This is a genomic window from Neoroseomonas eburnea, assembly GCF_018129005.1.
In the GTDB taxonomy this organism is placed as follows: domain Bacteria; phylum Pseudomonadota; class Alphaproteobacteria; order Acetobacterales; family Acetobacteraceae; genus Neoroseomonas; species Neoroseomonas eburnea.
Window position 1 is genome coordinate 57,672 of record NZ_JAAEDL010000011.1, and the last position, 109,981, is coordinate 167,652.

108 protein-coding genes and 1 tRNA gene (2 of these 109 only partly in view) are annotated in these 109,981 nt (G+C 71.7%); 56 read left to right on the forward strand and 53 right to left on the reverse strand.

Features of this window, described 5'->3' with window-relative positions:
- A protein-coding gene (locus tag GXW74_RS12720) for an STY0301 family protein (RefSeq protein ID WP_211846887.1) crosses the window boundary here: on the reverse strand, positions 1 to 62 show its 5' portion. The gene continues 412 nt to the left of window position 1, outside the view; the window shows 62 of its 474 coding nt (coding positions 1–62); the start codon lies at positions 60 to 62; its stop codon lies off the left edge, out of view.
- A gap of 88 nt (positions 63 to 150) precedes the next feature.
- Positions 151 to 1,095, reverse strand: coding sequence for a mitochondrial fission ELM1 family protein (locus GXW74_RS12725; protein ID WP_211846888.1), 945 nt, complete (start codon positions 1,093 to 1,095; stop codon positions 151 to 153).
- A gap of 63 nt (positions 1,096 to 1,158) precedes the next feature.
- Here GXW74_RS12725 and GXW74_RS12730 point away from each other — a divergent pair, with 63 nt between their 5' ends.
- The 9 genes from GXW74_RS12730 (at position 1,159) to GXW74_RS12770 (ending at position 7,881) form a co-directional block, all read left to right on the forward strand.
- The gene (locus GXW74_RS12730) at positions 1,159 to 1,881 is read left to right on the forward strand and encodes an orotate phosphoribosyltransferase (RefSeq protein WP_211846889.1); all 723 of its coding nucleotides are present in this window, start codon (positions 1,159 to 1,161) and stop codon (positions 1,879 to 1,881) included.
- A 41-nt stretch (positions 1,882 to 1,922) separates the two neighbouring features.
- On the forward strand, positions 1,923 to 2,588 hold the full coding sequence (locus GXW74_RS12735; protein WP_211846890.1) for a hypothetical protein: 666 nt from the start codon (positions 1,923 to 1,925) through the stop codon (positions 2,586 to 2,588).
- Positions 2,585 to 4,249, forward strand: coding sequence for a peptide ABC transporter substrate-binding protein (locus GXW74_RS12740; RefSeq protein WP_246523284.1), 1,665 nt, complete (start codon positions 2,585 to 2,587; stop codon positions 4,247 to 4,249). The genes GXW74_RS12735 and GXW74_RS12740 overlap by 4 nt, the downstream gene beginning before the upstream one ends.
- Positions 4,249 to 4,674 carry a VOC family protein gene (locus GXW74_RS12745; protein WP_211846891.1) on the forward strand — a complete coding sequence of 142 codons (426 nt, stop codon included), beginning with the start codon at positions 4,249 to 4,251 and terminating at the stop codon, positions 4,672 to 4,674. The genes GXW74_RS12740 and GXW74_RS12745 overlap by 1 nt, the downstream gene beginning before the upstream one ends.
- Positions 4,671 to 4,991, forward strand: a complete 321-nt coding sequence (locus GXW74_RS12750) for a hypothetical protein (RefSeq protein ID WP_211846892.1) — start codon at positions 4,671 to 4,673, stop codon at positions 4,989 to 4,991. The genes GXW74_RS12745 and GXW74_RS12750 overlap by 4 nt, the downstream gene beginning before the upstream one ends.
- A gap of 109 nt (positions 4,992 to 5,100) precedes the next feature.
- On the forward strand, positions 5,101 to 6,024 hold the full coding sequence (locus GXW74_RS12755; RefSeq protein WP_338148223.1) for an ABC transporter permease: 924 nt from the start codon (positions 5,101 to 5,103) through the stop codon (positions 6,022 to 6,024).
- Positions 6,021 to 6,857 carry an ABC transporter permease gene (locus GXW74_RS12760; protein WP_211846894.1) on the forward strand — a complete coding sequence of 279 codons (837 nt, stop codon included), beginning with the start codon at positions 6,021 to 6,023 and terminating at the stop codon, positions 6,855 to 6,857. The genes GXW74_RS12755 and GXW74_RS12760 overlap by 4 nt, the downstream gene beginning before the upstream one ends.
- Before the next feature lie 140 nt (positions 6,858 to 6,997).
- On the forward strand, positions 6,998 to 7,390 hold the full coding sequence (locus GXW74_RS12765; protein WP_211846895.1) for a hypothetical protein: 393 nt from the start codon (positions 6,998 to 7,000) through the stop codon (positions 7,388 to 7,390).
- 185 nt (positions 7,391 to 7,575) lie between these two features.
- On the forward strand, positions 7,576 to 7,881 hold the full coding sequence (locus GXW74_RS12770; protein WP_211846896.1) for a hypothetical protein: 306 nt from the start codon (positions 7,576 to 7,578) through the stop codon (positions 7,879 to 7,881).
- Positions 7,882 to 8,033: 152 nt separating this feature from the next.
- On the opposite strand, the gene GXW74_RS12775 is transcribed toward GXW74_RS12770, so the two are convergent.
- Both GXW74_RS12775 and GXW74_RS12780 read right to left on the reverse strand, forming a co-directional pair.
- Positions 8,034 to 9,464: an alkaline phosphatase PhoX gene (locus tag GXW74_RS12775; protein WP_211846897.1), complete on the reverse strand. Its 1,431-nt coding sequence runs from the start codon at positions 9,462 to 9,464 to the stop codon at positions 8,034 to 8,036.
- Positions 9,461 to 11,776 (reverse strand): molybdopterin-dependent oxidoreductase, encoded by a 2,316-nt coding sequence (locus tag GXW74_RS12780; protein WP_211846898.1) that lies wholly within the window; start codon positions 11,774 to 11,776, stop codon positions 9,461 to 9,463. Before GXW74_RS12780 ends, GXW74_RS12775 begins: the two co-directional genes overlap by 4 nt.
- 122 nt (positions 11,777 to 11,898) lie before the next feature.
- On the opposite strand from GXW74_RS12780, the gene GXW74_RS12785 reads away from it, so the two are divergent.
- Both GXW74_RS12785 and GXW74_RS12790 read left to right on the forward strand, forming a co-directional pair.
- The gene (locus GXW74_RS12785; RefSeq protein WP_211846899.1) at positions 11,899 to 13,302 is read left to right on the forward strand and encodes an aspartate aminotransferase family protein; all 1,404 of its coding nucleotides are present in this window, start codon (positions 11,899 to 11,901) and stop codon (positions 13,300 to 13,302) included.
- A 47-nt stretch (positions 13,303 to 13,349) separates the two neighbouring features.
- Positions 13,350 to 14,588 (forward strand): hypothetical protein, encoded by a 1,239-nt coding sequence (locus GXW74_RS12790; protein WP_211846900.1) that lies wholly within the window; start codon positions 13,350 to 13,352, stop codon positions 14,586 to 14,588.
- 426 nt (positions 14,589 to 15,014) lie between these two features.
- Here the strand turns inward: GXW74_RS12790 and GXW74_RS12795 are convergent, their stop codons facing one another.
- Positions 15,015 to 16,040, reverse strand: coding sequence for a polyprenyl synthetase family protein (locus GXW74_RS12795; protein ID WP_408903870.1), 1,026 nt, complete (start codon positions 16,038 to 16,040; stop codon positions 15,015 to 15,017).
- A gap of 87 nt (positions 16,041 to 16,127) precedes the next feature.
- Between GXW74_RS12795 and GXW74_RS12800 the strand changes: the two genes are divergently transcribed.
- Both GXW74_RS12800 and GXW74_RS12805 read left to right on the forward strand, forming a co-directional pair.
- Positions 16,128 to 16,340, forward strand: coding sequence for a putative signal transducing protein (locus GXW74_RS12800; protein ID WP_211846902.1), 213 nt, complete (start codon positions 16,128 to 16,130; stop codon positions 16,338 to 16,340).
- Positions 16,341 to 16,345: 5 nt separating this feature from the next.
- Complete coding sequence (locus GXW74_RS12805) at positions 16,346 to 17,068, forward strand: tRNA1(Val) (adenine(37)-N6)-methyltransferase (RefSeq protein WP_211846990.1); 723 nt, start codon at positions 16,346 to 16,348, stop codon at positions 17,066 to 17,068.
- A gap of 201 nt (positions 17,069 to 17,269) precedes the next feature.
- Here the strand turns inward: GXW74_RS12805 and GXW74_RS12810 are convergent, their stop codons facing one another.
- The 7 genes from GXW74_RS12810 to GXW74_RS12840 all read right to left on the reverse strand — a co-directional run bounded on the left by GXW74_RS12810 (position 17,270) and on the right by GXW74_RS12840 (position 25,019).
- Positions 17,270 to 17,557, reverse strand: a complete 288-nt coding sequence (locus GXW74_RS12810; protein ID WP_211846903.1) for a hypothetical protein — start codon at positions 17,555 to 17,557, stop codon at positions 17,270 to 17,272.
- Positions 17,558 to 17,657: 100 nt separating this feature from the next.
- Positions 17,658 to 18,332 carry an SCO family protein gene (locus GXW74_RS12815; RefSeq protein ID WP_211846904.1) on the reverse strand — a complete coding sequence of 225 codons (675 nt, stop codon included), beginning with the start codon at positions 18,330 to 18,332 and terminating at the stop codon, positions 17,658 to 17,660.
- 97 nt (positions 18,333 to 18,429) lie between these two features.
- Complete coding sequence (locus tag GXW74_RS12820) at positions 18,430 to 19,482, reverse strand: ribonucleotide-diphosphate reductase subunit beta (RefSeq protein ID WP_211846905.1); 1,053 nt, start codon at positions 19,480 to 19,482, stop codon at positions 18,430 to 18,432.
- 137 nt (positions 19,483 to 19,619) lie between these two features.
- The gene (locus tag GXW74_RS12825; protein WP_211846906.1) at positions 19,620 to 20,534 is read right to left on the reverse strand and encodes an NAD(P)-dependent oxidoreductase; all 915 of its coding nucleotides are present in this window, start codon (positions 20,532 to 20,534) and stop codon (positions 19,620 to 19,622) included.
- Positions 20,531 to 21,748, reverse strand: a complete 1,218-nt coding sequence (locus tag GXW74_RS12830) for an ABC transporter substrate-binding protein (RefSeq protein WP_211846907.1) — start codon at positions 21,746 to 21,748, stop codon at positions 20,531 to 20,533. Before GXW74_RS12830 ends, GXW74_RS12825 begins: the two co-directional genes overlap by 4 nt.
- A 108-nt stretch (positions 21,749 to 21,856) precedes the next feature.
- Positions 21,857 to 22,825: a Bug family tripartite tricarboxylate transporter substrate binding protein gene (locus tag GXW74_RS12835; protein ID WP_211846908.1), complete on the reverse strand. Its 969-nt coding sequence runs from the start codon at positions 22,823 to 22,825 to the stop codon at positions 21,857 to 21,859.
- 325 nt (positions 22,826 to 23,150) lie between these two features.
- Positions 23,151 to 25,019 (reverse strand): ribonucleoside-diphosphate reductase subunit alpha, encoded by a 1,869-nt coding sequence (locus GXW74_RS12840; RefSeq protein ID WP_211846909.1) that lies wholly within the window; start codon positions 25,017 to 25,019, stop codon positions 23,151 to 23,153.
- A 267-nt stretch (positions 25,020 to 25,286) separates the two neighbouring features.
- Here GXW74_RS12840 and GXW74_RS12845 point away from each other — a divergent pair, with 267 nt between their 5' ends.
- The 8 genes from GXW74_RS12845 to GXW74_RS12880 are packed head-to-tail and all read left to right on the forward strand — an operon-like array spanning position 25,287 to position 30,905.
- Positions 25,287 to 25,472, forward strand: a complete 186-nt coding sequence (locus GXW74_RS12845; RefSeq protein ID WP_211846910.1) for a hypothetical protein — start codon at positions 25,287 to 25,289, stop codon at positions 25,470 to 25,472.
- Positions 25,473 to 25,483: 11 nt separating this feature from the next.
- The gene (locus tag GXW74_RS12850) at positions 25,484 to 26,647 is read left to right on the forward strand and encodes a glutathionylspermidine synthase family protein (RefSeq protein ID WP_338148224.1); all 1,164 of its coding nucleotides are present in this window, start codon (positions 25,484 to 25,486) and stop codon (positions 26,645 to 26,647) included.
- Positions 26,648 to 26,656: 9 nt separating this feature from the next.
- Entirely contained in the window at positions 26,657 to 27,841 is a 1,185-nt protein-coding gene (locus GXW74_RS12855; RefSeq protein WP_211846911.1) for a glutathionylspermidine synthase family protein, read from the forward strand.
- A gap of 27 nt (positions 27,842 to 27,868) precedes the next feature.
- Positions 27,869 to 28,294: a DUF350 domain-containing protein gene (locus tag GXW74_RS12860; protein WP_211846912.1), complete on the forward strand. Its 426-nt coding sequence runs from the start codon at positions 27,869 to 27,871 to the stop codon at positions 28,292 to 28,294.
- 9 nt (positions 28,295 to 28,303) lie between these two features.
- The gene (locus tag GXW74_RS12865) at positions 28,304 to 29,389 is read left to right on the forward strand and encodes a DUF1190 domain-containing protein (RefSeq protein ID WP_211846913.1); all 1,086 of its coding nucleotides are present in this window, start codon (positions 28,304 to 28,306) and stop codon (positions 29,387 to 29,389) included.
- 3 nt (positions 29,390 to 29,392) lie between these two features.
- A complete protein-coding gene (locus GXW74_RS12870; RefSeq protein ID WP_211846914.1) occupies positions 29,393 to 29,962 on the forward strand; it encodes a hypothetical protein in 570 nt (189 codons plus the stop codon).
- Positions 29,959 to 30,303 carry a hypothetical protein gene (locus GXW74_RS12875; RefSeq protein WP_211846915.1) on the forward strand — a complete coding sequence of 115 codons (345 nt, stop codon included), beginning with the start codon at positions 29,959 to 29,961 and terminating at the stop codon, positions 30,301 to 30,303. Before GXW74_RS12870 ends, GXW74_RS12875 begins: the two co-directional genes overlap by 4 nt.
- Positions 30,300 to 30,905: a hypothetical protein gene (locus GXW74_RS12880; protein WP_211846916.1), complete on the forward strand. Its 606-nt coding sequence runs from the start codon at positions 30,300 to 30,302 to the stop codon at positions 30,903 to 30,905. Before GXW74_RS12875 ends, GXW74_RS12880 begins: the two co-directional genes overlap by 4 nt.
- A 241-nt stretch (positions 30,906 to 31,146) precedes the next feature.
- Here the strand turns inward: GXW74_RS12880 and GXW74_RS12885 are convergent, their stop codons facing one another.
- Positions 31,147 to 34,338, reverse strand: a complete 3,192-nt coding sequence (locus GXW74_RS12885; protein ID WP_211846917.1) for an efflux RND transporter permease subunit — start codon at positions 34,336 to 34,338, stop codon at positions 31,147 to 31,149.
- Positions 34,339 to 34,409: 71 nt separating this feature from the next.
- Complete coding sequence (locus GXW74_RS12890; RefSeq protein WP_211846918.1) at positions 34,410 to 35,603, reverse strand: efflux RND transporter periplasmic adaptor subunit; 1,194 nt, start codon at positions 35,601 to 35,603, stop codon at positions 34,410 to 34,412.
- Between the two features lie 123 nt (positions 35,604 to 35,726).
- Here GXW74_RS12890 and GXW74_RS12895 point away from each other — a divergent pair, with 123 nt between their 5' ends.
- Entirely contained in the window at positions 35,727 to 36,311 is a 585-nt protein-coding gene (locus tag GXW74_RS12895; protein WP_211846919.1) for a TetR/AcrR family transcriptional regulator, read from the forward strand.
- Positions 36,312 to 36,473: 162 nt separating this feature from the next.
- Here the strand turns inward: GXW74_RS12895 and GXW74_RS12900 are convergent, their stop codons facing one another.
- Positions 36,474 to 38,096, reverse strand: a complete 1,623-nt coding sequence (locus tag GXW74_RS12900; RefSeq protein WP_211846920.1) for an FAD-dependent oxidoreductase — start codon at positions 38,094 to 38,096, stop codon at positions 36,474 to 36,476.
- Positions 38,097 to 38,186: 90 nt separating this feature from the next.
- Between GXW74_RS12900 and GXW74_RS12905 the strand changes: the two genes are divergently transcribed.
- On the forward strand, positions 38,187 to 38,699 hold the full coding sequence (locus tag GXW74_RS12905; RefSeq protein ID WP_211846921.1) for a VOC family protein: 513 nt from the start codon (positions 38,187 to 38,189) through the stop codon (positions 38,697 to 38,699).
- 89 nt (positions 38,700 to 38,788) lie between these two features.
- On the forward strand, positions 38,789 to 39,391 hold the full coding sequence (locus GXW74_RS12910; RefSeq protein WP_211846922.1) for a hypothetical protein: 603 nt from the start codon (positions 38,789 to 38,791) through the stop codon (positions 39,389 to 39,391).
- Between the two features lie 286 nt (positions 39,392 to 39,677).
- Here GXW74_RS12910 and GXW74_RS12915 read toward each other — a convergent pair whose 3' ends face one another.
- The 3 genes from GXW74_RS12915 to GXW74_RS12925 all read right to left on the reverse strand — a co-directional run bounded on the left by GXW74_RS12915 (position 39,678) and on the right by GXW74_RS12925 (position 44,104).
- Positions 39,678 to 41,498, reverse strand: a complete 1,821-nt coding sequence (locus GXW74_RS12915; protein ID WP_211846923.1) for an ABC-F family ATP-binding cassette domain-containing protein — start codon at positions 41,496 to 41,498, stop codon at positions 39,678 to 39,680.
- A gap of 172 nt (positions 41,499 to 41,670) precedes the next feature.
- Positions 41,671 to 42,960: an adenylosuccinate synthase gene (locus tag GXW74_RS12920; protein ID WP_211846924.1), complete on the reverse strand. Its 1,290-nt coding sequence runs from the start codon at positions 42,958 to 42,960 to the stop codon at positions 41,671 to 41,673.
- 4 nt (positions 42,961 to 42,964) lie between these two features.
- A complete protein-coding gene (locus tag GXW74_RS12925; RefSeq protein WP_211846925.1) occupies positions 42,965 to 44,104 on the reverse strand; it encodes an ATP phosphoribosyltransferase regulatory subunit in 1,140 nt (379 codons plus the stop codon).
- Between the two features lie 254 nt (positions 44,105 to 44,358).
- On the opposite strand from GXW74_RS12925, the gene GXW74_RS12930 reads away from it, so the two are divergent.
- Positions 44,359 to 44,883, forward strand: coding sequence for a hypothetical protein (locus tag GXW74_RS12930; RefSeq protein ID WP_211846926.1), 525 nt, complete (start codon positions 44,359 to 44,361; stop codon positions 44,881 to 44,883).
- A gap of 255 nt (positions 44,884 to 45,138) precedes the next feature.
- Here the strand turns inward: GXW74_RS12930 and serA are convergent, their stop codons facing one another.
- From serA to glmM, 5 genes are all read right to left on the reverse strand, one after another.
- On the reverse strand, positions 45,139 to 46,737 hold the full coding sequence (serA, locus tag GXW74_RS12935; RefSeq protein ID WP_211846927.1) for a phosphoglycerate dehydrogenase: 1,599 nt from the start codon (positions 46,735 to 46,737) through the stop codon (positions 45,139 to 45,141).
- Positions 46,738 to 46,740: 3 nt separating this feature from the next.
- On the reverse strand, positions 46,741 to 47,916 hold the full coding sequence (locus tag GXW74_RS12940) for a phosphoserine transaminase (RefSeq protein WP_211846928.1): 1,176 nt from the start codon (positions 47,914 to 47,916) through the stop codon (positions 46,741 to 46,743).
- Between the two features lie 105 nt (positions 47,917 to 48,021).
- Positions 48,022 to 48,840: a DUF1217 domain-containing protein gene (locus GXW74_RS12945; protein WP_211846929.1), complete on the reverse strand. Its 819-nt coding sequence runs from the start codon at positions 48,838 to 48,840 to the stop codon at positions 48,022 to 48,024.
- 34 nt (positions 48,841 to 48,874) lie between these two features.
- On the reverse strand, positions 48,875 to 49,684 hold the full coding sequence (gene thiD / locus GXW74_RS12950) for a bifunctional hydroxymethylpyrimidine kinase/phosphomethylpyrimidine kinase (protein WP_211846930.1): 810 nt from the start codon (positions 49,682 to 49,684) through the stop codon (positions 48,875 to 48,877).
- Between the two features lie 147 nt (positions 49,685 to 49,831).
- Positions 49,832 to 51,205, reverse strand: a complete 1,374-nt coding sequence (glmM, locus tag GXW74_RS12955) for a phosphoglucosamine mutase (RefSeq protein ID WP_211846931.1) — start codon at positions 51,203 to 51,205, stop codon at positions 49,832 to 49,834.
- A gap of 124 nt (positions 51,206 to 51,329) precedes the next feature.
- Here glmM and GXW74_RS12960 point away from each other — a divergent pair, with 124 nt between their 5' ends.
- Positions 51,330 to 52,226, forward strand: a complete 897-nt coding sequence (locus GXW74_RS12960) for an MBL fold metallo-hydrolase (protein ID WP_211846932.1) — start codon at positions 51,330 to 51,332, stop codon at positions 52,224 to 52,226.
- Positions 52,227 to 52,471: 245 nt separating this feature from the next.
- Complete coding sequence (locus GXW74_RS12965; protein ID WP_211846933.1) at positions 52,472 to 52,729, forward strand: hypothetical protein; 258 nt, start codon at positions 52,472 to 52,474, stop codon at positions 52,727 to 52,729.
- On the opposite strand, the gene GXW74_RS12970 is transcribed toward GXW74_RS12965, so the two are convergent.
- Positions 52,711 to 52,935 carry a hypothetical protein gene (locus GXW74_RS12970; protein WP_211846934.1) on the reverse strand — a complete coding sequence of 75 codons (225 nt, stop codon included), beginning with the start codon at positions 52,933 to 52,935 and terminating at the stop codon, positions 52,711 to 52,713. The two genes, GXW74_RS12965 and GXW74_RS12970, sit on opposite strands and share 19 nt — an antisense overlap.
- A gap of 157 nt (positions 52,936 to 53,092) precedes the next feature.
- On the opposite strand from GXW74_RS12970, the gene GXW74_RS12975 reads away from it, so the two are divergent.
- The 3 genes from GXW74_RS12975 to GXW74_RS12985 all read left to right on the forward strand — a co-directional run bounded on the left by GXW74_RS12975 (position 53,093) and on the right by GXW74_RS12985 (position 55,491).
- Positions 53,093 to 54,052 (forward strand): Bug family tripartite tricarboxylate transporter substrate binding protein, encoded by a 960-nt coding sequence (locus GXW74_RS12975; RefSeq protein ID WP_211846935.1) that lies wholly within the window; start codon positions 53,093 to 53,095, stop codon positions 54,050 to 54,052.
- Positions 54,049 to 54,822 (forward strand): GNAT family N-acetyltransferase, encoded by a 774-nt coding sequence (locus GXW74_RS12980; protein WP_211846936.1) that lies wholly within the window; start codon positions 54,049 to 54,051, stop codon positions 54,820 to 54,822. The genes GXW74_RS12975 and GXW74_RS12980 overlap by 4 nt, the downstream gene beginning before the upstream one ends.
- A gap of 102 nt (positions 54,823 to 54,924) precedes the next feature.
- Positions 54,925 to 55,491, forward strand: coding sequence for a NifU family protein (locus GXW74_RS12985; RefSeq protein ID WP_211846937.1), 567 nt, complete (start codon positions 54,925 to 54,927; stop codon positions 55,489 to 55,491).
- Positions 55,492 to 55,515: 24 nt separating this feature from the next.
- On the opposite strand, the gene GXW74_RS12990 is transcribed toward GXW74_RS12985, so the two are convergent.
- Positions 55,516 to 55,863, reverse strand: coding sequence for a DUF5368 domain-containing protein (locus GXW74_RS12990; RefSeq protein ID WP_211846938.1), 348 nt, complete (start codon positions 55,861 to 55,863; stop codon positions 55,516 to 55,518).
- Between the two features lie 13 nt (positions 55,864 to 55,876).
- Positions 55,877 to 57,178 (reverse strand): NAD(P)/FAD-dependent oxidoreductase, encoded by a 1,302-nt coding sequence (locus tag GXW74_RS12995; protein WP_246523285.1) that lies wholly within the window; start codon positions 57,176 to 57,178, stop codon positions 55,877 to 55,879.
- A 288-nt stretch (positions 57,179 to 57,466) separates the two neighbouring features.
- On the opposite strand from GXW74_RS12995, the gene GXW74_RS13000 reads away from it, so the two are divergent.
- Positions 57,467 to 58,075: a malonic semialdehyde reductase gene (locus GXW74_RS13000; protein WP_246523286.1), complete on the forward strand. Its 609-nt coding sequence runs from the start codon at positions 57,467 to 57,469 to the stop codon at positions 58,073 to 58,075.
- Positions 58,076 to 58,201: 126 nt separating this feature from the next.
- Positions 58,202 to 59,068 carry a DUF6683 family protein gene (locus GXW74_RS13005; RefSeq protein WP_211846940.1) on the forward strand — a complete coding sequence of 289 codons (867 nt, stop codon included), beginning with the start codon at positions 58,202 to 58,204 and terminating at the stop codon, positions 59,066 to 59,068.
- Positions 59,069 to 59,353: 285 nt separating this feature from the next.
- Here the strand turns inward: GXW74_RS13005 and lhpI are convergent, their stop codons facing one another.
- Entirely contained in the window at positions 59,354 to 60,289 is a 936-nt protein-coding gene (lhpI, locus tag GXW74_RS13010) for a bifunctional Delta(1)-pyrroline-2-carboxylate/Delta(1)-piperideine-2-carboxylate reductase (RefSeq protein WP_211846941.1), read from the reverse strand.
- Positions 60,290 to 60,499: 210 nt separating this feature from the next.
- Here lhpI and GXW74_RS13015 point away from each other — a divergent pair, with 210 nt between their 5' ends.
- The 6 genes from GXW74_RS13015 (at position 60,500) to GXW74_RS13040 (ending at position 67,251) form a co-directional block, all read left to right on the forward strand.
- Positions 60,500 to 61,567 (forward strand): amino acid ABC transporter substrate-binding protein, encoded by a 1,068-nt coding sequence (locus GXW74_RS13015; RefSeq protein WP_211846942.1) that lies wholly within the window; start codon positions 60,500 to 60,502, stop codon positions 61,565 to 61,567.
- Between the two features lie 88 nt (positions 61,568 to 61,655).
- Positions 61,656 to 62,858, forward strand: a complete 1,203-nt coding sequence (locus GXW74_RS13020; protein WP_211846943.1) for an amino acid ABC transporter permease — start codon at positions 61,656 to 61,658, stop codon at positions 62,856 to 62,858.
- A 10-nt stretch (positions 62,859 to 62,868) separates the two neighbouring features.
- The gene (locus GXW74_RS13025; RefSeq protein WP_211846944.1) at positions 62,869 to 64,014 is read left to right on the forward strand and encodes an amino acid ABC transporter permease; all 1,146 of its coding nucleotides are present in this window, start codon (positions 62,869 to 62,871) and stop codon (positions 64,012 to 64,014) included.
- A gap of 34 nt (positions 64,015 to 64,048) precedes the next feature.
- Complete coding sequence (locus tag GXW74_RS13030; protein WP_246523287.1) at positions 64,049 to 64,843, forward strand: amino acid ABC transporter ATP-binding protein; 795 nt, start codon at positions 64,049 to 64,051, stop codon at positions 64,841 to 64,843.
- Positions 64,844 to 64,895: 52 nt separating this feature from the next.
- Positions 64,896 to 66,869, forward strand: a complete 1,974-nt coding sequence (locus GXW74_RS13035) for a potassium transporter Kup (RefSeq protein WP_408903871.1) — start codon at positions 64,896 to 64,898, stop codon at positions 66,867 to 66,869.
- Positions 66,870 to 66,879: 10 nt separating this feature from the next.
- Positions 66,880 to 67,251 (forward strand): hypothetical protein, encoded by a 372-nt coding sequence (locus GXW74_RS13040; protein WP_211846945.1) that lies wholly within the window; start codon positions 66,880 to 66,882, stop codon positions 67,249 to 67,251.
- Between the two features lie 78 nt (positions 67,252 to 67,329).
- Here GXW74_RS13040 and GXW74_RS13045 read toward each other — a convergent pair.
- A tRNA-Ala gene (locus tag GXW74_RS13045) sits at positions 67,330 to 67,405 on the reverse strand.
- 122 nt (positions 67,406 to 67,527) lie between these two features.
- Between GXW74_RS13045 and GXW74_RS13050 the strand changes: the two genes are divergently transcribed.
- Positions 67,528 to 68,265: a CoA transferase subunit A gene (locus GXW74_RS13050; RefSeq protein ID WP_211846946.1), complete on the forward strand. Its 738-nt coding sequence runs from the start codon at positions 67,528 to 67,530 to the stop codon at positions 68,263 to 68,265.
- A gap of 12 nt (positions 68,266 to 68,277) precedes the next feature.
- On the forward strand, positions 68,278 to 68,931 hold the full coding sequence (locus GXW74_RS13055; RefSeq protein ID WP_211846947.1) for a CoA transferase subunit B: 654 nt from the start codon (positions 68,278 to 68,280) through the stop codon (positions 68,929 to 68,931).
- A 325-nt stretch (positions 68,932 to 69,256) separates the two neighbouring features.
- On the opposite strand, the gene GXW74_RS13060 is transcribed toward GXW74_RS13055, so the two are convergent.
- Together GXW74_RS13060 and GXW74_RS13065 are read right to left on the reverse strand one after the other, a co-directional pair.
- Positions 69,257 to 69,982: a class I SAM-dependent methyltransferase gene (locus GXW74_RS13060; RefSeq protein ID WP_211846948.1), complete on the reverse strand. Its 726-nt coding sequence runs from the start codon at positions 69,980 to 69,982 to the stop codon at positions 69,257 to 69,259.
- A gap of 64 nt (positions 69,983 to 70,046) precedes the next feature.
- Positions 70,047 to 70,286, reverse strand: coding sequence for a hypothetical protein (locus GXW74_RS13065; protein ID WP_211846949.1), 240 nt, complete (start codon positions 70,284 to 70,286; stop codon positions 70,047 to 70,049).
- Positions 70,287 to 70,454: 168 nt separating this feature from the next.
- On the opposite strand from GXW74_RS13065, the gene GXW74_RS13070 reads away from it, so the two are divergent.
- Complete coding sequence (locus tag GXW74_RS13070; protein WP_211846950.1) at positions 70,455 to 71,156, forward strand: ribonuclease activity regulator RraA; 702 nt, start codon at positions 70,455 to 70,457, stop codon at positions 71,154 to 71,156.
- Between the two features lie 100 nt (positions 71,157 to 71,256).
- Here GXW74_RS13070 and GXW74_RS13075 read toward each other — a convergent pair whose 3' ends face one another.
- Together GXW74_RS13075 and GXW74_RS13080 are read right to left on the reverse strand one after the other, a co-directional pair.
- Positions 71,257 to 72,000: a hypothetical protein gene (locus GXW74_RS13075; RefSeq protein ID WP_211846951.1), complete on the reverse strand. Its 744-nt coding sequence runs from the start codon at positions 71,998 to 72,000 to the stop codon at positions 71,257 to 71,259.
- Complete coding sequence (locus GXW74_RS13080) at positions 71,997 to 72,197, reverse strand: hypothetical protein (protein WP_211846952.1); 201 nt, start codon at positions 72,195 to 72,197, stop codon at positions 71,997 to 71,999. The genes GXW74_RS13075 and GXW74_RS13080 overlap by 4 nt, the downstream gene beginning before the upstream one ends.
- A gap of 68 nt (positions 72,198 to 72,265) precedes the next feature.
- Here GXW74_RS13080 and GXW74_RS13085 point away from each other — a divergent pair, with 68 nt between their 5' ends.
- The 5 genes from GXW74_RS13085 to hemJ all read left to right on the forward strand — a co-directional run bounded on the left by GXW74_RS13085 (position 72,266) and on the right by hemJ (position 77,178).
- Entirely contained in the window at positions 72,266 to 74,050 is a 1,785-nt protein-coding gene (locus GXW74_RS13085; protein WP_211846953.1) for a hypothetical protein, read from the forward strand.
- A gap of 248 nt (positions 74,051 to 74,298) precedes the next feature.
- A complete protein-coding gene (locus tag GXW74_RS13090; RefSeq protein WP_211846954.1) occupies positions 74,299 to 75,000 on the forward strand; it encodes a DUF2272 domain-containing protein in 702 nt (233 codons plus the stop codon).
- Positions 74,997 to 76,109, forward strand: coding sequence for an NADH:flavin oxidoreductase/NADH oxidase (locus GXW74_RS13095; protein ID WP_211846955.1), 1,113 nt, complete (start codon positions 74,997 to 74,999; stop codon positions 76,107 to 76,109). Before GXW74_RS13090 ends, GXW74_RS13095 begins: the two co-directional genes overlap by 4 nt.
- 182 nt (positions 76,110 to 76,291) lie before the next feature.
- The gene (locus tag GXW74_RS13100; RefSeq protein ID WP_211846956.1) at positions 76,292 to 76,729 is read left to right on the forward strand and encodes a DUF1330 domain-containing protein; all 438 of its coding nucleotides are present in this window, start codon (positions 76,292 to 76,294) and stop codon (positions 76,727 to 76,729) included.
- Positions 76,726 to 77,178 (forward strand): protoporphyrinogen oxidase HemJ, encoded by a 453-nt coding sequence (hemJ, locus tag GXW74_RS13105; RefSeq protein WP_211846957.1) that lies wholly within the window; start codon positions 76,726 to 76,728, stop codon positions 77,176 to 77,178. Before GXW74_RS13100 ends, hemJ begins: the two co-directional genes overlap by 4 nt.
- A gap of 139 nt (positions 77,179 to 77,317) precedes the next feature.
- Here the strand turns inward: hemJ and GXW74_RS13110 are convergent, their stop codons facing one another.
- Positions 77,318 to 78,247, reverse strand: a complete 930-nt coding sequence (locus GXW74_RS13110) for a LysR family transcriptional regulator (protein ID WP_211846958.1) — start codon at positions 78,245 to 78,247, stop codon at positions 77,318 to 77,320.
- Between the two features lie 108 nt (positions 78,248 to 78,355).
- Between GXW74_RS13110 and GXW74_RS13115 the strand changes: the two genes are divergently transcribed.
- From GXW74_RS13115 to GXW74_RS13125, 3 genes are read left to right on the forward strand one after another with little or no spacing between them, the layout of a single operon-like run.
- The gene (locus GXW74_RS13115; protein WP_211846959.1) at positions 78,356 to 78,901 is read left to right on the forward strand and encodes an ester cyclase; all 546 of its coding nucleotides are present in this window, start codon (positions 78,356 to 78,358) and stop codon (positions 78,899 to 78,901) included.
- Positions 78,902 to 78,957: 56 nt separating this feature from the next.
- On the forward strand, positions 78,958 to 79,710 hold the full coding sequence (locus GXW74_RS13120; protein WP_211846960.1) for a 3-oxoacyl-ACP reductase family protein: 753 nt from the start codon (positions 78,958 to 78,960) through the stop codon (positions 79,708 to 79,710).
- A gap of 25 nt (positions 79,711 to 79,735) precedes the next feature.
- A complete protein-coding gene (locus GXW74_RS13125) occupies positions 79,736 to 80,335 on the forward strand; it encodes an NADPH-dependent F420 reductase (protein ID WP_211846961.1) in 600 nt (199 codons plus the stop codon).
- A 402-nt stretch (positions 80,336 to 80,737) separates the two neighbouring features.
- Here the strand turns inward: GXW74_RS13125 and GXW74_RS13130 are convergent, their stop codons facing one another.
- Positions 80,738 to 81,970, reverse strand: coding sequence for a type VI secretion system contractile sheath domain-containing protein (locus GXW74_RS13130; RefSeq protein WP_211846962.1), 1,233 nt, complete (start codon positions 81,968 to 81,970; stop codon positions 80,738 to 80,740).
- 102 nt (positions 81,971 to 82,072) lie between these two features.
- Between GXW74_RS13130 and GXW74_RS13135 the strand changes: the two genes are divergently transcribed.
- On the forward strand, positions 82,073 to 83,236 hold the full coding sequence (locus GXW74_RS13135; protein ID WP_211846963.1) for an MFS transporter: 1,164 nt from the start codon (positions 82,073 to 82,075) through the stop codon (positions 83,234 to 83,236).
- A 208-nt stretch (positions 83,237 to 83,444) separates the two neighbouring features.
- Here the strand turns inward: GXW74_RS13135 and GXW74_RS13140 are convergent, their stop codons facing one another.
- From GXW74_RS13140 to GXW74_RS28640, 10 genes are read right to left on the reverse strand one after another with little or no spacing between them, the layout of a single operon-like run.
- Entirely contained in the window at positions 83,445 to 84,305 is an 861-nt protein-coding gene (locus tag GXW74_RS13140; protein ID WP_211846964.1) for an alpha/beta hydrolase, read from the reverse strand.
- Positions 84,302 to 84,925: a cupin domain-containing protein gene (locus GXW74_RS13145; RefSeq protein WP_211846965.1), complete on the reverse strand. Its 624-nt coding sequence runs from the start codon at positions 84,923 to 84,925 to the stop codon at positions 84,302 to 84,304. Before GXW74_RS13145 ends, GXW74_RS13140 begins: the two co-directional genes overlap by 4 nt.
- Positions 84,922 to 85,710, reverse strand: a complete 789-nt coding sequence (locus GXW74_RS13150) for an ABC transporter permease (protein ID WP_211846966.1) — start codon at positions 85,708 to 85,710, stop codon at positions 84,922 to 84,924. Before GXW74_RS13150 ends, GXW74_RS13145 begins: the two co-directional genes overlap by 4 nt.
- On the reverse strand, positions 85,707 to 86,651 hold the full coding sequence (locus GXW74_RS13155; RefSeq protein WP_211846967.1) for an ABC transporter permease: 945 nt from the start codon (positions 86,649 to 86,651) through the stop codon (positions 85,707 to 85,709). The genes GXW74_RS13150 and GXW74_RS13155 overlap by 4 nt, the downstream gene beginning before the upstream one ends.
- Before the next feature lie 7 nt (positions 86,652 to 86,658).
- A complete protein-coding gene (locus GXW74_RS13160; protein ID WP_211846968.1) occupies positions 86,659 to 88,254 on the reverse strand; it encodes an ABC transporter substrate-binding protein in 1,596 nt (531 codons plus the stop codon).
- A gap of 17 nt (positions 88,255 to 88,271) precedes the next feature.
- The gene (locus tag GXW74_RS13165; RefSeq protein ID WP_211846969.1) at positions 88,272 to 88,730 is read right to left on the reverse strand and encodes a RidA family protein; all 459 of its coding nucleotides are present in this window, start codon (positions 88,728 to 88,730) and stop codon (positions 88,272 to 88,274) included.
- Positions 88,727 to 89,653 carry an NAD-dependent epimerase/dehydratase family protein gene (locus tag GXW74_RS13170; RefSeq protein WP_211846970.1) on the reverse strand — a complete coding sequence of 309 codons (927 nt, stop codon included), beginning with the start codon at positions 89,651 to 89,653 and terminating at the stop codon, positions 88,727 to 88,729. Before GXW74_RS13170 ends, GXW74_RS13165 begins: the two co-directional genes overlap by 4 nt.
- Positions 89,634 to 90,584, reverse strand: a complete 951-nt coding sequence (locus GXW74_RS13175; protein ID WP_338148225.1) for an ABC transporter ATP-binding protein — start codon at positions 90,582 to 90,584, stop codon at positions 89,634 to 89,636. Before GXW74_RS13175 ends, GXW74_RS13170 begins: the two co-directional genes overlap by 20 nt.
- Positions 90,581 to 91,558, reverse strand: coding sequence for an ABC transporter ATP-binding protein (locus GXW74_RS13180; protein ID WP_211846971.1), 978 nt, complete (start codon positions 91,556 to 91,558; stop codon positions 90,581 to 90,583). Before GXW74_RS13180 ends, GXW74_RS13175 begins: the two co-directional genes overlap by 4 nt.
- Positions 91,555 to 92,706, reverse strand: a complete 1,152-nt coding sequence (locus GXW74_RS28640) for a mandelate racemase/muconate lactonizing enzyme family protein (RefSeq protein ID WP_211846972.1) — start codon at positions 92,704 to 92,706, stop codon at positions 91,555 to 91,557. The genes GXW74_RS13180 and GXW74_RS28640 overlap by 4 nt, the downstream gene beginning before the upstream one ends.
- Positions 92,707 to 92,975: 269 nt before the next feature.
- On the opposite strand from GXW74_RS28640, the gene GXW74_RS13190 reads away from it, so the two are divergent.
- The gene (locus tag GXW74_RS13190) at positions 92,976 to 94,553 is read left to right on the forward strand and encodes an ABC transporter substrate-binding protein (RefSeq protein ID WP_211846996.1); all 1,578 of its coding nucleotides are present in this window, start codon (positions 92,976 to 92,978) and stop codon (positions 94,551 to 94,553) included.
- Between the two features lie 60 nt (positions 94,554 to 94,613).
- Here the strand turns inward: GXW74_RS13190 and GXW74_RS13195 are convergent, their stop codons facing one another.
- From GXW74_RS13195 to GXW74_RS13205, 3 genes are all read right to left on the reverse strand, one after another.
- Positions 94,614 to 95,147: an SRPBCC family protein gene (locus tag GXW74_RS13195; protein WP_211846973.1), complete on the reverse strand. Its 534-nt coding sequence runs from the start codon at positions 95,145 to 95,147 to the stop codon at positions 94,614 to 94,616.
- Positions 95,144 to 95,509 (reverse strand): ArsR/SmtB family transcription factor, encoded by a 366-nt coding sequence (locus GXW74_RS13200; RefSeq protein ID WP_211846974.1) that lies wholly within the window; start codon positions 95,507 to 95,509, stop codon positions 95,144 to 95,146. Before GXW74_RS13200 ends, GXW74_RS13195 begins: the two co-directional genes overlap by 4 nt.
- Before the next feature lie 383 nt (positions 95,510 to 95,892).
- A complete protein-coding gene (locus tag GXW74_RS13205) occupies positions 95,893 to 96,915 on the reverse strand; it encodes an enoyl-CoA hydratase/isomerase family protein (RefSeq protein ID WP_211846975.1) in 1,023 nt (340 codons plus the stop codon).
- Positions 96,916 to 97,009: 94 nt separating this feature from the next.
- Here GXW74_RS13205 and GXW74_RS13210 point away from each other — a divergent pair, with 94 nt between their 5' ends.
- From GXW74_RS13210 to rpsA, 5 genes are all read left to right on the forward strand, one after another.
- Entirely contained in the window at positions 97,010 to 98,113 is a 1,104-nt protein-coding gene (locus GXW74_RS13210) for an ABC transporter ATP-binding protein (RefSeq protein WP_211846976.1), read from the forward strand.
- 28 nt (positions 98,114 to 98,141) lie between these two features.
- Positions 98,142 to 99,200, forward strand: a complete 1,059-nt coding sequence (locus tag GXW74_RS13215; protein WP_211846977.1) for an ABC transporter substrate-binding protein — start codon at positions 98,142 to 98,144, stop codon at positions 99,198 to 99,200.
- Positions 99,201 to 99,267: 67 nt separating this feature from the next.
- A complete protein-coding gene (locus tag GXW74_RS13220; RefSeq protein WP_211846978.1) occupies positions 99,268 to 100,461 on the forward strand; it encodes an ABC transporter permease in 1,194 nt (397 codons plus the stop codon).
- Positions 100,461 to 101,246 carry an ABC transporter permease gene (locus GXW74_RS13225; RefSeq protein WP_211846979.1) on the forward strand — a complete coding sequence of 262 codons (786 nt, stop codon included), beginning with the start codon at positions 100,461 to 100,463 and terminating at the stop codon, positions 101,244 to 101,246. The genes GXW74_RS13220 and GXW74_RS13225 overlap by 1 nt, the downstream gene beginning before the upstream one ends.
- A gap of 296 nt (positions 101,247 to 101,542) precedes the next feature.
- The gene (rpsA, locus tag GXW74_RS13230) at positions 101,543 to 103,255 is read left to right on the forward strand and encodes a 30S ribosomal protein S1 (protein ID WP_211846980.1); all 1,713 of its coding nucleotides are present in this window, start codon (positions 101,543 to 101,545) and stop codon (positions 103,253 to 103,255) included.
- A gap of 299 nt (positions 103,256 to 103,554) precedes the next feature.
- Here the strand turns inward: rpsA and folP are convergent, their stop codons facing one another.
- The 6 genes from folP to tolB all read right to left on the reverse strand — a co-directional run.
- Entirely contained in the window at positions 103,555 to 104,601 is a 1,047-nt protein-coding gene (gene folP / locus GXW74_RS13235; protein WP_211846981.1) for a dihydropteroate synthase, read from the reverse strand.
- A gap of 219 nt (positions 104,602 to 104,820) precedes the next feature.
- A complete protein-coding gene (gene ftsH, locus GXW74_RS13240) occupies positions 104,821 to 106,746 on the reverse strand; it encodes an ATP-dependent zinc metalloprotease FtsH (protein WP_211846982.1) in 1,926 nt (641 codons plus the stop codon).
- On the reverse strand, positions 106,743 to 108,053 hold the full coding sequence (tilS, locus tag GXW74_RS13245; RefSeq protein ID WP_211846983.1) for a tRNA lysidine(34) synthetase TilS: 1,311 nt from the start codon (positions 108,051 to 108,053) through the stop codon (positions 106,743 to 106,745). Before tilS ends, ftsH begins: the two co-directional genes overlap by 4 nt.
- A gap of 51 nt (positions 108,054 to 108,104) precedes the next feature.
- Complete coding sequence (locus tag GXW74_RS13250; protein ID WP_211846984.1) at positions 108,105 to 108,965, reverse strand: tol-pal system YbgF family protein; 861 nt, start codon at positions 108,963 to 108,965, stop codon at positions 108,105 to 108,107.
- A gap of 47 nt (positions 108,966 to 109,012) precedes the next feature.
- The gene (gene pal / locus GXW74_RS13255) at positions 109,013 to 109,474 is read right to left on the reverse strand and encodes a peptidoglycan-associated lipoprotein Pal (protein WP_211846985.1); all 462 of its coding nucleotides are present in this window, start codon (positions 109,472 to 109,474) and stop codon (positions 109,013 to 109,015) included.
- Between the two features lie 88 nt (positions 109,475 to 109,562).
- Positions 109,563 to 109,981: the final stretch of a Tol-Pal system beta propeller repeat protein TolB gene (gene tolB / locus GXW74_RS13260; protein WP_211846986.1), read on the reverse strand. It continues 958 nt past the right edge of the window; 419 of the gene's 1,377 nt are visible here — the last part of the coding sequence; its start codon lies beyond the right edge, outside the window — the gene reads right to left on this strand; it ends in the stop codon at positions 109,563 to 109,565.

The following is a 109,981-nucleotide window of genomic DNA, read 5'->3' on the forward strand; positions in this document are numbered from 1 at the left end:
TGCTGGGCCTGCGCCCCGGCAGCGGTCAGCCCGAGCAGGGCAATGGCAAGGGCGATGCGCATGGCGTTCCTTCCTTTCCCCGCCGATCCGCGGCGGGACCGCGCATCTTGTTGCGCCGGCGGTCAGGCCGCCAGCCCCGCTCCGGCAGGATCAAGGCGCGAGCAGACGCTCCGCCACCTCGAAGGCGACGCGCCCGGTCTCGTCCAGCGGCTCGCGGGTGAAGGGGGTTGGCGCCTCGGCCAGCGGGCGGGCCTGGCCGGCGGCGTAGATGCTCTCGTGCAGGCGCCGGTGGCGCTCCCCGAGGCCGCCCGGATCGGCGATGAAGACCGGCACCCGGGTCGCCAGCGCCTCGGAGATCATCGAGACGGAATCCCCGGTGACCACCACCGCATCGGCCCAGGCGAGCATCCCGGCATAGGGGTTGGGCCCGCCATCCCCCCAGCGGCGCATGTGGTGCGGCAACGGGCCGAGCAGCTCGGCCACCGCCGCTTCCGCCGGCCGACCGGTGCGGCGGGACCCGGTGGCGAGCACGCTGCCGGCGAAGCCCGCGACCTGGCGGGCGATGGCGGCGGCGGTCTCGGGCGCCATGCCCTCGCCGCGCGGCGGGCCGCCAAGCAGCAGGGCGATGCGCGGGCCCGGGAATTCCCCGAACATGGCCCATTCCTCCCGCGCCGCGTCGAGCCGCGCGGGGGACATGCGATGGGTCGCGCCGAGGATGGGCAGGATGTTGCGCGCCGCCGGCGGCGAATCGTGGTGGCCGACGACCAGCAGGTCGAAGCGGTGCTCGGCGAAGTGCGGGCGCATGCAGTGGACGGTGCGCACCCCCCGGGCCGCCAGCCACAGCGCAGCCGGCGCGCTGCGCCGCCCGGCGGAGATGGCGAGGTCCGGCCAGGACCCGGCGAATTCCCGCCGCGCGGCCCCCGCCAGCCCGGCCAGGGTCGCCCAGCGCAACGGCAGGCGGGCCAGCGGCCCCCATTCCAGCGGTACGGTCCGGAAGGGCCGGCCCAGGCGTTCGGCGATGCCCAGCGCCTGGGCCGCCGTCCCGGCCCGGGGGTCGGCCAGCACCCAGATGCGCCCCGCGGTCGCCTCCGTCATGGACGCGGCCCGTCCCGCCGACTACCAGAGGGGGAAACGGGACCACCACCAGGACGAACCACCATGACCGCGCTGCACGCCTCCGACTGGGACCGCGACGCCGCCCTGACCACCGCGCGCATCCTGCTCGAGATCAAGGCCGTCAACTTCCGCCCCGAGGAGCCCTACACCTTCACGAGCGGCTGGAAGAGCCCCGTCTATATCGACTGCCGCAAGATCATCTCCTTCCCCCGGGCGCGCAACCGCATCATGGAACTGGGCGTCGAGAAGATCGGCCGGCATGTCGGCTATGAATCGATCGACATCGTGGTGGGCGGCGAGACGGCCGGCATCCCCTTCGGCGCCTGGATCGCCGACAGGATGATGGCGCCCATGGCCTATGTGCGGAAGAAGCCGAAGGGCTTCGGGCGCAACGCGCTGATCGAGGGCGAGGTGCCGATCGGCCAGCGCACCCTGCTGGTCGAGGACCTGACCACCGATGGCGGCTCCAAGATCCGCTTCGCCAATGCGCTGCGCGAGGCGGGCGCGATCTGCGACCACACCTTCGTGGTGTTCTACTACGGCGTCTTCCCCGGCTCCTTCGAGAAGCTGAAGGACATGGGGCTGAACCTCCACCACCTCTGCACCTGGTGGGATGTGCTCGAGGTCTGCCGGGAACGGCCCTATTTCAGCGAGGCCGCGCTGAAGGAGGTGCGGAAGTTCCTGGAAGACCCCGTGACCTGGTCGAAGGCGCATGGCGGGATCGGCAGCGCGGAGGAGGCGAAGCCGAAGGACGCGGCGGAGTGAATGCGAGCGGGAGGACATCGCGTCCGTTCGAACGTGAGTGGATGCTGTCCTCCTGCGCCACCTACCGCGTCGAGAGTACCCGCAAGGGTAGAGACGAGGTCTTAGACTTCGACCGCACCGTACCCCCACGTGGACGCGGTCGCGAGAACTGGCATAGGGAACGCTTCTGTATCCTCAACCTGCTCGCGCATCTCCAGTGCCAGACGCCCAGCCTCTTTCCCGCCGAACTCGTTCGCCAGCAAGCACCTGACTTCTTGCTTCGCCCCACTGTCGTACACAGCCCGATCGCCATCGAACACACTGACGCGGGCGCCCATGAGTACCAATGCGTCCTGGACGAAGACGCTGAACGAGACGAGCGCGCTCCTGTGACCATTGGCGCGCGCCGCTCCGATACCGGTCAGCATGCCAAGTTTGATGGACGGGTCAGCAACGCACCGGAGCAATGCTGGTTGCAGGACATACGCGATGCCATTCGTCGCAAGTCCCATCTGAGGTGTTGGCGCAATGCGCCGCCAAACGCGCAACGCTGGATCTTGGCCTTCGACAATTCGGGGGCGGGCATTTTTGTTGACGACGATGCTGCGAGAGCAATGCTCTCTCAGGCGTTGTCGATCAACGAAACCGTTGGCGCCAAAATTCTGGCCTTTGCCTTGGTCAGACGCGATATGAGTGTCCTTCTGCAACACGCGGCAGCAACGGCATGACGCGCAATCGGACGCTCGCAACCACTCTGATGGTCGCCGTCACGACGCTCAGTAGCGCGCAGGCCCAGCCGCGCGACACGCTCACCATCGGCATCACGCAATATCCTTCGACCTTCCACCCCAACATCGAGAACATGGCCGCGAAGTCCTACGTGCTGGGCTTCGCGCGCCGCCCGCTGACGGCCTATGGCGCCGATTGGCGCCTGACCTGCCTGAGCTGTGAGACCCTTCCCTCGATCGAGAACGGCCTCGCTGAACGCGAGACGACGCCGGAGGGCAAGCCCGGCATCCGCGTCACCTACCGCCTGCGCGAGGGCCTGCGCTGGGGCGACGGCACGCCGGTCACGGCGGAAGACCTCCGCTTCGCCTGGGAGGCGGGCCGCGATCAGGCGACCGGCTTCGGCCCCGCCGAATACTACCGCAGCGCCTATGAGCTGATCGTCGAGGACCCGCGCACCGTCACCATCCGCTTCGACCGCGTCACCTTCGAATACGCCTCGGCCGGCGATTTCCAGCCCCTGCCCGCGCATGTCGAGCGCGCGCGCTGGCAGGCCGACCCGCGCAGCTACCGCACCCGCACCGCCTACGACACCGAGACCACCAACCCCGCGTTGTGGAACGGGCCGTATCGCATCGCCGCGGTGCAGCCGGGCGCCTCGGTGACGCTGGAACGCAACCCGGCCTGGGCGGGCGCGGCCCCGCATTTCCGCCGCGTCACCATCCGCACGGTCGAGAACACGCCGGCACTGGAAGCGCAGCTTCTCGCCGGCCAGGTGGACATGATCGCGGGCGAGCTCGGCCTGCCGATCGAACAGGCCATCGCGCTCGAACGCCGCACCGGCACCCGCTTCCGCATCACCTACCAGCCCGGCCTGATCTACGAGCACATGGACGTGCGCCACGACCATCCGGCGCTGTCGGATCGTCGCGTGCGCCAGGCGCTGCTGCTCGCCACCGACCGCGCGCAGATCACCGAGCGCCTCTTCGCCGGGCGCCAGCCGGTCGCGCATAGCAGCGTCAATCCGCTCGACCCGATGCATGACCCGGACGTGCAGCGTTGGCCCTTCGACCTCGTCCGTGCGCGCGCGCTGCTGGAGGAGGCCGGCTGGACACCCGGCCCCGACGGCGTCCGACGCAATGCCGCCGGCGAGCGCCTGTCGATCGAATTCATGACCACCGCCGGCAATCGCGGGCGGGAGGCGGTGCAGCAGGTGCTGCAGGGCATGTGGCGCGCCGCCGGCATCGAGGCGCGCATCCGCAACGAGCCGCCGCGCGTGCTCTTCGCCGAGACGCTGTCGCGCCGCCGCTTCCAGGGCCTGGCGCTGTTCGCCTGGATCAGCGCGCCGGAGAGCGTGCCGCGCTCCGCGCTGCATTCCGACGAGATCCCGGTCGAGGCGCGCAACTGGTCGGGCCAGAACTACGGTGGCTTCCGCAATGCGGAGATGGACGTGCTGACCCACACCATCCCCGAGGAACTGGACCGCGAGCGCCGCCGCGAGATGTGGCGCCGGTTGCAGGCGATCTATGCCGAGGAACTGCCGGCGATCCCGCTCTGGTTCCGCGCCGATGCGCATGTCTGGCCGCAATGGCTCGATGGCGTGCGGCCGACCGGGCATCTCAACGCGTCCACGCTCTGGGCGGAGGAGTGGCGGGTGCGCTGATGCTGGACCACGTCTCCATCACCGTGAGCGACCTGCCGCGTGCGGCGCGCTTCTACGATGCGGTGATGGCGGCGCTGCGCGTGCCCTGCGTGAACCGGTCCGACGTCGCGATCGGATACGGCGTGCGGAACCGCGCGGGCGATGACGGCCATGCCTACCTGTCCATCCGGGCCGCGGGCGCGCCTGTGCATGCGGATCGCCGCCACTGGTGCTTCCGCGCGCCGGATCGCGCCGCGGTGGATGCGTTCCATGCGACGGGGCTGGCGCATGGCGGCACGGATGACGGGGCGCCGGGGCTGCGGGCGCACTATCACGCGCACTACTATGCGGCCTTTCTGCTGGACCCGGACGGCAATCGCGTGGAGGCGGTGTGTCATCGAGCCCCCGAAGCGGATGCGCTGACGAAGGATGACGCACTGCGATGACCGCTCATTCCTGGTTCGTCGCCAATGTGATTTCTTGTGTGGCGTGGAGCCTGGATGTGACGCGGCACGTCTGGCGGCGCACCGATCGCTCTGTCCCGTTCCTCGAATTCGTCGTCGGGACCACGACACCAATGCGGTTGACCCGCGGCGGTCCGCAGATCCGGCCAGAGCAACACGGTCCGGAGCGTGCCCAGTATTGGAGAGGGCAGGTTGCGCGTTTCGGGCGCGTCGTCGTCCCCGGCATCGTGCTGCAAGTGTCCGTGGCCACGCTGATCGCTGGCTTCCTGCTCCCGCTAGTCACCGAAGAGCAGCCGTGACGCCACCTCCCGGCCGCTCCTCGTTCCGGTTTCCAAAGGCCTTTCGGCCTTTGGTGGGGAGGGTCCGGGAGGGGCACAGCCCCTCCCGTGATCGTGCTCAATGAGGCAGATGTTTCTCAGCCGCCTCCTCCAGATCGCGCTCACCCTCGCGATCCTCTCCTTCTGCGCCTTCGCCCTCATCGCGCTGATGCCTGGCGACCCGATCGAGGTCGCCATCGCCGGCGACCCGCGCCTGACCAGCGAGGACGCCGCGCGCCTGCGCGCGCTGCATGGGCTGGATCGTCCCTTCCACGAGCGCTACCTCGCCTGGGCGTCGGGCCTGCTGCGCGGGGAGTTCGGTTATTCCCGCCTTTTCGCGCAGCCCGTGGCCGCGCTTCTCGCCCCCGCGCTGCGTTCCACCCTCGCGCTCGCGGGCACCGCGTTGCTGATCGCGCTGATCCTCGGCGTGGCGCTCGGCGCGCTCGCCGCGTCGCGGCCGCGCGCGGCGCCCTTCGTCGATGCGATCGCCGTCATGGGCCAGGCCATGCCGACCTTCTGGCTCGGCATCCTGCTGATCATCGCCTTCGCGGTGACGCTCGGTTGGCTGCCGGCGGGCGGCAGCGCGGAGCACGGGCTCGGCCTGCATTTCCTGATCCTGCCGGTCGCGACGCTCGCCATCGCGCATCTCGCCGCCTATGCGCGCCACTCCGCCGCGAGCCTGGAAGCGACGCTCACCGAACCCTGGATCCGCACCGCCCGCGCCCGCGGCGCGCCGGAACGCGTGGTGCTGTGGCGCCACGCCTTCCCCAATGCCGCCTTGCCGGTGCTGCAGATCGCCGCACTCGATGCCGGCGCGCTGGCCGGCGGCGCGCTGGTCACGGAAACCGTCTTCGCCCGGCCGGGGATGGGCAAGCTGCTCTACGACGCGGTGATGGGCAACGACACCAACCTCGCGCTGATCGCGCTGCTGCTGGTGGCGCTGGTGACGATGCTGGCGACGCTCGGCGCCGATCTCGCCCAGCGCGCGCTCGACCCACGACTGCGCGAGCGATGACGCGCCTCGCGCTCGGCCTCGCGCTGCTCGTCGCGCTGGCGCTCGCCGCCGTCGCCGCGACGTTCGTCGCAGGCTGGCTCGGCCATGATCCCTTCGCGCCGGACCTGCTCGCACGCTTCGAACCGCCCTCGGCGGCGCATCCGCTCGGCACCGACGATCTCGGGCGGGACATCCTTCTGCGGCTGCTCTACGGCGCGCGGGTCTCGCTCGCGGTCGGGCTCGCCGCCGCGCTTGCCGCGACCGTCATCGGCACCCTGGCCGGGCTGCTCGCCGCCTGGCGCGGCGGCCTGGCGGATGCGCTGGTGATGCGCCTCGCGGACTTCATGCTGGCCCTGCCCGCCCTGCCGCTGCTGGTGCTGCTCGCCGCCGCCGATCCGTCGCGCATCGGGCTGCCGGCACGCGGCGAACCGGCGGGGGATGTGCTGCGGATCGTCGTCATCCTCGCGCTCTTCGGCTGGATCGGCGTGGCGCGGCTGGCGCGGGCGGCGGCGCTCGCCACCCTCTCCCGCGACCATGTCCGCGCCGCCCGCGCGCTCGGGGCGACCGAAGCGCGCATCCTGTGGCGCCATGTCCTGCCCGCCCTGCTGCCGCCGGTCGCGGTCGCCACCGCGCTCGCCGTCGCCGGGGCGATCCTGGCCGAGAGCACCCTCTCCTTCCTCGGCCTCGGCATCAGCCCACCGGCACCCTCCTGGGGCAACATGCTGGCGAATGCGCAGGAACTGGTGTTCAGCGCCCCATGGGCGGCGGTCTGGCCGGGGCTCGCCATCATGGCCACGGTCGGCGGTTGCACCCTCGTGGCCGACGGCATGCGCGGCCGAGGCGGCGGCGGATAATCCGGCAGACGGCCTCGCCTTGGGGACCGGAGACTTGTTCCGTATCAAGGCACGCGCCCCCATCTGTCCCGATGCTATGAAGGCGAAGCCGAGCCGGTATCGACGTCCCCGGCCGCAGGAGAACGGAGAGCAGTCACACCATGCCGCACAGACCCCTGACCCAATCCATGATGGACCTGCTCTCGAACATCAGCCTGCCCGCCGCCGGCCATGCAGCGCCCGGCGCCGACGCGTTGCTGACGGACCCGGCCACCCCGCTCACCAAGGCGGTCGACGGCTCCCATGGCCTGCTCGACGCGCTGCTGGGGGAAGTCGAGGAGGACCTGCGCGAGGGCCGCGCACTGGCGGCAGGCACGGCGCTCGGCCTGGCCGCCACGCGCATCAGCCTCGACGCGGTGCGCGGCGCCCCGCATCCGCGCCATGTCGAGTGGCTGGCGGCGCATCTGCGCACCGCCGCGAAGGAATTGGCCGAGGGGCATCCGGGCAAGGCGCTCAAGGCGGTGCGTCTGGCGCGGCTGGCCCTGCGCACCTAGAGCATATCCCGATCAGGCAAGGTCACCCGATCAGGGTGCGACCAAAGGAAACATGGCAGATCAGTCATTTCCCGGCCAATGCTGCGACAGGATGGAAAGTGTAGGTAAGGGTCCAGGCAGCGGCTCCCCCCGACCGTGCCGACCACGCTTCCCTGGTCACGACGGCCGAAAGGATTGACCTCGCCATGTTCCGCGCCTTCCTTCTTGCAGCCGGGCTGATCCTCGCCCTTGGCGCGCTCAGCCCCGCCGATGCCGCACGCAGCCGGGCGCGCACGAATCCGACCGAAGCGGCGGCCGCCGGCACCGAGGCACCGCGCGCCTCCTCGACCCGCCGCAGCCGCCGCACCGAGGCGCAGCGCCAGCGCCGCCACCGCAGCGATGCCTCCTCGGCGCGTCGCACGCGCGGCGAGGCCTCCGCCTCGCGCCGGCGGCGCGGCACGCAGCACGCTTCGACCTCCCGCCGGGCGCCGCGGACGACCGAGACCCCGTGACCCGCGCACGCGCCACCTGACCATGCGAAGGGGGCCGCGAGGCCCCCTTCGTACGTCCGCCTGCAACGCATCCGCCGGCGGCCCGTAGCGGTGGCGGTGACGGTGGCGTTGGCGTTGGCGTTGGCGTTGGCGAAAGGCTGCGAGAGCCGCGGTCAGCGCGCCAGGACCACGATGGTGCTGCGGGGCGGCTCATCGGGCCGCATGTTCGGCCAGCGCGTGGCCGGCGCATCCCACCGCGCGCCGGGCCCCTGGCCGGGATGGGCGATGGCGGCCAGCAGCGCGCCGTCCGCCGCCGCCGCTGCCCCGCCGAGCGCCGCGCCCACCGGAGCGCCGATCACCAGTTCCGGCCGCCCGCGATCGCCGCCATCGACCGCCACGCGGTAGAGAGCCTCCGGCAGCGTGCCCGGCCGCGTGCCGCGATCGGTGCCAAGCAGCAGCGCGCCATCGCGGTCGAAGCCGAGCGCGGCAGGCGCCCAGGGCCAGGCGGCGACCGTCGCATGCCGCCCGGCGTCGCCCGTGGGCGGAGCCTCGCGCCCCTGGATCAGGACCGCCGCGACGCCGGTTTCCGCGGCGGCGTCGCCGGCGGCGGCGCGGATCTCCAGCACGTGGCCGGCGCCGCCGTTCACCGCCACGCAGAGCCGCTGCCGCTGCGCATCGAAGGCCAGGCCCCTCGGGCGGTCGAGCGGTGTCGCCCCCGCCGCCCGCGCGGCGGCCAAGGGGTCGCCTTCGCCCAGCGGCATCCAGCGCAGCGAACCCCCCTCCATCCGCGCCGCCGCCATCCGCCCGGCATCGAGCGCCCGCGCGCCGGCGGTGTCGTCGGAGACGAAGCGGTAGAGGAAACCGCCTGGCCGCCCATCCGTCAGCCACACCACGGCGCGGCCATCGGCGGCGAGGGTCGCGGCGGCGTCCACCGCCCCGAAGCGGCCGAGCGCCGCCCGCTTCACCGGCACCGAGACGGGGTCGGAAGGATCGACCTCGGTGACCAGCCCGATCGAGCCGGCGTCGAGCGAGGGCAGGCGCCCCCGCCATTCCGCCGCGGCGCCCTCGGCCAGCAGCAGGCTGCCCCAGGGCGTCGCGCAGCCGCCGGTCACCCCGGCGATGCCGGTGACCGGCCCGCCATCGGCGCCGAGGCGGCACAGCGTCGCGGCGGTCAGGCGGCGATTCTGGTAGCCGCCATCCACCACCGTCCACTCCGCTCCGCGCTTCTCGAGGTTGAGCAGGCTCGCCCCCTGCATGGCGCCGGCGACCTCCGGGTGGTCGCGCCCGCCCGGGAAGGCGAGCGCGGCATCCACGGTCGCGTGTCCGACCGCCAGCAATGCACGCGGCACGCCGTCCGGCGACGGCGAGGGGAGGACCGCCAGCACGCGCGCATCCCAGCCGAACTGCGCCGAGGCCGCTTCCACGCTCGGCTGCGCGGGTGTCCAGGGCGGGGCATCGAAGGCGACGCGGTCGCCCCAGCGGATCAGCACGCCGCGGCGCCAGCCGGGCGCCACGACGTCGTCCTGTCGGATGGCGAGCGCCTGGGCGAGTGCCGGCGAGGCGAGAAGCGCGGGTGCCGCCAGCAGGGCGCGGCGAGGGATCATGCGGCGGCGTCCTCGATCGCCGGCGGCAGGTGCACGCGCACCGGCGGCAGGGCCTCGGTCCACTTCTCCACCTGCACCAGGCAGGATTGCGCGGACGGACCCTGGCCGAGGCGCGAGGTGCCGACATCCGGCGTCAGCACGTTCGGATTGCCGTGCACGCAGAGGCTGCCGGGCACGCCGGGTTCCAGCGGGTCGAACCAGGCGCCGGTCGCCATCATGGCGACGCCGCGCATCAGCCCGGGGTCGGTGCGCAGCCCGCCGAGGCAGGCGCCGCGGTCGTTGAACACCCGCACGATGTCGCCCGGCTGCAGGCCGCGCTCGGCGGCGTCCTGCGGGTTCAGGGTGATCGGCTCGCGGCCCGCGATCTTGTTCGTCGCGGCGACGCGGCCGGGATCGAGCTGCCCATGCAGGCGCGTCGCCGGCTGGTAGGAGAGCAGGTGCAGCGGGAAGCGCGCCGCCGCCTCCGCACCCAGCCATTCGCGCGGTTCGATCCACACCGGATGGCCCGGCGCGTCGTCGTAGCGGAAGGAGGCGATGGTCTCGCTGAACAGCTCCACCTTGCCCGAGGGCGTGTCGAGCGGGTGTTCCTCGGGGTCCACGGCGAAGTCGGCGAACTCGGTGTATTCCTCGCCGCGCGCGGGGGCCTCGGCCTCCCACCAGCCCTTGGCCCAGAAGCTGTCGAAATCGGGCGTCTCGACGCCGATGCGCGCGCAGTTGCGCCGCCACAGGTCGAACAGGTGGCGCAGCCAGGCTTCCTCGTTGCGCTGCTCGGTGAAGCGGTCGCGGAAGCCGAGTTCCTCGGCGATGTCGGCCAGCATGTCGTGGTCGTTGCGCGCCTGGCCGACCGGGTCGATCGCCTTGTGCATGGCACGCAGGAAGCGGTCGCGGCCGCTGCTCGCGATGTCGTTGCGTTCGAGCGTGGTGGTCGCCGGCAGCACGATGTCCGCGTGGCGGGCGAGCGCGTTCCAGTGCTGCTCCTGCGCGATGATCGTCTCGGCATTGGCCCAGGCGCGCAGCATGCGGTTGAGGTCCTGGTGGTGATGGAAGGGATTGCCGCCCGCCCACCAGATGATGCGCGTATCGGGGTAGCGCTGTTCCCGGCCGTTGAAGTCGTAGCCGCCGCCGGGGTTCTCCAGCATGTCTGTCACGCGTGCGACGGGGATGAAGAGCGCCGTCGGGTTGCGCGTCGCCGGCATGGAGAAGGACGGGATCTCCCGCCGCGGATGGCCCATGCCGTTCACGCTGCCATAGCCGTAGCCGACGCCCTGCCCCGGCTTGCCGATCCTGCCGAGGATCGCGGCGAGCGCGGCAAGCATCCAGTAGGGCTGTTCGCCATAGTCGGCACGTTGCAGCGACCAGGTGGCGGTCAGCATCGCCGGCTGGTCGGCCAGTTCCATCGCGATGCGACGGATGGCGGCGGCGGGGATGGTGGTGATGGGTTCCGCCCATTCCGGCGTCTTGGCGACGCCGTCGCTCTCGCCCGTCACATAGGCACGCAGCCTGTCCCAGCCGACACAGCGGGTGGCGAGGTAGTCGCGATCCTCCCGCCCCGCGGCCACGATCGTGTGCGCCATGGCGAGCAGCAGCGCCGTGTCCGTGCCCGGCCGGATCGGGATCCATTCCGCGTTGCACCATTCCGGCACGTCGCCGCGGTTGGGCGAGACCTGGATGAAGCGCAGCCCGGCCTCGGCGGCGGCATGCAGGTTCATCTCGTTGGAATGCTGCCCGGCGCCGCCCGAGGTGACGAAGCCGTTGCGCAGCGGCAGCCCGCCGAGGCAGAGCATCACCTTCGAATGGCGGGTGATCGCCGCCCAGTCCGTGTTGCGGCCGAGCAGCACCTCGTTGGTGCCGAGGATGTGCGGCAACAGCGCCTGCGCCGCCGCGTAGGAATAGGCGTTGATCTGCCCGGTGTAGCCGCCGCCGAGGCCGAGGAATCGCTGCAACTGCGAACGCGCATGGTGGAAGCGCCCCGCCGAGGACCAGCCATAGGACCCGCCGAAGATCGCGGTCGGTCCGTGCTCGGCCCGCACGCGCCGGGTTTCCTCCGCCACCAGCCGCACCGCGCGGTCCCAGGAGACGGGGACGAAGGGATCGCCGCCGCGCAGATGCCCCTTCCGCTTTCCCTCCAGCCAGCCCTTGCGCACATGGGGCCGGTCCACACGGCACGGCGCATGGACGATGTCGGGCACCGCCTCGATCAGGCTGCCGGGGAAGGGATCGCGCTCGAAGGGGCGCACGCCCACCACGCGGCCGTCCCGCACGACGGCGTCGAAGCTGCCCCAATGGGCGGCATGCGGCTTGAGTTCGGTCATGGAGGCTCCTTCGCGCGAAAAGGTGGCGCGGGCATGGCTGCACCGCAACCGCGCCCCCTTGGGTGGCGCGGCATCCGGGCCTAGAGTGCCGCCCTCGCCCGCCGAGGAAGGCTCCGACAGACATGACACCGCCGCGCAATTCCAACGCCGCTCGCGACATCGCGAACGTGCTGCACCCCTACACCGATGCCAAGGCGCATCTGCAGAACGGCCCGCTGGTCATCACCCGCGGCAAGGGCGTGCGCATCTTCGACGAGCAGGGCAAGGAATACATCGAGGCGCTGGCCGGGCTGTGGTGCGCCTCCCTCGGCTTCGACAACGAACGCCTGGTCAAGGCCGCGACCGACCAGATGCGCAAGCTGCCCTTCTATCACTCGTTCACGGCGAAGTCGCACGAGCCGATGATCGACCTGGCCGAGATGCTGATCGAGCGCGCCCCCGCGCCGATGAGCAAGGTGTTCTTCGGCAACTCCGGATCCGAGGCCAATGACTCGGCCCTCAAGATGATCTGGTACATGAACAATGCGCTCGGCCGGCCGAAGAAGAAGAAGGTCTTCGCGCGGCTGAAGGCGTATCACGGCATCACGCTGGCCGCCGCCTCGCTGACCGGCCTGCCGGCCAACCACAAGCTGTTCGACGCGCCGATCGCCGGCGGCCGCTTCGTCCATGTCGGCACGCCGCACTTCTACCACGAGGCCAAGCCGGGCGAGACCGAGGAAGCCTTCGCGACGCGCCTCGCCGAAGAACTGGAAGCGCGCATCATCGCCGAGGGCGGTGCCGAGGAATGCGCGGCCTTCTGGGCCGAGCCGGTGATGGGCGCGGGCGGCGTGATCGTGCCGCCGGCGACCTATTTCGAGAAGGTGCAGGCCGTGCTGAAGAAGTACGACATGCTCTTCGTCGCCGACGAGGTGATCTGCGGCTTCGGTCGCACCGGCAACTACTGGGGCTGCCAGACCTTCAACATCAAGCCGGACATCCTGGTCTGCGCCAAGGCGCTGTCGTCGTCCTACCTGCCGATCTCGGCGGTGATGGTGAACGAGACCGTCTTCCAGGGCATCGCGGAAGGGTCTTCCGCCGTCGGCACCTGGGGCCATGGCTTCACCTATTCCGGCCACCCGGTCGCGGCCGCCGTCGCGATCGAGACGCTGAAGATCTACGACGAGAGCAACATCGTCGCGCATGCGGCCGAGGTCGGCGCGCATATGCAGGCCGAACTCCGCCGCCGCTTCACCGACCATCCGCTGGTCGGCGAGGTCCGCGGCGTCGGCCTGATCGGCGCGATCGAGCTGAGCTCGGACAAGGCGGCGCGCAAGCCCATCGACCCGGCGAAGAAGGCCGGCGCGCGGCTGTGCAAGCTGGGCGAGGAACACGGCGTCATCCTGCGCGCCATGATCAACGACAGCATGGGCTTCTCCCCGCCGCTCGTGATCACCAAGGACGAGGTGACCGAGATGCTGGACCGCGTCGGCCGCGCGCTGGACGCGCTCGCCGTCGAGCTGCGCCGCGAGAGCATCGCGGCGGTCTGACCGCCGAACGCCCCGGCGCCGGGCGCGCCGGGGCACCCCCCGCCACCGTGTCCCCGACCGCCCCCGCCTTCCCGATCGCCGCGGCGCTCGCTGTCGCGCCGCTGGCCGTGGTGCTGCAATCCAAGGCGATGGCGCCGATCGGGCTGGTGGCGCTGGCCGTCGCGGTCATCGCGCATGTCCGCACCACGCGCACGCTGCCCTGGCCGCGCGGCCCGGTGGCCATGGCCGGCATCGCGCTCGGCCTGTGGGCGGCGGTGACGGCGATCTGGGCGATCGAGCCCGGACGCGCGCTGGGCTCCGGCCTTTCGCTCGCCGGCATGGCGCTGCTCGCAGCCGGGGCCGCCACTTCCGTTCAGGACAGCGACGAGCCTACCCGGCAGCGGCTGGTGCTGATGCTGGCCATCGGCCTCATCCTCGGCCTGGCGGCGGCGACAGTGGACGCGCTGACCGGCCACGCCATCCGCGCCGGGGTGCGCGGCTTGCGCGAGGTGCCGGCGACCCTCGTCTTCGGGCTGAAGCCGGCAGCCTCCGTCATGGCGCTGCTGTTGCCGCTCGCCATCGCCCTGCCCTGGCCCGTCCTGCCCCGCGCGCTGCTGTTGCTGGCCGGTGCGGCGGTGCTGGTGGCGCTGCCCGGCGACACCGCCAAGATCGCCGCCGTGCTCGGCCTCGCCGTCGCGGGCGCGACCGCGCTGGCGCCGTGCCTGGTGCCGCGGTTGCTGGGCGCGGGCCTGGCCGCCACCATCCTGGTCATGCCGCTGCTGGTCTCGGCCATCCCCTCCCTGCCGGTCGAGCGGCTGCCCGGTTCCGCCCTGCACCGCATGCTGATCTGGGACTTCACCGCAGCGCGCATCGCCCAACGGCCGGTGCTCGGCTGGGGCATGGAAGCCAGCCGCACCATCCCCGGCGGGCGCGACAACCCGCCCGCAGAGACCCTGGCCCGCATGCGCGTGACCGACCCCGCTTTGCTGCGGTGGTTCGCGGAACCGCATATCCAGATCCTGCCGCTCCATCCCCACAACGGCGCGCTGCAGATCTGGCTGGAACTCGGCGGCATCGGCGCGCTGATCGCCGCGGCGCTGGCCTGGCTGCTCGGCATGGCCGCGGCACGCGCGCCCTGCCCGCCGGCGGCTGCGGGGGCGCTGGCCTCGGCAGGGGTGACGGCGATGCTGTCCTTCGGCGCGTGGCAGGCGTGGTGGGTGGCGGCGATGCTGCTGGCGGCGACGGCCTGCGCGGCGCTGCCGGGGAGAGCCCTGCCCTCCCCGGAACCCCACCCGCCAAAGGCATGAAGGCCCTTGGAAACCATCATGCCAGCGGCCGCTATTCGCGACCGTTGGCATCCGGCTATTGGTGCCCTCAGTCGCCGGGCGCAAACATCCGGTCGGCTTGGCTTCGCCGCACCACCGGCGGGCCGCGGTCGCGGCCTCGGCACGAGACAAGAACTCGTGCCGCTCGTATCACTTGGCGCTGGGCAAGGCAGGCATTCCGCGGGGTCGAAGGACGCGCCGCGCCCGGAGCCCGGGATTCCTCCCGGGCGTCGCGCCCGCGGCGCGCTTCCTCGTTCCGGTGCGTCAGCCTCTGCCCGGCACCAGGTACCGGCCGGTCCAGGGTGCACCGCACCCTGGCGGGGTGAGGCTCGGAGAGGGGCAGCGCCCCTCTCCGATCAACAGCGCCATAGGTTCGCGCGCATGGACGGCGCCTCTCCCGGGGATGCGCTACCGCGCCCGCTCGATCACGAAATCCACCACCGCCGCCAGCGCCTGCTTCTCCGCGCTGTCGCCGAACGGCGCCAGCGCCGCCAGCGCCTGGTCGCCATAGACGCGCGCCCGCGCGAGGGTGTCGTCCAGCGCCCCATGCAGGCGCATCAGCCTCAGCGCCTCGGCGAGGTCGCTGTCCCGCTGCTCGCGGTCCTCGACCGTGCGGCGCCAGAAGGCGCGTTCCGCCTCGTCCCCGCGCGCGAAGGCGAGCAGCACGGGCAGGGTGATCTTACCCTCGCGGAAATCGTCGCCGACAGTCTTGCCGAGCGCTTCCTGGTCCGCGTTGTAGTCCAGCGCATCGTCCACGAGCTGGAAGGCGATGCCGAGCGCCATGCCGAAATCGCGCAGCGCGGCCTGCAGCGGCGCCGGCTGGTCGGCCACCACGGCGCCCACTTCCGTCGCCGCCGCGAACAGCGCCGCGGTCTTGCCCTCGATGACTTTGAGATGCTGTTCCTCGGTCGTCGTGGTGTCGTTCTGGGTGATGAGCTGCAGCACCTCGCCCTCCGCGATCGTCACGGATGCGGCCGAAAGGATGCGCAGCACTTCGAGGTTGCCGTCCGCCACCATGAGCTGGAAGGCGCGCGAGAACAGGAAGTCCCCGACCAGCACCGAAGGCTTGTTGCCCCACAGCGCATTGGCGGAGGCCTGGCCGCGGCGCAGCGCGCTTTCGTCCACCACGTCGTCGTGCAGCAGCGTGGCGGTGTGGATGAACTCGACGCAGGCGGCCAGGCCGACATGCCGGTCGCCGCGGTATCCGCACATGCGCGCGGCGGCGAGCGTCAGCAGCGGCCGCAGACGCTTGCCGCCGGCGGCGACGATATGCGCGGCGAGTTGCGGGATCAGCGCCACGTCGCTCTGCATGTTGTCGACGATGAGGCGGTTGCAGGCCTCGAGATCGTCGCGCACGAGCTTCGTCAGCGTGGTCAGCGCGTCTTCCCCGCGCGGCGCCGGCGGGGCGACAAGCGGCGTGGCGGAAGCGCTCACCCTTGCTCTTCTCCTGATGCGGCGCGCACCATAGTCAGCGACTGCCGGGGCGGCAAGCGCCGGAAAAACAAGGGATTCGCAAGCGGAATGCGCGTCGTCGCCAATACCACGGACCCGGTCAGGCTGTCCTTCCTGCGCGCGCTGCTCGCCGATGCCGGGATCGAGACCTTCGTGCTCGACGCGCATATCAGCGCGGTGGAAGGCGGCATCGGCGCCTTCCCGCGCCGGCTGGCCGTGGCGACGGAGGATGAACCGCGCGCCCGCGCCGTGCTCGCGGAAGCCGGCGAGGCGACCACGTGACCGGCATGACCGAGGACCTGCTGCTCGGCGGCCGCGTGCGGCTGCGCCAGCCGGTCAAGGGGTTCCGTGCCGGGCTGGATGCACTGCTGCTCGCCGCCTTCGTGCCGGCCCGGCCGGGCCAGCGCGTGCTGGAGGCCGGCTGCGGCAGCGGCGCGGTCTTCCTCTGCCTCGCCGCCCGCGTGCCGGGGCTCGCCATCGTGGCGGTCGAGCGGGAACCGGCCATGGCCGCGCTGGCACGCGATAACGCCGCGGCAAGCGGCGTCGCGGCGGAGGTGACCGACGGCGATGTTGCGGATGAGGGCCTGGTGCGCGCCCTGCCGCGCTGCGACCACGCCTTCGCCAATCCGCCCTATTGGCCGGGCGGTACGCCGCCGCCCGGCGCGGTGCGCCGCGCCGCCACGCATGAGGGCGGCGCCCGCCTCGAAGACTGGGCGCGATTCCTGGTTGTGCCGCTGCGGCAGGGCGGCACGGCGAGCCTGGTGCTGCCGGCCGCGCGCTTCGATGCCGGCGCCGCGGCATTGCGGGCGGCCGGCTGCGGCTCGCTGGTGCTGCTGCCGGTCGCGCCGCGGGCCGGCCTGCCGGCGAAGCGGGTGCTGCTGCGCGGCAGGAAGGGCGGGCGCGGGCCGGCGCGGCTGCTGCCGGCGCTGGCGTTGCACGAATCGGACGGGGGCTTCACGCCGGCGGCGGAGGCGGTGCTGCGCCACGCGGCCGGGCTCGAGGCGGCGTAGCGGCGCGGATCGAGGGGGGCCTTGCCTCCTCGGGCTCCCCCAACAGGGGACTATGGTCCCCTGCACCCGCGGTGACTCGAATCGGCAAGTTCCAAGGTCGTTCTCGCCCTGGCGAGGAGGGTTCGAAGAAAGCTGGCCCCCGTCATGCCATCGGGTGAGCGAAACCGGGACGGGCGTCGCAGCGCATGCCCTGGCTCGCCGCTACTGGTCCTTCACCTCGGGGTGGCGCAGCAGCCACAGCCGCTCATGCGCCGCCACGAGGCTTTCGAGGTTCTTGCGACGGTTGGTGTCCGGCGAGGCGGGGCGGCGCGTCAGCATCATCTCGAGGATGCGGAGCAATTCCTCCGCCACCTCGAAATCCGCCTGGTCGCAGGCATGGTGGAACGCGATCAGGATCTTGTCCGAAAGGCGCCGCGTATGGCGCGGCGCGGGCGCGGCGCCACGGCCGGACTCCGGCGTGGACCCGCCTTCCTGATCGTCCTCAGTCATTCAGCCCCTCCGCCGCTGTGCGCGACCCATCTGCTCACGAGGCCACGACTCCGGCGCGGTGGACCATACAAGCCGGGCATGGGTTGCGGAACCCCGTGTGTCACAAAGCGCGAAGCTGGGCCGCGACGGCGGCCGCCATCGCCTCCGGCGTCGTCTCCGGGCGGAACAGGCTGCGCACCCGTCCGTCAGGCCCGACCAGGTAGATGAAGGAGGAATGGTCCATCAGATACTCGGTCGTGTCGCGCGGCTGCACCTTGGCATAGAAGACTCGATAGGCTCGCGCCGCCTGGGCGATCTGCTCGGCGGTGCCCGTCAGCCCGATCATGCGCGGATGGAAGCGCGACACGTAGTCGGCCATGCCCGCCTGGGTGTCGCGCTCCGGGTCGATGGTGACGAAGACCGGCGTGACGCGCTCGCCCGCCGGGCCCATGGCGTCGAGCGCGGCGGCGACCGTGCCGAGCTCTGTCGGGCAGACATCGGGGCAATAGGTGTAGCCGAAATAGACCAGCAGCACGCGGCCGGCGAAATCGCGCTCGGTGACGGTGCGGCCGGTGTGGTCGACCAGCGTGAAGGGCCCGCCGAGCGCCACCCCCTGAGCGAGCTGGATGCCGCCGGCGGACGGCGCCGGCATCTCCATGCCGGTGATGGTGGCGATGCGGCGGAGGAAGGCGTCGGCGACCGACTCCCCAGGCGCCCGGCCGAACCAGGCCATGGCCCAGACGCCGCCGAGCAGCAGCACGAGAAGGACGGAGATGATGCGGACGGCGCGGATCATGATGCGCCGGAGATAGGCCCCGGGGTGCGGGGCGCGCAAGGGCGCCCTGCCCCTCACGGTGTCGCGCGCGGCGGGGAATGCCGCGCGCGCGGCCGCTTCAGTGCCGCACGCCCTCGATCGCGCCTTCGGGCTGCGGCGAGGAGAAGACGGAATCCGCGAAGGCCTCCTCCCAGGTGCCGGCCGTGCTGGCCTTGGAGTACTCCGTCGCACGGTTCTCGAAGAAGTTGGTGTGCTCGACCGCGTTCAGCATCTCGTCGAGCCAGGGCAGCGGGTTCTTCTCGATGTTGTAGAGCGGCTCGAGGCCGAGCTGTTGCAACCGGCGATCGGCGATGAAGCGGATGTACTCCTTGGTCTGCTTCGCATCGAGGCCCTGCACGCCGCCGAGCTCGAAGGCGAGGTCGATGAAGGCGTCCTCGTGGTCGACGATGGTCGCGCAGATCAGATAGAGGTCGCGCCGCAGCTCCTCGGTCCAGATCTCCGGGTTCTCCTGCACGAAGGTGCGGAACAGCCGGATGACGGACAGGCAGTGCAGCGTCTCGTCGCGCACCGACCAGGAGACGATCTGCCCCATGCCCTTCATCTTGTTGAAGCGCGGGAAGTTCATCAGGATCGCGAAGGAAGCGAAGAGCTGCAGGCCTTCGGTGAAGGCGCCGAAGGCCGCGAGGGTCTTGGCGATCTCGACCTTCGAATCGATCGAGAAGGTCTGCATGTAGTCGTACTTGTCCTTCATCTCCTTGTATTTGAGGAAGGCCGTGTACTCGATCTCCGGCATCCCGATGGTGTCGAGGAGATGGGAATAGGCCGCGATATGGATCGTCTCGATGTTCGAGAAGGCGGACAGCATCATCAGCACTTCCGTCGGCTTGAACACCTGGGAGTAGTGCTTCATGTAGCAGTTGTTCACCTCGACATCGGCCTGGGTGAAGAAGCGGAAGATCTGTGTCAGCAGGTTCCGCTCGGCCTCGGTCAGGTTCTTCTGCCAGTCCTTGACGTCGTCCGCCATCGGGACTTCTTCGGGCAGCCAGTGGACACGCTGCTGGGTCAGCCAGGCGTCATAGGCCCAGGGATAGCGGAAGGGCTTGTAGACCGGGTTGGAGGTGAGAAGGTCGAACCTCACCGGCATTTCGTCGGTCGTGCTTCCGTCGGCCATGATGCCCCGCCCCTTCTGTCGCGATGGCCGCTTCTACCATGACTGGTAGAGGCGGTAAATTTCAGCCACAAGACTTGGTGGTGCATGGGTTTCGGCGGCGACTCGCGCGTCGCCGCCGAGCCGCCGGTGGCGCCGACCTATCCGGCCGGCTTCGCGGCCACCTCCGCCCCGCCCCAGCTTTCCAGCAGCCGGATCAGGGCGGTGACGTCCTGCCCCTCCCCGCCATGCGCCATCGCGTGGTCGTAGAGCTGCTTCGCCGTCGTGCAGGTCAGCATGGTGGTGCCGAGCGCCTCTGCCTCGGCCAGCGCCAGGCGGACATCCTTGCGCATCAGCTCCAGCCGGAAGCCGAAGTCGAAGCTTCGTTCCAGCACCGCCTTCGGCATGAAGACCTCGGTCGAGAAGGACCGGCCGCTGCTTTTCGCCACCACCGCATGCATGACCGCCGGGTCGAGGCCGGCCTTGGCGCCCATCACCATCGCCTCGGCGGTCGCCGCCCAGACCGTCGCGGCGATCAGGTTGTTCACCAGCTTGAGCGTCTGCCCCTGCCCCACCCCGTCGCCGACATGGATGGTGTTGCGGCCGATGGTCTCCAGCAGGGAGCGCACGGTCTCGAAGGCCGCGCGGTCGCCGGAGGCCATGACGGAGAGCGTCCCGGCCTTCGCCCCCGCCGCGCCGCCGGAGACCGGTGCGTCGAGCACCGCGACGCCGTTCGCCGCCAGCCCTGCCGCCACCTCCTGCGCGACGCGGGCGCCGGTGGTGGACAGGTCGGCGTAGATCCGCATCGCCGCGCCTTCGGCCAGCCCGCCGGCGCCGAGCGCCACCTGCCGGACCACATCCGGCGTCGGCAGGCTGACGAAGACCACCGGCGCCGCATCGGCCACCGCCGACGGGGACGGCATCGCCGTGGCCCCGAGGGCGACGGCCTGCGCCACCGCCGCCGCGTTCACGTCATGCACCAGCAGGCGATGGCCGGCGGCGAGCAGCCGCTCGACCATCGGCCCGCCCATCGCGCCCAGGCCGACGAAGCCGACCGTCAGGACATTCGCGCTCACGGGCTCACCAGCGGGCAGCCGCCCTCGGCGAGCGGGCGGAAGGCCTGCTCCGCCGGGATGGTGGCGATCACCCGGTAGAGGTCCCACTCGCCGCGCGAGTCCTCCGGGCTCTTTGCCTCGACCAGATACATGTCGTGCACGTGGCGACCATCCTCCCGCACGCGGCCGTTGCGGGCGAAGACGTCGTTCACCGGCAGCTCGCGCATCTTGCGCGCGACCGTAGGGCCGTCATCGGTGCCGGCGGCTTCGATCGCGCGCAGGTAATGCCGCACCGCGGAATAGACGCCGGCCTGGTACTGCGTCGGCATCGCGCCGCGATGGCGTTCGGCGAAGCGGCGGGCGAAGGCGCGGGTGTCGTCGCTCTGGTCCCAGTACCAGGCCTCGGTCGCCACCACGCCCTGCGCCGTCGCGAGGCCGAGGGCGCGGATGTCGGTGATGTTGACGAACATGCCGACGAGGCGCTGGCCGCGCCGCGTCAGCCCGAACTCGCCGGCCTGCTTGATGGCGTTGATGGTGTCCGTGCCGGCGTTGGACAACGCCACCACCTGCGCGCGGGACGCCTGCGCCTGCAGCAGGAAGGATGAGAAGTCCGGCGCGTTGAGCGGATGCCGCACCCGCCCGGCCACCGTGCCGTTCGCCGCGCGCACCGCCGCCTCCGAGGCACGCTCGAGCGCGTAGCCGCCCTCGTAGTCCACGGTGAGGAAGAACCAGGACCGCCCGCCCTGCTCCATCACCGCCCGCGTGGTGCCGGAGGAGAGCGCGTAGCTGTCCGACACCCAGTGGAAGCCGACGGGGGAGCACTGCCGCCCGGTCAGTTCGGTCGAGGCGGCAGAGGTGTTGATGATGACGCGGTTGCGTTCCCGCCCGATCTGCTGCACCGCCAGCGCGACGGCCGAGTTCGGCATGTCGATGATCATGTCCACGCGTTCGGTGTCGATCCAGCGCCTTGCCGTCGCACCGCCCACATCGGGCTTGTTCTGGTGGTCGGCGAAGATCACCTCGACCGTCCGGCCGAGCGCGCGGCCGCCATGGTCCTCCACCGCCATGCGCGCGGCGACGACCGAGCCCGGCCCGGCGAAATCGGCATAGGGCCCGGTCATGTCGGTCAGCACGCCGACGCGGACGATGTCGTCCGAGACCTGCTGGGCGGATGCCGCCGCGGGCACGAGGCCGAGCGCGACGAACAGCGCGAAGGCGCTGGAACGGATGGACATGCTGCTTCCTCCAGACCGTGGCGCGCCGTGCGTGCGGCATCGCCTTGTGGACGGAGGAACGGTCCCAGAGCGGTCCCGCGCGGTCAATCCCGCGCGGGGCCGGCCTGCCTACTCCACGCGGATGCCGGCCTCGCGCGCGATCTCGGCATTCTCGGCGATCTCGCTGCGGATGCGCCGGTCGAAGGCTTCCGGGCCTTCGGCCAGGATGATGCCGCCGACATCGACGATGCGCCGCGCAATGGCCGGGTCGCGCAGCAGGCCGAGCACGTCGTTGGCGACGCGGTCGACGATCGGCCGCGGCAACCCCTTGGGGCCGATGAAGCCATACCACGGGCTGGTGTCCGGGATGCCCATGCCGAGTTCATCGAGCGTCGGCACGCCATGCAGCACCTCGACACGACGCGGGCCGCCGATCGCGAGCGGGCGCAGCCCGCCATCGCGCGCCAGCCCGATCGCGCCGGACAGCGTGCTGAAGGTTGCCGGCACGCGCCCAGCGACCACCTCCTGCAAGGCCGGGGCCGCGCCGCGGAAGGCGACATGCGTCACCTCGATGCCGACCTTGCGGCGGAACATCTCCAGCGCGAAATGCCCGGAGGACCCGTTGCCCGAGGACGCGAAGGCGAGCCCGCCCGGTTCCCGCTTCGCCGCCGCCACCAGGTCCTGTGCGGTTCGATAGGGCGAGTTGCGCCCGACGAAGAGCACCGTCGGCGACGCATAGAGGTTCACGATCGGCGTGAAGTCGGCGAGCGTGTCGTAGGGCAGCCGCGCATAGACCGCGGCATTGCTCGCATGCGTGCTGGCAGCGAGGAACAGCGTGTAGCCATCGGCGGGGGACCGGGCGACAGCTTCGGTGGCGATGATCTGGCTCGCGCCCGCGCGATTCTCGATGACGATGGGCTGGCCCCACAGGCGCGACAGCGGATCCTGCAACAGGCGGCCGCCAAAGTCGGTGGGGCCGCCGGCGGGATAGCCGATGATGAGGCGCACGGGCTTTTCGGGCCAGGTGCCCTGGGCGCGTGCGGTGCCCGCCACCGCCACGCCCGCCGCCGCGAGCGCGAAGCTCCGCCGTGTGATCATGCTTTTCCTCCCCTTGCTGCGGCTCGACCGGCCGCGCGCGAGCGAAGGCTAGCGGGAGTCGGCGATGGACGTCGATGGGGAGGGCCCTGCCCTTCCCGGCCCCCACTCACCAAGGGCCGACAGACCTTTGGGAACCATCATTTGGCGCCGTGCGCCGCCGTCAGGAGCAATGCCCGGAGCGGCACTTGCGCACGGCGCGCGCTGCGTCGATCCGACAAGCCGCGGTGCCCGGTGCCAAGTACCGGCTTCCAAAGGCCTTTCGGCCTTTGGTGGGGTGGTCCGGAGGGGCAAGGCCCCTCCGGCCTTCACCCCCTTCCGGCACGCCTCACTGGCAGGCCAGGCATTCCTCGTAGTTGTTGGAATTCGCCGCGGGCGGCGCCGCGGCGGCCAGCGGCAGCACCGCCTCCGGCCCGCTCGGCACGTGCGCCGCCATGATGTCGCCCTGTCCGACCACCTTCTCGCTGATCGTGTCGGCGCGCTGGATCGACAGCGAACGGCAGTAGTAGAGCGACTTCACGCCCTTCTTCCACGCGCTCATGTGGATCTGGTGCAGGTCGCGCTTGTGCACGTTCGCGGGCAGGAACACGTTGACCGACTGCGACTGGCAGATGAAGGGCGTGCGGTCCGCCGCGTGCTCGATCACCCAGCGCTGATCGAGTTCGAAGGCGGTCTTGAACACCGCCTTCTCCTGCTCGGTCAGGAAGTCGAGGTGCTGTACCGAGCCCTTGGTCACGGTGACCGAGGTCCAGGTCTCCTCATCGTCGCGCCCGTGCTTCGCCAGCACCTTCTGCAGGTACGGGTTGCGCACGATGAACGACCCCGACAGCGTCTTGTGGTTGTAGACGTTCGCCGCGATCGGCTCGATGCCGGGCGAGGCGCCGCCGCAGATGATCGAGATCGACGCCGTCGGCGCGATGGCGATCTTGTGGGAGAAGCGCTCCATGATGCCGTATTCGGCGGCATCGGGGCACGGCCCCCGCTCCTCGGCCAGCAGGCGCGAAGCCGCATCCGCCTGCTCGCGGACGTGCTTGAACATCTTCTTGTTCCACACCTTCGCGACGACGGACTCGAAGGGCACGTTCATCTTCTGCAGGAAGGAGTGGAAGCCCATCACGCCGAGCCCGACGGAACGCTCCCGCATCGCGCTGTACTTCGCCCGCGCCATCGAATCGGGCGCGGTGTCGATGAAGGACTGCAGCACGTTGTCGAGGAAGCGCATCACGTCGGTGATGAAGAGCGGATTGTCCTTCCACTCGAACCAGGTCTCGCAGTTGAGCGAGGACAGGCAGCACACCGCCGTCCGCTCCATGCCGTGCTGGTCGATGCCGGTCGGCAGCGTGATCTCGGAGCAGAGGTTGGAGGTCTTCACCTCCAGCCCCGCGAGTTTGTGGTGCGCCGGCTGCGCGCGGTGCACGTGGTCGGAGAAGATCAGGTACGGCTCGCCGGTCTCGATCCGCGCCGTGAGGATGCGGATCCACAGGCTGCGCGCCGAGACCTTCTTCACCAGCGCCCCGTCCTTGGGGGAGACCAGCGCCCAGTCCTCGTCGGCCTCGACCGCGCGCATGAAGGCATCCGGGATCAGGATGCCGTGGTGCAGGTTGAGCGCCTTGCGGTTCGGGTCGCCGCCGGTCGGGCGGCGCATTTCGAGGAATTCCTCGATCTCCGGATGGTGCACCGGCAGGTAGCACGCGGCCGAGCCGCGCCGCAGCGAGCCCTGGGAGATCGCCAGCGTCAGGCTGTCCATCACCCGGATGAAGGGAATGACGCCGGAAGTCTTGCCGTTCCTGCCGACCTTCTCGCCGATGCCGCGCAGGTTGCCCCAGTAGGATCCGATGCCGCCGCCCTTGGCCGCCAGCCAGACATTCTCGTTCCACAGGCCGACGATGCCGTCGAGGCTGTCGGAGGCCTCGTTCAGGAAGCAGGAGATCGGCAGGCCGCGCGTCGTGCCGCCGTTGGACAGCACCGGGGTTGCCGGCATGAACCAGAGCCGGGAAATGTAATCGTAGATTCTCTGGGCGTGGGTCGCATCGTCACCGTAGGCCGATGCCACCCGGGCGAAGAGGTCCTGATACGATTCGCCCGGCAGCAGGTAGCGGTCGTCGAGCGTCGCCTTGCCGAAATCGGTCAGCAACGCGTCGCGCGAACGGTCGATGCGGACCTGGCCATGGCCCTCAAGCTGCACTGCGTCGAACACCGATCTACCCCCCGAACCAACTCATCCCCTGGGCATGCATCCTGCCGCCGCATGGGGTCCGGCCACAAGATGTAGTCTTGCCACAGTCACGCAACCACCACATGGGGTGGGGCAGAGAGGGCTTGCCAATCCGCCCCAGCCTGTTACAGACGATTTCTCGTTCCCGTTTCGTTCATGATTCCGCGGCGCCATCCCCCTGGCAAGCCAAGACTTTTCCACAGGCGGAATCCGCCCCACTCTGCGCCTCATCCGGCTAGCAGGACCGCCATGACCCGCCTTCGTCGCCGCCTCATGATCGCCGCCGGCCTCGCGATGCCCTTCGCCCGCCCCACGCTCGCCCAGGGCACCCCGGCGATGCGCGGGCGTGCGCCCAGCCGCTTCGCGCCGCACGTGCGGGAGGAGATCGACCTCAGGGAACCGGCAGTCCGCGCCCTCGGCATCCGGGCGGAATAGGCGCGCTGCCCGTGCCGGCCATCGAGCGCCGCGTCCTGGTGCGCGACGATGCCTTCCCGCGGCGCGCCGAGGCGCTGGGCTTCACCTTCCACTCGCCCGACGAGCGCGAATACTGGGCGCGCGACGCCTGCTACGTCCTCACGCCCGAGGCCATCGAGGCGCTGCAGGCGGCGGCACGGGAACTCCTGCCGATGATCGAGGCCGCGGTCGAATCCGTGGTCCGCCGCGGCGACTACCGTGCCTTCGGCTTCACCCCGCGCCTCGTCGCCCTGGTCGAGGCGTCCTACCGCGCCGCCGAACCCTCCCTCTATGGCCGCTTCGATTTCCGCCTGTCGCCGGACGGCGGGGTCAAGCTGTTCGAATTCAATGCCGAGACGCCGGCGGCGCTGCTCGAGGCCGCCGTCGTCCAGCTCGCCTGGTTCGAGGAGACGCCCGCCGGCCCGGCCACGCGGCCCGGCGATGACCAGTGGAATGCGATCGACGACGCGCTGGTCGCGCGCTGGCCGGCGATGGGCCTGCCCCGCCGGATCCACTTCGCCGCCGAGCGCGACCGCGGGGACGAGATCGCGCAGGTCGCCTACCTGATGGCGACCGCCGGCGCCGCCGGCCACGAAACCGCCTTCCTGCCGGTCGACGACATCTCCTGGCAGCAGGAGACCGGCTTCGTCGAGCCCTCGGGCCGGCCGATCGAAGCCTGTTTCAAGCTCTACCCCTGGGACTGGCTGGATGCCGAGGAGGGCGGGCGGCTGCTGCCGCTCGGCCGCACCCGCTGGATCGAGCCGGCACGCCGCATGCTGCACGCCAACAAGGCGATCCTCGCCGAGCTGTGGTCGATGTTCCCGGGGCATCCGCTGCTGCTGCCCGCCTCGCTCGACCGCGCGGCGATCGACGGTCCGGCGATCGGCAAGCCGGCGCTCGGGCTGGAAGGTCACGGCATGCGCGTGGAGGGCGTCGCCGAGGATGCCTCCACCGACATCGCCGAGGGTTTGCCTCCATCCCCTACGATCTGGCAACAATGGGCGCCATTGCCGGGCCACGCGACACCGTCGGGCGTCGCCTATCCGGTCATGGGCGTGTGGGTGGTCGGCGACGATCCCTGCGGCCTCGGTATCCGGGAGGGCGACGAGCTCGTGACGACGCTGGAAGACCGCTTCGTGCCGCATGTGGTGCTGTAGGGCGCAGGCGTGACCACCCCACCCTTCCGACGCATCCCGGTGGAGACGCCTGGCCCTTTCCGCGAGCGCCTCCGCAGCCTGGGCCTCGACGTGCCGGCGCCGGACGGCCTGCCCTATTGGGAGACCGAGGCCGCCTACCTGATCACCGCGCGCAGCGCCGATGCGCTGCTCACGGCCGCCGAGGGCATACATGCCCGCTGCCTCCAGGCGGTCGATGCCCTGGTGAAGAGCGGCGACTACGGCCATTTCGGCATCAACGCCCCGGCGATGCGCTCCGCCATCGCGCGGTCCTGGCGGGCGCAGGATTCGCCGCTCTACGGACGCATGGACTTCTCCTTCGCGCCCGACGGCACGCCGATGCTGCTGGACTACGAGGCGGATTCGCCCTTCGGCCTCGCCGAGGCGTCCTTCGTGCAGTGGGAATGGTTCGAGGCCTGGCAGGCGGCCTCGGGCCAATCCTCCGATTCCCAGGAGAACCTCATCTACGAGGATCTCGGCGAGCATTTCCGCAGGCTCGCCCTGCGCGGCCCCGCCGCGGTCGCCTGCGGCGGGGAGGTCGCGGTCAACGGCGGCCCGGCCGACACCACCGAACGCTTCGACGCCGAATTCCTCGCCGAGATCGCGCAGGAACAGGGCAGCCGCCTGCGCATCTGCGCCATCGGCGCGGTCGGCTGGGACATCGATGCGCGGCGCTTCGCCGACGACCGCGACGAGTTGCTCGACACGCTGATCAAGATCTACCCCTGGGCCTGGATGGAGGAGGAGGCCAATGCGGAGGTGCTGCCGCAGAGCCGCACCCGCATCCTGCCCGGGGCCTGGACGCGGCTGCTCGCCGACAAGACGATGATGGCGCTGCTCTGGCACATGTTCCCCGGCACGCCGAACCTGCTGCCGACCTTCCTCGACCGCCCGGCCGAGGGGGCGATGGTCGCCAAGCCGCGCCGGGGCTGGGATGGCGAGCATGTCTACCTGCCCGGCCAGCCGATCGGCGAGGTGCCGGAGAACGAGGTCGGGCCCCTGCTGTACCAGGCGCATTGCCCGCTGCCGGTCTTCGCCTCGCCGCGCGGGGAGGTGCACGCCGCCGTCTCCGTCTGGATGGTCGGCGGCGAGGCCGCCGGCCTGTCCTTCCGCGAATCGCTCGGGCCCGTCACCGGGGTCTCGGCGCGCTTCGTTCCGCACATCCTGCGCGACTGACCGCGCGAGCATCCGGGGAAACGCCGCATGACCACCGCCGATGTCCTCGCCATCTTCCCCTCGACCTTCCTGAGTTTCCTCGTCGCCTTCGCGCTCGGTGCGGTGTTCTGGATCGCCGGGCTGGTCGTGGTCTCCCTGATCACGCCGCATTCGGAACTGACGCTGCTGCGCGCCGGCAACCTGCCCACGGCGATCGTGTTCGGCGGCAAGGCGATCGGCATGGTGCTGCCGATCGCCGCGGTGGCACGCTCGGCGGCGGGGCCGCTCGACCAGATCATCTGGTGCGTCGTCGCGGTGGCGGTCCAGCTCGGCGCGCATCTGCTGCTCTCCACCCTGCTCACCGGGCGGCTGCGGGAGGAGATCGAGGCCGACAAGGTCGGCGGCGCCGCCGTCTTCATCGCCTTCATGCAGATCGGCGCGGGCATCCTGAACAATGCCTGCATGTCGGGCTGAGGCCGGCTGATGCCGCAGGGCCCGGCCCCGCCGTCCCGCCGCAGGTCCCGCACGGTGCGGGCGGCGGCCCTCGTCACCCTCGGGCTCGGTGCCGTGGGCTGCGACGAGGCGCCACCGCCGGACCTGCCCGGCCAGGCTGCCGCACGGCTCGATGCCTGCCGCGCCGCCCACCGGCGCCTCGGCGAGGACCCGGCCCGCTGCGATGCGCTGGAACAGGCGATCGAGCGCGAGCACGCCGAGACCCGCCCGCAGTTCCGGACCTTTGCCGAATGCCAGGCGCAGTTCGGACCCAATGCCTGCGAGGGCGACGTGCCGCTCGCCACCGGCTCCGGCTGGCGGCCGGTGCCCGCCGGATGGTCGCAGACCGGCGGCCTGGGTTTCGCGCCCGTGCTGCAGGCGCGGGACGGCCAGTTCTGGCGCCTCTCCGAAGCGAGCGCGCCGGCGACCGGGGGCGTCGCCTCCCTGCCGCCGCCGCAGCCCGTCGCGGCGCCGGAGCAGCCGGAGCGGGGGCGGATGCCGGCCGGGGCGAGCCTCGCCTACTACCGCCTGGTGCCGATCTACCCGGACGAGGCTGCCTGCACGGAGGTGTGGCAGCGCTGCGAGACGGTCACGCCGCGCCTCGCCAACCGCTACGCCTCCGAAGCTGTCTGCCGGGACAACTGGTCGAGTTGCGTCGAGGCCGAATTCGCCGATCTCGCCCTGCCCGCAGCCGCCGCGGCGGCCGCTGCCGCCACCAGCGGAACCGGCAGCGGCACGGCGGGCACGGGCGGCGGATCCTCCTCCAGGCCTTCCTGGTGGGTGGGCTACAACAATGGCTGGAGCAGGAGCTACGGCAGCGGCATCGGGCCGCGCTACCAGGGCTGGACCTGGACCGCCGACCGCCAGCCCACCGCCGCCTACCGCCCCGCCTCCGGCACCGGCCCGTTGCTGGCCTGGGACAGCTCGTCGCGCCGGCTCGGGGCGGCGAACCGGATGGGCACCTATTCCGGCCCAGGTTCGACCCGCGTCGGCGGTTCGACGGTGTCGCGACCGACCTCCACCATCACGCGCGCCGGCTTCGGTTCGACCGGCCGCGCCTATTCCTCGGGGGGCTGAACCATGTCGGACGCGCAGCGCCACGCCTCCCTTCCCGATGCGGCGCCGACGGTGCTGGAGAACGGCCAGCGGCGGGCCGTGCTGGTGATGTACGGGGCGGGCCTCGCCATGCTGGCGGTCGGCCTGCTCGTGCCTCCGGCGGGCGCGCTCTACTGGGTCGCCCTGCTGGTCGCGCCGGTGCTCGGCGGCGGGCTTGGCGGCCTGCTGTCGGGCAGCTTCGGCCGGCGCCTCGACGCGTGGCTGCTGAGCGGCGGCGCGGTCGCGCAGCGGCCCGCCGGGCGCGCCCCGCTCGCCGAACCGGCACGCGCGGCGCTGCAGGCCGCGATGGTCCCGGCCATGCTGGCCGATCTCGGCCGCGCGGCCGAAGCTTGGCCCGCACGCGAGAAGGACGCCGCCCGGGCGCTGCTCGCCGCCGCCCTCGGCCCGGCGGCCATGGCGCGGGAAACCCGCGAGGCCCTCGGGCGCGACCTGCCGCGCGTCATCGCTTCACTCGCCGCCCGGGATGCCTCGGCGGCCGGCGAGGCGGAGGCGCTCGCCGCGCGGCTTGCCGCGGCCGGAGGCGCAGCCCGATGAAGACGGCTGTCACCCATGCCCGCCTCTACCTGCTCGGCGGTGCCGCGCTGGTGTTCCTCGGCGGGCTGCTCTTGGCGCTGAACCGATGGAACCAGGCCGAGATCGACCGCGCCTTCGTCGCCGCGGCGGCGCGCGCGGCCGCCGCACCGCCAACCGCGCGGCCCGCCGCCATGCGCATCTGGGTGCCTGCGGCGAGCGCCACCCCGTCTGCCCGCACCACGCAGATCCAGATCGAGGCGGCCGACCGCCTGCGCGCCGTCCCGTCGCTGCCGGCCTCCCCGGCCACGCGCCCGTCCGCCACGCCGCCTCCGGCCGGCAAGCCGGCCCCGGCGGCGCCATGATGCTCGCGGTCCTCTTCCTCCTGGCCGGGCTGGCCATGCCGGTCCTGGCCTGGCGTGTGCTGCGCAGGGCGGACCGGCCGGGTGGCGGCGGAGCCTCGCCGCGGCTGCTCGTGACCGTCCCGGCCGGGGAGGAAACGCCGCGCCTGACCGTCCAGCGCGGCGATGCCGTCGTCTTCGGCCCGGTCCGGGCGGAATGGAGCGCCCCTCCGGCGATGGCGCGCCTGCTCGGCAATCCGGACCGCGAGGCCGGCCGCCCGGGCAGCCCCGTCGCGACCGGGACGTATCGCGTCCTCGGCGTCGCGGACACCGCCGCGGCACTGCCAGGCAGCGGCGACGCCGCCCTCGATGACCGGCTGCGGCAGGCCATCGGCCCGACGGCGATGGTCCTCGCACCCGTCGCCGACGGCGCGCCGATCCTGCTGCATGGCCTCGTGGCGAAGGAAAAGGGCAGTGCGGGCGGCATCGCCATTCCGCCCTCCGCCCTCGACAGGCTGCTCGGCGTGCTGGGCGACGCCCAGGGGATCGAAGTCGAGGTCGTCCGGCGTCGGATCCAGCGCAGCGGCTGGGGCGTCGGCGGCAGCCGGCGCCGGCGCGGCGGATGAAGGCGCAGCGACGGGGCTGCCGGCCGCTGCGGCCTGGACCGGGTCTCCGTTCGCCGCGACCCCGGCGCGAGCCAAGCCCCGCGTCGCGACCGGGCCTTACCGATCCGTCCGGTCATGCCGACCGCGCCTCTCGGCCGCCCCGGCCGGGGCGCCGCTGCTTTGCGCATGCCCGCCATCCCGATCCCGCCTGCCCGACCCGATCACCCGCCGGCAACGAGGTCGCCGGCGGCGCTCGGCGGCATCAGGCCGCCGAGGATCGGGCCGAGGCTGCGGCGGTCGCTTGCGGCTCGGCCTCCCTGGCCTTCCCCCGGCGCGCCATGGCGCGCGCGACGACGTAGAAGACCGGCGTGAAGAGCAGGCCGAAGATCGTCACCCCCAGCATGCCGTAGAACACCGCGGTGCCGAGGCTCTGGCGCATCTCTGCCCCCGCCCCGGTCGCGACGGTCAGCGGCAGCACGCCGAGGATGAAGGCGAGGCTCGTCATCAGGATCGGCCGCAGCCGGGTTCGTGCGGCGGCGACCGCCGCATCCCAGCGCGATGCTCCTTCCTCCTCCGCCGCGCGGGCGAATTCGACGATCAGGATGGCGTTCTTGGCCGCGAGGCCGACCAGCACCACCAGCCCCACCTGCACCAGCACGTTGTTGTCGAGGCCGGCGTAGCGGACGCCCATCAGCGCCGCCAGCACCGACATCGGCGCGATCAGCACGATGGCGAGCGGCAGCAGCCAGCTTTCGTACATCGCCGCCAGCACCAGGAAGACGAAGACGACTGCGAGGCCGAAGGCGATCGGCGCGGTATTGCCGACCAGCTTCTCCTGGAGCGCGATCTCGGTCCATTCGTAGCCGAAGCCCTCGGGCAGGTTCTCGGCCAGCACACGTTCCATGATGGCGATGGCCTGGCCGGTCGAGACACCCGGCAGCGCCGCGCCCTGAAGTTCCACCGCCGGGAAGAGGTTGTAGCGCGGCATGCGGTAGGGGCCGGAGGTCTCCCGGAAGGTCGCGAGGCTGCCGAGCGGCACCATCGCCCCGGCATCGCTGCGGGTGCGCAGCCGGGCGATGTCCTCCGCCCCCGTACGGTATTGCGCATCGGCCTGGGCAGTGACACGCCAGGTTCGGCCGAGCAGGTTGAAATCGTTGACGAAGGCGGAGCCGAGATAGACGCCCATCGCCTCGTGCACCCGGCTGACCGGCACGCCGAGCATCTCCGCCCGGGCGCGGTCGATCTCGGTGCGGACCTGCGGTGTCGCCGTGTTGAACAGGCTGAACGCGAAGGCGATGCCGGGGGTCTGATTGGCCGCGCCCATCACCGCATGCAGCGCGGCCTCCATCTCCCGCGGGCCGCGCCCGGCGCGGTCCTGGATCATCAGCTTGAAGCCGCCGCCGGTGCCGATGCCGGGCACCGAGGGCGGCGCCAGCACGAAGACCATCGCGTCCGGGTCGCCCATCAGCCGGCCCTGCAGGTCGGCCAGGATGCCCCCGGTGGTCAGGTGATGCTCGGCCCGCTCCTCGAACGGCTTGAGCGTCGCGAAGACCACGCCGGCATTGGGCGCGTTGGTGAAGGTCGCGCCGTCGAAGCCGACGAAGGCGACCGCGCTCTCGACGCCCGGCGTCGCCAGGATGGCCTCCGAGGCGCGGCGGATCACCGCATCGGTGCGGGACAGGTTCGCCCCCGGCGGCAACTGGAAGGCGGCGATGAAATAGCCGCGGTCGAGCGGCGGGATCAGCCCCGTCGGCGTGCTCGTGACGGTCCAGCCGGTCGCGGCCAGCAGCCCGCCATAGATCAGCAGCAGCAGCACGGGGATGCGGATCAGCCGCCGCGTCAGCGCGCCGTAGCCGATGGAGAGCCTGTCGAACAGCCAGTTGAACCCCCGCGCGAAGGCGCCGAAGGGCCGCAGCAGCAGCGGCCCGGGTCCTTCAAGGTGCGCATGGGGCTTGAGCAGGATCGCCGCCAGCGCCGGCGACAGCGTCAGCGACACCAGCGCCGAGAGCAGCGTCGCGACCGAGATCGTCACCGCGAACTGCTTGTAGAAGGCGCCGGAGATGCCGGTGATGAAGGCGGTCGGCACGAAGACCGCGACCAGCACCAGGGCGATCGCGATCAGCGCGAAGCCGACCTCGTCCATCGTCTTCCGCGCGGCCTCCAGCGGCGAAAGGCCGGCGGCCATGTGCCGCTCCGCATTCTCCACCACCACGATGGCGTCGTCGACCACGATGCCGATGGCGAGGATCAGGCCGAACATGGTCAGCGTGTTCAGCGTGAAGCCGAGGGCGAGCAGGATCGCGAAGGTGCCGATGATCGACACCGGGATGGCTGCCAGCGGGATGATCGCCGCGCGCCAGTTCTGCAGGAAGAGGATGACGACGAAGACGACGAGCAGGATCGCCTCGACGAAGGTGTGCAGCACCGCTTCCATGCTCTGGGCGATGAAGCGCGTCGGGTCGTAGACGATGCTGTAGCCGATCCCGGGCGGGAAGGACCGCGCCGCCTCCTCCATGGCGGCGCGCACGGCGGCCGCGGTCTGCAGCGCATTGCTGCCCGGCCGCTGGAAGACGGCGATGGCGGTGGCTAGCCGATTGTTCAGCAGTGCGTTCACCGTGTAGTCCGCCGCGCCGATCTCGATGCGCGCGACATCGCGCAGGCGCAACGGCGCGCCGTGCTCGCCGGTGGCGATGATCTGCTCGCCGAACTCCTCGGGCGTCGCCAGGCGGCCCTGGGTCAGCACCGACAGTTCGAAGGCCCCGGCGGTCTCGGCGCGCGGCGCCTGGCCGAGCGCGCCGGCCGCGACCTGCACATTGGCGCGGCGCAGCGCATCCACCACCTCGCCGGCGGTCAGGCCGCGCGCGGCGATGCGGTCCGGGTCGAGCCACACGCGCATCGCATAGTCGCGCGCGCCGAACACCTGCGCGTCGCCGACGCCGTCGATGCGCGCGAGCCGGTCCTTGATGTTCAGCGTCGCGTAGTTGGAGATGTATTCATGGTCGCGGCTGCCGTCCGGCGAGATGATGTGCACCACCATCAGGAAGTCCGGGCTCGCCTTGCGCACGGTGATGCCGAGGCGGCGGACCTCCTCCGGCAGACGCGGCTCGGCCACCGCGACGCGGTTCTGCACCAGCACCTGCGCCTGGTCGCCGTCCACGCCCTGGCGGAACACCACGGTCACGGTCAGCCGCCCGTCGCCGGTGGATTGGGAGGTGACGTAGAGCATGCCGTCCACGCCGTTCACCTCCTGCTCGATCGGGCCGGCGACGGTCTCGGCGATCGTTTCGGCCGAGGCGCCGGGATAGAGCGCGGTGATCGTCACGCTGGGCGGGGCGATCTCCGGATACTCCGAGATCGGCAGGCGGAAGGCCGCGATCGCGCCCACCAGCGTGATCGCGATGGAGATGACCGCGGCGAAGACCGGACGGTCGATGAAGAAGCGTGCGAGGCGCATCGGGGGCGGGCCTTCGGCGTGGCCGGCCGCGTCATGCGCCCGGCGGGGGTTCCGTGGGGGGGGGGGTGGCCTTAACGGGCTTCGGCGAAGGGGCTCGCGCCGATCCGGCCCTGCTCGGCGGTCACGCGCATGCCCGGCCTTGCGCGGTGCAGCCCGCCGATGATGACGCGGTCCTGCGGGGTCAGGCCGCTGCGCACGACGCGCAGCCCCTCCGTCAGCGGACCGAGCCGCACCTGGCGCGGCGCGACGGTGCCCTCCGCCGTGACGGTCAGCACCATGCGGCCGGCCTGGTCGGCCATCACCGCGGCATCCGGCACCAGCAGGGCGGGTTCCTCGCCGGTCGAGAGCCGGACGCGGGCGAAGGTGCCCGGCGTCAGGAAGAGGTCCGGGTTCGGCACCACCGCGCGGGCGCGGATGGTGCCGCTGCGGTTGTCGAAGACGCTGTCGACGAAGTCGATCCGGCCCTCGCGGGAGAATTCAGCCTCGTCCAGCAGACGGAGCTGCACCGGCAGGCTGCCATCGCGCAGCCCGGCCCGCGCCGCGCGGGCCTGACGGAGGTATTCGGCCTCGCTGGCGTCGAAGGTGACATAGACGGGGTCGAGCGCGACCAGGGTGGTCAGCAGCGTCTGGCCCTGCTGCACCAGGTTGCCGGCATCGACGCGACGGTCGCTGATGCGGCCCGCGCGCGGCGCACGGATTTCGGTGAATTCGAGATCGAGCGCCGCCTGGCGTTCCGCGGCCCGGGCGGCGGCGAGGCCGGCTTGGGCCTCGCGCAGCGCGGCGCGGCGGGAATCGAGCTCCGCCTGCGGGGCGATGCGGCTGGCGGCCAGCGGCTCGTAACGGGCGACCTGCTGTTCGGCGAGCAGCAGCCGCGCCTCGTTGCGCGCCACCTCGGCCCGCGCGGTCTCCAGCGCGATGCGGAAGGGCCGCTGGTCGAGCGTGAACAGCAGGTCCCCGGCGCGGACGATGGCGCCGTCGGTGAAATGCACCTGCTCGACCTGGCCGGAGACGCGGGCGCGCAACTCGACCCTGGCGGAGGGCTCGATCCGCGCCGTGTGCTCCTGCCATTCCGTCACCGGCCGCGCGAGCGGCGCGGCCACCGTGACCGGCGGGGGCGCGGCGGCAGGCTGGGCGAGGGCCGGTGCCGTCGCCACCGCCGAACCGGCCGCCAGCGCCGCGCGGAGCGTCGCACCCTGCACGCGGGCCAGCCATGTCGGCCAGAAGGCGGAGGTCGGTGCGGCGGCCTTGCGCTGGGGGGTGGCCATGTGCATATCTCCGAATGTTGATATTGATACTGACCGGTTCGTCCGGCTATGTAGAGTGACCGGTCGGTATCATCAAGTGATATTCTTGTGCGCCGCGTCACGGCGCGAGGAGGGCCAGCCACCATGTCCGGGCCAGTCGCCGCCAAGCCCAAGGCGGCGGAACGCATCCAGGAAGCCGCGCGCGAGCTGTTCGAGCGCCAGGGCATCCGCGCCACCGGCATCGAGGAGGTCTGTCGCGTCGCCAATGCGACGAAGATGAGCCTCTACCGCGCCTATCCCAGCAAGGACGCGCTGGTCGCGGCGATCCTCGCGGAGGACGCCGCCGAGCATGATGCCTGGATCGAGGAGGCGATGGCCCATGCGACCACGCCGCTCGAGCGCCTCCGTGCCCTGGTCGAGGCCATGGCCGAGCAGGTCGCCGAACCCGGCGTCTGCGGCTGCCCGATGCTGATGGCCCAGGCGGAATTCCGCGACCCCTGCCACCCGACCTACCAGGTGGTGGCGACCTTCAAGCGCGGCGCCCGCCAGCAGATCCGCGACCTCGCCGTCGCCGCCGAGGCGCGCGACCCGGATCAGCTCGCCGACCAGCTCTCCCTCGCGATCGAAGGCGCCATCGCCGCCCGCAGCTACCTCGGCGAGGACCGCGCCGCCGCCGCGCTGCGCAGCACCGCCGCCCTGCTGATCGACGCCGCCTTCGCGCAGTCCTGATGCCGGCGGCACGAGTTCTCTACTCGTGCCGAGGCCGCGACTGCGGCCCGCCGGCCGTCCTCCGAAGCCAAGCGAAGCGGAGGTTTGCGCCCGGCGCCTGAGGACGCGAAAAGCCTCATGCCAACGGTCGCGAAGAGCGGCCGCTGGTACGAGATGCGGCGTTCAGCCGGCGCGGTTCCGCCGCGCCAGGCGCTGGCCGCAGATGTAGCCCCAGGTCATGTTCGGCCCGATCGTCGTGCCGGTGCCGACATTGCGGGTGCCGATCGGGTTCGCCATCGCCACACCGCAGGCGAAGAGGCCCGGGATGACGCTGCCGTCCGGGCGCAGCACCTCGCCATGCTCGTTGGTCCGCGCGCCCCCCTTGGTACCGAGGATGGAGCGGCTGAACGGAAAGGCGAGGAAAGGCGGCTCGCCGATCGCCTCCATGCCGATGCGCCGCCGCTTGTCCGCCGGGGCGCCGGCGGTGACCTTCGCCGGGCGGCCGAACTCGGTGTCCTCCCCCGCCGCCGCGGCGGCGTTGAAGCGGGCGACGCTCTCCTCCAGCCTGGCCGGCGGCACGCCGATCAGCGCGGCGAGCGAGGCCAGATCCGGCGCCTGCCGCATCCAGCCGGGATCGGCCTTCGCGCCCCAGCGCACCGGCGGCACCTGGCGCAGCATCCGGATATCGGTGATGACCCAGACCGGCAGATGGACCGGCTCACCGCTCACGGGGTCGCGCGCGTCGATCGCCTCGCCGATGTTGAAGGTCAGTTCGTTCACGAAGCGCCGCCCGTGGCGGTTGACCAGCATGGCATTGCGCTCGGTGTGGAAGGGCACGGGCTGGGCCAGCAGCCGCCCTTCGTAGGGCACGGGCACCGAGGGCGTCAGCGTCGCCTGGTCCATCCGCGCCAGCGCCGCGCCGGCTTCTGCCGCCATGCGCTGGCCGTCGCCGGTATTGGCGCTCGGGCTGCCGAGGTAGTCGACGGGGCCGGGGAAGTGCTCCGCCAGCATCCCGGCATCCCATTCGAAGCCGCCGGTCGCGATCACCACGCCGGAGCGCGCCACCCAGGTCTCGCGCTGCCCGCCGCGCTCCACCACCGCGCCGGTCACCGCGCCATCCGCATCGCGCGTCAGCTCCACCGCCCGCGCGGAAAGATGCACCTGCACGCCGTGATCCAGGCAGCCGCGCAGCAGCCCGGTGATCAGCGCCGTCCCCTTCCCCCGCGTGTTGGTCAGCAGCCGCCACAGCAGCTTCGGCCAGAGCGAGGCCGCCGTGCGGTAGGGGTGGTGGTAGAGATCCGTCTCCACCGCCTCGTGGTAGGTGAAGATCTCCGGGATGGTGGATCTGCGGATGCGGAAGGCGAAGCGCCCCGCCCGCCAGCGGCTCAGCGGCAGGGGCGACATCATCCGTCCGCGCGCCTTCGCCCCCGGCAGCGTCCTCAGCGGGTCGGGCTCCGGCGTCAGGGCGAAGCGCAGCGGGGTGCGCGCCTCGACGAAGCGCAGCATCTCCGGCGCGGCGTGGACGAAGGCCTGCCACAGCGCCTCCTCGGCCGCCGCCCAGCCCTCCGGCGCGGCGGCGCGGATATAGGCCAGCGCCTCATCCTCGCTGTCGGCGATGCCGGCCGCGGCCGCGAGGTGGTTCGCCGGGATCCAGGTGCCGGCGCCCGACATCGCCGTGGTGCCTCCCACCCGGCCGGTCTTCTCCAGCACTGTCACCGACAGGCCCTGCGCCGCCGCGGCCAGCGCCGCCACCAGCCCCGCGCCGCCCGAACCCAGCACCAGCACATCCGTCTCAGCGCGCGTCATACGCCCCGCCCATGGTCATGATCCGGCGATCCCATTGGCACCCGCGCGCGCAGCACGCCAGATAGCCGGGGACAAAAGGAGACACCCGCCATGTCCGCGGTCCTCGACGAAACCAGCACCAAGGCCGCCATCCATCCGGAGACGCGCATCGGCCACGTCCATCTCAAGGTCGCGAACCTCGGCCGCGCCCTCGGCTTCTGGCGCGACGTGATCGGACTGGAGGAGCAGCAGCGCTACGGTGACCAGGCGGTGTTCCTCTCCGCCGGCGGCTACCACCACCACATCGCGCTCAACACCTGGGAGAGCAAGGACGGCGCCTGGCCGCCGCCGGGCACGACCGGGCTGTTCCACGTGGCGCTGCTCTACCCTTCGCGCGCCGCGCTCGCCGTCGCGCTCAAGCGCCTGCTGGAAGCGGGCTGGCCGCTCGAAGGCGCGTCGGACCACGGCGTGTCGGAAGCGCTCTACCTGCGTGACCCGGACGGCAACGGCGTCGAGCTCTATCGCGACCGGCCCGAGGCCGAATGGCCGCGGGATGCGAAGGGGAAGCTCGCGATGGTGACGCGGCGGCTCGACCTGAACGCCCTGCTGGCCGAGGCGGAGTGAGGCGGCGCAGGAGGCCTCGCCTTCCGCGCCGGAGACGGCATAACATCGGCGCAACGGACCACACGACTGCCCCGACGACCAGCATGCCGTTGACGACCAGGCCCCGGCTCGGCCGCCGTGCCCTTCTGTTCCTGCCGCCCGCGCTGGCGGGCTGTTCGAGCGGGATCGGCGAATCCCTCCCCGGACCGCCCCGCGCGCGTATCGTCCTGTTCCGCGGCATCGCGGAGATCTCGACGGGCTTCGACGATTTCGCGCGCCGCCTGCGCGATGCGAGCTACTCCGCCTCGGTGCACAGCCACCTCGCGGCCGAGCATGTCGCCGAACGGCTGGTGCGTCTCGACCGGGAGGGCCGCCTGCCCCGGCCGCTGTGCATCGGCGGGCATTCGCTCGGCGCCGACGCGGCGATCGAGGTCAGCGGGGAATTGTGGACGCGCAGCCTCGCCACCGATGCGCTGTTCACCCTCGATCCGGTGCTGGTCGGCACGGTGGCGCCCGGCCCGCGGCGGGTGACCAATTTCTACCAGGCGCACAACGGCTTCGGGCGGCCGCTTGCGCCACGCGACGGCTTCACCGGACCGATCGAGAACATCGAGCTGTCCGGCGAACCGGGCCTCGGCCACTTCAACATGGATGCGAGCCCGCTGATCCAGCAGGCGATCCTGGTCCGGATCCGGGCGCTGACGGGCAGTTGAGGCCCGGGCGACAGGACGCCGGTGCGGCATCCGTTCGCCCTGGCTCGCTGCAACCGCTCCGCCCATGTGCCTTCTCGAGCATCTTCACCCTGACGAGGTGACTCCACCTGCCCGGCATCTGCTCGAGTGCCCTCTCCGTCGGCTTCGTTCGCCGGAGATCCAGCGCCTTTCGCAGGCGGGACCTAGAGCAGGTCCCGATCAGGTGGAATCAGCTGATCGGGTAAAGATGCTCGCGAAAACAAAGGGCTGGAGCGGTTGCCGTGAGCCACGGCGAACGGAAACCGCTCTAGCCCACCTCCTCGCGCAGCATCTCCAGTTCGAGCCACCGCTCCTCGGCCGCGGCGAGGGCAGCCTGCGCCGTGGCCATGGCCGCCGTCGCCCTGGCGAAGCCGGCGGGATCGCGCGCGTAGAAGGCGGTATCGCCGACCTTGGCCTCCAGTTGCGCGATCTCCGCGGCCAGCTGCTCCATGCGCGCAGGTAGCGTCCTGAGCTCGTGCTGTTCCTTCGCATTCAGGCCCTTGCGGCGGGCGGGCGGCGCGGAGCGGGGTGCGGGCTCTGCCCTCGCTGCGGCGACCGCGGGCTTCGCGGCGGCCTCGGCAGCACGTGCCTTCACGCCATGGCCGCGCTGCGCGACCATGTCGGAATAGCCGCCGGCATACTCCTGCCACCGCCCCTCGCCTTCCCAGGCGATCACGCTGGTGACCGTGCGATCCAGGAAGTCGCGGTCGTGGCTGACCAGGATCACGGTGCCGGCGTAGTCCGCGACGAGTTCCTGCAGCAGGTCGAGCGTTTCCAGGTCGAGGTCGTTGGTCGGCTCGTCCAGCACCAGCAGGTTCGACGGCCTGGCGAAGGCGCGCGCCAGCATCAGTCGGCCGCGCTCCCCGCCAGAGAGCGCCGAAAGCGGCGTCCGCGCCTGCTCCGGCGTGAACAGGAAGTCCTTCATGTAGCCGATGACGTGGCGCGGCTGGCCGTTCACATGCACCTGGTCGCCGCGCCCTTCCGTCAGCGCCTCGGACAGCGTGACGGAGGGATCGAGGCTCGCCCGCCGCTGGTCGAGGCCGACCATCGCGAGCCCCGTGCCAAGCCGCACCTCGCCGCTGTCCGGGGCGAGCACGCCGGTCAGCATGTTGAGCAGCGTCGTCTTGCCCGCACCGTTCGGCCCGACGATGCCGACGCGATCGCCGCGGATGATGCGCGTGGAGAAGTCCCGCACCACCACGCGATCGCCAAAGGCCTTCGAGATGCGGTCGGCGGCGATCACGAGGTTGCCGGAGCCCGCCGCCTCGGCCGCCGCCATGGTGACGCGGCCGGGTGCCGTCACGCGTTCGCGGCGTTTCGCGCGCAGCGCGTGCAGGTTCTCCAGCCGGCGGACATTGCGCTTGCGCCGCGCGGTGACGCCGTAGCGCAGCCAATGCTCCTCCCGCACGATCTTGCGGGCGAGCTTGTGGGCCTCGCGTTCCTCCTCCTCGAGCACCTCGTCGCGCCATTCCTCGAAATGCGCGAAGCCGCGCTCGAGCCGGCGCGTGATGCCGCGGTCGAGCCAGACCATCGCGCGCGACAGGCGTTCGAGGAAGCGCCGGTCGTGGCTGATCAGCACCAGCGCGGAGCCGGAGGCGTTGAGTTCCGCTTCCAGCCATTCGATCGCCGGCAGGTCGAGGTGGTTGGTCGGCTCGTCCAACAGCAGGATGTCGGGGGACGGCGCCAGCGCGCGCACCAGTGCCGCGCGCCGCGTCTCCCCTCCGGAGAGCGCGGCGGGCTTCTCCGCCCCCGTCATGCCGAGCTGTTCCAGCAGGTAGCGCGCCCGGTGCGGGTCATCCGCCGGGCCGAGGCCCGCGAGCACATAGGCCATGACGTCCGGGAAGGCGGAAAGGTCCGGTTCCTGGTCCAGGTAGCGCAGGGTCGCGCCGGGCTGGACGAACCGCGTGCCGCCCTCGGCTTCGATGATGCCGGCGGCCACCTTCAGCAGCGTGGACTTCCCCGACCCGTTCCGACCCACCAGGGCGAGCCGTTCGCCCGGCGCCACGGACAGCGTCGCCCCATCCAGCAGCCGGGTGCTGCCGAAGCCGTGGCGGATGTCGGTGAGCAGAAGCAGCGGCGGCGGAGCCATCTAGGTTTCCTGGCAGGGTCCGGGGTGGCCCGGCCACCCCGGCGGCACGCGATTCCATCGCGGATGGACGCATCCGCGATGGCGGCCCGGTGCGGAGGCGGCGCCCCCGCGCCGTATCCGGCGCGAGCGGTTCAGGCCCCGGCGCCGGCGGCGCTGCGGCCCTTCGATGCGCTCACCCCGCGAAGGGATCCCGCATCATGATGGTGTCGTCGCGCTCGGGGCTGGTGGAGAGCAGCACGATCGGCGCCTCCACCAGTTCTTCGATGCGGCGGACATACTTCACCGCTTCAGCCGGAAGTTCGGCATAGGAGCGCGCGCCCCTGGTCGAGCCCGACCAGCCCTGCAGCGTCTCGTAGATCGGTTCCGCCGCCGCCTGGGCGCGGAAGGCCGCGGGCAGGCGCTTCACCGTCTCCCCGTTGATGCGGTAGCCGGTGCAGATCTTCAGTTCCGGCAGCCCGTCCAGCACGTCGAGCTTGGTCAGCACCAGGCCCTGGATGCCGCCGACCTTCACAGCCTGGCGCACCATGCAGGCATCGAACCAGCCGCAGCGGCGCGGCCGCCCGGTGACGGTGCCGAATTCGCGTCCGCGTTCGCCGAGCAGCTTGCCCGTCTCGTCATGCAGTTCGGACGGGAAGGGCCCGGAGCCGACGCGCGTGGTGTAGGCCTTGGCGATGCCGAGCACGAAGCCGATCGCATCCGGCCCGATGCCCGCGCCGCCCGCCGCATTGCCGGCGACGGTGTTGGAGGAGGTGACGTAAGGGTAGGTCCCGTGGTCCACGTCCAGCATCACGGCCTGCGCGCCTTCGAACAGCACGCGCTTGCCGCTGTGGCGCGCCTCGTCCAGGCGCTCCCAGACCGGTTCCGCATAAGGCAGCAGCTTCGGCGCCAGGGCGAGCAGGCCGTCGAGCAGTTCCTTCTTGCTGAACTCCGGCGCGCCGAGGCCGCGCAGCAGCGAGTTGTGGTGCAGCAGCAGCTCATCGAGCTTCGCGCTCAGCGTCTCCGGCTCCGCGAGGTCGCAGAGGCGGATCGAGCGCCGCCCCACCTTGTCCTCATAGGCCGGGCCGATTCCACGGCCGGTGGTGCCGATCTTGTCCTCGCCGCGTGCCGTCTCGCGCGCGCGGTCGAGCGCCGGGTGCAGCGGCAGGATCAGCGGCACGTTCTCGGCGATGCGGAGGTTCTCCGGCGTCACCTTCAGCCCCTGGGCGGCGACCTTCTCGATCTCCGACAGGAGCGCCTGCGGGTCGAGCACCACGCCGTTGCCGATGACGCCGAGCTTGCCGCGCACCACGCCCGAGGGCAGCAGCGAGAGCCTATAGGTCTCGTTGCCCACCACCAGCGTGTGGCCCGCGTTGTGGCCGCCCTGGAAGCGCACCACGATGTCGGCGCGGCTGGCGAGCCAGTCCACCACCTTGCCCTTGCCCTCGTCGCCCCATTGGGCGCCGATCACGGCGACATTGGCCATGGGTTCAGTCCTTCGACATGACGGGGACGGCCGCGCCGTCCTTCAGTTCATGGGTGCAGCGCAGGCGCTGCGGCGTGTCCTCCGGCGCCAGCGCGGCGACGGTCGCGAAGCCCTGGGCGCGGAAGGCGGCGCCGTCGGCGCCGAGCGGCAGGAACAGCCGCGGCTTCGGCTCGGTGGCGGGCGCGGCGCGCAACACCGCATCCGGATAAAGCGTCATGCCCGTCGCCGGTTCCTCGTTCTGCGACAGGTAGCGCCCGCCGCGGGCAAGTTCCCCGCTCATGCCCGGCCCATAGAGGGTGAAGGCGACGCCGGTATGGTAGCGGAAGCCACGGAACTCGACCGGGTCGAGCGTGATGCGCAGCCCCGGCGCGCTGGCGCGGATGGCGGCGAGCACGGCGGCGGCGTTCTCGGCGATGGCGCGGGCCGCCGGCGGCAGGGCCGCTTCCTCGAGCGCCGCCAGCGCGCCGTCCGCCGGGCCGGCCGCGGCCATCAGGCCGGGCAGCACGGCGAGCACGCCGCCTTGGTCCTGCACCAGGGCGGCGACGGCGGCGCTGTCCTTGCGGTCGAGCGCGCGCGCCAGGCGCTGGCGCAGCGGCGACGTGGCGCCGGCGGCCTCGAGCAGCGCCGGCACCATCGTCGGCAGAGTGACGTCGAGGCTGACCTCGGTGACGCCGATGACGGCGAGCGCCTCGACGGCGACGGTCGCGACCTCGGCATCCGCCGCCGGCGCGGCGCCGCCGATCAGCTCCACCCCGGCCTGCGGCAATTGCCGTTCGGGCGCGAGCTGCGTCCCGCGCACCCGCAGCACCTGGCCGGCGTAGCAGAGGCGCAGCGGCCGCGCCTCCCGCCCCAGGCGCGTCGCGGCGATGCGCGCGACCTGCGGCGTGGTGTCGGCGCGCAGCCCCATCATGCGCTGGCTGACCGGGTCCATCAGACGGAAGGTCTGCTCGGCCACCGCCGCGCCGGAGCCCGCGAGCAGGCTGTCCTCGAATTCCAGCAGCGGCGGCTTCACCCGCTCATACCCATGCGCGGCGAAGACGGCCATCATCGCCTCCACCAGCGCGGCCTCGCGCTCGGCCTCGGGCGGCAGCAGGTCGGCAAGGCCCGCGGGCAGCAGGGCCGGATTGGGCAGGTCGTCGGTCATGTCAGGCCGCAGGGTGTGGCAGGCGCGCCCGCGCGGGGCAACCCCCGGCGCTCGGGCGGGGCGCGCCGCCCCGGTCCCGCCACCGGGGCGCCCGCCCATGCGGCCGGGCTCCCGGGCGGGCGGCGGGTCCCGATCGGGACCGCCCCGGCATCGCCGCGGCGCCCCTGCCGCCGGGATCGGATGGCCTTCGCCCCCCTTCCCTCACCCCATGCTGCTGAGCGAGGATTTGGCTCACCGGAGCAGACGGGGGTCACATGCGGCGACGGGTACTTCTGGGTCTGCTCCTGCCCGCCGGCTGCGGCCCCCAGCAGCCGCCGGATTTCAGCTATGGCGGCGCCGGGTTCCAGCCGGCCAATGCGCGGCTCAACCTGGCCTATGCGGAGCGCAATCTCGGCGACATGTCGCGCTACCGCGGCAAGCCGGCCGAAGCCGCGGCGGCGCTCGCGCAGTTCGAGGCGGCGATCGACGGCATGCGCCGGCCGGACAGCGAGATCAGGTTCCAGATGACGCGCTACGAGATGCTGCTCAGCGCCATCCGCGAGGTGCGCGGCGCCGTCGGCATTCCGATGGAGGTGCAGCCTTCGGTCGCCGCGCAGGCGCTGGCCGATGCCGTCGGCCCGCTGACCCGCGGCGACGCCGCCGCGATCCGGCGGGCGCTGTCGAATCCCATCTTCACCCTGGGACCCGATGCGACGTTCGCGCGGCTGACCAACCTGCCACCGCTGCCGGCGCTCGAATCCGTGGCGCCGGCCCTGACCTTCGCCGCCGGCAATCCGTGACGCCGCCGATTCTTGCCGCTGACCCGCCATCGGCACGGCGAATGGTCCCGGCGGGCAAGCCTGGTGGCAAGGCGGGGGAGGATCGCCCTCCCCCGGCCCTTGCTCATACCAGCGGCCGCCATTCGCGACCGTTGGCATGAGGCTATTCGAGCCCTCGGACGCCGGGAGCAAACCTCCGGTTTGCTGGGCTTCGCCGGACCACCGGCGGGCCGCATTCGCGGCCTCGGCACGAGTCAAGGACTCGTGCCGCTGGTATCAGAACGCCAGCGCCGTCGCCTGCATCACGAGGGGCAGCTTCCGCACACCCGCCAGCACGCTGTCGGGCATCGGCCCGTCGAGGCCCACCAGGCAGATCGCATCGCCACCCGGCTCCGACCGGCCGAGGTGGAAGGTCGCGATGTTGATCCCCGCCTCCGCCAGCGCCATGCCGAAGCGGCCGATGAAGCCCGGCTTGTCCTGGTTGGTCACGTAGAGCATGTGCGCGGCGAAGTCGGCCTCGACCGCGATGCCCTTGATCTCGACCAGGCGCGGCTTGTTTTCCGCCAGCAGGGTGCCGGCGATCGACTTCTCGTAGCGGTCGGTGGTGACCGTCAGGCGCACCAGCGTCTGGTATTCGCCGCTGCGCTCGACCGTCGTCTCCGCCACCTCGATGCCGCGCTGCTTCGCCAGCACCGGCGCGTTGACCATGTTCACCGCTCCCATCAGCGGCCCGAGCACCCCGGCCAGCGCCGCGGCGGTCAGCGGGCGCCGGTTCAGCTCCGCCGCCGCGCCCTCGTACTCGACGCGGATCGCCTTGATGGCGCCGTCCTGCGCCGCGGTGAGCTGCCCGGCCATGCCGCCGAGCAGGCGGACGAGCTCCATGTAGGGCTTGAGACGCGGAGCCTCCTCCGCCGTCACCGAGGGCATGTTGATGGCGTTGGAGACGGCACCGGTCAGCAGGAAGTCGGCCATCTGGTCGGCCACCTGCAGGGCGACGTTCTCCTGCGCCTCGGCCGTCGCGGCGCCGAGATGCGGCGTGCAGACGACGTTCTCCAGCGCGAAGAGGGGGCTGTCGGTGGCAGGCTCGGTCTCGAACACGTCGAGCGCGGCGCCGGCGAGGTGCCCGGATGTCAGGGCGTCATACAGCGCCGCCTCATCCACCAGCCCGCCGCGGGCGCAGTTGATCAGCCGCGCGCCGGATTTCATGCGCGCGATGTTCTCGCGTGAGAGGATGTTCTTCGTCTGCTCCGTCAGCGGCGTGTGCAGCGTGACGAAGTCCGCGCGGTGCAGCAGGTCGTGCAGTTCGACCTTCTCCACGCCGAGTTCGACGGCGCGCTTCTCGGACAGGAAGGGATCGAAGGCGACCACCTTCATCTTCAGCCCCACCGCGCGATCCGCGACGATCGAGCCGATATTGCCGCAACCGATCAGGCCGAGCGTCTTGCCGAACAGCTCGACGCCCATGAAGCGGTTCTTCTCCCACTTGCCGGCCTTGGTGGAGCCCGACGCCTCGGGGATCTGGCGCGCGAGCGCGAACATCATGGCGATGGCGTGCTCGGCGGTGGTGATGGCGTTGCCGAAGGGCGTGTTCATCACCACCACGCCGCGCGCGGTGGCCGATGTCACATCCACATTGTCGACGCCGATGCCGGCACGGCCGACGACCTTGAGCTTCGGCGCGGCTTCCATCAGCTCGCGCGTCACCTTGGTCGCGGAGCGCACCGCGAGCCCGTCATAGGCCGCGATGATCTCGCGCAGTTCGGCCGGCTTGAGCCCCGGCTTGAAGTCGACCTCGATGCCGCGGTCGCGGAAGATCTGGACGGCGGCGGGGGAGAGCTTGTCGGAAATCAGGACCTTTGGCGTCTTGGTCAGCATCGCTCAGGCCACCACCACGTCGGCTTCCACGGTGGCGAGCGCCCAGTCGAGCCAGGGCAGCAGCGCCTCGATGTCGGGGGTCTCGACCGTCGCGCCGCCCCAGATGCGCAGGCCGGCCGGCGCGTCGCGATAGGCGCCGGCATCGAGCGCCACGCCTTCCTTTTCCAGCAGCGAGGCGATCTTCTTCGCCGCCGCCGCCTGTGCCTCCGCGCCCATGACGGTGAACCACGGCGCCGTGATCTTCAGGCAGATCGAGGTGCAGGACCGCGTCGCCGGGTCCTCGGCGAGGAAATCATAGCCCGGCTTCGTCGCCACCCAGCGGGCGATGGCGGCGAGGTTCGCCTCGGATCGCGCAATCAGGCCCTTCAGGCCGCCGACGCTCTCCGCCCATTTCAGCCCGTCGATCGCATCCTCGACGCAGAGCATCGACGGCGTGTTGATCGTCTCGCCCTTGAAGATGCCCTCGATCAGCTTCCCGCCCTTGGTCATGCGGAAGATCTTCGGCAGCGGCCGGTCAGGGGTGAAGGACTCCAGCCGCGCCACGGCGCGCGGAGACAGCGCCAGCATGCCGTGCGCGGCCTCACCCCCCAGCACCTTCTGCCAGGACCAGGTCACCACATCGAGCTTGCCCCACGGCAGGTCCATCGCGAAGGCCGCCGAGGTCGCGTCGCAGATCGCGAGCCCCTCGCGCGCATCGCTGATGAACTCCGCATTCGGCAGCCGCACGCCCGAGGTCGTTCCGTTCCACACGAAGACCACGTCACGGCCGGGATCGACCTGCGTGACGTCCGGCAGCCCGCCGTAGGGCGCCTCGATGATCCGGGCATCCTTCAGCCTGAGCTGCTTGGCGATGTCCGTCGCCCATTCCTTCGAGAAGGATTCCCACACCAGCACGTCGACGCCGCGCGCCCCGAGCATCGACCACAGCGCCATCTCCACCGCGCCGGTATCGGAGGCCGGCACGATGCCCAGGCGCCAGTCCGCCGGCATGCCGAGCACGGCCCTGGACCGCTCGATCACCTCGGCGAGGCGCGCCTTCGGCTCCTTCGCGCGGTGGCTGCGCCCGAGCAGCGCGCCTTCGAGCGCGGCCAGCGTCCAGCCGGGACGCTTCGCACAGGGACCGGATGAGAATGCGGGATTCGCCGGACGGAGTCCGGGCTTGGGGATGGCGTTCGCCATGATGCAGCTCCCTCTCAGAAGCGGATGCGCCCCGGTGGGGGGGCGTGGCCCACCCCCGGAATACGCCTCCGCCGCGCCGCGGGCAACCGCCGCGGCAGGGGCCGGTCACGCCTTGAGGCTGACGGCGAGGCTGGTGATGGTCGTGATGGCGTCGCCGCTGCTGCTGGACGCACTCTCGGCGGCCTCGTTCGCCGCCGCGATCAGGTAGCGCTCGACGAGCTTGCGGACCTGCTTCGTGTCCTGCAGCGAGTCGAGATCCATCCGCGACGTCACGGCGCGCCCCTGCGCCTCGACGGACTGCACCACGATCGCGTCGGGCAGGCCGAGGGCGGTGGTAACCACCTCGCGCATCGCGGAGTCGCCGAGCAGCGTGTAGACATCCGTGAAATTCGAGGCGTTCTCGAGCGCATAGAGCGCGTTCGACATGCCGGCCTGGCTGTCGTCCAGGCCGCTGCGGTACTGGTATTTCACATAGGCGTCGGTCAGCGTCTGGACGAGCGTCTCATCCTTCAGCCCGTCCAGCCCCGTGCTGTAGACGCCGAGCGTCTCTGCCGCATTCTGCCAGGTCGTCCCGAGCTGGGTGGCGAGCGACTCATCGTCGCTCGGATCGGAGAGGAGTGCCTTGCGCAGCAGCGCCGTGCTGTCCACCTGGTCGGCGAGGCCCAGCGCGGGTGCGATAACCTTGAGGATGCGCGGATCGGACAGCGCTTCCTCGATGGTGTCCGCCTTGTCGAGCGCGGTACGGAACTGCGCCAGCGTGCTGAGGGTGACGGGATCCTTCTCCTCCCGGGCCATCCCCTTTTCTTCCGCGCCCTCGGCGGTGGCGCGGTTCAGCGCTGGGATCGCTTCGGCTGCCGTCCCCGAGGTCGTGCCGGAGGACGACACCCCGAACAACGCCTGGACCTGGGACAGCGTTATGTTCATGCCGCATCGTCGCATGCGGCAGGTAAGCGCGGCGTTAATCGGGGATGCGGGACAGGTCCACCGTGATGCCGTGGTCGAGCGGCCCATGCCCCGCGCCATAGCCCGGCGCCGCCGCGATCGCCGCCCGCACATAGGCCCGCGCCCGCACCACCGCGTCGCGCAGCGACATCCCCTGCGCCAGCCCGGCCGCGATCGCGCTCGCCAGCGTGCAGCCGGTACCATGGGTATGGCGCGTGGCGATGCGCGGGGCGACGAATTCCTCGGCCCCCTCGGCCGTCACCAGCAGGTCGGTCACCTCGTCGCCTTCGAGATGCCCGCCCTTCAGCAGCACCGCCGGCACGCCGAGGCCGCGCAGCGCCGTGGCCGCCTCCCGCATCGCCGGCACGTCGCGGATCGGCCGGCCGGCCAGCACCTCCGCCTCCGGCAGGTTCGGCGTGATCACGGTCGCGAGCGGCAGCAGCCGCGCCTTCAGGGTCTCGACCGCGGCCGGCGCCAGCAGCGGATGTCCGCCCTTGGCGACCATCACCGGGTCGGCGACCAGCGGCACCCCCCGGGCGCGCGCGGCGATCTCCTCGCACACCGCCTCGATCACCGGCACATCGTGCAGCATGCCGGTCTTGAGCGCATCGGCGCCGAGATCGTCCAGCACAACCGTGATCTGCTGGCGGATGAAGTCGATCGGCACGCCCGCCACGCCATGCACGCCGAGCGTGTTCTGCGCGGTCAGCGCGGTGATCGCGGTCATGGCGAAGCCGCCCAGCGCCGTCACCGCCTTGATGTCAGCCTGGATGCCGGCTCCGCCGCCGGAATCGCTGCCGGCGATGATGAGGACTCGTCCCTTCATGGTCGCTCCAACACTCGGGGGGAGAAGGGAACTTCTCCCCCCGAACCCCCCACAACCTTCCTTGGCATCTGGGAACTGACAGCAGAGGCAGGCACCAGGAAACCGGAAAAGGGAGGGGGCTCGGGGGAGGTTCTCCTCCCCCGACCTTCACGCCGCCCGCGCCTTCGCCCGGATCGTATCCGCCAGCCGCGCCACCGTGGCCTCGACCAGCCCTTCCTCCTCTGCCTCCGCCATCACACGGATCACCGGCTCGGTCCCGCTCGGCCGGATCAGCACCCGCCCGCGCGCGCCGAGCGCCGCCTCCTCCGCCGCGATCGCCGCCTTCACCCCGTCGTCGTTCAGTGGCGAGGCCCCGGCATAGCGCACATTCACCAGCCGCTGCGGCAGCGGCGCGAAGCAGCGCAGCGCCTCGCTCGCCGGGCGCTTCTCCTCCACCAGCACCGCCAGCACCTGCAGCGCCGCGATCAGCCCGTCACCCGTCGTGCCGAAATCCGGCATGATCATGTGGCCCGACTGCTCGCCGCCGATGTTGCAGCCTTCCTCGCGCATCCGCTCGCCGACATAGCGGTCGCCGACCGCGGTGCGCAGCAGGCGCAGCCCCCGCGCGGCGAGGAAGCGCTCCAGCCCCATGTTGGACATCACCGTCGCCACCACCGCGCCGCCGCGCAGCCGGTCCTGCGCGTGCCAGGACCTGGCGATGAGCGCGAGGATCTGGTCCCCGTCCACCAGCTGCCCCGCCTCGTCCACCAGCACCACCCGGTCGGCGTCGCCGTCCAGCGCGATGCCGAGATCGGCGCGCCGTTCCCGCACCAGCTCCGCGAGCTGCGCCGGCGAGGTCGAGCCGACGCCGCGGTTGATGTTGAAGCCGTCCGGCGCGACGCCGATCGAGACCACCTCCGCGCCCAGCTCCCACAGCACCGTCGGCGCCACCCGGTAGGCGGCGCCATGCGCGCAATCGACCACGATGCGCAGGCCCTCGAGCGTCAGGCCGCGCGGGAAGGAGGCCTTCGCCGCCTCGATGTAGCGGCCCGGCGCGTCCTCGAGCCGGCTCGCGCGGCCGAGCCGGCCCGGCGGCACCAGCGCGGCGGTGAGGTCGCCGGCCATCAGCGCCTCGATCTCGCATTCCTGCTCGTCGGTCAGCTTCAGCCCGTCCGGGCCGAACAGCTTGATGCCGTTGTCCTCGTAGGGGTTGTGCGAGGCGCTGATCATCACGCCGAGATCGGCGCGCAGCGAGCGCGTCAGCAACGCGATCGCCGGCGTCGGCAAGGGGCCGACGATCACCACGTCCATGCCCGCGCCGATGAAGCCCGCGGTCAGCGCGGGTTCCAGCATGTAGCCCGACAGCCGCGTGTCCTTGCCGATCACCACCCGGTGCCGGTGCGCGCCACGGTTGAAGTAGCGCCCCGCCGCCTGGCCGAGCCGCAGCGCGGTGGCCGCGTCCATCGGCGCCCTGTTGGCGGTGCCGCGGATGCCATCCGTGCCGAACAGGCGGCGGGCGGGGGGGCGGGAATCCTGGGACATGCTGCGCTCCTTGACGGCTTCCCTAGCGCGTGAGTGCCCGCCGCGTCCATTCGGGCGCCGGTTTGGCGCCGCCTGCGAGGCATGCTCTGCTCCGCCGCGACAAGCAGACACGGAGCGAACGCCCATGGCCACGCCGCCGACCGAGCAGGTCCCCGCCATCCATCACCGCCGCGTCGGGGACATCGTCCTCACCGTGGTCAGCGACGGCTTCCTCGACGGCTCCATGTCCGTGCTGCAGAACATCTCCCCCGAGGAAGCCTCGGAGATGCTGCGCGCCGTCTTCCGGCCGGTGCCGCGGCGCACCTCGCTCAACTGCTTCCTGGTCCATTCCGGCGGCCGCACCGCGCTGATCGACACCGGCGCCGGTACGCACATGCAGAAGAGCTCCGGCCAGCTCCCGCGCAACCTGGCCGCCACCGGCGTCAGCCCGGCCGAGATCGACACGGTGCTGCTGACGCACATGCACCCGGACCATTCCAACGGCCTCGGCAACGCCGAGGGCGCCGCCGCCTTCCCCCAAGCCGAGCTCGCCATGCACGCGGCCGAGCATGCCTACTGGACCGACGCGGAAGCCGAGGCGGAGGTCGCCCGCAGCGGCCAGGGCGTGCCGACGGGCGGTGCCTATTTCCCCATGGCGCGGCGGCAGATGGCGCCCTACGCCGAGCGCCTGCGCCTGTTCCAGGGTGGGCAGGAGGTCTTCCCGGGCGTCACCGCCATGCACTTCCCCGGCCACACCCCGGGGCATTGCGGCTACCTGATCGCCTCGGGCGGCGAATCCCTGCTGATCTGGGGCGATATCGTCCACCTGCCGGAAGTGCAGGTGCCGCGCCCCGAGGTGACCATCCAGTTCGATGTCGATCCGGCACAGGCGGCCGCGACACGGCGGCGCGTCTTCGACATGGTGGCGACGGAGCGGACGCATATCGCGGGCATGCACCTGCACTTCCCGGCGACCGCCCATCTGGCGCGGGAGGGCGCCGGCTACCGGCTCTTCCCCGAGGCATGGACGCAGGTGCTGTAGCGGGGCGTCCCGCGCGGTCTCGCGGGCGGCATGGCCCTGCGGCCGGGCCCGGCGCCGCGGCGGATGGCCCGGCCGGTCGCGGATGAGACGCCGTTGTGCCTTGCTCGGATCTCGGGCCGGGGCGCGGCGGAGCCCTCCCCGGCGCCGTCACCTTCCGTGACGCGCCGCCGCCGTCCTGCCATCGCCGTGCCGCGGCCTTGCCTTGCGCCGGGCGTCTCCTGTCCTCGCTGGAAAGGAGGAAACCCATGCGTCGCCTGTTTCCCGCTGCCGCCCTGCTGTTCGCGACCCTCGCCGCGACCCCCGCCCTGGCCTGGGAGCACCGGCCGCACGGCCATGGCTGGCGTCCCGCGCCGGCCTGGCATCAGCCTCATCGCCATTACGGCTGGCACCGCCCCTGGCGGCCGCCCCACCATGCCTGGAACGGCGGCTGGCACGGCCCCCGGCCCTATGGCCGGCCCCATGCCGATCGCGACCGCGGCTGGGGCTACCCCCGGCGCTGGTAGGCGGCGGCCCGCCGGATCCAGTCGAGCGCCCCGGCCCGCAGGCGCGCCGCGGCCATCCCCTGCGCCGCCTCCGGGGCGCCCGTCGCCGGCCTCGCCGCGGCCGGGCGGGCAGCCGGCGCCGCCAGGGCACGTCCCGGCGCCACCGCCCCGATCCATCCGGCCGCCAGCAGCGCAAGCCCGATCGTCCCTCTGATGCCTGCCGTCATCTTCCGTCCCCAATCCGGTCGTGGCATCAGAAGAGCAGTCGCAGGTGACCGGGATGTGTCCGGTCCGCGGCGCAATGCAACAGAGGCTCTGGCGCGGGCGCATCGTCTCGCGCAGGATGACGATTACGTGATCTGGAGAGCAGGGAGCAGCCGCCTGATGCCCGGGACCGCGCGCCGCGCGCTGCTGATGGGCGCCCTCGCCCTGCCCGCGATCCGTCGGGCCGCGGCGGGCTGGACACCGTCCGGCCCGGTGCGCCTGGTGGTGCCCTTCGCCGAGGGCGGCACCAATGACGAGGTGGTGCGTGCCCTCGCCGCGGCCGCCGCGCCGCGGCTCGGCCAGCCGATCGAGGTGCAGAACAAGCCCGGCCGGGGCGGCGTGCGCGCCATCGCGGCGCTCGCCACGGCGCCGCCGGACGGCCGGCTGCTGGCGCAACTGCCGGCCTCCGCGCTGCGCATCGCGCTGCTCGAACACCTGCCCTTCGAGATCCCGGCCGACACCACCCCCATCCTCGGCGTCGCCGGGCAGGCCTTCGGCGCCATCGCCAAGGTCGGGCGCTTTCCGAATGGCTGGGCAGACTTCCTGCAGGAAGCGCGCGAAAAGCCGGGCACGCTGTCCTACGGCAGCGCCGGGGTGAACTCGAACGGGCACCTCACCATGGCGCGGCTGCTGCTGCGCGAGCGCGTGCAGGTCGCCCACGTGCCCTTCCGCGGCGCTGCGCACGGCGCGCGGGCACTGCTCGCCGGCGACGTGGACGTGATGGCGGGGCCGGTCAGTATCGGCTCCCTCGTCACCGACGGGGAGGCCGCCTGGCTGCATGTCTGGAGCGCGCAGCGCCTGCCGCGCTGGCCGGAGGCGCCGACGCTGCGCGAGCTCGGATACCGGCTGACGGTGACGGCACCCTTCGGCATCGTCGGCCCGCCGCGCCTGCCGGGCGAGGCGACCGCCGCCCTGCACGACGCCTTCCGCGCCGCGATGCGCAGCGAGGCCTTCCAGAACGAGCTGACGACGAACGACATGACCGAGGATTATCGCGACGGTGCCGCCTATGCCGCCTTCCTGGCGGAATCGGCCCGCGCCGAGGAAATGCTGATCGGCCGGCTCGGCCTGCAGCCATGATGCCGCCCGATACCGCGGCGCTGGAGCGCGCGGTGCTCTCCGCCGTGCCGGCGCCCCGCGTGGCCTTCGACGGCCCCTTCGTGCTGCGTGCCTTCGCCGGCGGCACCGGGCGGGCGAATGCGGCCTCCTCGCTCGACCCGGCGCCCGACCCGGACCTCGCGGCGCGCGTGGCGCGGATCGAGGCGCGCTACGCCGCGCTCGGCTTCGCGCCGCGCTTCCGCTCCACGCCGCTCGACCCGCCGGGGCTTGCCGCGCTGCTCGCCGCGCGCGGCTATGTCGAGAAGGACGAGACCGTGATCCTGCTGGCGCCGATCGCCGCGATCGCCGCGCCCGACGCCGCCGCCGAGATGCTGCCGGCGCCCGATGCCGACTGGATGGCGGTGACCGCGACGGCCGAGCACCAGACCTCCGCCCGGCGGCAGGAGAAGCAGGGCACGCCCCCCTTGCTGATGGTGCCCGGCGCCTGGATCACGCTGCGCGAGGGCGCGGAGGCCGCCGCCGTCATCTCCGTCGTCGCCTCGGGCGAGATCGCCGGCTTCTTCGACCTGGCCGTGCGGCCCGAGCACCGGAGGAAGGGCCTCGCCGCGCGGGCGGTGCGGGCGGCGGCGCAATGGGCGCAGGACCAGGGCGCGGCCTGGCTGTCCTGCCAGGTGGCGGCGGCGAACACCGCCTCGCTCTCGCTCAACGCCGGGCTCGGCATGGTCGAGGCCTATCGCTACCGCTATCTGGTGCGCGCGCAGGATGCGCTGCCGGCGATGCGTTTCGCCTAATCCCGCGGCGCGCCGCCCTGCCCCGCGGCGGCGACAGGTTGCACCCGGCCCCAATCCCGACCAAATAGCTCCGGTAAGCAATCGCCAGCGCGGAACCCCGCCATGTTCATCGAGACCGAAGCCACCCCGAACCCCGCCACGCTCAAGTTCCTGCCCGGGCGGGACGTCCTCGGCGACCGCGGCACCGCCGACTTCACCGCGGCGGAGGAGGCGGCCGGCCGCTCCCCGCTCGCCGAACGCATCTTTCAGGTCGGCAGCGTCGGGCGCGTCTTCCTCGGCAGCGACTTCGTGACCGTGACCAAGACCGAGGACGCAGAGTGGACGATGCTGCGCCCGCAGGTGCTCGGCGCGATCATGGAGCACTACCTCTCCGGCTTCCCTGTGCTGGAAGGCGCGGCCGAAGGCGAGCACGGCGAGGATTTCGACGACGCCGACCAGGAGATCGTGGCGCAGATCAAGGAACTGCTCGACACGCGGGTGCGCCCGGCCGTCGCCGGCGATGGCGGCGACATCGTCTTCCGCGGCTTCCGCGACGGCGTCGTGCGGCTGGTCATGCAGGGCGCCTGTTCGGGCTGCCCCTCCTCCCGCGCCACGCTGAAGCACGGCGTCGAGAACATGCTGCGGCACTACGTGCCGGAGGTCGTCGCGGTGGAGCAGGTCGACGCCTGACCTGCCCCGCGCGCCGCGCCGCCTTCAGGCGGCGCGACGGAAGAACAGGCCGAGCACCGTATAGGCACCGACCACGGTGCCGACCGCGCCGAGCACGAAGATCGCCGCGACCACCACCCAGTCGATCGGTCCGCCGATATCGGCGAAGTCCGAATGCGTGATTTCGTGCATGAGCAGCACGCCGCCGACGCCGCCGATCACGCCCAGCGCCTCCGACCACACGAGCCGGCGGGCGACCAGGCCGCGGTCGCGCACCAGCACATAGACGAAGCCGAGCGTCGCCAGCGCCGCCGCCACCAGGATCACCCAGAGCAGCGGGCCCATCATCTCCTGAAGCACGGCGACGAAGGTGCCGATGTCGAGTTCCTTCATGCTGCGGTCCTTCTCACGCCCGGCCCTGGATCATGGCGAGGTAGGTCGGCTTCAGCGCGACCTCCTTCATGATCCAGGTGATCCACAGTTCCTCGAGCGGCGCGATGACGCCGGGGAAGGAGGGGACCAGATTGTCCTGGTAGTCGAACTCCACCAGCATCGCGCGGCCGATGCGGGTGATCAGCGGGCAGGAGGTGTAGCCGTCGTAGCGCGCCGCGCTCTGCCGGCCCTCGATGGTGGCGACCAGGTGGTCCACCATGACCGGCACCTGCCACTTCACGCTCGCCGCTGTCTTCCCCTTCGGCACGCCGGCGATGTCGCCGACGGCGAAGATCTCGGGGAAGCGGACATGGCGGAGGGAATGGCGGTCCACCTCGGCCCAGCCTTCGCGGGCCCAGGCGCCGGTCTGCCAGCGCAGCGGGGAATCGCGCACGACGTCCGGCGCGCGCATCGGCGGCACCACGTTGATGAAATCGTAGCGGAACTCCTTCGGCCCCTCCGCCGTGCGGAAGGTCGCGACCTTGCGGCCGAGGTCGATGGCCGAGAGGTCATGGCCGTAGTTCACCGCCACGCCGCGGTCCTGGTAGAGCATGCGCACGCGCTCGGCGACGATCGGCACGCTGAACAGCGCGCGCTGCGGCGCGTTGTAGATGAGTTCCGCCTTCCCGCGATTGCCGCGCCGACGGAGGATGTCGTCGGTGATAAAGGTGTATTTCAGCGGCGCGCCGGCGCATTTCATCTCCGTGGAAGGCCGGCCGAACAGGCCGATGCCGCCGCGGTCGGCGAAGGCGGACATGGCGCGCCAGGTGGCCTCGGCCTGCGCCGGCCCGGCATAGACCGAGCCGAGCCCGTCCTGGCCGATGCGTGCGGTGTCCATGCCCTCGATGGCATCGAAGTCGAGCGAGAGCCCGGTGGCGAGCACCAGGAAGTCGTAGGGTACCCGGCGGCCGGCATCGGTGGTCACGGTCTTGGCCCCGGGGTCGATCTCGGCGGCCCGCTCCTCCACCCATCGCACGCCGCGCGGGACGTAGTCCGCGGTGCGGCCGACCGTGTAGGCGGGGTCCTTGAGCCCCGCCGCCACCAGGGTGAAGCCCGGCTGGTAGAAATGCGCCTGGCGCCGGTCGAGCATCGTGATCTCGGCACCATCGAGCCGCTGCGCGAGGCGTGCGGCAGCCGCGAGCCCGGCGGCGCCGGCGCCGGCGATGACGATGCGCGCCCGTGTCGCAACCGCCGCCTGCGGCTGCGGCGGTGCCATTGCGGCCGCCGCGGCCGCCAGCACGGCGGCACGCCGGGTGAAGGCAGGGATCTTCGCCATCCTGGTGGGTCCTCCCGATGAATGCATGGCCGAGGCTCGGTCGCGTCACTTTGATGTAACGTAAGATTTGCGTTATATCTTCATAGACGAATATATTGCAAGCCACGCTCCGAAAGGCGGCTCGCGCCGCCGCCGTGACGGAGCCGGCACCGTGCCCGCCAGCCGTCCCGAGGCATCATTTCCGGCGTCGATGGCCGCCATTCCTCTGCCGCCCTGGTGTTTCCCGGCCGATCGTCCATATCGCCCGGTGACGCTATCCTCCTCATCCTCTTCCGCAGGATCCCCGACATGGACGTGAACATGGCCCACGAGACGATCGACGAGCGCGCCCTCGACCAGCTCTTTCGCGAGGCTCGGACGCACAACAAGTGGCAGGACCGGCCGGTGCCGGAGGCCAAGCTGCGCGAGATGTACGACCTGCTGAAGATGGCGCCGACCTCGGCCAACGCCTCTCCGGCGCGCTTCGTCTTCGTGCGCACGCCGGAAGGCAAGGCGAAGCTGAAGCCCGCCCTGTCGGCCGGCAACCTCGAGAAGACGATGACCGCGCCGGTCACCGTCATCGTCGCCCACGACCTGCATTTCTACGACAAGCTGCCGGTGCTCTTCCCGCACGCCCCGGATGCGAAGAACTGGTTCACCGGCTCGGCCTCCTTCGCCGAGCAGACCGCCTTCCGCAACGGCTCGCTGCAGGGCGCCTACCTCATCCTCGCGGCGCGCGCGGTCGGCCTCGATGCCGGGCCGATGAGCGGCTTCGACGCCGCCAAGGTGGACGAGGCCTTCTTCGCCGGCACGAACTGGAAGACGAACTTCCTGGTCAACCTCGGCTACGGCGACCCGGAGGGCCTGTTCGCGCGCAATCCCCGCCTCGACTTCGAGGAAGCGGCGCGCTTCGAGTGAAGCGGACGGGGGGCGCCGGAGCGGAGCCCCCCGAAATGCTTCAGGGCATGGCCGGGGCGGGTCTGGACTCCGGACCGCCGCAACCGGATATGCTGCAGCACAGGCCGCAGCATCGGTGACCGGACCATGCCTCGCTCCCTATTCGCCTCCATCGCGATCGCAGCCCTCGCCGCCGCGCCGGGGCTCGCCCAGGCACAGAAATCCGGCGAGGACAGCCGGCCGGCGGTGATGTCCTTCGGCGCCGGGGGCCTCGGCACCGACGGTGCCGCGGCGATCGGCGCCGGTCTGCGCATCTTTCCCGCAGCCGGCGCCACGCCGGCACCGATGCCGGTGCCGAGCGTCACCCCGAGCCCGCCGCCACTGCCGCCGAGCGCGGCGCTGCCGGGCGGCAAGCCCGCCCCTGCCGGCGCGGCACCCGTCGCCGGCGCCGGCAAGCCCTCGCCGCTGGCGCCGACCGGGACCGCCGCGCTGCGCAGCCCGACCGCCTTCACCCCCACCGCCGCCGTGACGGCGCGCGTCCGGCAGGAGGTGCTCGCCGCCGCCCTCCCGACCAGCCCCAACCCGGCCGGGCTGCGCGCGGCGGTGCAATCCGGCGCGCCCTGGCAGGAATTCGACCGGCTGCTCATGCAGCACGGCTACGACCCGCGCGACCTCGCGGACGTGGTGGGCGCCTTCTACCTGATCACCTGGGAGGTCGCGACCGGCGGCGACGCCACGACGCAACCCGCCGGCATCGCCGCAGTGCGCGGCCAGGTTCGGCAGATGCTGGCATCCGCGCCGAACCTCGCACGCATGAGTGAGGCCGAACGCCAGGCGACGGCCGAAACCCTCGCCTTCCATGCCATGGCCATCGCTGCCCGCCACCGGGACCTGCACAACGCCGGCGCCGACCTCGTCGCCTACCGCGCGGAGGTCGCGCAGGCGGTGGGGCAGTTCCAGGGCATCGACCTGCGGCGGTTCACCCTCACGGCGAGCGGGTTCCAGCAGCGGTAGCTGGATGGCGCGGGGCGCGAGTTGACGGGGGGGGGGCTTCGCCCCCCCGGGCTCCCCCAGCAGGGGACACGGTCCCTTGCACCCGCGGCAACCTGAGGCATCGGCTTCCAAGGCGTTTCGTTCACAGCAGGTGCCAACGCCGGCGCGATGCACCGGCGATGGAACTCCCGGCGGCATCGGCGTGCAGGGTCGGTGTGGCGGCTGCGAACGAAGCGAGGACCGCACCGCGTCGGACGGAAGCCCGGCCGGGATGGGATCGGAACCCTTCTCCGGCATGACGGCCGATCAACCGGTGCTCCGCCGATAGGCGAGGATGGCCGCGGCGAGATCCTCGCCCGCCCAGCCGACCGACTTGAACACGGTGATGTCCTCCGCCGAGCCTCGGCCCGGATGCGTGCCGCGGCAGAGATCCGCAAGTTCCGCCGCGACCTGCCCTTCCCCGATCGCGCCTTCGGCGATGGCCTGGACGATGTCCCCGGCCTCGGCCAACGCGCCGGCGCGCGTATCCACCACCAGCGTCGCGCGCGCGAGCAGCGCGCCGTCGGCCTCCCGCATGTCGCGGCGATAGGCGCCGACCAGGTCGACATGCGTGCCTGGCCGCACCTCCGCCCCGCGCACCAGCGGCGCGGTGGAGAGCGTGGCGGCGGCAACGATGTCGGCCCCGGCAGGGTCGGGGCGATCGACGGCGCGGGCGGGCAGCCCCTCCTGCCCCAGCGCGGCGGCGAGACGCGCGGCATTGGCCGCGGTCGGCGACCAGATGGCGATGTCGGTGATCGGGAAGCGCGCGGCATATCCTTCTGCCAGCGCCCGCGCGACCTTGCCGCTGCCCAGCAGGAGCAGGCGGGCGCTGTCCGGCCGCGCCAGGTATCGCGCGGCCAGCAGGCTCGCAGCGGCGGTGCGCCGGTCGGTCAACTCGCCGCCGTCCAGCAGGGCGAGCGGCGCACCGGTCGCGGCATCCGAAAGCAGGTAGGCGGCATGCACGGCCGGCTCCCCGCGTGCCGCATTCCCGGGCGCCACGTGCACGATCTTGACGCCGGTGTGCCCGCCGGCGCGCCAGGCCGGCATCAGCAGCAGCGTGTTCTCCGCTCCGCCGGTGCCCGGCATGACGTGGCGATGGCGCAATGGCGCCTCGCAGCCCTCGCGGAACATCCCGGCCAGCGCCTCGATCAGCCCGTCCCACGGCAGGGCGGCGCGGATCGCATCCCGGTCAAGCTGCAGCATGCATCGAATCCCTGTTCGGCAACGCCCATCCCGGGGGGCGGCGCGAGCGGGCAGGTTTGCCCCCGCGGCCCGCGGTTTGCTAGGCCCCCTCCCCCCGAGGGTCCGGGGCGTCGTGAGGGGGATGTCTTGCGCGTTGATCCGCGCCCTTCCGTGGCGCAGCATGGCCGCCTGGGAGTACCGGTCCCGCCGGACCTGGTGGGCGGGATATGTATGGGGAGAAGTTCCGTGAAACAGCCTGTTCGGCCGACCGTCCTGCGCAGCCTTGCCGCGGCCCTGCTTGCGATGGCGGTTTCGTTGCCGGCCACGGCGCAGCAGCAGCCTGCCGCGCCGGCCTCGGTAACGCTCGATGCCATCCGGGCACGCGGCACGCTGATCTGCGGCGTGAATACCGGGCTCGCCGGCTTCGCCCAGCCCGACAGCCAGGGCGTGTGGCGCGGCTTCGACGTGGACTATTGCCGCGCGGTCGCGATCGCACTGTTCAACGACCCGGACAAGGTCCGCTTCGTGCCGACCACCGCGCAGAACCGCTTCACCGCGCTGCAGTCGGGCGAGGTCGACATCCTGTCGCGCAACACCACCTGGACGCTGTCGCGCGACACCTCGCTCGGCTTCGACTTCGCCGGCATCACCTTCTACGACGGCCAGGGCTTCATGGTGAAGGCGAGCCTCGGCGTACGCAGCGCACGCGAGCTCGACGGCGCCACCATCTGCGTGCAGCCGGGCACGACCACCGAGCAGAACCTGACCGACTGGGCGCGCGCCGCGCGCATCCGCTTCCAGCCGGTGGTGATCGAGCGGCTCGAGGAGGTGGTGAACGCCTACCTCTCCGGGCGTTGCGATGCCTTCACGACGGACGTCTCCGGTCTCGCCGCGACGCGCGCCGTGCAGCCTCGCCCGGCCGAGCACGTCATCCTGCCCGACGTCATCAGCAAGGAGCCGCTCGGCCCGCTGGTGCGCCACGGCGATCAGCGCTTCTCCGATCTCGTGCGCTGGATCCATTTCGGCCTGCTGACCGCCGAGGAATTCGGCCTGACCAGCCAGACCATCGGCCAGGCGGCCGGCGACGCGCGGCCGGACGTGCAGCGCCTGATCGGGCGGAGCGGCGACCTCGGGCGCATGCTCGGCGTGGACAATGCCTTCATGGTGAACGTGGTGACGCGCCTCGGGAACTACGGGCAGATCTTCGAACGCAACCTGACGCCGATCGGCATCCAGCGTGGCCCGAACGCGCTGTGGACGACGCCGGGCGGGCTGCAGTACGCGCCGCCCTTCCGCTGAGCGATCATTCGCGGGGCGGGGATCATCCCCAGCCCCGCGGCATTTCCCCGCCCCCCGGCGGGCAACAAGACAGGTGAGGCTAGAGAACATGTCTGACGCGACCGTGGATCCACGCTTCCGGCGAAAGCCGCCAAAACGGCCATTGCGGCTGTCCTGGGCGGATGAGCGCGTGCGCGGCATCGTCTGGCAGCTCGTCGTCGTCGGCATCGTCGGCTCGATCATCTATTGGCTGTGGTCGAACACCGTCCACAACCTCGAAGTGCGCCGCATCGCGACCGGCTTCGGCTTCCTCGGCCGGGAGGCGGGGCTGCCGATCGCCGAGCACCTCATCCCCTACGACCCGACCGACACCTACCTGCGGGCGCTGACCGTCGGCGTGCTCAACACGCTGAAGGTCGCCGTGGTCGGCATCGTGCTGGCGACCATCCTGGGGACCGCGATCGGCATCGCGCGCCTGTCGAAGAACTTCCTCGTCGCCAAGATCGCGGCCTTCTACGTCGAGGTGATCCGCGACCTGCCGCTGCTGCTGCAACTGCTGTTCTGGTACACGATCATGCAGGGCCTGCCGGGTCCGCGGCAGGCACTGAAGCCGCTGGACGGCGTGTTCCTGTCCAACCGCGGGTTCCGGCTGCCGGCGCTGGTCTGGGAAGGGGCGCACACGGCCGCCGTGCTGGCCTGCCTGGCCGGCATCGTCGCCACCTGGCTCTATGCGCGCTCGGCGCGCGCCAAGCAGATGGCGGACGGGCAGCCGCGCCGGGTCTGGCCAGCGGCGATCGCGCTGATCATCGGCCTGCCGCTGCTGGTGTGGCAGGCGATGGGCGCGCCCTGGGCGATCGACTGGCCGGCGCTGCGCGGGTTCAACTTCCAGGGCGGCATGAGCATGAGCCCGGAATACGCCGCGCTGCTGATCGGCCTTGTCACCTACACCGCCGGCTTCATCGCGGAGGTGGTGCGCGCCGGCATCCTCTCGGTGAGCCAGGGGCAATGGGAGGCGGCGCAGGCGCTCGGCCTGCGTCACGGGCCCGTGCTGCGGCTGATCGTGCTGCCGCAGGCGTTGCGCGTGATCATCCCGCCGATGACGTCCAACTACCTGAACCTGACGAAGAACTCCTCCCTGGCGGTCGCCATCGGCTACCAGGACATCGTCAGCATCGCGAACACCACGCTGAACCAGACCGGCCAGGCGATCGAGGGCATCGCCATCATCATGCTGGTCTACCTGACCATCAGCCTGTCCATCAGCCTCTTCATGAACTGGTACAATGCCAAGATAGCCTTGGTGGAACGGTGAGGGCCCGGCCATGAGCGACATCACCGCAAGCACGCCCACCCTGCACGGCGGTAGCCCGGCGCGCAGCGCGCCGATCACCGCCGTCGGGCCGATCGCCTGGGTGCGCGCCAACCTCTTCTCGGGCTGGCTGTCCACCGCGGTCACGCTGGTGCTCGGCTATCTCATCGTGCGCGCCGTCATGGGCTTCGTGGACTGGGCCTTCGTCAACGCCATCTGGTCTGTGCCGGTGAACGGCAACGGCGTGGCGCAGACCCAGGCCTGCCGCGAGTTGCACGGCACCGGCGCCTGCTGGGCCGTGGTGACCGAGAAGCACCGCTTCATGCTCTTCGGCACCTATCCCTTCGAGCAGCACTGGCGTCCGGCCCTGGTCTGCCTGCTGTTCGTCGCCCTCTACATCGTCTCCTCGATGCGGAGCTTCTGGAACTGGCGGCTGATCCCGATCTGGGCAGGCACGCTGACCGCCATCGGCATCCTGATGTGGGGCGGCGTCCTCGGCCTGCCCTATGTCCCGCAGGAGCGCTGGGGCGGCCTGCCGATCACGCTCATCCTCGCCACCTTCGGCCTCGCCTTCGCCTTCCCGCTGTCGATCCTGGTCGCGCTCGGGCGGCGGTCGAACCTGCCGGCGATCAAGGCGCTTTGCGTGCTGTACGTGGAGCTGATCCGCGGCGTGCCGCTGATCTCGCTGCTGTTCATGGCCTCCGTCATGTTCCCGCTCTTCCTCCCCGAAGGGATGAACATCGACAAGCTGCTGCGCGCGCAGATCGCCATCATCCTCTTCGCCGGCGCCTACCTGGCGGAGGTGGTGCGCGCCGGCCTGCAGTCCCTGCCCAAGGGGCAGTACGAGGCCGCCGACGCCATGGGCCTGTCCTACTGGCAGAAGACCGGGCTGATCATCCTGCCGCAGGCGCTGCGCACGGTGATCCCGCCGCTGGTCAACACCTTCATCGGCTTCTTCAAGGACACCTCGCTGGTGCTGATCATCGGCATCTTCGACCTGCTGACGGCGGGCAAGACCGCGATCGTCGAACCTTCCTGGCAGGGTTTCGGCGTCGAGGTCTATGTCTTCGTCGGCCTGATCTACCTGGTCTTCTGCTTCGCCATGTCGAAGTACAGCCAGGGGCTCGAGGCGGAACTCAACCGCCACCGCCGCCGCTGACGCACGAAACAACAGGTCTGGGACACGACACGACATGAGCGCAGCCCTCGATACGCAAGGCCACATCGCTTCCGCGGCGCGCACCGACGCCCCGCCGGCGATCGTGCTCGACAAGGTCAACAAGTGGTTCGGCGCGCTGCATGTGCTGCGCGACGTGGACCTCCAGGTCGCTCTCGGCGAGCGCGTGGTGGTCTGCGGGCCCTCGGGCTCCGGCAAGTCCACCATGATCCGCTGCATCAACCGGCTGGAAACCCACCAGGAAGGCAAGATCCTCGTCGACGGGATCGAGCTGTCGGACGACCTCCGCTCCCTCGATGCCATCCGGCGCGAGGTCGGGATGGTGTTCCAGTCCTTCAACCTATTCCCCCACCTCACCATCCTCGAGAACTGCACCCTCGCGCCGATCTGGGTCCGCAAGATGCCCAAGAAGGACGCCGAGGAGCTGGCGATGGAGTACCTCACACGGGTACGCATCCCGGAGCAGGCGAAGAAATACCCGGGCCAGCTCTCGGGCGGTCAGCAGCAGCGCGTCGCGATCGCCCGCGCGCTCTGCATGAAACCCAAGATCATGCTGTTCGACGAGCCGACCTCGGCCCTCGATCCCGAGATGATCAAGGAGGTGCTCGACACCATGGTCATGCTGGCCGGCACCGGCATGACCATGATCGTGGTGACGCACGAGATGGGCTTCGCCCGCCAGGTCGCCGACCGGGTGGTGTTCATGGACCGCGGCGAGGTGGTCGAGGTCGGCACCCCCGAGCAGGTGTTCAACGACCCCAAGACGGATCGGCTGAAGATGTTCCTCAGCCAGATCCTGCGGGGACACTGACCGCAGGCGCGGCGGCGATGCCCGCGCTGCCGCCCCCGCCGCCGCCGCCGCCATGCGTGGCCGGGGGTGGCGGGATTGCATTGGCATGCCCGCCGGCCCTATGGCTCCGCACCTTGCCGCACCGCAGCGAGGTCCCGTGACCGCTCCCCCCCCCGGCCATGACAAATCCCAGGCCCTGTCGCCCGCCCTCATCCTGGGCGTGCTCGGCGTCGTCTACGGCGACATCGGCACCTCGCCGCTCTACGCCCTGCGCGCCGCACTGCTGCACTTCACCGATGGCGGGCTCGAACGCTGGGAGATCCTCGGCATCCTCAGCCTCATCATCTGGGCGCTGATCCTCACCGTCACGGTGAAGTACGTCGTCTTCATCCTGCGGGCCGACAATCGCGGGGAAGGCGGCATCCTCGCGCTCATGGCACTGGCCCAGCGCGGCATCGAATCCGAGCGTGCCCGCTGGGCGGTGGCGCTCATCGGCATCACCGGCGCCTGCCTCTTCTTCGGCGACGGCATCATCACCCCGGCAATCTCCGTGCTGTCGGCGGTGGAGGGGCTCAAGATCGTCTCCCCGCATTTCGAGGAGGCGGTGATCCCGATCGCGGTGGTGATCCTGCTTGCGCTGTTCCTCGTGCAGTTCCGCGGCACGGGCAGCATGGGTGCGGTGTTCGGGCCGGTCTGCGCCTGCTGGTTCCTGGCACTCGCCGTGCTCGGCGTCATCGAGATCGTGCACAATCCGGAAGTGCTGCTGGCGCTGTCGCCGCACTATGCGGTGCAGTTCTGCCTGACCTACAGGCTGGTCGCCTTCATCGCCTTCGGCTCCGTCGTGCTGGCGGTGACGGGGGCGGAGGCGCTCTACGCCGACATGGGCCATTTCGGCCGGCGGCCGATCCGCTGGGCCTGGCTTTGGCTGGTGCTGCCCTCGCTCGCGCTGAACTATCTCGGGCAGGGCGCGTTGCTGCTGCGCGAGGCCGAGGCACTGGAGAACCCCTTCTTCCTGCTCGCCCCCGACTGGTTCCGCCTGCCGCTGGTCTTCCTGGCGACCGCGGCGACGATCATCGCGAGCCAGGCGATGATCTCGGGCGCCTACACCATCGCCCGGCAATGCGTGCAGCTCGGCTTCATCCCTCGGCTCGAGGTGCGCCACACCAGCGAGACCGAGGAGGGGCAGATCTACATGCCCCAGATCAACATGATGCTGCTGATCGGCGTGGTGATCCTGGTGATGGCGTTCCACACCTCGGACAACCTGGCCGCGGCCTATGGCATCGCGGTGACGGGCACCTTCGTCTGTACCTCCTTGCTCGCGATCATCGTCTTCCGGCGGCAGTTCGGCTGGGCCTGGCCCTTCGCGATCGGCGTCTTCGGCCCGCTGCTGGTGCTCGACCTGCTGTTCTTCGTCTCGAACGTGCTCAAGATTCCGCAGGGCGGCTATGTGCCGCTGGTGCTCGGCGCAGGGCTCTTCGCGATGATGACGACCTGGCATCGCGGGCGGGAGTTGCTGTTCGCCCGCTTCCGGCAGGACGGGCTGCCGCTGCGCTCCTTCATCGCGCGGCTGCCGCATTCGCGCACGCTGCGCGTGCCGGGCACCGCGGTGTTCATGACCAGCCAGGCGGATTTCCTGCCCGGCGCGCTGCTGCACAACCTGAAGCACAACAAGGTGCTGCACGAGCGCGTGCTGTTCGTGACCGTGACCAACGAGCCGATCCCCTTCGTGGCACCGGAGCGGCGGCGCCAGGTGGAGGAACTCGCCCCCGACATCCACCGCGTCTCGCTTCTCTACGGCTTCCAGGAAAGCCCGAACATACCGAAGGAGCTCGAATCGCTGCGCGAGGTCGGCATCCCCTTCGAGCCGATGCAGACCTCCTACTTCCTCGGCCGCGAGACGGTGGTGGCCGCCGCCGTGCCGAAGATGTCGCAGTGGCGGCAGTGGCTCTTCACCATCATGAGCCGCAACGCCGTGCCGGCGACGGAATTCTTCCGCATCCCGTCCGACCGCGTGGTCGAGCTCGGCGTGCGGGTGGCGATCTGAGAGGCATGCCATGGCCGCGGTGACAGTGATCCTCGCTCTCGCCGCCGGCCCAGGCTTCCCTCAGGGCAGCCCAGAGCATCGCTACGAGATCGAGCTGGCGCTCGATGCCGGCGGCCGGCCGGATGCGGCGGCCTGGTCGGCGGACCCGGTGCCCTGGCGGGCGCGGCGGATCCTGCCCGGTGCCGAGCCCTTGCCCGGCGACGTGCAGCACGACCCCGACCACGGCTGGTCCATCCGCTTCTTCGGCGCACCGACGGAAGGGCCGGACGTGCCGGAGACCCGATTCGACTGCGGCCCGGACCCGGTGCGCCCGGGCGAATACGTGACGGTCACGGAGCCGGACGGGGCGGAGTTCGTCTACCGGGTGGTGGGGGTGGGCTGAAGCGAGCGGGCCGGCGATGGCCGGCCGTGAAAACGCCAAGAGCGGCTTCCGCACGGGGCGAAAGCCGCTCTTGAGGGGTGGTGGAGCCAAGGGGAGTCGAACCCCTGACCTCCTGAATGCCATTCAGGCGCTCTCCCAACTGAGCTATGGCCCCCCGGGAAGAGGCGCGGGGTATAACCTCCGCTCTTCGCCCCCGCAAGGGGGCAAGTCCCTCTTTCGGCGCGCCGCGCGGAAAGGTAGGGAGAAGGCCTCGAAGGCTCGAAGCGGGGAGTGTCCATGGGCAAGGTCTATCCAGACGCGAAGGCGGCGCTGGCCGGCGTGCTGCGCGACGGCATGGTCATCCATTCCGGCGGCTTCGGCCTGTGCGGCATCCCCTCCCTGCTGATCGAGGCGATCCGCGAATCGGGCGTGAAGGACCTCACGGTCGTCTCGAACAATGCCGGCATCGACGATGCCGGGCTCGGCCTGCTGCTCAAGACGCGGCAGATCCGCAAGATGATCAGCAGCTACGTCGGCGAGAACGCGGAATTCGCCCGCCAGTACCTCGCCGGAGAACTCGAGATCGAGTTCAACCCGCAGGGCACGCTGGCCGAGCGCATCCGCGCCGGCGGCGCCGGCATCCCCGCCTTCTTCACCAGGACCGGCGTCGGCACCGACGTCGCGAAGGGCAAGGAGACGCGGGACTTCGACGGCGAGACCTATGTGATGGAACGCGGGATCTTCGCCGACCTCGCCATCGTCCACGCCTACAAGGGCGATACCGAGGGCAACCTCGTCTATCGGAAGACGGCGCGGAACTTCAATCCGATGATGGCGACCGCCGCCAAGGTCACGGTGGCGCAGGTCGAACACCTGGTGCGGCCCGGCGAGATCGACGCGGACCACATCCACACCCCCGGCATCTTCGTGAAGCGCATGATCCTCTGCCCGCCGGGCTACGACAAGCGCATCGAACAGCGCACCGTGCGCAAGCACCCCGCCGCCGCGGCGGCTGGCGCCGAATCCCTGGCCTGAGGAGAAGCGGACATGCCCTGGAACCGCGACGAGATGGCCGCCCGCGCGGCCCGCGAACTGCAGGACGGATTCTACGTCAACCTCGGCATCGGCATCCCGACGCTGGTGGCGAACCATGTGCCCGCCGGCATGAACGTGCAGTTGCAGAGCGAGAACGGCATGCTCGGCCTCGGCCCCTTCCCCTATGAAGGGGAGGAGGATCCGGACCTGATCAACGCCGGCAAGCAGACCATCACCCAATTGCCGACCAGTTCGTTCTTCGATTCGGCCCAGTCCTTCGGGATGATCCGCGGCGGGCATATCGACCTGTCCATCCTGGGCGCACTGCAGGTGGCGGCGAACGGGGACCTCGCGAACTGGATGATCCCCGGCAAGATGGTGAAGGGGATGGGCGGCGCGATGGACCTCGTGGCCGGCGTGAAGCGCGTGATCGTGCTGATGGAGCACACAGCGGGCGGCAAGCCGAAGCTGCTGAAATCCTGCACCCTGCCGCTGACCGGCGCGCGGGTGGTGGACATGGTCATCACCGACCTCGGCGTCTTCGAGGTGGCCCGCAAGGGGCCGACGCGCCTCGTGCTGACCGAACTCGCCCCCGGAGTGAGCGAGGCGGAGATGCGCGAGAAAACCGAGGCCGAGTTCGAGGTCGGGCTCAAGGCGGCGGCGTGAGCGGCCTAGGGCTGCGCGCGTCGGCGCCCGTTCCGATGGTTCAGCGCGGAACGGGGGGTTGCTTTTCAGGCTGGTGAATCGAGGGGGCTTCGCCCCCTCGAGCTCCCCCACCAGGGGACGACGGTCCCCTGGACCCGCGGTGACTCAAGATCTTGGGTTCCGAAGCGCTTGGGCCACCGGAAAAGCGGCGGCGCCCGTCTTGGAAGCGTTCCGACCGCCGGCTGGAGCGGTTTCCGTTCGCCTTGGCTCAAGGCAAGCGCTCCAGCCTTCTGTTTTCGCGAGCATCTTTGCCCGATCAGGTGATTCCACCTGATCGGGATCTGCTCTAACGAACCTGCCCCAGCACGAAGGCCGTGAGCCCGAACACGCGATTGTGCCGGAACACCGGCAGTTCGGCGCGGCAAAGGCCGCTGAGCACCGTGTTCACCACCGGTCCGTGGTGGCGCATGTCGCTGCGCGCCTCCGGCGATTGCCCCGACCAGGCCTGCCCGATCGCCGCCGGCAGGCGGCGCAGGGCCGCGATCGGGAAGACGCTCGCGAAGAAGTAGCAGGAACGATGGATGTCGAGCCCGCAGTCGCGCGCGACGGCCTCGATCTGCCGCACGGTGTAGCGCCGGCGATGACCGAGGAACACATCGTGCCCGCTCCAGAGCCACTGGAACGCCGGCACGCTGATGAGCACCGTGCTGCCCGGCCGCGCGAGCCGCAGATACTGCCCGAGCAGGCCGGCATCGTCGTCCACATGCTCCAGCACATCCATCAGGAGCAGGAGATCCGCATCCGTCCCGTCGATCTCGCGCCGGAACAGGATGGGCTTGCCGGCCTCCTGCTCGTCGCGGTCCGCGGGATAGTTGGGATCGACGCAGACCGCGCGCTCGGCCCTGGTCGCGCGGAGGATCTCACGGGCGAAGAAGCCCGACCCGGCGCCGACATCCAGCACCGATCGCGGCGCACGATCCCCGAGCAGAGACAGGACGGCGTGACGCTTGCTTCGGTAGTACCAGTGCGCTCCGATGGAGTCGCCCAGCACGTCCTGCTCGAGCAGGTCCATGCATCATGCTCCCGGCGTCGTCGCTGCGAATGTCGCGAAGATGCAGGCTAGCAGGCGATAACCATCACGGAAACAACACGAAAGCGCCGGTCGCCGGGATCGGCGCGCGGCCCGATCCGTCGCCCACGCCTCCACGATCTGGATCGCCCAACGTGACCTTCCGATGCCGGATCCGCCGAGGATTGCCCTTGGTGGATCCGGCGTGCGCCGCCGGCTCGCGCATGGCCTCCCCGCCGCTTCCCGCGCGCATGCCTGATCGTCGAAGGCCGAGGCGCCGGCGATCCGGCATGAAGATGAGCCGCACGACCGCCGCACCATTCGCATCCTCCCGACGTGACGACAGGGCGGCCCGCCTCGACGCACCCTGCCCGCACCGGCGAAGGCTTCGCTCGTCCGGCACGACCATGCGCAGGGGCTTGCCGGGGCAGCCCCGGCCTGCGATGCAACGCGCCTCCGCAGGAGGAATGCGTCCATGCCGTTGACCGCCGCCCAGAAGACCGCCCTCGAGGGCGTCACCACCGCCACGCTGACCACCGTGCTGCTCAAGAAGGGCGTGCGGTTCTGCTACATCGCCGGTTCCCGCCCGATCGTGCCGGGCAAGGCGAAGCGCATCGTCGGCCCGGCCTTCACCCTGCGCTTCACGCCGACGCGCGAGGACCTGGCGACGGTCGATTCCTGGTCCTCCCCGCGCTCGACCCGTGCGGCGATCGAGGAGATGCCGGAAGGCTGCGTCGCGGTCGCCGATGCGATGGGCTGCACGGCGGCCGGCATCTTCGGCGACATCCTGTGCGCCCGCATGGCGAAGAAGGGCGTCGCCGGCCTGGTGACGGACGGCGTGCTGCGCGACGGCGCCGGCGTCATCGGCACCGGCCTGCCGGTGTTCTGCCAGGGCTATGTGGCCCCGGCCTCGGTCGCCGCGCTGAACTTCGTCGGCTGGCAGGAGACGATCGGCTGCGGCGGCGTCACCGTCATTCCCGGCGACATTATCGTGGCGGACCAGGACGGCGCCGTGGTGATCCCGCAGGCGCTGCTCGACGCGGTGGTGGAAGCCGCCGTGGAGCAGGAACGCCTCGAAGCCTGGATCATGACCGAGGTGGAGCGCGGCGTCCCCCTGCCCGGCCTCTACCCCCCCAACGCGGAAACCAAGGCCCGCTACGAGGCCAGCCGCAAGTAGCGGGTCCGGAGGGTCCTTCGCCCCTCCACGTCGGGCACCCGAGGCAATTGCGCCGCGATGGCCTCGGCAACCCGCCGGTCGGGAGGGGCGCAGCCGCGCCCTACCGTTCCAGCGTGACGCGGGAGGGCGTGACCACCACGCCATTGGATCGCCCGCCGGCGGCGAAGGTCTCGATCCGCGTCGCGTAGCCCTGAGCCGCCACCATCCCGGTGGCGGTGTCCACCGCGACGCGCGCGAAGATGGCGATGCGCGCTTGTGCCTCCCCCCCGCGCAGCCGCCCGGCGAGTTCCACGGCGCAGCGCGCGACGAGCACCGGGCGCTGCCCGACGGCCGCGCTGCCTTCGACCCGGCAGGTGCCGGCGCGCGGCGAGCCTTCGATCGGCAGGACGAAATCCTCGCGCGGGCCGATCCGCCGGCGCTCCAGGCTGATGGTCACGAACTGCTCCCGCCAGGCGGCGAGCAGCCCGTCGCGCGCCGCATCCGGCGGCGGCGTGGCGCCGTCGGCGCCGATGGCGACGAACTCCGCGACGCGCCCCTCGGCCGTGCGCAACGCGGAGATGCGCAGCCCCGTCGCCTCCTGGAGCAGGATCAGGCGCATGCCGCCGGCCTCGGGCCTGGCCTCGATCACGCCGAGGCAGTCGCGCTGCGGCGGGCGGCCCGGCCGCAGGGTCTGTTCCCGGCAGATGCGCTGCCAAGGACCCCAGGCCGTGCCGCCGATGGCAACCGGTGCCGTCATCGCGCGCACCGCGCCGTCGAGCGGCAGGGCGGGCGCGGCGGCGCGCCAGTCGGCCGGCTGCGCGGCCGCGGGGCCGGCGAGGAACAGCAGCGCGAGGAATCTCCTCATCCCAGGTTCCGTCGCGCCGTGCCCCGCATCGCCATCCGCTCCCCGCGGCCACGCCGGTCCATGTCCATCACCAGGCGGGACGCATCGCGATGCCTTGGCACCGCGCCCGCCCCGACGCCGATCGCGCCACGGTGCCGGCGCGTGGCGTCAAGCACCTCCAGGCGGAAGAACAGGCGATCACCGTCCTTCACTTCCATTCCATCCGCGCTCCGCAGCACCCCGCCACCCTATCCCGGCCCCGCGCAGCACGGCTAGAACGGCAGCCATGAGCGGCAGCACGATGGATGCGGTGCGGGAAGGGCTGGCGCGGGGGCTGGCGCGCTTCCTCGCCCCGGCGCGACTCCCGGACGGCTTCGCGCCGGCCTTCGCAGAGGCGCCGCGCGGCGCGGTGTTCGACCTCGCAGCCAATGCCGCGGCGGCGGAGGCCCTGGCCCACCCGCTGCTCGGCGGTGCGGAGGGGGCGCTCGACCTGCTGCTCGCGCTCGCGGCCGAGGGCGGTGCGCCGCGCGCCCTCGGCCCCGCGCGGCTGGTCGTCGAGGACGAATCGCCGCGCGACTTCCGCATCGCGACGCCGCACCACCTGTTCACCGGCAACCTCTTGCGCGGGGAGATCCGCCAGCACCTGCACGGGCAGGACGGGCCGCCGGCGGCGCTGCACGGCGGCAACCTGGTGGAGTTCACCTACAAGGGCCGCCGCCACTGCCTCGATGTGGAGGATGCGATCGTCGGCGCCGGCATCGAGCCTGGCGAGGGCGGCGTCCGGCTCCTCCACGACAGCGAGCTCGCCGGCCGCGGCCGCTTCTCCCGCGGCGCGCCGACGCCGGTCGCGCGGCTGCGCTACGCCTATGAGATCCGCGCCGACAGCCCCGCCGTGACGCTCACCGTCACGCTGACGGTGCTGCCCGGCATCACGCTCGAACGCGTGCGGGTCACCACCGCCTGCGATGCGATGAGCCCCGGCGACGGGGTGGACTACGGCACGCTGGTCTTCGGGGAGGGCGCGGAGGCGCGACGCCTGCCGAGCCCGGGCGGCGAGAACGTGACGGTGCAGGACGGGCCCGTCGCCGCCTTCGCCGTGCTGCAGGACCGTGCGGCGTCACGCGCGCTGTCCTTGCGGCTGCGGCCGCTCGGGCCGGCGGCGCTGCTCAGCGTGAAGGCGAGCGGGCCGGCGGAGGCGCGGCTGCATTGGCTGCTGGCACGCTATGCCGCGGCGCGCCTGCCGTCCGGCGGCACGCTGACCGCCGCGGAGGAACGCTTGCTGCTGCGTGGTACCGGCGCGCCGCTTGCGGTTCCGCGTGGCGCCGATGCGGCGAGCGCGGCGCCTGCCGCCGCCATCGCCGCGGCGCTCGCGACACATGCCCTGCTCTCCCCCGGCACGCGCGGCGCCGTACTGAGGGACAGCGCGCTGCGCGCGTTGGCCGCCTTCGATGCGGACGGCGCGGCACCCGCCGAGTTGGCGCAGGCGCTGATGGCGGCCGAGGCCCTGCACCGCGCGACCGCGGATGCGGCGCTGGCCGGCCGGATGGGGACGCTCGCCGCCGGGCTGCTGGCGACGCAGCGGCCCTCCGGCGTGTTCCGCGAGGACGGCACCGCGCCCGCGACGGTCGCCGACCACGCCGCCGCACTGCTGGCGCTGGCCCGGCACCTAGCGCTCACGCCCTCGGCCAAGGGGACGGAGGCGGTGCGGCGCGGCCTGGCAGCGGTGGCGCTGGCGACGCTGCCGGGGCCGCTCGACACGCTGGCGCTGCGCGGCGAAGGCGACCCGGTGGCCGGCGGAACGGAGGACCTTGCGCGGCTGCTGCGCGCGCTGCGCGCGGTGCAGGGCGCGCGCGCGGCGGGTGCGGTGCGGCTGCCGGAGGAGGAGGCGCGACGCCTCGCCTTCCTGGCCGAGACGGCGACGACGCTGCTGCAGGGCCGCATCCGGCCGGAAGGCGAGGTGCTGGTCGTCGCGGCGGGCGCGCCGGGGTCGGCATCCTCGCTCGGGGCGCAGGCGGCGGCGCTGGCGGCGCTGCTACCGCCGGAAGCGGCCGTCGTGCGGGTCGCAGCGTGACCGATGGAGCGCCGCGGAGGCGGAAATCCTCCCTCGGGCGGTGCTGCGCAGCCCCGCCGGTCCCTGCGCCCCCTCGGTTTCCCCCCTGGCCGTCCCGCCCCCGGCGAGCCGCCAGGTTCCCAAAGAAGGAGGGGGGATTCGGGGGGAGTTCCCTCCCCCCGTTCTTCCTTTTTCTTGGCCTGGTCGCCTGTGCCGCCCCGCCCGCGCCCGAACCCCCCCTCTCCTACCCGCCTGCGGCCCGCGCCCGCATGCTGCGCATCGCCCAGGCCGAGTGGGAGGATTGGGGCCGCCAGGTCGCTGCGGCCGCGCCGCAACGCACCGACGCCGCCCCGCATGGCGCCGAGGCCGATGCCGCCAATTTCCCGCGCGTGCTCGCCTATTGGCGTGCCGTGCCCGAGGGCACCGACCCGATCGCGCGCAACCGTGCGCTGTATCGCGAAGGCAGCCCGGCGCTGTGGCGGGAGCCCGCCTGGTCGGCGGCCTTCATCTCCTACGTGCTGCGCGGGGCCGGCGTGGATGCGCGCGAATTCCCGCCTTCCGCCGCGCATGCCTTCTACCTCGATGCGCTGATCGCCGACGCGCAGCGCTTCCCGGCGACCGCGCCCTTCGTCCCGCACGAGGTGACGGAACGCGCGCCGCAGGTCGGCGACCTGGTCTGCGCCGACCGCTCCGCCTCGCCGATCACCTCCTGGCGCGAGCGGGCGGTCGACCGGGGCCGCTTCCGGCCGATGCATTGCGACATCGTTGTGCGCGTCTCGCCGGGGCGCGTGGAGGCCGTGGGCGGCAATGTGCGCGATGCCGTCACGCTCTCCCGCTTCGAGACCGATGCCGAGGGGCGCCTTCTTCCCAGACCGGCCGGCGAACCCACATGGTTCGCCGTCCTCGAGAACCGGCTGGGGCGCCTGCCCCCTTGGTCCTCTCCATCCCGCAATGAGGGTCCATCCTCGTGACCGATCTCTTCTCGTCCTTCACGCTGCGCGGCGTCACGCTCAAGAACCGCATCGGCGTCTCGCCCATGTGCATGTACTCGTGCCGCGACGACGGCGTGCCGACCGACTGGCACCTGGCGCATCTCGTGTCGCGCTCGGTCGGCGGCGCCGGGCTCGTCATCACCGAGGCCTCGGCCGTCGTGCCGGAAGGCCGCATCACCCCCGCCGATGTCGGCATCTGGAACGACACGCAGGCGACCGCGCATGCGCGCATCGTCGAGGCGATCCACGCGACCGGCGGCGTGGCCGGCATCCAGATCGCCCATGCCGGGCGCAAGGCGTCGCGCGCGGCGCCCTGGGTCCATGGGCCGGCCGTGCCGTCCTGGACGTGCCATGCGCCATCGGCCGAGCCCTTCGAGGGCTTCGCCGTGCCGCATGCGATGACCGAGGCCGAGATCGGCGCCACCATCGCCGCCTTCGCCGAGGGCGCGAAGCGGTCGGTTCGCGCCGGCTACCGCTTCATCGAGATCCACGGCGCGCATGGCTATCTCTGCCATCAGTTCCTCAGCCCGATCTCCAACCGCCGCAATGATGCCTGGGGCGGCGATTTCGAGGGCCGCAGCCGCTTCGTGCGGGAAGTGGCCGCGGCCGTGCGCGCGGCGATCCCGGACGACATCGTCCTCGCGCTGCGAATCTCCCACACCGACTGGGTGGAAGGCGGCTGGACGACGGAGGAAAGCGTCGAGCTGTCCCGCCGCATGAAGGCGCTGGGCGTCGACCTGGTGGACGTGTCGTCGGGCGGGCTCGATGCCGGGCAGAAGATCCCGCTCGGCCCGGGCTACCAGGTGCCGGGGGCGGAGGCGGTGAAGCGCGGCGCCGGCATCCCGGTCGCTGCGGTCGGGCTGATCACCGAGCCGAAGCAGGCGCAGGACATCCTCACCGAGGGCAAGGCGGACCTGATCCTGCTGGCGCGCGTGCTGCTGCGCGAGCCCTACTGGCCGATGCGCGCGGCGGCGGAGCTCGGCCGCGTCGATGCGCTGCATATCCCGCCGCAGTACGAGCGCGGGTGGAACACCCTCGGAAAGTGGACGATGGATCCAGAGATCGCGGAGCCGATGACGCGCATCTGATACCCATGGCCGCTATTCGCGACCGCTGGCATCCGCCTCTTCGTGCCCTCGGGCGCCGGGCGCAAACCTCCGGTTTGCCCGGCTTCGCCGGAGCACCGGCGGGCCGCATTCCGGATCCCCGGTCACGTTGCAAGGCAAGGTGACCGGGTGCCCGTCGCGGCCTCGGCACGAGGCAAGAACTCGTGCCGCTGGCTGAAGGCGGGGCGGAGGGGGCGCTGCCCCTCTGCCTGCCGGGATCGGGCGGCGGGACGGCACCGGGCGCGAAGCGTCTTGCCGGTCCCGCGCCGACGCCACCATGGTGCGGCACAATCCGGCTGGAGGAAGCGATGCCCGCCTACCTGATCGTGAACATCACCGTGCATGACCGCGAAGGCTTCGAGGAATACCGCCGGAAGGCGCCCGCGGTCATCGCCGCGCATGGCGGCCGCTACCTGGTGCGCGGCGGCGCGATGGAAGTGATGGAAGGCGACCCGGGCCTGAACCGTGTCGTCATCCTCGAATTCCCGAGCATGGCAGCGGCGCGCGGCTTCTGCGAAAGCGAGGACTACGCACCGCTGATCGCGCTGCGCCGCGCCGCCAGCACCGCGCACATCGCGCTGGTGGAAGGCGTGCCGGCATGACCATCGACGCGCTGGCGCCCTGGTATCTCTGGACCAAGTCCGCGCACCTCGTCTCCGTCTTCGCCTGGATGGCGGGGCTGTTCTATCTGCCGCGGCTCTACGTCTATCACTGCCAGGTGGCGACAGGTTCCGCGCAGTCGGAACTGTTCAAGGTGATGGAACGCCGCCTGCTGCGCGCCATCATGAACCCGGCGATGATCTCCGCCTGGATCTTCGGCGTGCTGCTGGTGCTGACGCCGGGCATCGTCGATTGGAAGGCGGGCTGGTGGCACGGGAAGATGCTCGGCCTGCTGACCATGACCGTTTTCCACCACGACCTGTCGATCGCACGGAAGAGATTCGAACGGGACGCCAACAGACGCAGCGAACGCGGCTGGCGCATCGCCAATGAAGTGCCGACGCTCGCGCTGGTGCTGATCGTGGTGATGGTGATCGTGAAGCCGTTTTGAGGAAGGCGGGGGGAGAAGGGAACTTCTCCCCCCGTACCCCCCTCAACCTTCTTTGGCACCTGGGGACTGACCTCCGATGTCAGTTCCCAGGTGCCAAAGAAGGAAGGGGGATCGGGGGAGGTTCCCCTCCCCCGACCTTTCACCCCAGGCTCCCCGCGAACCGCTCCGCCAGCCTTTCCCGTCGGAAGGCCTCCGCCACGAAGTCCACGAAGGCGCGCGTCTTCGCCGGCAGCAGCGTGCGGCTCGCATAGTAGATCGAGATCGGCCCCGCATCGGCGTACCAGCGCGGCACGAGACGAGTGAGCTCCCCGCTCTCCAGCAACGGCAGCACGTCCGGCACGGCGGTCAAGGCGACGCCAAGGCCGAGCCGCGCCGCCTCCCGCATCGCGGCGGGGTCGTTCACCACCACGCCGTCGCGCAGCATCGCGGGCATCTCGGTACCGTCGACGTCGCGCATCATCCAGCGCCGCAGCCGCCCGGTGCGGGTCGAGCGCATGGCAATGCCGGCGAATTCCGCGAGCCCGGCGGGATCGGCCGGCGGCACGCGCCCCCGCATGTATGCGGGCGAGGCAACCGCGATGATATGCGCCGGCGCCAGCGCCCGCGCGACGATACCGGGCGCGAGCTCGAAGCCGCCTCCGATCGCGGCGTCATAGCCCTCGGCGATCAGGTCCACCTGGCGGTTCTCGAAGTGCCATTCGGGACGGACCAATGGATAGCGGGCGAGGAAGCCCGGCAGCAGCGGCAGGATGTGCGTCACGCCGAAGGTCGGCGCCATGCCGACCTTCAGCACGCCGGCCGGCGCGCCGTGGCTGCTCGCGGCATCGGCGATGGCGGCCTGAAGCGCTTCCAGCGTGCCGCCGATGGCATGAAGGAAGCGTTCGCCATCCTCGGTCAGCGTCAGCCGGCGTGTCGAACGCTGGAACAGCCGGATGCCGAGGTTGCGCTCCAGCCTCGCGACATTGCGGCTGACCGCGGCGGGCGTGAGGGCGAGGCGGCGCGCGGCCGCCGAGAAGCTGCCGCCTTCCGCGCTGCGGACGAAGGATTCGAGGTTGGCGAGGGTCTCCATCGACAAATCTTCAATCTTTGCTTGAAAGTGATTGCAGAGTTTACTGGCTAAACCTGCGCCAATGGATCGGCAAAATCCACTCCAGAGACACCAGCCGGAGTGGCCGACATGACCCCGACCAGCACGACGAAGAGCACCCTTCCCGACGCAGGCGCCCTGCCCCGCCGCTTCGCGGTTGGTGCGGCGATCGCCGCGGCGCTCGGCACCCGGGCCGCCTTCGGCGAGCCGGCCGGGGCGGTGCGGCTGGAAGCGAACAAGGCGGTGATCCGCCGCCTCATCGAAGGCGTGCAGCAGGACGGCGACTTCGACCTGTTCGAGCGCCTCTTCGCCGCGGACTACGTGGACCACACGCCCTTCGGCGGCTTCCCGCCGAACCGCGACGGCACGCGGGCGATCTACCGGATGTTCCGCGCCGCCTTCCCCGACTGGCGCGCGGTGATCCACCGCCAGGTGGCCGAGGGTGACCTGGTGACCACCCACAAGACCTATCTCGGCACGCATCGCGGCGCGTTCATGAGCGTCGCGCCGACGGGCCGGGAAACGACCTTCGACGTCATGGACATCATGCGCGTCCGCGACGGGCGGATCACCGACCACTGGACCGTCGCCGACGGCGCCGGGCTGATCCGCCAGATCACCGCCCCGGCCCGCTGAACGCAGCGGCGCCGCCGGTTCACTCCTTTCCCAACCTCCCGCAAGGAACCACCATCATGTCCGACGCAACACAGCCGCTCGCCGGCAGGATCGCTCTCGTCACGGGCGGCTCGCGCTCCATCGGCGCCGCCATCGCCAGGCGCCTCGCGGCCGAGGGCGCCGCGGTCGCGATCACCTACAGCGCCTCGCCTGCCAAGGCGCACGCCGTGGTGAGGGAGATCGAGGCCGCCGGCGGCCGCGCCATCGCCATCGAGGCCGACGCCGGAAAGCCCGAGGCAGCGCGCGCCGCGGTGAGCACCACCGTCGAAACCCTCGGCGGCATCGACATCCTGGTCAACAACGCCGGCCTCGGCCTCGGCGGCCCGATCGAGGAGATCGCCTTCGAGACCTATGAACGCATGGTCGCGGTCAACGTCACCGGCGTCTTCGTCGCGACGCAGGAAGCGGTGCGGCACATGAAGCAGGGCGGGCGGATCATCCAGATCGGCTCGTCGATGACGCGCTACGCGGCCTTCCCGACCGCCTCGCTCTACACCCTGACCAAGGGCGCGGTGACGGGCTTCAACCGCAGCCTGGCGCGCGACCTCGGCCCGCGGGGCATCACCGTCAACACGGTGCATCCCGGTCCGACCGACACGGACATGAACCCCGATGGCGGGCCGGTCTCGAAGATCGTCGGCCCGGGCATGGCGGTGGGCCGCTACGGCAAGCCGGAGGAGATCGCGAATGTCGTCGCCTTCCTCGCCGGCCCCGGCGCTGCCTTCGTCACCGGCGCGGACATCCTCGCCGATGGCGGCTTCACCGCCTGAGCCCCGAACGCAAGGAGAAACCACCATGCGCATCGGCATCATCGGCGCCGGCAACATCGGCCGGGCCTTTGCCGGCATCCTCGCCCGCAAGGGCATCGCCGCCGTCATCGCCAACAGCCGCGGACCGGAAAGCCTGGGCGGCCTGGTCGCGGAACTCGGCCCGTCCATACGTGCCGGCACGAAGGAGGAAGCGGCCGCCCAGGACATGGTCCTGGTCGCGGTGAACTGGTCGAAGCTTCCGGGCGCACTTGCGGGCCTGCCGGATTGGGGCGGGCGCGTCGTCATCGACGCCAACAACCCGATCGAGGCGCCGCTCTTCAGGCCGGCGGACCTGAACGGCCGCGCTTCGAGCGAGGTCGTCGCCGGCATGTTGCCCGGCGCGCGGCTGGTGAAGGCCTTCAACCACCTGCCGCCGCCGTTGCTGGACGGCGACCCGGCGGCCGAGGGCGGGCGGCGCGTGCTGTTCCTCTCCGGCGACGACGCCCGTGCGCGGGCCGAGGTGGCCGCGCTGATCGACCGGCTCGGCTTCTTCCCGATCGATCTCGGCACGCTGGCCGCCGGCGCGCGGCTGGCGCAGTTCCCCGGCGGGCCGCTGCCCGCGCTCAATCTGGTGCGTTTCGGCTGATACGCGGTTCCGGCGTCCGGAGGCGCATGCCCCTTCCCCGCATTGCCGGCGCAAGGCCTCGGCTGCGGGCCGTCTCGCGAAGCGGCACGGAGGGGCGGGAGCCCATCGGCGCGAAGACTGATCGGTGAAGGCCGGAGTGGCGTTGGCCCCTCCGGACCACCCCACCAAAGCCCTAAGGGCCTTTGGAAACCAGCACCTGGTGCCAGGCGGGGCGGCAGTTCCGCGGCTGCGAAGGGTGCGCCGCGCCCGAAGCCCGGGAAACCCTCCGGGCGTCCTGCCGGCAGCACGCGTCGCCATATCGGCGCGGCAGTCATGCCCGGCACCAGGTACGGCCGGTCCAGGGTGCCCTGCACCCTGGCGGGGTGAGGTCCGGAGAGGGGCAGGGCCCCTCTCCGGCGCGCATCACGGCAGGTTCAGCATCACCCGATGCGCCGCCCCCGGCGTCCCCTGCGGCAGCCGCGGCCGCAGCCGCGCCGACAGCAGATGCACGCCGGGATGCCCCTTCGCCTCCGGCAATTCCACGCTCGCTTCCGCGAGCGGCCCACCCTCGCCGCAGAATCCCGCCAGCCATTCGTTCAGCGCCCGTGCCGCCGCCGCGGCGCCGCGCCCGCGGTGCAGTTCGTGCCGTGCCCGCAGCGCCAGCGCATGCAGGAAGCGCCCGGTGCCGAGCACCCAGGGCAGCCGCGCCGCCAGCGCCGCGTCGGAGGTCGCGGCGGAAGCGTGGAAGCGCGGCGGCTTGTGCAGCGTCGGCGCCAGCAGCACCGCGGCGCGATCCGCCCCGCGCGGGATCAGCAGCGTCAGGCCGAGCGTCGCCAACGCCACCTCCTGCCCGTCCGCGGGATCGCATTCCGTCGGCACCGCGCCCACCGGCGGCAGGGCGGGTTCCGTGCCGTCCTCCCGCCCCTCGATCCCGGCGGCCCAGCCTTCGCGGCGGAAGGCCGCGGCAATGCGCGAGGCCAGCACCCAGCCGCCGCCGGTCCAGCGCGGCGCCCCCTCCCCGCCGCGCGCCAGCACGCGCGGTCCGGCGAGGGCGAGGAAGCGCGCCTCCTCGCTGTCGCGCAACGCGCGCCAGGCGATGTGGCGCGCGCCCTCATGCACGCGCGCGATGTCGCGCCGGCCCGGCAGCGCCATCCAGTCCGGCAGGTCGAGCAGCGCCGGGGCGGCATGCGCCACCACCGGTACGAAGGCACCGGCCCCGCAGGCGGCGAGGCCGCGCAGGGCCTGCACCTCCTCCGCCTCGGCGCCGAAATCCATGTCGGCGAGCAGCAGGCCGAAGGGCTCGCCGCCGCCGAGGCCCTCATCCCAGATCAGCGCGGCGAGGTCGCTGTCCTCCGGATCCGCCGCTGCGCGCTGGTCGCGGATGACCTCGCGTTTCGTCAGCGGCATCAGCTTCACCACGACCGGCGCCTCGGCCTGCTGCTCGACCAGCCGGTGCAGCGAGCGCCAGGCCGCCTCCAGCGCGACGAAGCGCGGATGATTGAGAATGGCCGATCGCAGCAGCGCGATGGCGGCATCGACCTTGGCCAATGCGCGCGTCTCCTCGCCCCCCGCCATGACCTGCGCGGGGCGCGCCGCCTCGGTCGCGGAGAGCACGAGGGCCAGCGGGTCCTCGGCGCCCTGGATGCTGTCGGCCATGCTGTCTCCTCCGCGGCGGTGCAGGGCAGGGTAGCGCCGCGCGCGGAGCCTGTCCCGCGGCGGCTTGACGCGACGGCGCGCGCCGCGCCCCATGAGTGCGCCTTGCGCGCCGACCTCTCCCTCCTGCCCCTGCTCGCCCTCGCCGGCTTCGCCGCCGGCGGCGGCATGCGGCTGATGGACCCGCTGCTGCCGCTGCTCGCCGCCGATCTGGGCGTCAGCGTCGCGGCGGTGGCGCCGGTCGTCGCCGGCTTCACGCTGGCCTATGGCGCTGGGCAGTTCGTCACCGGGCCGCTCGGCGACCGCTACGGCAAGGTGCAGGTCGCGGCGATCGCGCTGCTGCTCTACGGGCTGGGCTTGGCGGCATCCGCCCTCGCCTGGGATCTGCCGTCGATGATCGTGCTGCGCACGGCGACCGGGCTGGTGGCCGGGGCGGTGATCCCGCTCGCCATCGCCTGGGTCGGCGATGCCGTGCCCTATGAGGACCGCCAGGCGACGATCGGGCGCTTCCTGACCGGCATGGTGATGGCGCAGCTCCTGGTCGGGCCGGCCTCCGGCATCGTGGCGGAACTCGCCGGCTGGCGCGCCTCCTTCCTGTTGCTGGCGGCGATGGCGTTCGGCGTCGGCGGGTTGCTGGTGCGGCGGCTGGGGCCGGCGCTGCGGGCGGGGCGGTCGGGCGGCGGCGGACGCGGGCTCGGGCTCGCAAATTATGCGGTGATCCTGCGCGCGCCCGGCGGGCGGCGGCTGATGGCGGCGGCGGCGCTGGACGGCGCCGCGCTGTTCGGCGGCGCCTTCCCCTTCATCGGCGCCTACCTGATCGAGCGGTTCGGCCTTTCGGCCGGCGAGGCGGGGCTGGTGGTGGCAGGCTTCGGCCTTGGCGCCTTCATCTACACCCGGCTCGCCAGGCGCCTGGTGGTGCGGCTGGGCGAGAAGGGGCTGCTCGGCGTCGGTGGCGCGCTGCTGGCTGCGGCGCTGGCGGGGATGGCGCTGGCGCCCGGCTGGTGGGTGGTGGCGCTGCTGCAGGTGCCGATGGGCATGGCCTTCTACATGTTCCACGGCGTGCTGCAGGCACGCGCGACGGAAGCCCTGCCGGAGGCGCGCGCCACCGCCGTCTCCGCCTTCGCCATGGCGCTGTTCCTCGGGCAGAGCGTCGGGGCGCTGGCCTTCGGCGCGGTGCTGCACGCCTCGGGCTATCCGGCGGTCTTCGTCGGCGCGGCCGGGGTGACGGCCGGGCTGGCCGCCTGGGTGGCGCGGATGCCGGCGCGCTGAACCGGTCGCGGTCGGGCTCTCGCACCCGATCGGGGTCTGCGTCACGCCAATCGGACGAAGGATTCACCTTCGCCTCCCTCGGACGCCGGGCGGGCCGCATCCGCGGCCCCTGACCTCGCGGCCTACCTCGCGGCCTACCTCGCGGCAACGGAAGCCGCTCCGGCGCGGCCCCCGCAAGGCGCGCCGGAACCCGCGCCTCGGCCGGCCGTCAGCCGATCAGGCGCGCGAGCAGGTGCAGCAGGTCGCTCCGCGGGTCCAGGTACTGGTCGAGGATGTCGAAATGGTGCTGGCCGGGCGTGACCAGCAGCCCGGGCCTCAGCCCGTGCCGGCGCAGGTGCCGGGCGTAGCGGACGGACTGGCCGATCCAGTGCTCCGGCTCCTCGCCGCCGGCCATCACCCAGGCGGGACAGGACGCGCGCGGCGGCAGCGCCTCGTAGTCGTGCCGCGCGGCGATCTCCGGCGTCAGGCGGATATCGGCGTTGACGCTGGTGCGCATGGCGGGGGTCGGGTCGTAGATGCCGCTGATCATCAGCGCGCCCTTGATCATGTCCGCCGGCAGGCCGCGCGTGGTCCAGTCGGTCGCCAGCCCCGCGGCGACGAGATGCGCGCCGGCCGAATGGCCGGACATGGTGATGCGGGCGGGGTCGCCGCCATGCGCAGCGATGTTGCCCGCCACCCATTCCATCCCGGCGAGCGCGGAGGCCACCGTGCCGTCCAGCGTGACGGCGGGGCAGAGGTCATAATTCATCGTCGCGACCATCACGCCGCGCTCGACCAGCCAGGGGGCGAGGAAGGCGAAGTTGCGCTTGTCCTGCGCACGCCAATAGCCGCCGTGGAAGAAGAGATGGACCGGGAAAGGCCCCGATCCGGCGGGGCGGAACAGGTCCAGCCCGTGCAGCGCGCCCGGGCCGAAGGCGATGTCGGTCGCGGGTTTCAGCGTTTCGAGCGCGGCGGTGTTGGCGGGGTCGCGACGGCGACGGGCGGCTTCGAAATCCGGCACGCTGCGCTGGGGGTTGTACTGGAATTCGTGTTCCTCGGCCGTCAGGCCTTCCCAGATCGGCGCGGTCATGCGGCATCCAGTGCGGTCAGGGTGTCGAAGAAAAGCCGGTAGGAAGCGCTGCGCGGCTTTGCTGCGTCCTCCTCGGTCCAGGCGCGGAAGGTGGGGCGGCCGAGCAGCTCCGCATCCAGCACCATGCAGCGGATGAAGGCGCTGCCGGGCGCCATGACGCGGCCGATCACGGGGTCGGCGCCGGTTTCGAACCACGCGCCGCCGGCGTCGATCCGGTGGGCCTGCGCGCCGACTTCCGCGAGAAGGCGACCGCTGAGCAGCCGGCGGATGCCCGGCCCCGCATGGCCGTGCTTCGGCGTGGCGCCTTCCGGCGGGAAGTCCACGCGGTCCAGGCGCAGGACGAAGGGCATCGCGGGATCGCGCGCAAGCGGATGTGCGAGGACGAGGCGCGCATATTCGTGCGGTGCCGTCAGTTCCGCGGCGTCGGAGACCTCGAAGCGCCAGACCTCGCCCGTGCCGGCAAGCCTCGCCGCGCCCTTGGCAAGCACGGCGGCGTCGGGCGTGAGCGGCACGCCGTCCAGTGTCACCTCGCCCTGCCGCAGGTAGATGCCGTGCACCGCCGGCGGCAGCGTGAGCGGGGCGCTGTCCAGCACCTCCTCGAACAGGGCGAGACGCATCATCGGCCGAATTTCTCCCTCAGCCCCTGGCCGAGCAGCGTCATCGCCGCGGCCGAGAGCAGCACGAACAGCCCCGGCCACAGCGACATCCACCAGGCGACCAGGATGAAGTTCTTCCCCTGCTCCAGGATCGCGCCCCAGTCCGGCGCCGGCGGCACCACGCCGAGGCCGAGGAAGCCGAGCGCCGCCTCGATCTGCAGGGCGAGCGGAAACATGATGACGAATTGCAGCACCAGCACCGGCAATACGTTGGGCAGCACCTGGCGGAGCAGGATGGAGGCCTCCGCGAAGCCAGCGGCGCGGGAGGCCTCGACATAGGTGAGCTGCGCCTCCGCCAGCGCGGCGGAACGGCCGATGCGGAAGAAGGTCGGCACGTAGATGACGGCGAGCGCCAGCACCAGGTTCGCCGCCCCCGGCCCGAGCACGCCGGTGATCATCACGCCGGCGATGATCGGCGGGAAGGTCTGCACCATGTCCGCGAACCGCCCCGCCGCGAGGTCGAACCACCTCCCCGCGAAGCCCGCGACGATGCCGAGCCCGCCGCCGATCACCGTCGCGATCAGCAGCGAGGCCGTCACCAGCCCGAGGGTGATGCGCGTGCCGTGGATGACGCGCGCGAAGACGTCCCGCCCCACATCGTCCGTGCCGAACCAGTGCGCGGCGCTGGGCGGCTGCAAGGCGCGGGCGGGGTCGAGGTCGAAGGGCGATTGCTGCGCCACCCAGCCGGGAGCGACGATCAGCACCGCGAAGAATCCCGCCAGGACCAGCCCGAGGCGCCACGCCGTCATGGCTTCAGCCGCGGGTCCAGCAACCCGTAGAGCAGGTCCACCACCAGGTTGATCGTCGTCGCGATGATCACGACGAAGAACAGCGCCCCCTGCACCACCGGATAGTCCCGCCCCTGGATGCCGGCGAGGATCAGGCGCCCCAGCCCCGGCAGCGAGAACAGCGATTCGATCACCACCACGCCGCCGAGGATCTGCACCAGGATCAGCCCCATGAAGGTGACGAGCGGGATCATCACGTTCGACAGCGCGTGCTTGAAGTAGAGTTCCGCCGGCGTCAGCCCCTTGGCGCGGCCGGCGCGGATGTAGTCCTTGCCGAGTTCCTCGATCATCAGCCCGCGCACGAACTGGCTGTAGGCCGCGGCCTGCAGCACCGCGAGCGACAGCACGGGCAGGATCAGGATGGAGATGTTGTCCGCCAGATCCTCCCCCGGCCCGGACCAGGCGAAGGGCGGCGACCAGTCGAGCGCGGCGCTGGTGCCCACCAGCAGCATCAGCCCGAGCCAGAAGACCGGCGCCGACAGCCCGACCAGGTTGAAGGACTGGATCGCGCCATCCAGCCGCGTCCCCTGCGCGATGCCGGCCACGACGCCGAGCGGCACCCCGATCAGCGTCGCCAGCAGCAGCGTGGCGACGGCAAGTTCCAGCGTGACGAGGAAGGCTTCCCACACCATCAGCGACACCGGCCGCCCCTGGTACCAGGACCGGCCCAGGTCGCCTTGCAGAGTCGCACCCACCCAATCGCCGAATTGCGCGATGAGCGGCCGGTCCAGCCCGAAGAAGCTGCGCAGGGCCTCCTCGGCCGCGCGGTCGCCGCCGGACTGGCCGAGCATCTGCCCGACGATGTCCCCCGGCACCGCGCGCATCAGCAGGAAGACCGCGAGGCTCGACAGCAGCGCCGCGACCGCCGCGGCGCCGAGCCTGCGCGCCAGGAAGCCGGCCATGCCGGGTTCAGCCCTCCACCCAGGCCTTCACCAGGCCGAAATACCAGCCGGTGCCGTGCTGCACGTAGTTCTTCAGCCGCGTGCGGTTGGCGGTGAGCACGTCGGCGGAGAACATCATGATCGTCGGCACCTCCTCCGCCAGGATCTTCTGGAATTCCGCGTAGATCGCGCGGCGCGCCGCGGGGTCCGCGGTTTCCTGGCCGCGATCGAGCAGCGCGCTCGCCTGCGCATGGTTCCACTGGCGGAAATCGGCGCCCTCGGGTGCCGCGCGGAAGTGGCGGTAGTAGAGCAGGCTGGGGTCCGGCGTGGTGCCCCAGTCGTTGAAGGTGAAGCCCATCTCCCGCGCGCGGAAGTTGCGGATCCAGACGCCGAGCTCGAGCTTGCGGATGTTGACGCGGATGTTGATGCGCCGCAGTTGCTCGGCGATCGTCACCGCCGCGGCGTCCATCCAGTCGTAGCCGATGATGGTCGTCAGATCGATGTCGAAGCCGTTGGGATGCCCGGCGGCGGCGAGCAGCGCCCTGGCGCGGTCGAGATCGACGCGCTGGTTCGCAAGCTGGTCGAGCGGCACGCCCCAGGCATCCTGCATGCCCGCGACGATGGTGCCGATCACCGTGCCGTAGCCGGCGATGGAGGCGTCCATCACCGTCTTCTTGTCGATCGCCAGCGCGATCGCCTGGCGCACCCGCACGTCGCCGAGGTTGTTGTACCTGCAGTCGAGGTCGAGCGTCTTCTGGTTCAGCGACGGCCAGCGCCGTACCTCCACCCCCGGCGCATTCGCCAGCGCCTGCGTGTCCTGCGGGCGCGAGAACAGCGCGAGGTCGATGCGCCGCGACTGCAGCCCCACCACCATCGCCGCGCTGTTGGGCATGGTGACGAAGGTGATCTCATCCAGATAGGGCAGGCCGGGCTGCCAGTAGTCCGGGTTGCGCTCGAAGACCAGCGTGCTGTTGGGGCGGAACTGCTTCAGCCTGAACGGCCCGGTGCCGACCGAGATCTCGTTCATCCGCGTGCCGGAATTGGCGTCGTCGAGGAAGCCGCGCGGCACCACGGCGCCGTACTTGTTGGTCAGCGTCATCGGCAGCGCGGCGTTCGGGCGGGAGAGGTTGAACACCACGGTGAACTCGTCCGGCGCGTCGATGCTGGTGACCGACGAAAGATCGCCCGCGCCCGGCGAACCATTCGCCGCGTTGCGCATGAAGTCGTAGGAATACTTCACATCGGCCGAGGACATCGGCTGGCCGGTGTGGAACTTCACGCCGCGGCGCAGCCTGAAGGTCCAGGACTTGCCGTCCGGCGCGGCGGTCGCGCTCTCGGCGAGCAAGGGGCGGGGCACGCCGGACTGGTCCTCGAAGAACAGGCCCTGGTACATCAGCGGCGAGACGCGGATGCGCGCATCCGCCGCCTGGCGGAAGGGGTCGAGCGCCGGCGGCTCGATCAGGCTGCCGACCGTGACGCGGCCGCCGCGCCGGGCATTCTCCGGCGTGGGGCCGTAGAGCAGCGGATCGATCTGCGCCTGCTGCGCCTCGGCGAGGCCGGGCAGCGCGAGGGACCCGAAGGCCAGTTGCAGCGCCGTACGCCGCGGCAGCGTGAACTCGGTCATGGTGCCTGCTCCCTGGTTCAGAGGACGGACGTCACGAATTCGATCTCCACCGGCACGTCGCGCGGCAGGGCGGCGACGCCGACCGCCGAGCGCGCATGCCTGCCGGCGTCACCAAAAATCTCCGCAATGACGCGGGAGGCACCGTCCACCACCGCCGGCTGCTCGTAGAAGCCGGATGCGGAGCTGACGAAGCCCACCACCTTCACCACGCGCTTCACGCGGTCGAGCGAGCCCAGCGCCTCCCGCAGCACCGACAGGCCGTTGAGCAGGCAGCAGCGCGCGACGGCCCGGCCGGTCTCGATGTCCACGCCCTCGCCGAGCCGGCCCTTGGCCATCAGCCCGTCGCCGTCCCACGGAAGCTGCCCCGACACCCAGGCGAGGCCGCCTTCCACCACCACCGGCACGTAGCCGAAGGCCGGCGGGCGCGGCGCCGGCAGGGCGATGCCGAGGTCCTTCAGGCGCTGTTCGATGCTCATGCACGGTGCTCCAGCATGTCGCGCAGCGTGCTGCGCAGGTCGTGGGCGCAGGCGAAGCCGGTATCCTGTTCCAGGCGGCGCTGGCTGACGAGGGGCCAGACAAGCCCCGGCGCCGGCGTGACGCGCGGAGCGTATCCCGGGACGAGATCGGCCAGCGTCGCGGCGATCTCGGTCCAGGACGTGGTGAAGCCCGCCAGGTGGTAGATCGGCGCAGGCGCCGGCACGTGCAGCAGATGCGCGAAGAGCCGCGCCACGTCCTCGACATGGGCGGCGTCGAAGATCGCGTCCGGCAGGGCCTCGTGCGGTGCCGCGCCCGGCGCGGCCGCGGCGACCAGCCGCGTCAGCGCCGCGGCCGCGCCGGCATACCAGAGGCCCGGGCCGAAGATCAGCGGCAGGCGGATGCCGGTGACGTCCAGCCCGTGGACGCGACGCATGAACAGCGCCGCCTGCTCGGCGAGGTGCTTCGTCAGGCCGTAGGTGGTGGCCGGCGCGCAGGGCATGTCCTCGGTGACGCGTGCGCCGACCTTCTCGACCGGGCCGATGGCGACGGTCGAGCTGGACCACAGCAGGCGCGGCACGCGCGCTTCCACCGCCGCTTCCATCAGCGGCCGGAAGCCGAGCAGGTTCACCGCCAGGGCGCGTTCCGGATCGGCCTCGCCGGAGCGCGCCAGGCCCACGGGGCCGGCGGAGAAGGCCGCGAAATTCAGGATGGCATCGGGGCGGGCGGCGGCGATGGCCTCGCGCAGGCCGGCGGCGTCCTCGATGTCGCCGGGCACCCATCGCGCGCCTTCCGGCATGGCGTCGCGCCGCCGCGGCTCCACGACATGCACGGCATGGCCGAGCGCGACGAGATGCCGCACGCAGGCCCCGCCGACGAAGCCGCCGCCGCCGATGACGAGCAGGCTAGAGGGCGAGGTCGTCACGGATGCAGGCCTTCTCGTGCCCGGGCGCGAGGCTGCGCAGCGGCGGCACCTCCTCCGCGCAGGCGGTCCATGCGAACGGGCAGCGCGTGCGGAAGACGCAGCCCGAGGGCGGCGAGGCCGGGCTCGGGATCTCGCCCTGCAGCAGCATCTCGCGCCGCTTCGATCCCGGCGCGGAGGCGAGCAGCGCGGCCGTATAGGGATGCCGGGGCGCGCGGAAGATCTCGCGCGCCGGCCCCGCCTCCATGACGCGGCCGAGGTAGAGCACCAGCACCCGGTCCGCCATCGCCTCCACCACCGTCAGGTCGTGGGAGATGAACAGCATGGCGAGGCCGAGTTCCCCGCGCAGCTCCTGCAGCAGCTTCAGGATGCCGGCCTGCACCGAGACGTCGAGCGCCGAGACGGGCTCATCCGCCACCAGGAAGCGCGGCCGCACCGCGAGCGCGCGGGCGATGGCGATGCGCTGCCGCTGCCCGCCGGAGAACTGCCGCGGCCGCCGCTTCATGTCGGCGGCTTCGAGCCCGACGCGCGCCAGCGCGCCCGCGACGTCCGTCTCGCCGTGCGGCAGGCCGTGCAGCTTCAGCACCTCGGCGATCGCGCCGCCGATGCTCCGCCGCGGGTTCAGCGAGGCGAAGGGGTCCTGGAAGACCATCTGCATATGCCGGCGCATGGCGCGGAGCTGCGCCGGCCGCAGCGCGCCGAGGTCCTGGCCCTCGAACAGCACGGCGCCGTCGGTCGCCGGCAGCAGGCCGAGCGCGACGCGCCCGAGGGTGGACTTGCCCGAACCGGACTCGCCGACCAGGCCGACGACCTCGCCCGGCGCGACGTCGAAGCTCACCTGCTGCACGGCGCGCAGCACGGGGCGCGTGAACAGCCCGCGGCGCGGCAGGGGGAAATGGCGCGAAACGCCCCGCAGGGAGACCAGCGGCGTCACGCGAGCACCTCCCAGCAGCGGCAGCGCGTCTCGTGGCGCGGCGCGGCGGTCGCGAGGGGCATGGCGGCGGCGCGGCACGCCTCCTCCGCCAGCGCGCAGCGCGGCGCGAAGCGGCAGCCCTGCGGGAACACCCCACGCGGCGGCGCGCCGGGGATGGGTGCGAAGCGCACCACGCCCTCCGCATCGTGATGGGGCCGGCAGTCCAGCAGCGCGCGGGTGTAGGGATGCGCCGGCCGCGCCAGCACGGCCGCCGCCGGCCCGGCCTCGACCACCTGGCCGGCATACATCACCGCGATGCGGTCGGCGATGTCGGCCACCAGTTCGAGGTCATGGGTGATGAACATCAGCCCCATGCCGGTGCGTGCCTGCAACGCCTTCAGCAGCCGCAGGATCTGCGCCTGGATGGTGACGTCGAGCGCGGTGGTCGGCTCGTCCGCGATCAGCAGCTTCGGCGCGCAGGCGAGCGCGATGGCGATCATCACCCGCTGCCGCATGCCGCCCGAAAGCTGGTGCGGATAGGCGTCGATCCGCCGTTCCGGATCGGCGATGCCGACGTCGCGCAGCAGGGTCAGCGCCTGGGCGCGCGCCTGCCGCTTCGGCGTGCCGTTGTGGCGGCGCAGCACCTCGGCGATCTGCTCGCCGATCGGGAAGACCGGGTTCAGGCTGGCCCCCGGGTCCTGGAAGATGATCGCGATCTCCCGCCCGCGGTAGCGGCGCAGCACAGGCTCCGGCATCGCCAGCAGGTCCTCGCCGCGCCAGAGGATGCGGCCGCGCGCGACGGCACCATCGTCGCGCCCGAACAGGCGCAGCACGGCGAGCGCGGTGACGGATTTCCCCGAACCGCTCTCGCCCACCACCGCGAGCGTCTCGCCCGCCCCGATGGAGAGGTCCACGCCATCCACCGCCTGGATGGCGCCACCCCTGAAGGCGACCGAGAGGCCGCTGACCTCGAGGACCGGCGCCGCGAGCTTCATGCCGGCGCGAAGCGTTTCAGCGCCGCGGGATCGAGCGCGATGCCGAGCCCTGGCCCCTCCGGCACCCGCAAGGTGCCGGCTTCGTAGCGCAGCGGTTCCATCAGCAACCCGTCGCGGAGCGCATTGTCGCCCGTGTCGTATTCCAGCATGGCCGGCAGCGGCACGTGCTCGCCCGCCGGGTAGGAGGGCTGCGCCGCCATGAAGTGCAGCGCCGCCGCGAGCCCGATGCCGGTGCCCCAGCAATGCGGGGAGATCCGCAGATGCTCCGCGCAGACCAGGCTGCCGATCGTGCGCGCCACCTCGAACCCGCCGCAGAGCGTCAGGTCCGGCTGCACCACCGCCGCCAGCCGCCCGTCGATGATGCGGCGATGGTCGAACAGGGCGTAATGCGCCTCCCCCGTCGCGACCGGGATCGGCGCGCGGTCGCGCAGTTGCGCGTAGCCTCCCCAGTCCTGCGGCGCGACGGGTTCCTCGTACCAGTGGATGTCCCGGTCGGCGATGCGGCGCATGCTCTCGAGCACGCCGTCCGCCGTGTAGTTGCCGTTGCCGTCCACGGTCAGGATGGCGTCCGGCCCGATGATGCGCCGCGCGAGCGCGCAACGTTGCGCATCCTGCTTCGGGCTGCGGCCGATCTTGATCTTGTGCGCGACATGCCCCGCCGCCGCGGCGCGTTCCAACTGCCGCGCCAGCGCCGCCGCCTGGTCGTCCTCCGCCGTGAAATATCCACCGGAGCCATAGACCGGCACGCTCTCCCGCAGGCGGCCGCCGATCAGCTCCGCCACCGAGACGCCAAGCCGCTTGCCCATCGCGTCATGCGCCGCGATGTCGATGCCGCCCAGCAGTGCCACCAGACCATTCGCCGTGCCGAAATGGTAGAAGCCGGCCAGGATGCCCTGCGCGACGCCGCGCTGCGCGAACAGGCTCTCGCCGACGAAGCGCGCCTTCACCACATCGAGATAGGCGCGGCTGACCGCTGCCGGCCCCCATGCCTCGCCGATGCCTTCGATGCCGTCATCGGTCAGCAGCCGGATGATGCCGGCACCGCGCCTCGGCACCAGCCCGCGGGAGGAACCATAGGGCACGGCCACCGGACACTCGACCGGAATGACCTCGATCTCGGCGATGCGCGTCACCGGCGGAGACGCCACGCGCGTTCGGGAACCCTGGTCGGGGGCATGCGTGCCGGCTCGCTCCGCCTGATCGATCGGATCTCGCGAAGAGTGTTGCACCGCATTGCCGGGCTGGCCAGCCTGTCTCCGGCAGCGTTCCCGCGGAGCCTGCGGATGCGATCGCCCTCGTGAAGCTGCGCCGGAATGCCGCGGCCGCGACCTGCGTCCGTGCCCGAACCGGGCTGTTGTGCCGACCGGCACGCCGGTGACATGCTCCCGCGCGACAGGGAAGCAAGGGGCAGACGATGATGCATCGCAGGGACCTGCTCGCGGCCACCATGGCCGGCCTCGCCGCGCCGGCCCTGGCGCAGCCGGCCAGGGCGCGCGTGCTGCGCTTCGTGCCGCAGGCCAACCTCACCTCGCTCGACCCGATCTGGACCACGGCGGCGGTGACGGAGAACCACGGCTGGACCGTGTTCGACACGCTGTACGGCATGACGGACGACCTCAAGGTCCGTCCGCAGATGGCCGACAGCCACGAGGTCTCGGCCGATGGCCTCACCTGGCTGATCCGCCTGCGGGACGGGCTGCGCTGGCACGACGGCGAGCCCGTGCTCGCACGCGACTGCGCCGCGAGTCTGGCGCGCTGGAGCCGGCGCGACACCTTCGGCCAGTCCCTCGGCGCCGTGGTGGAGGCCTGGGACGCCGCCGACGACCGCACCATCCGCATCCGCCTGAAGTCGCGCTTCCCCCTGCTGCTGGAAGCGCTCGCCAAGCCCGCGGCGGTGGTGCCCTTCATGATGCCGGAACGCATCGCGCGCACCGATCCCTTCCAGCAGATGACCGAGGTGATCGGCTCCGGCCCCTATCGGTTCCTGAAGGACGAATACGTCTCGGGCAGCCGCGCGGCCTATGCGAAGTTCGACGGATACGTGCCGCGGCAGGAAGCGCCGTCGCGCACCGCCGGCGGCAAGGTCGCGATGATGGAGCGCGTCGAATGGACCATCATGCCCGACAGCGCGACCGCCGCGGCCGCGCTGCAGGCCGGCGAGATCGACTGGTGGGAGCAGATCAACGCCGACCTCGCCCCGCTGCTGCGCCGCGCCCGCGGCGTGCAGGTCGAGGTGCTGAACACCCTCGGCTATATCGGCGTCGCGCGCTTCAACTGCCTGCATCCGCCCTTCGACAAGCCGGCGGTGCGGCGCGCCCTGCTCGGCGCGATCAACCAGGACGACTACCTGCGCGGCGTCACCGGCAATGACGCCGCCGCCATGCGTATCTGCCCGTCGATGTGGCCCTGCGGCACAACCTATGAGAGCGCGACGGGCAACGACCTGCTGCGCGGGCCGCGCGACCTCGACCGCGTGCGGGCCGCCATCCGCGCCGCGGGCTACAATGGCGAGCGCATCGTCATCATCAACCCGACCGACTTCCCGACCATCGGCCCCTTCGGCCATGTGACGGCGGACCTGCTGCGCCGGCTCGGCATGAACGTCGAACTGGTGGAAACCGACTGGGGTTCCGTGGTGCAGCGGCGCGCCAGCAAGGAACCGCCGGAGCGCGGCGGCTGGTCGATCTTCCATACCTGGTGGCCGTCGGTGTCCATCATCAACCCGGCGGTGAACGCGACCCTGCGCGGCCAGGGCGAGCGCGGCTGGTTCGGCTGGTACGCCAACCCGCGCGTGGAGGAAGCCGCGGCGCAATGGCTGCTGGCGGAGACGGAAGCCGAGCAGAAGCGCCTGGCCGACCTGATCCAGCGCGAATCCTTCGAGAACGCGCCGGTGCTGCCGCTCGGCCAGTTCTTCATCGCGACGGCCTATCGCAGTGGCCTGACCGGCTTCGTGCCGGGCAATGCGCCCTATCCGTGGAACATCCGGCGCGGCTGACCGGGGAAGGCGTCGGCCCGGCCCGCAGGCCGGGCCGACGCCCCCGCCTGAAAACCGACGTCAGCCCTGCATGCGCCGGGCGTAGTCCTGATGCAGACGGTTCCAGCCATCCCAGAACGGCGCCGGCTCCTGTCCCGACGCGCGGGCGACCAGGATGTCGAGATGCATGTGCCAGCCCGCGCTGACGCGCAGCAGGATCGCAGGATCGGTCACGCGATGATGCGTTACGGTGAGCAGCACCCTGCTGCCCGCCGGCGCCAGATCGAAGGTCACGCCGCCCGTGCTGCCCCAGGTGATGGAAAGCCGGCGAGGCGGATCGAGTTCGGTGATCCGTCCCTGCATGCGGTGCTCGGCGGCGAAGCCCTCCGGCCGCCGGCCGGGCGGGTCGGTCAGCTCGTCATTGCGCCAGACCAGCTCGAAGCTGGAGCCGACAGTCATCTCCATCGTGCCCGCCGCCAGCCACCGGCGGCGCAGCTCGCCATCCGTGAGGTAGGCCCAGATGCGTTCGATCGGGCCGGGCAGGTGGCGCTGGATCGTCAGCGTGGCGGGCTCGGTCAGCACGCCATAGGTGTCGAGCGGCGCAACGTCGTTCATCGGTCGTCTCCTGCGGGGGTGGTGGATCGGCCTGCCTCCTCCTCGCGGAGGAGCCGTTCGAGCACGTCCAGCCGATCGGTCCAGAAGCGCTCGTAGGAGGTCAGCCACCGATGGGCGGCGGCGAGCGGTCCGGGGTCGAGCCGGCACAGATGCGTGCGGCCACGCACCTCGCGGCGGATCAGCCCGGCATTCTCCAGCGCCCTGATGTGCTTGGAGGCCGCAGCGAGCGAGATCGCGAACGGCTCCGCGAGCTGGCCCACCGTCCGCTCGCCCCGGGCAAGCTCCCGCAGCATCCGCCGGCGCGTGGCATCGCCGAGGGCGTGGAAGACGGTGTCCAGGTGCGGAATCGATAATTCAACCATGCAGTTAAGTGTAGGGGCGCGCGGTTTGACAGTCAACTGTTTGGTTGAATAATTTGGCTGCGGGGAAGCACGCACCCGACCTGCCGGGCAACCGGATCCGGAAAGGGGCGTCGCCCCTCTCCGGACCTCTCCCCACCAAAGGCCGAAAGGCCTTTGGAAACCGCAACTTGGCGCCGGGCATGGCAGGTGTTCCGCGGCGACGAGGAATGCGCCGCGCCCGCAGCCCGGGACGCCCCCGGGGGTCCCGTGTCCGAAAGGCGCTTCGTCGTGCGGGCGTGGCAGTCAAGCCCGGCACCAAGTATCGGCCGGTCCAGGGTGCACTGCACCCTGGCGGGGTGGTCCGGAGGGGCGGCGCCCCTCCGGCCTTCACGCCAGACCGGCCCCTACCCGCCGAACATGCGCCGGATCGCCGCGGGATCGACATCCTCGACCCGCGCCGGCTGCCATTTCGGCGCGCCGTCCTTGTCCACCAGGACGGACCGCACGCCCTCGACGAAATCCGGATGGTCGTGGACCACGACGCGCGTCAGGGCGAGCTCCGTCGCCAGGCACCCCGCCAGGTCCTGCCCCGCCCCGCGCCGCAGCAACTCGAGCGAGACGCACAGCGAGGTCGGCGACATCCGCCGCAGGATCTTCGCCTGCGCCGCGGCCCATTCCGTGCCCTCGGCATCCAGCGCGGCGAGGATGGCCGCAACGCTGCCGAGGCTGAAGCAGCGGTCGATCGCCGCGCGGTGCGGCGCGAAGGAGGCCTCGGCCGGCGTCTCGGCGAAGCGCGCCACGGCGCCGGCCCCTTCTGCGACCAGCGCGGCGCGCAGCGCGGCGAGCTTCTCGCGCGGGACGAAATGGGTCGCAAGCCCGGCATGGACCGAATCCGCCCCGGTCAACCGCGCCCCGGTCAGCGCCAGCCAGGTGCCGACCGCGCCGGGCAGGCGCGGCAGCACGTAGGAAGTGCCGACATCCGGGAACAGCGCGATCGCCGTCTCCGGCATGGCGACCAGCGCATGCTCCGTCACCACCCGCGGGCCGTTGTGGACCGCGACGCCGATGCCGCCGCCCATGCAGACGCCGTCGATCAGGCTGACCCAGGGCTTGGGGAAGGTCGCGATGCCGGCGTTGACGGCGTATTCCTCGGAAAAGAAGGCCTCGACCGTCGCCCGGTCCCCGGCGACCGAGGCGGCGCGCACGGCCCGCACGTCCCCGCCGGCGCAGAAGGCCCGGCCGCCGGCCCCTTCCAGCACCACCAGCTTCACCGCGGCGTCGTCCTTCCATTCCGCGATGGCGGCGGCGAAGGCGCGGATCATCGCCTGGTCCAGCGCGTTGAGCGCCTTGGGGCGGTTCATCAGCAGGGTCCCGGCGATGCCCTCGCGGCGGGCGATCAGGCTGGGTTCAGCGGCGGTGTCGCTCATGTCCGGATGTTCCTTCCTCGTGCCGCCGCGTTACCGGCCATGGCACGGCACGGCAAGCCGTTGACAAGCGCGCCCGGCCGCCGGATGCAGCGGCATGGCCGACCCGCTGGTGCGTTTCGAAGGCGTGCGGAAGACCTATGGCGCGAGCGGGCCTGCCGCCGTGCAGGCGCTCGACCTCGACATCGCGCGGGGCGAGCTGCTGACGCTGCTCGGCCCCTCGGGTTCCGGCAAGACCACCACGCTGATGATGCTGGCCGGCTTCGAGATGCCGACCGCCGGGCGCATCCTGCTGGAAGGCAGGGATATCGCCCACACCGCGCCCCACCGGCGCGGCATCGGCGTCGTGTTCCAGTCCTATGCCCTGTTCCCGCACATGAGCGTGGCGGAGAACGTCGCCTTCCCGCTCTCCGTCCGCGGCGTCTCCCGCGCCGAGCGGGAGGAACGGGTGCGCAAGGCCCTCGCCATGGTGCGGCTGGAGGGCTTCGCGGACCGCCGCCCGCAGCAGCTTTCGGGCGGGCAGCAGCAGCGCGTGGCGCTGGCTCGCGCCATGGTCTTCGAACCCCCGATCGTGCTGCTGGATGAACCCCTGGGCGCGCTCGACAAGGCGCTGCGGGAGGAGATGCAGCTCGAGATCCGCCACCTCCACCAGCGCCTCGGCGTGACGATGATGTACGTGACGCACGACCAGGCGGAGGCGCTGACCCTCTCCGATCGCATCGCGGTGTTCGAGGGCGGGCGCATCCGCCAATGCGCCGATCCGCGCCGCCTCTATGACCGCCCGACGGATGCCTTCGTCGCCGGCTTCGTCGGCGAGAACAACCTGCTGCCCGGCACCATCGAGACGCGCGACGGCGAGGATTGCATCATCCGCCTCGCCTGCGGCCCGGTCGTGGCGGCGACGGCGGCGGATTGCGGCGGCCGTGGCGAATCCTGCCTGGTCGCCATCCGGCCGGAGCGCGTCGCGGTGGCAGGCGTCACCGCCTCCGACCTCGGCGAGGGCGCGCTGCCGGCGATCCTGCAGGAAGCGATCTTCCTCGGCGACCATGTCCGGCTGCGGCTTTCGGTCGGCGATGGCGGGGAGATCCTCGCCAAGCGGCCGGCCGGCGTGGGTACCCTGCCGGAACCGGGCGGCCCGGCGGCGATCGCCTGGACGGAAGGTGCCGCCTTCGCCTTCCGCCCTCCCCCCGCCCGGGTCTAGGCTTCCGTCCGCAAGACAGGGAGAGTCCATGATGTTCCGACGCGATGTCCTGAAGGCGGGCCTGGCCGCCGGTGCGGCCGCCGCCACCCTGCCCGGCACGGCGGGCGCACAGGGCCGCGACCTGACCGTCGTCTCCTGGGGCGGCGCCTACCAGGATGCGCAGCGGGAGGTCTATTTCCGGCCCTTCCAGCAGGCGACGCGCAGCCGCATGCTGGAAGAGACCTGGGATGGTGGCATCGGCGTGCTGCGCTCCCGCATCGCCTCCGGCGCCAACACCTGGGACGTGGTCCAGGTGGAAAGCGAGGAACTGCTGATCGGCGCCGACGAGGGCCTGTTCGAGCCGCTCGACTGGGCCGCGATCGGCGGCCGCGACGCCTATATCCCGGAGGCGGTGCACGACCACGGGGTCGGCGCCATCCTCTACTCCTTCATCATCGCCTATGACCGCGCGCGCATGGCGCAGGGGCCGGCGAACTGGGCGGATTTCTTCGACACCGCCCGCTTCCCCGGCAAGCGCGGCATGCGCAAGGGCCCGAAGACGACGCTGGAAATGGCGCTGATGGCCGATGGTGTGCCGCCGGCCCAGGTCTACCAGGTGCTCGGCACCGCCGCCGGCGTCGATCGCGCCTTCCGCAAGCTCGACAGCATCAAGGCGGATCTCGCCTGGTTCGAACGCGGCGCCCAGCCGCCGCAATGGCTGGCCTCGGGCGAGGTGGCGCTGACCGTCGCCTACAACGGCCGCATCTCGGCCGCCAACGCGACCGATGGCCGCAACTTCGCGATCGTCTGGACCAACAACATCTTCACCCTGGATTCCTGGGTGATCATGAAGGGCAGCCCGAACAAGGCGCGCGCGCTCGAGTTCCTGAAATTCGTCGGCCGGCCCGAGATCCAGGCCGGGCTGCCGCCGAAGATCCCCTACGGCGTCACTGCCAAGGGCGTGAACGAACGCCTGCCGGCGGACCTGCTGCCGGACCTGCCGACGGCACCGCAGAACCTGCGGGATGCGCTGCACCTCGGCGACCGCTTCTGGCTCGACAACCTCGACCGGCTGACCCAGCGGTTCAACACCTGGGTGTCGCGGTGAAGGAGGCGCGGGGGAGAGAACTCCCCCGCACCCCCTCCTTTTTCTGGCACCTGGCGCCGGGCATGCCGTGAAACGAACCTCCGCGGCGGCGCTGCTCACGGCGCCGCTGTTGCTGTTCCTGCTGCTGAGCTTCGTGGCGCCGATCGGGGCATTCCTCTGGCGCGCCGCGTCGGACAGCGAGGTGGCGCCGGTGCTGCCGCGCACGGTCGCGGTGCTGGCCGCGTGGGACGGCGCCGCCGTGCCGGGGGAGGATGCCTTCGCCGCCCTGGTCGCGGATCTGCGCGAGGCCCGCGCGCGGGACCGCGAGACCGGCGCCGGGTCGATCCCGCGCGCCGCGGCGCGGCTCAATGCCGACCGGCCGGGCTTCCGCGGCCTGCTGCCGATGACGGCGCGGCGCGCCGAGGCCGCCTTCGACGGGCCGGCGCGCGACGCGGTGCTCGCCATCAGCGACGAATGGAACCAGGCGGAGACCTGGGGCGCCATCCGCCGCGCCGGCGGGCCGCTCTCCTCCTTCCATGTGCTGACGGCGCTCGACCTGCGGCAGGATGCGACGGGCGCCATCCGCGCGGCACCGGAGGACCAGTCGGTCTTCCGCGCCGTGCTGCTGCGCAGCCTGTGGATCTCCCTGCTCGTGACCGCCGCCTGCCTGGCGCTGGGCTGGCCCCTCGCCTGGCTGATCGCGACGGCCGGCGGGCGGGCCTCCACCCTGCTGCTCGGGGCGGTGATGCTGCCCTTCTGGATCTCTCTCGTGGTGCGCACCGCGGCCTGGATGGTGCTGCTGCAGCGGGAAGGCGTGGTGAATGTGGCGCTGCGCGGCGCCGGGCTGATCGAGTCGCCGCTGCCGCTGATGATGAACCGCTTCGCCGTGGTGCTGGCGATGGTGCACATCCTGCTGCCCTTCATGGTGCTGCCCCTGGTCGCGACCTTCCGGGCACTGGATCCGCGCCTGCCGCGCGCGGCGGCCTCCCTCGGCGCGGCGCCCTGGCGCGCCTTCCTGCGCATCACCCTGCCGCTGTCCCTGCCGGGGGTCGGGGCGGGGTGCCTGCTGGTCTTCATCCAGGCGCTTGGCTTCTACGTGACGCCGGCGCTGCTCGGCGGGCCGAACGACCAGATGCTGGCCTGGTTCGTCGGCTTCTACGCGACGCGCAGCGTGAACTGGGGGCTGGCGGCCGCGCTCTCGCTGATGCTGCTGGTCGCGGTCGGGCTGTGTGTCGCGCTCTATGGCAGGCTGGCCGGCTTCCGCCGGCCGGGGGCGGCGTGATGGGGCGCGCGGTCCTCTGGGCGGCCGGGGTGCTGGTGGCGCTGTTCCTGCTCGCGCCGATCGTGGCGATCGTGCCGCTCTCCTTCTCGGCGGGGTCCTTCCTGTTCTACCCGCTGCCGGGGCTGTCGCTGCGCTGGTACCAGGATTTCTTCGGATCCGACTTCTGGCTGCCGGCCCTGTGGAACTCGCTCGGCATCGGGGCGGCGGCGGCGGCGCTGGCGACGGTGCTCGGCACTCCGGCGGCCTTCGGCCTCTGGCGCGCGAAGGGGGCCTTCCGTGCCGTGGCGATGGGGGTGGTGCTGGCGCCGATGGTGGTGCCGGTGATCGTCGTGGCGGTCGCCCTGCTGCTGGCCTTCGGGCCGCTCGGCCTGGTGGCGACCCATACCGGTCTCGTGGTCGCCCATGCCGCGCTTGGTGCGCCCTTCGTGGTGGTGACGGTCCTCGCCTCGCTGGAGGGCTTCGATCCGGTGCAACTGCGCGCCGCCGCCGCCTGTGGCGCCGGCCCCTTGCGTGCCTTCTTCCGCGTCTGCCTGCCGCAGATCGCCCCGGGCGTGGCGGCCGGCGCCGTCTTCGCCTTCGCGACCTCGCTGGATGAGGTGGTGGTGGCCCTGTTCGTCGCCGGCCCGGCGCAGCGCACCTTGCCGCGCCAGATGTTCTCCGGCCTCAACGACCAGATCAGCCTGACGACGACGGCCGCCGCCGCGATGCTGGTGGCCTTTTCGGTGCTGTTGCTGCTGGCGGTGTCCTGGCTGCAGTCCCGCAGCCGTCGCCGCGCTTCGGGCTGACCGGCCGCGAGGGCGGAATGGCAGAAAAAGGCGGGGGTTCGGGGGAGTTCGCTCCCCCGATCTTCTTGACTCTTCTTCTGCGTAAGCCTAAGCGCGCGTGTCCTTCCATTCAGGAAAGACATTGTCCTGGCGGTATCGCCGGGGCCGGAAGCGGGCGGACCGACACGCGCCCACCCATCGGGTCCGGATCGAACGCCGCGAAGGCGCGCCGGACCAAGACGTTCCCGCGCTGGCGGGGGCGCAGGCCGCATCTCCCGCCGCGCTGTGGCGGGTGACACCGGAAAGCACAGGACTGCATGGCCACCATTACCGCCGACCGCGCGGGCAGCGAGGATTTCGCCGCCCTTCTCGACGCCACCCTCGGCCCTGACACCGGCTTCGCCGGCTCCGTCGTCACGGGCCGCGTCGTTCGTGTGGACGATGACGTTGCGGTCGTCGACGTCGGCCTCAAGAGCGAGGGGCGCGTGCCCCTCAAGGAATTCGCCGCCCCCGGCCAGAAGGCCGAGGTCAAGCCGGGCGACCTGATCGAGCTCTTCGTCGAGCGCTACGAGGACCGGGACGGCTCGATCGTCCTGTCCCGCGAGAAGGCCCGCCGCGAGGAGGCCTGGACCAACCTGGAGAAGTCCTTCCAGGCCAACCAGCGCGTCAACGGCGTGATCTTCGGCCGCGTGAAGGGCGGCTTCACCGTCGACCTCGGCGGTGCGGTGGCCTTCCTTCCGGGCTCCCAGGTCGACATCCGCCCGGTGCGCGACGTCGGCCCGCTCATGGGCTCGCCCCAGCCCTTCCAGATCCTCAAGATGGATCGCGCCCGCGGCAACATCGTGGTGTCGCGCCGTGCGGTGCTCGAGGAGACCCGTGCGGAGCAGCGCAGCGAGCTGATCCAGGGCCTCAAGGAAGGCATGATCCTCGACGGCGTGGTGAAGAACATCACCGACTACGGCGCCTTCGTGGACCTCGGCGGCGTGGACGGCCTGCTGCACGTCACCGACATCGCCTGGCGCCGCATCAACCACCCCTCCGAGGCCCTGACCATCGGCCAGCCGGTGAAGGTGCAGGTCATCCGCTTCAACCCGGAGACCCAGCGCATCAGCCTCGGCATGAAGCAGCTCATGTCCGACCCGTGGGACGGCGTGGCGCTCAAGTACCCGGTGGGCGCCAAGTTCGCCGGCCGCGTGACCAACATCACCGACTACGGCGCCTTCGTGGAGCTGGAGCCGGGCGTCGAGGGCCTCGTGCACGTCAGCGAGATGTCCTGGACGAAGAAGAACGTCCACCCGGGCAAGATCGTCGCGACCTCCGAGCAGGTGGACGTGATGATCCTCGACGTGGACGAGCCGAAGCGCCGCATCTCGCTCGGCCTCAAGCAGGCCCAGGGCAACCCGTGGGAGCTCTTCCTGGAAGCGCACCCGCCGGGCTCGATCATCGAGGGCGAGATCCGCAACATCACCGAGTTCGGCCTGTTCGTGGGCGTCGGCCCGGACATCGACGGCATGGTCCACATGTCCGACCTGTCCTGGGACGAAGCCGGCGAAGTGGCGATGCAGGCCTACAACAAGGGCCAGATCGTCAAGGCGAAGGTGCTGGACGTGGACGTCGAAAAGGAGCGCATCTCCCTCGGCATCAAGCAGCTCGAGGCCGATCCGGCCGCCGAGGTGCTGGACCGCGTGCGCAAGGGCGACATCGTCACCTGCGTGGTGACGAAGGTCGAGGCCAACGGCATCGAGGTGAAGGTCGACGACGTGCTCACCGGCTTCATCCGCCGCGCCGAGCTCGCCCGCGACCGCGCCGACCAGCGCCCGGACAAGTTCGCGATCGGCGAGAAGGTCGACGCGAAGGTGACCGCGGTGGACCGCGCCGCCCGCCGCCTCGCCCTGACCATCAAGGGCAAGGAAGTCGAGGAAGAACGCGAGGCGATGAAGGAGTACGGCTCGGCCGACTCCGGCGCCTCGCTCGGCGACATCCTGGGCGCGGCGATCCGCCGCCGCCGCGAGATGGCCGGCGAGGAGTGATCCTCCCGCGCCTTGGTGCGTAACCGGGACCCCCGGGGCGGCGACGCTCCGGGGGTTTCGCGTTTCCGAGGGGGCGTCGCCCCCTCGGGCTCCCCCGGCAGGCGACACGGTCCCCTGCACCCGCGGTGACTCATGCCCTCAGGCGCCGGGCGCAAACCTCCGGTCTGCTTGGCTTCGCCGGACTGCCGGCGGGCCGCATTCGCGGCCTCGGCACGAGTCAAGAACGCGTGCCGCTCGTATCACGTATTGGTTTCCAAAGGCCCTGTGCCTTTGGCGGGGGTTGTAGGGGCAGCGCCCCCCTACTCCGGAGCGCGCCCCGCCAGGCAGGCCTGCCAGACGGCAAGCGCCTGCACCGTCTCCGCCACGTCATGCACCCGCAGCACCGATGCCCCCCGCGCCGCGCCCGCTAGCGCAGCGGCGACGCTCCCAGGCACGCGCCTCGCGGCCTCCTCCACGCCCGACAGCGTGCCGATGAAGCGCTTGCGCGACACCCCGAGCACCACCCGGCACCCCAGCGCCGTCAGCAGCGGCAACCTTTCGATCAGCGCCAGGTTGTGCGCCATGGTCTTGCCGAAGCCGATGCCGGGATCGACGGCGATGCGCCCGCGCGGAATGCCCGCCGCCTCGCAGGCGGCGACGCGGTCACGCAGGAAGCCCGCGACCTCCAGCGCGACATCGTCATAGTCGGCAAGCGCCTGCATCGTCGCCGGATCGTCCCCCGGCATGTGCATCAGGATGACCGGCGCCTCGGATTGCGCGACGAGCGCCATCGCCTCCGCGTCATGCCGCAGCGCGGAGATGTCGTTGACGATCTCCGCCCCCGCATCCAGCGCGGCCCGCATCGTCGCCGCGTTGCGCGTGTCCACGCTGACCGGCGCGGCCTTCGCCAGGTCCCGCACCACCGGCAGGATGCGCGCGATCTCCTCCTCCGCCGTCACTGTCGCGGAGCCCGGCCGCGTGGACTCGCCGCCGATGTCGAGGATGTCCGCACCGGCCTCCAGCATGGCGTGGCCGGCAGCGATCGCCTCGCGCGCGTCGAAATGCCGGCCGCCATCGGAGAAGCTGTCGGGCGTGACGTTGACGATGCCCATCACCAGCGGCCGGTCGGTCGGCAGCCCGGCGAAGGGTGCAGGGCGCTGGGCAAGGGCCTGCAACGCTTCCTGCCAATCCTCCGGCACGTCCCGCACGGGGCCGACGCCGAGATCCTCGCCGTCCTCGATGAGCCGCACGAAGGCGAAGGCAGTGTCGCCACCCTGCAGCGGCAGGGCGAAGCCCTCGCGCAGGGCATGGAAGGCGACGGGGCCGGTGACGAGGCCCAGGGGTTCGATGAAGCGGCCAGGGATCATCGGAGGGCCACAGCCCCTCCAGACCACCCCGCCAAAGGCCGAAAGGTCTTGGGAAACCATGACTTGGCGCTGGACATCACGGAAAGGACCACATGAAAAAGGGCGCGCCCGGCATAGCGCGCCCGAAACGCATGTCCAGAGGCCTTTCGAGCCCCATCCGCGCCTTGGCCCGGCGGGGTCGGGGGCCGGAGAGGAGCAATGCCCCTCCCCGGCACGTCGTCACGTTGCCGGCGCCGGCCCCGGATTGAGCCCCGACGGCCGCGGCGCCGCTGCACGCCCGGCGGAGGGCACGCTGCCACGGCCCATGTTCACCGGCTCGTCCGGCCGGTTGCGCACGATCGGCTCGCCGCGGATCACCTGCCGGATCTCGTCGCCCGACAGCGTCTCATGCTCCAGCAGCCCCTTCGCCAGCAGGTGCAGCTCGTCCATGTGCTCGGACAGGATCGACTTGGCGCGGGCATAGGCGGTGTCGATGATCTCGCGGATCTCGCCGTCGATCTTCTGCGCCGTCGCTTCCGAGATGTTCTTGGTCTGGGTCACGGAATGCCCCAGGAACACCTCCTGGCTGTTGTCGCCGTAGGCGATCATGCCGAGCTTGTCGGACATGCCCCATTCGGTGACCATCATGCGGGCCTGGTTGGTCGCCATCTTGATGTCGCCCGAGGCGCCGTTGGACACCTTGTCCGGGCCGAAGATCAGCTCCTCCGCAACGCGCCCGCCCATCGCCATGGCGAGTTCCGACTTCAGCTTGGACTTGTGCTTGGAGTAGCGGTCGCCCTCGGGCAGCGACATCACCAGGCCCAGCGCGCGGCCGCGCGGGATGATCGTCGCCTTGTGCACCGGGTCGCATTCCGGCTCGTGCATCGCCACCAGCGCGTGGCCGGCCTCGTGATAGGCGGTCATGCGCTTCTCGGCGTCCGACATCACCAGCGAGCGCCGCTCGGTGCCCATCAGCACCTTGTCCTTCGCCGCCTCGAACTCCGCCATGCCGACGGTGCGCCGGCCGGTGCGGGCGGCGAGCAGCGCCGCCTCGTTCACCAGGTTGGCGAGGTCCGCACCGGAGAAGCCCGGGGTGCCGCGCGCGATGATCTTCGGATCGACGTCGGAGGCGAGCGGCACCTTGCGCATGTGCACGCGCAGGATCTTCTCGCGCCCGTTCACGTCCGGGTTCGGCACCACCACCTGGCGGTCGAAGCGGCCCGGGCGCAGCAGCGCGGGGTCGAGCACGTCCGGCCGGTTGGTCGCGGCGATGATGATGACGCCCTCGTTGGACTCGAAGCCGTCCATCTCGACGAGCATCTGGTTCAGCGTCTGCTCGCGCTCGTCGTTGCCGCCGCCCAGGCCGGCGCCGCGATGCCGGCCGACGGCGTCGATCTCGTCGATGAAGATGATGCAGGGGGCGTTCTTCTTGCCCTGCTCGAACATGTCGCGCACGCGGGAGGCGCCGACGCCGACGAACATCTCCACGAAGTCCGAGCCGGAGATCGTGAAGAACGGCACATTGGCCTCGCCGGCGATCGAGCGCGCGAGCAGCGTCTTGCCGGTGCCGGGGGGGCCGACCAGCAGCACGCCCTTCGGGATCTTGCCGCCGAGGCGCTGGAACTTCTGCGGGTCGCGCAGGAAGTCCACGATCTCCTCGAGTTCGCCCTTCGCCTCGTCGATGCCGGCGACGTCGTCGAAGGTGACGCGGCCCTGCTTCTCGGTCAGCAGCTTGGCCTTGGACTTGCCGAAGCCCATGGCGCGCCCGCCGCCGCCCTGCATCTGCCGCATGAAGAAGATCCAGACGCCGATCAGCAGCAGCATCGGGAACCAGGACATCAGGTAGTGCAGCAGCGGGTTGACGTCGCTCTCCTCCGGCCGCGCCACCACCCGCACGTTCTTCTCCGTCAGGCGGGTGACGAGGCTCGGGTCTTCCGGCGTGTAGGTCTGGAAGGTCCGCCCGTCGGCCAGCGTGCCGGACAGGGTGCGCCCCTGGATGGTGACGTCCCGCACATGGCCGGAATTCACCTCGTTCAGGAACTCGGAATAGGCGACCTGCTGCGCGCTCGTCCGTCCTGCGCCCGAAGGCTGGAACAGGTTGAACAGCGCCACCAGCAGCAGGGCGACAATCACCCAGAGCGCGAGATTCCTGCCGAAATTATTCACGTGCGGTTGTCCGTCTCCGTGCCGGTCGGATGGGCCCGCCGGCGCTCTGCACTACACATAAGGTCGGGTTGACCAGGCTTGAATGGCCTGCCCGAAAACTCCGAGCCTGCGCGCCGCCCACCCGCCGCCCGCGTGAACAGCAGGGGGAAGGACGCACAGGCATTACAGGAAGGATAGTCCAGCGCGGGCACCGCGGCCAGCGCGCCGTGAGAATCGCGGATCGCCGGCAATGCGCGCAGCACCGCAGCGGGCAGGCTGGCCTCCGTCCGCAGCCCCGCCGCCGCCTCGCCCAGCGGGCCGAGTTGCCACCCTGCCCGCCCTTCCCCCACCAGCCGGAAGCGCCGGTCCCAGACGGCGCCGTGCACCGCCTCGACCGCCGGCCCGACCAGCCCGGGGTCGCGCGCCACCAGCCAGCGGCCGCGCGCCGCCGGCCGCAGCCAGGCCCCGGCGAGCGTCCCGCCGCCGCGCCCGACCAGCGCCGCCACCGCGGCCGGGGCAGGTGCGAAGCCCGCGCCGCCGATCACCGCCAGCAGGCCGGCCAGGGCAGCGCGCCCCGGCGCGTCGTCCCCGAGTGCCGCGAGGTCCACCCGGGCGAAGCCCTCCGGCCGAATCTCGGCGGCGCGGGCGAGCCGCCGGGCGATCTCCGCCGCCGCCCGCGCGCGCCTTGCCCCGAAGGCGGCCGCCGCAGCGGCCAGCGCCGCGACGCCCGGCCCCGTGCCGTCCGGATCGGCCAGCGTCCGGCGCAGGCGTATCCGGGTGAAGCGGTCGTCGCGGTTGCTCGGGTCCCGCACCGGCGCGATGCCGGCGTCGGCCAGCACCGCCTCCAGTTCTGCCGGCGCCACGCCGAGGAGCGGCCGCAGCACCAGCACCGCACCCGCATCCCGTGCCGCCGCCATCGCCGCGAGCCCCGTCGGCCCGCTGCCGCGCAGCGCCCGGAACAACAGGGTTTCCGCCTGATCCGCCCGATGATGGCCAAGCAGCAGCCAGGGCCGCCCGGCGCCCTCCGCCGCCCCCGCCAGCGCCGCCATGCGCGCTGCCCGCGCCCGCGCCTGCATGGCCGGTCCTGCCGCCAGCCCCAGCCGCAGCACGCGCACCATGATCCCCCGCTTGGCCAGCAATGCGGCGACGCCGTCGGCTTCCGCGCCGCTTCCCGGGCGCAGCCCATGATCCGCGACCAGCGCCAGCAGATCGCCGCCCCGCGCGCGGGCCCATTCCGCGGCGAGCAGCGCCAGGGCCAAGCTGTGCGGCCCGCCCGACACCCCGGCGGCGATGCGCGGCGCCGGCCCGAAAGGCCCCAGCGGCGCCATCAGCGCCGCGAAACGCTCCGGCGTCAGCGCGCCGCTATCCCCATGTGCGGGTCAGCGGCACTGCGCCCGCCGGCGCGTCTCGGCGACGCGCTGCGCCACCGGCGGCGCCAGGCGGGTGTACTCGGAGGTGAGCTGGTCGAGCGTGTCGCAGGCCTCGCGCCGCGCGCCGAAGCCGACGAAGGCGTTGGACAGGCCGAGCAGCGCCTCGGGCGCCCGGCTCGACTGGCGGTTGCGCCGATAGGCCTCGTCGAAGGCGAGCGCCGCGTTCTGGTACTGGCGGCGGCCGAGCAGCGCCTCGCCCAGCAGGATCTGCGCATCCTGCGCGCGCGGGCCGGCGCGGCCGGCGATCACCTCGCGCGCCGCGGTCTCCGCTGCCTCGTAGTCGCGGCGCGACAGCGCCGCCTGCCCGTCGGCGAGCGCCCGTTCAGCGGTTCGCGGGCCGGTTGGCGCTGCCGGGCTGCCGGGGGCGGGAGGCGTCGGCGCCGGGGCCGGGGCCGCTGCGGCCGCCGGCCCCTGGGGAGGGCGGGCGGCGGCCGGCCGGCCACCCCCTTCGAGCTGCTGCAGCCGGAAATCCATGTCGCCCCGCAGCTTCTCCACATCCTGGGAAAGCTGGCGGTTGGCGTTCTCGGCGACGTCGAGGCGCCCGCGCAGTCGGCGGACCTCCTCCTCGAGCTCGGAGACGCGGGCGAGGAGCTGCTGCACCAGTTCCTGCGGCGCGCCGTTGCCGCCGCCGCGCGGCACCGGCACCGGCGCGGCGCCGCCGCGGCGCACGGCATCGAGGTCGCGCCGCAGTTCCAGGATCTGGTTCTGCAGGGCGATGCCCTCGCGGCTGTCCATCTGCGCCCGCGCGCCCGGAGCGGCGAGCAGCGCCAGGACGACCAGGGCGGGGAGGCGGAAGCGGTGTGCGGCCATGGCGCGGCGGCGGTCCCGGCCCCGCAGGGCCGGGATGCCCTGCCCCCTTACTGGACGACCGTGACGGCGCGGCGGTTCTGCGCCCAGGCCGCCTCGTCCGAACCCAGGGCCGCCGGGCGGTCCTTGCCGTAGGAGATGGTGCTGATGCGCGCGCCGTTCACGCCGGAGGCGACGAGCACGTCGCGGGCCGAATTGGCACGGCGCTGGCCGAGGGCGAGGTTGTACTCGCGCGTGCCGCGCTCGTCGGCATGGCCTTCGACCTGCACGCGGACGTCGGCGTAGCGGCCCATCCATTCGGCCTGGCGCTGCAGCACCGGGCGCTGGTCGGCGCGGATGCTCGAACGGTCGAAGTCGAAGAAGACGCGGTCGCCGACATTGGCCACCAGATCCTCCTGGCTGCCCGGGCGGATGGTGCCGCCGGCGCCGGTCGCGGCCGCGTTCTGGTCGGTGCTGGAGCAGGCGGCGACCAGCGCGAGCGCAGCCACGGCACCAAGGAGACGGGTTTTCATCGGGGGGAATGCTCCTGTTGGAAGGATCGACACGGGGGTAAGCACCGGCCGCGCAAAGGGTCAAGCATCGCGCGGCAGGAAATCGACGTCACGAGAGCAGCGGCGACCAGGCGGGGTCGGTCGCATCGGTCGGCGTCGGGATCGGCCGCTCGTTGAATCCGGCGATGTCGATCGAGACGATGCGGGCGGAATAGCCGCCGCCGCGGGAATCCGTCGCCCGGCTCTCGCGGTAGAACATCAGCACACGGCCGTTCGGCGCGAAGGTCGGCCCTTCCATCGCCCAGCCCTCCGACAGGATGCGCTCGCCCGAGCCATCCGGCCGCATCACGCCGATGGCGAAGCCGCCGCGGCCGATGCGGGTGAAGGCGATGAGATCACCGCGCGGCGACCAGACCGGCGTCGCGTAGCGGCCATTGCCGAAGGAGATGCGGCGCACGTTCCCGCCGCCGGCGTCCATCACGTAGAGTTGCTGGTCGCCGCCGCGATCGGAATTGAAGACGATCTGCG

Excerpts from the sequence above, each read along its gene's own strand:
- GXW74_RS12780 (WP_211846898.1), bottom strand. The coding sequence starts at position 11,776 with ATGACCGAACTCAAGCCGCATGCCGCCCATTGGGGCAGCTTCGACGCC.
- pal (WP_211846985.1), bottom strand. The coding sequence starts at position 109,474 with ATGAAAACCCGTCTCCTTGGTGCCGTGGCTGCGCTCGCGCTGGTCGCC.
- GXW74_RS13020 (WP_211846943.1), top strand. The coding sequence starts at position 61,656 with ATGTCTGACGCGACCGTGGATCCACGCTTCCGGCGAAAGCCGCCAAAA.
- GXW74_RS12845 (WP_211846910.1), top strand. The coding sequence starts at position 25,287 with ATGACCCGCCTTCGTCGCCGCCTCATGATCGCCGCCGGCCTCGCGATG.
- GXW74_RS12755 (WP_338148223.1), top strand. The coding sequence starts at position 5,101 with ATGTTTCTCAGCCGCCTCCTCCAGATCGCGCTCACCCTCGCGATCCTC.
- glmM (WP_211846931.1), bottom strand. The coding sequence starts at position 51,205 with ATGTCCCAGGATTCCCGCCCCCCCGCCCGCCGCCTGTTCGGCACGGAT.
- GXW74_RS12775 (WP_211846897.1), bottom strand. The coding sequence starts at position 9,464 with ATGATCCCTCGCCGCGCCCTGCTGGCGGCACCCGCGCTTCTCGCCTCG.
- GXW74_RS12965 (WP_211846933.1), top strand. The coding sequence starts at position 52,472 with ATGCGTCGCCTGTTTCCCGCTGCCGCCCTGCTGTTCGCGACCCTCGCC.
- GXW74_RS13130 (WP_211846962.1), bottom strand. The coding sequence starts at position 81,970 with ATGGCCGACAGCATCCAGGGCGCCGAGGACCCGCTGGCCCTCGTGCTC.
- GXW74_RS13085 (WP_211846953.1), top strand. The coding sequence starts at position 72,266 with ATGAGCGGCAGCACGATGGATGCGGTGCGGGAAGGGCTGGCGCGGGGG.
- GXW74_RS12945 (WP_211846929.1), bottom strand. The coding sequence starts at position 48,840 with ATGAACATAACGCTGTCCCAGGTCCAGGCGTTGTTCGGGGTGTCGTCC.
- GXW74_RS12930 (WP_211846926.1), top strand. The coding sequence starts at position 44,359 with ATGCGGCGACGGGTACTTCTGGGTCTGCTCCTGCCCGCCGGCTGCGGC.
- GXW74_RS12925 (WP_211846925.1), bottom strand. The coding sequence starts at position 44,104 with ATGACCGACGACCTGCCCAATCCGGCCCTGCTGCCCGCGGGCCTTGCC.
- GXW74_RS13225 (WP_211846979.1), top strand. The coding sequence starts at position 100,461 with ATGGGGCGCGCGGTCCTCTGGGCGGCCGGGGTGCTGGTGGCGCTGTTC.
- GXW74_RS12970 (WP_211846934.1), bottom strand. The coding sequence starts at position 52,935 with ATGACGGCAGGCATCAGAGGGACGATCGGGCTTGCGCTGCTGGCGGCC.
- GXW74_RS12770 (WP_211846896.1), top strand. The coding sequence starts at position 7,576 with ATGTTCCGCGCCTTCCTTCTTGCAGCCGGGCTGATCCTCGCCCTTGGC.
- GXW74_RS13060 (WP_211846948.1), bottom strand. The coding sequence starts at position 69,982 with ATGGACCTGCTCGAGCAGGACGTGCTGGGCGACTCCATCGGAGCGCAC.
- GXW74_RS12990 (WP_211846938.1), bottom strand. The coding sequence starts at position 55,863 with ATGAAGGAACTCGACATCGGCACCTTCGTCGCCGTGCTTCAGGAGATG.
- GXW74_RS12800 (WP_211846902.1), top strand. The coding sequence starts at position 16,128 with ATGCGCGTCGTCGCCAATACCACGGACCCGGTCAGGCTGTCCTTCCTG.
- GXW74_RS12725 (WP_211846888.1), bottom strand. The coding sequence starts at position 1,095 with ATGACGGAGGCGACCGCGGGGCGCATCTGGGTGCTGGCCGACCCCCGG.
- GXW74_RS12975 (WP_211846935.1), top strand. The coding sequence starts at position 53,093 with ATGCCCGGGACCGCGCGCCGCGCGCTGCTGATGGGCGCCCTCGCCCTG.
- GXW74_RS13155 (WP_211846967.1), bottom strand. The coding sequence starts at position 86,651 with ATGGCCGGCTTCCTGGCGCGCAGGCTCGGCGCCGCGGCGGTCGCGGCG.
- GXW74_RS12880 (WP_211846916.1), top strand. The coding sequence starts at position 30,300 with ATGATGCTCGCGGTCCTCTTCCTCCTGGCCGGGCTGGCCATGCCGGTC.
- GXW74_RS13190 (WP_211846996.1), top strand. The coding sequence starts at position 92,976 with ATGCATCGCAGGGACCTGCTCGCGGCCACCATGGCCGGCCTCGCCGCG.
- GXW74_RS12815 (WP_211846904.1), bottom strand. The coding sequence starts at position 18,332 with ATGATCCGCGCCGTCCGCATCATCTCCGTCCTTCTCGTGCTGCTGCTC.
- GXW74_RS13250 (WP_211846984.1), bottom strand. The coding sequence starts at position 108,965 with ATGGCCGCACACCGCTTCCGCCTCCCCGCCCTGGTCGTCCTGGCGCTG.
- GXW74_RS13215 (WP_211846977.1), top strand. The coding sequence starts at position 98,142 with ATGATGTTCCGACGCGATGTCCTGAAGGCGGGCCTGGCCGCCGGTGCG.
- GXW74_RS12750 (WP_211846892.1), top strand. The coding sequence starts at position 4,671 with ATGACCGCTCATTCCTGGTTCGTCGCCAATGTGATTTCTTGTGTGGCG.
- GXW74_RS12895 (WP_211846919.1), top strand. The coding sequence starts at position 35,727 with ATGTCCGGGCCAGTCGCCGCCAAGCCCAAGGCGGCGGAACGCATCCAG.
- GXW74_RS13200 (WP_211846974.1), bottom strand. The coding sequence starts at position 95,509 with ATGGTTGAATTATCGATTCCGCACCTGGACACCGTCTTCCACGCCCTC.
- GXW74_RS13205 (WP_211846975.1), bottom strand. The coding sequence starts at position 96,915 with ATGAGCGACACCGCCGCTGAACCCAGCCTGATCGCCCGCCGCGAGGGC.
- GXW74_RS12820 (WP_211846905.1), bottom strand. The coding sequence starts at position 19,482 with ATGGCCGACGGAAGCACGACCGACGAAATGCCGGTGAGGTTCGACCTT.
- GXW74_RS12785 (WP_211846899.1), top strand. The coding sequence starts at position 11,899 with ATGACACCGCCGCGCAATTCCAACGCCGCTCGCGACATCGCGAACGTG.
- GXW74_RS13125 (WP_211846961.1), top strand. The coding sequence starts at position 79,736 with ATGCGCATCGGCATCATCGGCGCCGGCAACATCGGCCGGGCCTTTGCC.
- GXW74_RS12905 (WP_211846921.1), top strand. The coding sequence starts at position 38,187 with ATGTCCGCGGTCCTCGACGAAACCAGCACCAAGGCCGCCATCCATCCG.
- GXW74_RS12900 (WP_211846920.1), bottom strand. The coding sequence starts at position 38,096 with ATGACGCGCGCTGAGACGGATGTGCTGGTGCTGGGTTCGGGCGGCGCG.
- GXW74_RS12875 (WP_211846915.1), top strand. The coding sequence starts at position 29,959 with ATGAAGACGGCTGTCACCCATGCCCGCCTCTACCTGCTCGGCGGTGCC.
- GXW74_RS13090 (WP_211846954.1), top strand. The coding sequence starts at position 74,299 with ATGCTGCGCATCGCCCAGGCCGAGTGGGAGGATTGGGGCCGCCAGGTC.
- GXW74_RS12915 (WP_211846923.1), bottom strand. The coding sequence starts at position 41,498 with ATGGCTCCGCCGCCGCTGCTTCTGCTCACCGACATCCGCCACGGCTTC.
- GXW74_RS13080 (WP_211846952.1), bottom strand. The coding sequence starts at position 72,197 with ATGGAAGTGAAGGACGGTGATCGCCTGTTCTTCCGCCTGGAGGTGCTT.
- GXW74_RS12805 (WP_211846990.1), top strand. The coding sequence starts at position 16,346 with ATGACCGAGGACCTGCTGCTCGGCGGCCGCGTGCGGCTGCGCCAGCCG.
- GXW74_RS12835 (WP_211846908.1), bottom strand. The coding sequence starts at position 22,825 with ATGATCACACGGCGGAGCTTCGCGCTCGCGGCGGCGGGCGTGGCGGTG.
- GXW74_RS13140 (WP_211846964.1), bottom strand. The coding sequence starts at position 84,305 with ATGACCGCGCCGATCTGGGAAGGCCTGACGGCCGAGGAACACGAATTC.
- GXW74_RS12810 (WP_211846903.1), bottom strand. The coding sequence starts at position 17,557 with ATGACTGAGGACGATCAGGAAGGCGGGTCCACGCCGGAGTCCGGCCGT.
- GXW74_RS12995 (WP_246523285.1), bottom strand. The coding sequence starts at position 57,178 with ATGGCGAAGATCCCTGCCTTCACCCGGCGTGCCGCCGTGCTGGCGGCC.
- GXW74_RS12940 (WP_211846928.1), bottom strand. The coding sequence starts at position 47,916 with ATGGCGAACGCCATCCCCAAGCCCGGACTCCGTCCGGCGAATCCCGCA.
- GXW74_RS12890 (WP_211846918.1), bottom strand. The coding sequence starts at position 35,603 with ATGGCCACCCCCCAGCGCAAGGCCGCCGCACCGACCTCCGCCTTCTGG.
- lhpI (WP_211846941.1), bottom strand. The coding sequence starts at position 60,289 with ATGCTGCAGCTTGACCGGGATGCGATCCGCGCCGCCCTGCCGTGGGAC.
- GXW74_RS13000 (WP_246523286.1), top strand. The coding sequence starts at position 57,467 with ATGGACGTGAACATGGCCCACGAGACGATCGACGAGCGCGCCCTCGAC.
- GXW74_RS12985 (WP_211846937.1), top strand. The coding sequence starts at position 54,925 with ATGTTCATCGAGACCGAAGCCACCCCGAACCCCGCCACGCTCAAGTTC.
- GXW74_RS12760 (WP_211846894.1), top strand. The coding sequence starts at position 6,021 with ATGACGCGCCTCGCGCTCGGCCTCGCGCTGCTCGTCGCGCTGGCGCTC.
- GXW74_RS13025 (WP_211846944.1), top strand. The coding sequence starts at position 62,869 with ATGAGCGACATCACCGCAAGCACGCCCACCCTGCACGGCGGTAGCCCG.
- thiD (WP_211846930.1), bottom strand. The coding sequence starts at position 49,684 with ATGAAGGGACGAGTCCTCATCATCGCCGGCAGCGATTCCGGCGGCGGA.
- GXW74_RS12960 (WP_211846932.1), top strand. The coding sequence starts at position 51,330 with ATGGCCACGCCGCCGACCGAGCAGGTCCCCGCCATCCATCACCGCCGC.
- GXW74_RS12860 (WP_211846912.1), top strand. The coding sequence starts at position 27,869 with ATGACCACCGCCGATGTCCTCGCCATCTTCCCCTCGACCTTCCTGAGT.
- GXW74_RS13120 (WP_211846960.1), top strand. The coding sequence starts at position 78,958 with ATGTCCGACGCAACACAGCCGCTCGCCGGCAGGATCGCTCTCGTCACG.
- GXW74_RS12885 (WP_211846917.1), bottom strand. The coding sequence starts at position 34,338 with ATGCGCCTCGCACGCTTCTTCATCGACCGTCCGGTCTTCGCCGCGGTC.
- GXW74_RS12830 (WP_211846907.1), bottom strand. The coding sequence starts at position 21,748 with ATGTCCATCCGTTCCAGCGCCTTCGCGCTGTTCGTCGCGCTCGGCCTC.
- GXW74_RS12740 (WP_246523284.1), top strand. The coding sequence starts at position 2,585 with ATGACGCGCAATCGGACGCTCGCAACCACTCTGATGGTCGCCGTCACG.
- GXW74_RS12745 (WP_211846891.1), top strand. The coding sequence starts at position 4,249 with ATGCTGGACCACGTCTCCATCACCGTGAGCGACCTGCCGCGTGCGGCG.
- GXW74_RS12735 (WP_211846890.1), top strand. The coding sequence starts at position 1,923 with ATGCTGTCCTCCTGCGCCACCTACCGCGTCGAGAGTACCCGCAAGGGT.
- GXW74_RS13145 (WP_211846965.1), bottom strand. The coding sequence starts at position 84,925 with ATGATGCGTCTCGCCCTGTTCGAGGAGGTGCTGGACAGCGCCCCGCTC.
- GXW74_RS13150 (WP_211846966.1), bottom strand. The coding sequence starts at position 85,710 with ATGACGGCGTGGCGCCTCGGGCTGGTCCTGGCGGGATTCTTCGCGGTG.
- GXW74_RS13075 (WP_211846951.1), bottom strand. The coding sequence starts at position 72,000 with ATGAGGAGATTCCTCGCGCTGCTGTTCCTCGCCGGCCCCGCGGCCGCG.
- GXW74_RS13210 (WP_211846976.1), top strand. The coding sequence starts at position 97,010 with ATGGCCGACCCGCTGGTGCGTTTCGAAGGCGTGCGGAAGACCTATGGC.
- GXW74_RS13055 (WP_211846947.1), top strand. The coding sequence starts at position 68,278 with ATGCCCTGGAACCGCGACGAGATGGCCGCCCGCGCGGCCCGCGAACTG.
- serA (WP_211846927.1), bottom strand. The coding sequence starts at position 46,737 with ATGCTGACCAAGACGCCAAAGGTCCTGATTTCCGACAAGCTCTCCCCC.
- GXW74_RS13030 (WP_246523287.1), top strand. The coding sequence starts at position 64,049 with ATGAGCGCAGCCCTCGATACGCAAGGCCACATCGCTTCCGCGGCGCGC.
- tilS (WP_211846983.1), bottom strand. The coding sequence starts at position 108,053 with ATGGCGCCGCTGGGGCCTTTCGGGCCGGCGCCGCGCATCGCCGCCGGG.
- GXW74_RS13035 (WP_408903871.1), top strand. The coding sequence starts at position 64,896 with ATGCGTGGCCGGGGGTGGCGGGATTGCATTGGCATGCCCGCCGGCCCT.
- GXW74_RS13180 (WP_211846971.1), bottom strand. The coding sequence starts at position 91,558 with ATGAAGCTCGCGGCGCCGGTCCTCGAGGTCAGCGGCCTCTCGGTCGCC.
- GXW74_RS12730 (WP_211846889.1), top strand. The coding sequence starts at position 1,159 with ATGACCGCGCTGCACGCCTCCGACTGGGACCGCGACGCCGCCCTGACC.
- GXW74_RS12865 (WP_211846913.1), top strand. The coding sequence starts at position 28,304 with ATGCCGCAGGGCCCGGCCCCGCCGTCCCGCCGCAGGTCCCGCACGGTG.
- GXW74_RS12765 (WP_211846895.1), top strand. The coding sequence starts at position 6,998 with ATGCCGCACAGACCCCTGACCCAATCCATGATGGACCTGCTCTCGAAC.
- GXW74_RS13050 (WP_211846946.1), top strand. The coding sequence starts at position 67,528 with ATGGGCAAGGTCTATCCAGACGCGAAGGCGGCGCTGGCCGGCGTGCTG.
- GXW74_RS13115 (WP_211846959.1), top strand. The coding sequence starts at position 78,356 with ATGACCCCGACCAGCACGACGAAGAGCACCCTTCCCGACGCAGGCGCC.
- GXW74_RS13160 (WP_211846968.1), bottom strand. The coding sequence starts at position 88,254 with ATGACCGAGTTCACGCTGCCGCGGCGTACGGCGCTGCAACTGGCCTTC.
- GXW74_RS12870 (WP_211846914.1), top strand. The coding sequence starts at position 29,393 with ATGTCGGACGCGCAGCGCCACGCCTCCCTTCCCGATGCGGCGCCGACG.
- GXW74_RS13070 (WP_211846950.1), top strand. The coding sequence starts at position 70,455 with ATGCCGTTGACCGCCGCCCAGAAGACCGCCCTCGAGGGCGTCACCACC.
- GXW74_RS13040 (WP_211846945.1), top strand. The coding sequence starts at position 66,880 with ATGGCCGCGGTGACAGTGATCCTCGCTCTCGCCGCCGGCCCAGGCTTC.
- rpsA (WP_211846980.1), top strand. The coding sequence starts at position 101,543 with ATGGCCACCATTACCGCCGACCGCGCGGGCAGCGAGGATTTCGCCGCC.
- hemJ (WP_211846957.1), top strand. The coding sequence starts at position 76,726 with ATGACCATCGACGCGCTGGCGCCCTGGTATCTCTGGACCAAGTCCGCG.
- GXW74_RS13110 (WP_211846958.1), bottom strand. The coding sequence starts at position 78,247 with ATGGAGACCCTCGCCAACCTCGAATCCTTCGTCCGCAGCGCGGAAGGC.
- GXW74_RS13005 (WP_211846940.1), top strand. The coding sequence starts at position 58,202 with ATGCCTCGCTCCCTATTCGCCTCCATCGCGATCGCAGCCCTCGCCGCC.
- GXW74_RS13165 (WP_211846969.1), bottom strand. The coding sequence starts at position 88,730 with ATGAGCATCGAACAGCGCCTGAAGGACCTCGGCATCGCCCTGCCGGCG.
- GXW74_RS13015 (WP_211846942.1), top strand. The coding sequence starts at position 60,500 with ATGGGGAGAAGTTCCGTGAAACAGCCTGTTCGGCCGACCGTCCTGCGC.
- GXW74_RS13195 (WP_211846973.1), bottom strand. The coding sequence starts at position 95,147 with ATGAACGACGTTGCGCCGCTCGACACCTATGGCGTGCTGACCGAGCCC.
- GXW74_RS12920 (WP_211846924.1), bottom strand. The coding sequence starts at position 42,960 with ATGGCCAATGTCGCCGTGATCGGCGCCCAATGGGGCGACGAGGGCAAG.
- GXW74_RS12980 (WP_211846936.1), top strand. The coding sequence starts at position 54,049 with ATGATGCCGCCCGATACCGCGGCGCTGGAGCGCGCGGTGCTCTCCGCC.
- folP (WP_211846981.1), bottom strand. The coding sequence starts at position 104,601 with ATGATCCCTGGCCGCTTCATCGAACCCCTGGGCCTCGTCACCGGCCCC.